The organism is Bradyrhizobium sp. TM102, assembly GCF_009176685.1.
Taxonomy (GTDB): Bacteria; Pseudomonadota; Alphaproteobacteria; order Rhizobiales; family Xanthobacteraceae; genus Bradyrhizobium; species Bradyrhizobium ottawaense.
Map to the genome: position 1 here is coordinate 2673183 of NZ_AP021855.1, position 110796 is coordinate 2783978.

Genomic DNA, 110796 nt, shown 5'->3' on the forward strand with positions numbered 1-110796 from the left:
ACCTTCACCCGCTTCAACCCGGTGATCGGCGGCACCTACAAGATCACGCCGGGGCTGACTGCCTATGCCGGCTATTCCGAGGCCAACCGCGTGCCGACGCCGCTCGAACTCGGCTGCTCCGATCCAGCCCGCCCCTGTCTCATCGCGGCGTTTCTGGTTTCCGATCCGCCGCTCAAGCAGGTCGTGTCCAAGACCGTGGAGGCAGGCCTGCGCGGCACCAAGGAGCTGAACATCGGCACCCTCGGCTGGAAGATCGGCGGCTTCCGCGCCACCAATTATGACGACATCGTCGCGGTGCCCGTGGTCGGACGGACCGGCTTCGGCTATTTCTCCAATGTCGGCCGGACCCGCCGGCAGGGCCTCGAGGCCGAGGTCAACATCAAGTCGCCGACGCTCCAGTTCCAGGCAAGCTACGCCTTCGTCGACGCGCGCTTCCTCGATCCGCTGGAACTCGGCTCCGAAAGCCCGTTCGCCGACCCGGCCAGCGAGACCATCCAGGTCAGGCCCGGCAACCAGCTCCCCGCCATCCCGCGCCACCGCATCAAGGTCGGCATCGACTATGCCGTGACCGACGTCTGGAAGGTCGGCGGCAACGCGCTGTTCGTCTCCAGCCAGTACCTGGTCGGCGACGAGTCGAACCAGTTCGCGAAACTGCCGTCCTATACCGTGTTCAATCTCCATACGTCCTACCAGGTGGCGAAGAACATCCAGCTCTATGGCAAGGTCGACAACATCTTCGACAAGCGCTACGCGACCTACGGCCAGTTCTTCGACACGGGAGCCTTGCCCAACTTCACCAACGGCGGCAACGACTTCACCGATCCGCGCTCGCTGAGCCCGGCGAGGCCACGCGCGTTCTACGCGGGCATGCGGGTGACGTTCTAGGCGCGAAGGCGCAGCCGGCCGCGCCGGGGCAGAGAGTTCCCCGCCGCCTCGGGCGGACGGCTTGCGTAGAATGTCCTGCCTCCGGCATCATGCGCCCGGAGGCTCGCTTTGCCGTGTCGTTGAAAAATCCGGGTGCCGTCGCTGCTATCGTTTCAGCGCTCCGACATGTTTACGGCGATGAGGTCGCCCGCCTCATGCTCGTCGAGGGCATGAGCCTGGCCGACCTGATCGATGCGATGTTTTCTGCGCCATTGACGCATCGCGAGGCCGTTCGAGATATCACCGACGGATTGGACGATTTTGTCATTTCACCAGACCTCGGTCTCATGTGGCACCTCAGGTACATCTACGCAGACGAGCCCGGCTCCCTGCACGTCGTGGACATGGAAATCGCCACGCCGAATGGCACGCTGGCAAGCAGAGACGTCTGGCTTCGTCTGGTCTCCTAAAGGCAAGCCGTTTTCGCTGCCAATCCTTCGGCTTGGGAAGCGCCGACAGCTTGCAGGCCGCGCTCTGCGACTGACAAACCGGGAGTTGGCGCGAACCGGATCTTAGTCCCGGCTCAGCCGTTCTCTCAGGAATTCGATGAAGCGTTGCGTCTTGGCGGGGAGCAGCCGGGTTTCGGTGACCGCGTAGATGGTCATCGGCAAGCCCTGCCATTGCGGCATGATACGGCGTAGTCGGCCGGCTGCGACTTCATCGGCGACGATCTCTTGCGGCATGAACGTGATGCCCATGTCGAGCGTCGCCAGGCGGCGGAGCATGCCGATGCTGTTGAGGTGGAAACGGCCGCTGACGCCGGCTTCGACCGTTTGCGTTCCGTTTTGCAGCGTCCAGCTGCCCACCCTGGTCTGGCAGAGACATTGATGGTGCGCGAGGTCCGCCGGTTCGTTCGGCTCGCCGTTCTCTTCGAGATAGCGCGGCGAGGCGTAGAGATGGCCGTGCAGGCGAGCGAGCGGCCGCGCGATCATATGGGAGGCCTCGGATTCTCCGACGCGGATCGCCAGGTCGTAGGGCTCGGAGACCAGATCGACGCGCCGCGGCGTCAGGTCGAACTCGAAATCGATGCCGGGATATTGCCGTGCGAATTCGGTGATCAACGGCGCCAGATAGGTGTTGGCGAAATCCACCGGCAGTGAGACGCGCAGCAGTCCGCTCGGCCGCGCCAGCATCTCGCCGAGTTGCTCGTGCGCCAGGCGCGCTTCGTCGACGATGCGCTTGCAGCGCTCGAAATAAAGCTGGCCGGCTTCGGTCAATTCGATCCTGCGCGTCGTCCGGTTCAGCAGGCGAAGCCCGATTTCCTTCTCCAGGAGGCCGATCCGTCGCGACAGGGTGGAGTTGGGCATGTCGAGGATCGCCGCGGCGCCCCGGAAGCTCCTGGCCTTCACGACCTCGACGAAGAGCGCCATGTCGTTCAACAGCTCCATCGAATTATCCCATATGTGGATCAATCTGTTCCATTATATGGCATTTATTCCATTGGCTGGAAGCTCCATCTCCCTTCTCTGCATCATCGAGAAGGAACTCGCCGTGAATTCACTCTTCAGTCCCGTCCGCGTCGGCGGACTTGAACTTCCGAACCGCCTGGTCATGGCGCCCATGACGCGCTCGCGCGCCGATGCCAACGGCGTTCCCGGCGGCCTCGCCGCCGAATATTACGCGCAGCGCGCCGGCGTCGGCCTGATCGTCACCGAGGGCACCCAGCCGTCCGATGACGGGCAGGGCTACATGACCACGCCGGGCATCTACACGCCCGCGCATGTCGCCGGTTGGCGCAAGGTCACCGACGCCGTGCACGCCAAGGGGGGCCATATCTTCATCCAGCTCATGCATGCCGGACGCATGTCGCATCCCGACAACACGCCGCATCACCGGCCGGGCGTGGCCCCGTCCGCGATCGCGCCCGATACGCCGATGTTCACGCCGAAGGGCATGCAGGATATCCCGCAGCCCCGGTCGCTCGCGATCGACGAAGTGCGCCGGACCGTCGGCGACTTCCGCGATGCCGCGCGTCACGCCATCGCGGCGGGCGCGGACGGCGTCGAGATCCATGGCGCGAACGGCTATCTGGTCCAGCAGTTCATTGCGCCGAGCGCGAACACCCGGACCGACGCCTATGGCGGCTCGATCGAAAATCGCGCGCGTTTCGCCGTCGAGGTTGCGGCGGCCATCGCCGCGGAGATCGGCGCGGACAAGACGGCGATCCGCCTGTCTCCAGGCATCACGATGTGGGGCATCGACGAAGGCGCCGAAGGACCGGACCTCTATCGCCATCTGGTCGCTGAGCTCGACAAGCTTTCGCTCGCCTACCTTCACATCATGCATCAGGGCGACGATCACCTGCTCGCCGACCTCCGCAGACTGTGGCGCGGCAAGCTGATCGTGAACAGGCCGGGCCGTCCGCGCGATCGTATCGGTTCCGACGTCGCCGCGGGGCTGGCCGATCTGGAAGCATACGGCCAGATGATCCTGGCGAATCCCGATTTTCTGACCCGCCTGAAATCCGGTGCGCCGCTGAACGAGGCCGACCGCAGGACGTTCTTCGGCGGTGATGCAAGCGGGTACACCGACTATCCCGCATGGGACGCGGCTGCCGCCGTCTGAGGACGGGCGGTCATCACATTCATCGGCTCTGTGCTGCGACCGCGGCGCAGAGCGCTCATTTTCATCAATGCTTGCGGAAGGCACCTGAAGTGAAACGCGTGGAATTGGACAAGAGCCTGAACGTGACTCTACCGTCGCTCGAAAGCCTCCGGCTCGATGGACTGAATGTCGCGGTGATCGGCGGCACCGGCGGGATCGGTCGGGCATTCAGCCATCAACTCGCAGCCAGGGGCGCGAATGTCCTGGTCGTCGGTCAGACCTTCCGCGACCAGGATATGCCGCGCATCACGTTCATGAAGGCAGATCTGAGCTCGATGCGGGATGCGCGCCGCATCGGAAGCGCGCTGCCCGCCGGCAAGATGGACATCGTTGTCTTCACGACCGGCATCATGCAGGCCCCAAACGCGAGGTGACGGGCGAAGGCATCGAGCGCGACCTTGCCGTGAGCTATCTGAGCCGCCGCGTCATCCTCAACGAGATTGCTCCGCGACTTGGCAAGGAACCGCGCCGGGGCCGACCTGAGGCCCCGCATGTTCGTCATGGGATTTCCGGGGACGGAGCAGAGGGCGAATGTCGACGACCTGAACTCGGAACGAAGCTACAAACGGTTCGCCGCACATTCGAACACCGTGGCCGGAAACGAAGTGCTCGTCATCGAGGCGGCCGGCCGCTTTCCCGACGTCGACGTGTTCGGCCTCAACCCCGGTTTCGTCAAGACCAACATCCGCGCCAATCTGCTCGGGTCGCGCGCGCTGTTCGCCGTCGTGGAATGGCTGACCAGCTTCATGATGGTCGAGCCGGATGCTTATGCCGAGCGGTTGGTTCCGCTCCTGGTGTCGCGCGATCTCAACGGCCGCAGCGGTGCGATGTTCAATAACAAGGCGGACGCGATCCTGGCGAGCCCGTCGTCCACGGAGCCGTCCTATGCGGCCGCACTGATGGGGGCCTCCGACAGACTCATCAGTCGCGCGATGGAAGGTCGAGCGGGGAAGGGTGCATGACCGGGCTTTCTCTCGAGGCCTGCGCGGACAGACCGCCCGATTGTCCTTTACCGTTCAGAAACCATGGCAAATGATCCGAAAATTTTAACGAAACCGCTCGGCTGTCTGCGCGTCGATTCGCTGGAGGGCCCGTCTGATGACAGAGCACCAGTTGAGAGAGCAGGAATGCCAGATCGCGCGTTATCGGCGCTTGGAACGGGAGGTGACGGATCCACTTGCCGCGTGCCTGCTTCACGGCATCGTCGAGGAGCTTGAAGCCGAGCTGCGCAAGGAAAGGCCGGATTGGCACGGGCCGCGTGATTAACGGTTTCTTAGCGCTATCATGCGGATTGTTGTGCGGGAATGCCAGGGAGACTGCTCCCATGTTGAAGGACGGGACATATGCGGCGTGGTACAAGACGCCGCTCGACCAGGGGACCGGGATCGTCCATGTCGCAGACGGACAGATCTGGGGCCGCGACAGCCTGATGACGTATCATGGCTCGTGCCAGGTCGATGGAGATCGCTTCACCGCCACCGTATCAACGAAGCGTCATACCGACGGACGTGCAACGGTCTTCGGCGTGGAAGACGAGCTCACCCTGGATATCGAGGGAAACTGTCCCGGCAAGATCGCGACTTACACCGCGACGGCACAACAAGTGCCGGGAATGATCCTCAAGGGCACGCTCATTCTGACCGAACAGCAGCCGCAGGCAAGTGAGCGAACCGAGCAGTTCCCGGCATTCAATCCCGACAAGCTGCCAAAGCTGCCGAAGCGCTCGCGCTGAAAATTTCGTATCGCGATGCGTGACGTCAGGGGCCAGCTGACCGGCTGCTCCAGCGAGGCGAGGGACATCATTTGTCCTCCGGCCAGCCCCGGGCGAGTATCGCGGCTTGTTGCAGGGTGATGCTTCGGACCAGGGGATCCGCATGACGGTGCACGAGTTGCCAATCCGTGCCATCCTTGCGGTAGACCTCGGTCACGCGCAACGACCAGTCTTGGGCCGGCAAACCGCCCACTTCGGCCCGCTGGTGTTCGATCATTGCGAGAACGACGAGCGCGTCCGATGCATGGGTTTGCAAGACCTCGAGCTCGGTTTCGCCTTCCCTGAAGTATCGCGATAGGTCGGCCAGGCGCTTGGGGCTGGCGTCGAATCCGCGACTGGCAGGCCCGCCGAACGGCTGCATCAACGTGAAATCCGGCGCGACGCGGACGAGCTGGAGCCAGCGATCCATGTCGCCACGCATGAACGCGGCATTTTTCGCGCGGGCACGTTCGATGAGGCTGGCTATGGCGTCGTTCCCGGCGGCCGCGTCGGCCGAAAGCTGAACGGACAGCGGAATTGCAGCCGTGGCGGCCATCATCGAGCGCCGCGACATCTTCTCCTGCGGGTCTGGCCAATTGTTCACACCGGGCGGTCTCTTGGTCATCTCGCCTCTCCTGATCGAACGACGAATGCCCCCATCCATGAGACCTTGAACTTGATGAATCCAGCGATATGATTTCAGCATCATGCTGAACCAAATTGATCTATCCAGGATCGACCTGAATCTCCTCGTGCTCTTCCGTGTGGTTCTGGAAGAACGTCATGTCGCGCGTGCTGCAGGCCGGCTGAGCCTGACGCCGTCGGCTGTCAGCCATGCGCTTGGCCGGCTCCGTCTCTTGCTGAACGACCCGCTGTTTCTGCGGACGCCGAAGGGCGTCGTTCCAACGGCCCGGGCCTTGGAGCTCGAGGAGCCCGTGACCGAGATCATCGCGCGCATCGAACAGCTGATCGGCTCGGCTGCACCGTTCGACCCCGCGAAGAGCCGCCGCCGGTTCACGATTGGCGCCCCCGATGCCGTCCTGGCCTCGACATCCGTTCAGCTCCTGCGATCGATCGCGACTGCGGCCCCCCATATCGACCTCGCCCTGATCCACCTGATGCCTGCGCCGCGCGGCGGCGCGATCGGGGAGCCCTGGCACCAAAGCCTCGATATGCTCGAAAGACGCGAGCTCGACGTCGCAATGCTGCCGCTGCCGACGGTATCGCCGCGATTCGAGGCGCGCAGGCTCTACGACGAGGATTTCGTGCTGGCCATGCGCAAGGGACATCCCCTCGCGAAAGCGCCCACCCGTGCTGCATTCTCGCAGTCACAGCATCTGCTGGTGTCTCTCAGTGGTGAAGCGCGCGGTTTCGTCGATCAGATGTTGGCAAAGCGCGGCCTCGAGCGCCGCATCGCCTTGACCGTCCCGAATTTCATGATGGCGCTCGTCCAGCTTTCAGGATCTGATCTGATCGCGGCATTGCCGCGCCGATTGGTGGAGCACCACGCCGGCCGTTTCGGCTTGGTGTTCGTCGAGCTGCCTTTTGCGCGTAAACCGGATGCGATCCGGGCGATCGCAACCAAGGCGGCGATGAGAGACGCCGGCATCGCGTGGCTCATGCAGGTCGTGGTCAGCGCAATCGGAGCAGGTCGGCCCTAAAGCCGCCCCTCTGTAGCCGAAAAATATTCATCCGACGCCGAAAAGTGACGGCATTGTGCCTGCCGCACCGTCTACGTTTGCTGGATCTGGGTCCTCCCGGACGCGCTTCTCAAATGGCCTCGAACTGTTCATTGTGCCGGGCCGAAAACCAAGAGAAGCGGAGCAGCATCAATGTCGGACAAGGTCTCGCGTCGCCGGTTTGCGAAGCTCGCGGGGTTGTCCGCAGCCGGGGTGACAAATCCGCTTGATCTCGCCGAGGCCAGGCCGGCATCGCCGCCGCGCGGCGGCAGCGGTTTTCCGGCGGGCTTTGTCTGGGGCACGGCGACCTCGTCCTATCAGGTCGAGGGTGCGGTCAACGAGGACGGGCGAGGGGCCTCGATCTGGGACAAGTTCGTGCGCATCCCCGGCAAGATCGAGGACGGCACCAATGGTGACCGCGCCAATGAGCATTATCACCGCTACAAGGAGGATATCGCGCTCATCAAGGCGCTCGGCTGCAAGGCCTATCGCTTCTCGGTGGCCTGGCCGCGGCTGTTTCCGGACGGCGACGGCAAGCCCAACCCGAAGGGGCTCGACTTCTACAATCGTCTCGTCGACGAGCTCTTGAAGAACGGCATCGAGCCGTGGCTGACGCTGTATCACTGGGATCTGCCGCAATCGCTGCAGGATCGCTTCGGCGGCTGGCGTTCGACGGAAACCTGCAAGATCTTCGGCGACTACGCCGCCTATGTCGCCGAGCATCTGACTGACCGTGTCAAAAACGTGTTCACGCTGAACGAGAGCGGCCGCTTCGTGTATTTCGGCTACGGCATCGGCATCGACGCGCCGGGCGTGACGCTGCCGCAGGCCGAGGTCAACCAGATCAGGCACAACAGCGCGCTCGCGCACGGGCTCGCGGTGCAGGCGGTGCGCGCCCATGGCCGCCGCGGCACCCGAGTGGGGCCGGCCGAGAACATCGATGCCTGCGCGCCCGCGATCGACACGCCGGAGAACGTCCGTGCCGCGGAGATCGCACTGCGCGAGATGAATGCCGGCTATCTCAACGTCATCATGACGGGCCGCTACACCGACGCCTTCCTGAAATTCGCCGGCCCCAACGCGCCGAAATATACCGATGCGGAGCTGAAGATCATCTCCTCGCCGGTCGATTTCCTCGGCCTCAACATCTACGCGCCGCAGAACTATGTGGTGGCCTCCGACCAGGGCGCGGGCTTCATGCCGCTGCCGATCCCGAAATCGTTCCCGCGCATGAACTCGGACTGGCTGCGCGTCGGGCCGGAGACGCTCTATTGGGTGCCGAAGCTGGCGGCAAAGATCTGGAAGACGGATGCGATCTACATCAGCGAGAACGGTGCCTCCGGCGATGACGTCGTCACGCCGGACGGCAAGATCTACGACACCGACCGCATCATGTACCTGCGCAACTATCTCGCCCAGCTCCAGCGCGCCACCGCCGAAGGCGTGCCGGTGCGCGGCTATTTCCTCTGGAGCCTGATGGACAATTTCGAGTGGGTATATGGGCTGAACAAGCGTTTCGGGCTGTACCACGTCAATTTCGACACCCAGGTCCGCACGCCGAAACTCAGCGCCAGCTTCTATCGCAACGTGATCGCGAAGAACGCGGCGGGTGCGTAGCTCTTCTCCCTCTCCCTGTTCTTACGGGGTCGCGACGAGCTTCGCTCGCGCTGAGAGGGCAGGGGTGAGGGGCTCTATCCGCGAGTCCATCTGCCAGCGTCCTTGTTGAAGCTCCCCCTCACCCGAATTTTCCGCTGCGCGTAAAATCCGACCTCTCCCCGCACGCGGGGAGAGGCGAAGGAATGCCGCGCATTGACTCCCATCTCCCCCTGATTGAAAACGCCTCTCAACAATCCACAACAAGAGGACAACGCCAATGACCGATGCACTCATCATCGATGCCTGCCGGACCCCGCGCGGCGTCGGCAAGGCCGGCAAGGGCGCGCTTTCGGGCATTCATCCGCAGCAGCTCGGTGCCACCGTGCTGCGCGCGCTTGCGGACCGCACCGGCATCGACACCGCCGATGTCGATGACATCGTCTGGGGCTGCAGCGCGCAGGTCGCGACCCAAAGCGGCGATCTCGGGCGGATGTCGGCGCTCGATGCCGGCTATGACGTGCGCGCCAGCGCCGTGACGCTGGACCGGTTCTGCGGAAGCGGCATCACCAGCGTCAGCATGGCGGCATCCTCGATCATGGCGGGCGCGGAAGACCTCGTCATCGCCGGCGGCTGCGAGATGATGTCGATGGAAGGACGCCGCGGCGGCGGCCCGATGATGATGGACTCTGGCAATCTGCGCCTGCGCGCGCGGCATCCGCAATCGCATCAGGGCGTCTGCGCGGATGCGATCGCGACGCTCGAAGGCATCACGCGAAGGGACGTCGACGCGCTCGGGCTCGAGAGCCAGAAGCGCGCCGCGCACGCAATCGCGAACGGCCACTTCAAGAAGAGCCTCGTGCCGGTTCACCGCGAGGACGGCAGCCTTGCGCTCGACCACGAGGAATATCCGCGGCCGCAGACGACGATGGAGGGCCTCGGCAGCCTGAAGCCGGCCTTTCCGGCGATTGCCGACTACGCGCTGGACGACAAGGGCACGACCTATCGCGGCCTGATCCTGCAGAAATATCCTGATCTCGAGATCGACTTCATGCACCACGCCGGCAACTCCTCCGGTGTCGTCGACGGCGCCGCCGCGATCCTCTTGGCCTCGCCCGCCTACGCCAGGGCGCACGGCCTCAAAGCCCGCGCCCGTGTCGTCGCGATGGCCAACATGGGGGACTCCCCGACCCTGATGCTGAACGCGCCGGTGCCGGCGACGCGCAAGGTGCTGGCGAAGGCGGGGCTGACCGTCGACGACATCGACCTGTTCGAGATCAACGAGGCGTTCGCGGTGGTGGCGGAAAAATACATCCGCGACCTCAAGCTCGATCGCGCCAAGGTCAACGTCAACGGCGGCTCGATCGCGCTCGGCCATCCCATCGGTGCCACCGGCTCGATCCTGATCGGCACCGTGCTCGACGAGCTCGAACGGCGCGACCTCAAGCGTGGTCTCGTCACCATGTGCGCCGCCGGCGGCATGGCGCCGGCCATCATCATCGAGCGCATCTAGCGGGAGCGAAGCTCGCCGCGCCCCTGCGGCAATAGGTGAGGGAGCAGGTGAGACGCCACAACGCGACGATCTAGCCTTATTTTCTAGGGCGAAACGCACTCCTCCGCGCACAAAGAGGCACCTCGTCGCTTGTCGAAAGCGGCGAATCAGCTTTAGCAAGGTTGCGTGCGGGCCTTTGAAACAAGGTAAAATCCGCTGCCTGAGGCTTCTCCCGCTCCGGAAGTCGCTAAAAAGCAGGGTTTTTTGCCGCTGAGGGCCAAAAAAGCCCGTAAAACCGCGACAAAACTGTGCAGAAGGCTATAGGCCTTCGCCGGTTGGTCTAATATGCAACCGGCAACGAATCAGAGGAGACACGATGCCAACCCAAATGTCCAAATCGCAGTTGATCGAAAAGATTGCGACCGCCACCGAGCTTTCCAAGCGCGACGTCAAGAACGTCATGGAGACGCTGACCGACGTCGGTCACAAGGAGCTCAAGAAGAACGGCCTGTTCCTGGTGCCGGGCTTCGCCAAGTTCGTGGTCATCAAGAAGCCCGCGACCAAGGCGCGCAAGGGCACCAACCCGTTCACGGGTGAAGAGATGATGTTCAAGGCCAAGCCGGCCCGCAAGATCGTCCGCGCCCGCCCGGTCAAGGCGGCCAAGGACGCCGTGGGCTAACAACGCAAAGGCCCCCTCGGTCGGAGGGGGCCTTTTGATTGGGGCAGCCGCGAGGGCCTGAGACGGAGGGCTCAACCCTTGCGGCGCTTCACCCGGACCGGAATGGGTTGAAGCCGCGGTCTTGAACCTAGTCCTGGCGCCGCCAGCCCATCGCGAACCCGGTCGATCGCGCGATCGAGCAACTGGCGCAGCCGCTGCGTTGTCCGCGAACTCTTCGCTTTCTCCAGCAGTTTCTTCATCGCATTCACTCCGCCGCTTCGACCTTCGCATCGACCGGCTCGAGGGCCGCGGCGATGGCTTCGTCGACGCGCTCCAGCCAGATGAATTCTAGGTTGTCCCGCGCGCTCTTCGGGATGTCGTCATAGTCCCGCTTGTTGCGCGCCGGCAGCATCACCCGCTTCAGGCCCGCCGCCGCGGCCGCCACCACCTTCTCCTTGATGCCGCCGACCGGCAGCACCAGGCCGCGCAGCGAGATCTCGCCGGTCATCGCGGTGTCGCTGCGCACCGTGCGGTTGGTGAGCAGGGACGTCAGCGCCGTGAACATCGCAACGCCCGCGCTCGGTCCGTCCTTCGGGGTTGCGCCCGCCGGAACGTGAACGTGGATGTCGCTCTTCTCGAACACCGACTGATCGATGCCGAGCTGCGTGGCCTTGCTCTTCACCAGCGTCAGCGCAGCCTGCACGCTCTCGCGCATGACCTCGCCGAGCTGGCCGGTCAGGATCATGCCGCCGCGGCCGGGCACACGGGACGCCTCGATGAACAGGATGTCGCCGCCGACAGGCGTCCAGGCAAGGCCGGTTGCCACGCCCGGAACGCTGGTGCGCTGCGCGATCTCGCCTTCGAAGCGCGGCTGGCCGAGCACGGTGGCGATGTCCTTCGGCGTCACCACCACCTTCGCAGTCGTGCCTTCGGCGACCTGCACCGCGGCATGGCGGAACAGCTTGCCGATCTCGCGCTCGAGGTTACGCACGCCGGCCTCGCGGGTGTAGCCCTTGACCACCAGCTTCAGCGCCTCCGGCTCGATCTCGGCCTGCTCGGCGGTCAAACCGTTGGCCTCGAGCTGCCGCCGCACCAGATAGCGCTTCGCGATCTCCAGCTTCTCCTCTTCGGTGTAGCCGGCAAGGCTGATCAGCTCCATGCGGTCCAGGAGCGGACCCGGGATCTGGTCCAGCATGTTGGCGGTCGCGATGAACACCACGCGCGACAGGTCGAAGGGCACGCCGAGGTAATTGTCCCGGAACGTCCCGTTCTGCTCGGGGTCGAGCACCTCCAGCATGGCCGCTGACGGATCGCCCTGCACGCCACGGCCCATCTTGTCGATCTCGTCCAGCATCATGACGCAGTTGCGGCTGCCAGCCTTCTTGATGCCCTGGATGATGTTGCCGGGCAGCGCGCCGATATAGGTGCGGCGGTGGCCGCGGATCTCGGCTTCGTCATGCACGCCGCCAAGGCTGACGCGCACGAAGGGGCGATCCATCGCACGCGCGATGGACTGGCCGAGCGAGGTCTTGCCGACGCCGGGCGGGCCGACGAAGCACAGGATCGGCGCCTTGCCCTGCGGGGCGAGCTTGCGCACCGCCAGATATTCGATGATCCGGCCCTTGATCTTCTCCAGGCCGAAATGATCGGCGTCGAGGATGGCTCGCGCCTCCTTGATGTCGATCGGCTTCTCCGCGGGCAGCGCCCAGGGCAGCTCGATCAGCCAGTCGAGATAGGTACGGACCATGCCGGCTTCGCCGGCGGCCTCCGGCATGCGCTCGTAGCGGCGCAGCTCCTTCCTGGCGTGCGCGTCCGCCTCCGGCGGCATGTTGGCCTTGGTGATGGCAGACGTCAGCTCGGCGACCTCGGCCGCCTTGCCGTCGCCTTCGCCAAGCTGGCGCTGGATGGTCGCCATCTGCTCGCGCAGGATCGCCTCGCGCTGCCGCTCGTCGAAGCTGGCGCGTGTCTTCTGGCCGATCTCATTGCTGATGCGCAGCACCTCCAGCCGCTCGGCCAGATGCTTGGACACCTTCTCGACGCGCAAGGCGAGGTCGATGGTCTCCAGCACCTCCTGCTTGTCCTGCGGCTTGATGTCCATGAACGAGGTCGCCAGATCCGCCAGCGCGCCGGGCGCGGTGGTGCCCTGGAACATCGCGGCGAGCTCAGGCGGCGCCTGCGGCAGCAGCTCGATCGCCTCGATCGCCTGGCGCTGCAGATTCAGCGCGCGCGCCTCGATCTCCGGCGAAGTCGTGGTGGGCTCCGGAATCTGCTGGATGCGCGCAGCCGGGAACGGCGTCGCCGGCAGGAAGTCGAGGATGCGCGCGCGCTGCACGCCCTGGCAGACGATGTGATGGGTGCCGTCGGGCGCGGTGATGTAGCGCACGATGTTGGCGATGGTCGCGACCCGGTAGAGGTCGTCCGGCGTGGGATCATCGACTTCGGGATTGCGCTGCAGGACGATGCCGATCGGCCGCTGCTCGCGCAGCGCCTGCTGCGCCGCCGCGATCGATTTCGGCCGCGCGATCGCGATCGGCCCGATCGCGCCGGGAAACAGCACCATGTCGCGTACGGCGACGATGATCAGCGCGTCTTCGGGGATCTTCACGTCGTTATTGGTCTGTTCGTTGTTCATCTGTTCGGTGGCCATGATCGACCTCAGGATTTGGCGAGGCGCAGCGCGACGCAGCCGTCCATCACGAAGCGGCTGATGGCGTAGCGGCCGAGGGGCAATGCAATGCGGCGCTCAAAACGCCCCTGCGGCAGTTCGAGCCGGTGGATACGTGCGTTGCGAAGCTCCGGCGGAAGCGTGCGCTGGCCGGAGACGACGAGCACGCCGTCATGAATGACCGTCTCGACATTGTCCGGATTGACGCCGGGAAGCGCGACCAGGATCAGCAGCTCATGCTCGGTTTCGAGCACGTCGATCGGCGGCTCCCAGCAGGCTTCCTGGCGGCCGAACTGCTGGCGCAGCCGCTCGGCGCGCGTCAGCTGGTCCAGGGCTTCGGACAGCATCCAGTCGAGGGGATTTTTGGGTTGCATGATGCGGGCTCAGGGGTGGGAAAGCCTGCATATGGGGCTGGTTCCCGGGAAATCCAGTGCGGTGGCGCTGACGTGCCATGCGCCATCGTGCGATCGCAAAAGCAAGCGCCGCGGCTACGGCCCAAAAATCAAACGCCGCGGCTCTGGCCCAAAAAGCAAACGCCGCGGCTCTGGCCGCGGCGTTTCGTCATCGGCTGGCGCGCGGGTCAGGCCGCGGCGCGGTAATCTTCTTCCGCCTCGAGGTTGATCACCGAGGTGGCCAGCTCGGTCAGCGTATGATCGGTCGCCTCTTCCTCGTCCAGCGTCGCCTGAAGCAGCCTTGCTGCGTCCTGCATGCCGAGCTCCTCGGCCCAGGTGCGCAAGGTGCCATAGCGGGAGATCTCGTAGTGCTCGACCGCCTGCGCGGCGGCGAGCAGTCCCGCATCGAGCGCCGGCGCTCCCTTGAACTCCTTCATGATCTCGGCGCCCTCATCGGTAATGCCGTTGATCGCCTCGCAGGGCTTGCCGCGTGCAGGCTTGCCCAGCATCTTGAAGATCTGGTCCAGACGCTTGACCTGGCCCTGGGTCTCGCGCAGGTGCTTGTTGAAGGCGGCCGCGAGCTCTTTCGAGTTTGCAGCCTTGGCCATTTTGGGCAGGGTCTTGATGATCTTGTTCTCGGCGAAATAGATGTCCTTCAGCGTCTCCAGAAACAGGTCGCTGAGCATCTTCGGCGCCTGACGCGGTCGGCGCGCTGTGGTCTTCTTGGGTGCGCGTTTCTTCGCTCGTTTAGCCATATGTCCTCCTCTTGAGGTGACACGGGAAGGCATCTCCTTCCCCAATCCTCAGCCCATCAAAGCCGTTTGGAGAACGAAAGTTCCAAACTGCAACCGGCGCGCGCGGCGACCGTTCAGGTCGGGCGCTTGTAGGGATCTTCCTGGCGCTGTCGGGCCTCGGTGTTGCGATCGAGCTGCGCCCGCTCGCTGCGCCTGAGGTGGCCGGCCTTCATCACGCCATAGACGAGGACCCCGCCGAGCACGAAGGCCCCGATGAACCAGAGCCAGAGCAGGTTGGCCGAGAGCTGGCCGAGAAGCATTCCGATTCCACTGTCGCTCATTGTCGCCTCCAGTGATTTCCAAAGCGGCTTTGCTGGGCTAAGTCAGCCCGGAAGCCATCGTTCCAGCGTCCAAGGACCCCACCGGCACATGCTCGACTTCGCCCTGTCCGCCTTCGTGACGCTGCTGCTGGTTGTCGATCCGGTCGGCCTTGCGCCGGCCTTCCTCGCTGCGACCGCCGGCATGCCCGACAAGGTCAAACGAACCATCGCATTGCGCGCACCGCTGATCGCGGCCTCGATCCTGGTGGTGATCGCGCTGGTCGGAAACTGGCTGCTGCGCCAGCTCGGGATCGGCATCCCCGCCTTCCAGATCGCCGGCGGGCTGCTGCTGTTCGGCGTGTCCTACCAGATGATCTTCGGCGATCGTCCGCATCGCGAGGCCCGCGAGGCCGACAAGGCGACGTCCGAGCACGCCTCCGATGTCGCGGTGTTTCCCCTGGCCATCCCCATGATGGCCGGCCCCGGCGCGATTGCGACCACGTTGCTGCTTTCGGGCGATGCCGGCTATGGGGCGAGGCTCGCGGTGATCATCGCGGTCGTGCTCTCGGTCTGCCTGCTCTGCATGCTGTGCTTCGTCTCGGCTCACCTGATCGCGAAAACCCTCGGCCGCACTGGAAATGCCGTGCTCTCGCGCGTCCTCGGCATGCTGCTCGCCGCCTATTCCGTGCAGTTCGTGATCAACGGGATTGCGGCGGTCAGGACCAGCCTGCCATAGGGCTGCGACAATCCGTGAATTCGTTGATTTTGCCGTCCATTTGGTGATTTGGCAGGAGGGGCGACAAGGTGGCATCGGATCCGGGCCGCTTTCGCTTGCACTGCCATATTGCTTTGACGTACTTCGGGTCTAACAAGCCCATCGTCAGGAAATCGGGATGTCGACGACAGCGGAAGAGCTCGCCAAGAGACAGGCCATCATCGACGCCTGCCGGCGCATGAACGCGCTCGGCATCAACCAGGGCACCTCGGGCAACATCTCTGTCCGGCATGTGGACGGGCTCCTGGTCACGCCGACCAGCGTGCCCTATGAGGCCATGACGCCGGACCAGATCGTCTTCATGGCCATGGACGGCACACATGCGCCCGATCAGAAGCCGTCGAGCGAATGGCGCTTTCATCGCGACATCCTGAAGTCACGGGGTGACGTCAACGCCGTCGTGCACGCCCATCCGACCTATTGCACCATCCTGGCGATCATGGGCATGGAGATTCCGCCGGTGCACTACATGATCGCGGCGGCCGGCGGCGACAGCATCCGCTGCGCGCCCTATGCGACGTTCGGAACCGTGGAGCTGTCCGAACATGCGGTGCGGGCGCTGGAGGGGCGGCTTGCCTGCCTGCTGGACCATCATGGCATGATCGCGATCGGCAAGACGCTGGACAAGGCGATGTGGCTCGCCGTCGAGGTCGAAACGCTGGCGCGGCAATATCACGGCTGCCTCCAGATCGGGAAACCGCCGCTGCTCCCCAGCGAGGAGATCGAACGGGTCCGCCAGCGCATGGCCGGCTACGGCCTGTCGGAAGGTTAGGGCGGGCGGTGTTCGCGCGGATCAGACATCTCACCGATCGCAAGGGATCTAACCGCGTCATGGTTCGGCTGCGCGCTCTGTTGCGCAGCAACGAGTTCTATCTGATCCCGCTGGCGCTGGTGATCGGCACGCTGGCCGGGGCGGTGGTGACGCTGATGGCGCATATCGCGCAGATCGCGCACGTGGTGATCTATGGAATTCCCGTCGATGTCCACTTGTCGGCCCACGCGAGCGTCAGCCCGTGGGCGGCACTGATCGCGCCGGCGCTGGGTGGGCTTTCGCTTGGCATCATGGAGTGGTCGCGGCGTCGGATGAAGATTTCGAACGCGGTCGACCCGATCGAGGCGAACGCGCTGCGCGGCGGCAATCTGTCGATGCGGGACAGCGTCATCGTGTCGAGCCAGACGCTGATCTCCAACGGCTGCGGCGCCTCGGTCGGCCTCGAGGCCGGCTATACCCAGATTGGCTCGGGGATCGCCTCGCTGTTCGGCAAGTTCTTCAATCTGCGCCGCAACGATCTGCGCCTGATGGTCGGCTGCGGCGCTGCGGCTGCGATCGCGGCGGCATTCGGCGCGCCGATCACCGGTGCCTTCTACGCCTGTGAGTTGATCGTCGGCGTCTATTCGGTCGGCAGCGCGGCCCCGATCCTGGCAGCCTCGCTCGCCGGCGCGCTCACCGCGCAATGGCTCGGCGGCGCGCCATACTCGCTGGAGATACCCAAGGTCAGCGCCGTCGGCGTCGAGCAATATCTGGCCCTGATCGGGCTTGCGCTCATCACCAGCGGCGTCGGCATCGCCGTGATGCGCTCCTCGCCGATGTTCGAGCGCCTGTTCGCCTGGCTGCCGATCTGGCTCCGGCCGGTGATCGGCGGCCTCATCGTCGGCGGCTTCGCCATCGTGACGCCGCAGGTGCTGGCGGCCGGCCATGGCGCCATGGTGCTCGATCTCTTTCACGACATGACGATCGGCCTGATCGCGCTGATCATCGCCCTAAAGGTGACAGCCTGCCTGGTCTCGCTCGCCTCGGGCTTCCGCGGCGGTCTGTTCTTCGCCTCGCTGTTCGTCGGCAGCCTGATCGGAAAGTTCTTTGCCGCGGTGCTGCTCTTGATCAGCCCGAACTTCGCCATCGATCCATTGGTTGCGATGCTGACGGGCATGGCGACGCTCGGTGTCGCCATCGTCGGCGGCCCCCTGACCATGTCGTTCCTGGTGCTCGAGATGACCCGCAATGTCGACGTCACCGCCGTGGTGCTCGCCGGCTGCATCGTCACCTCGATCTGCGTTCGCTTCATGTTCGGCCACTCCTTCTCGACCTGGCGCCTGCATCTGCGCGGCGAGACCATCCGCAGCGCCAATGACGTCGGCTGGCTGCGCAATCTCACCGTCGAGCGGCTGATGCGCTCCGACGTCGGCAAGGTGCCCTCGACCACGACGATCGCCGCCGTCCGCCGCGAGTTCGCGCTGGGATCGCGGCCCGGAATCGTCATCGTCAACAATTCCGACGAATATGTAGGCTTGGTCCTGCTGCCGGACCTGTTCTCCAGCGACCTCGACACCATCGCCGACGACATTCAGGTGATCGAGCTCGCCCGCCTGATCGACATTGTGCTGATCCCGGAAATGAACGTGAAGTCGGCGATGGCGGTGTTCGACGAGGCCGAAGCCGAGATGCTGGCGGTGGTGGATTCCACCGACAGCCGCAAGGTGGTCGGCTTCCTCACCGAAAACTTCGCCCGCCGCCGCTATGTCGAGGAGATCGACAAGGCGACGCGCGGGGTGCTCGGGGCGCTGTCGTAAGCGCTCGCTCCCGGTTATCGGCCTGGTTGGGGCGGAGCCGCGACCAGGAGCGTCACGATCCGCCGCACCATCGGCAGCACCAGCAGCAGCGTCGGAAAGGCGACCAGCCAGGACAACGCCCAGGCGCCCGGCCAGGTCGCGAGGAACGCCGGCGTCGCACCTAAGCTCCGGAGCGTCGAAATGACCGACACCACGGCGGTCATGAGGATGGACAGCACGAACGGCATCACGATCGGCGCATAGCGCGCCGGCAGTTTGCGAACCACAATCATCTGATTTCTCTTGGAAAAGGACGCGTCGGTCACGTTGAACCCTGCAAATGGCATCGATCCCGACGGCGTCGGTTGATGCGTTGGTTCACGTGAAACGCTTACGGCGACCGGAAAACGGCGCGGCTGTTCATTATCCGCTCAGGTTCGATGGTTCAAGCTGCGAGTTGGTCGTTCGGTTTACAATCGTTCAAAGCGTGGCAGATTGCCGCGAACATGAAACCATCTCAACGGTTTGCGCATTGAATCCGGTTTGCAGATCCCTACGTTTGGCAAGAGCATCGGCAAGATTATAGGAAGGTCAAAATGACTGTGAGACCCATGATTTCCGCAGCCGGCCGCAACATGGTGCTGGCCGCGTTCGCAAGCCTGGCATTGGTCGCAACCTCCGCATCGCCCTCGGCTGCGGCGTCCCCCGGGGCGGTGTCAGCGAAGCCCGTCACGGCAGGGCAGGGCTCCTCCGACGTCACCGATTTCAGCGCAGCCCGGCGTCGCCACTATTATCGGCGCGGGTCGAACGCCGCAGGCCTCGCCTTCATGGGCGCCGCGGCGGGTATCATCGGCGGGGTGATCGCCGAGCAGCGGCGCCGCGACTACTACGAGAACCGCTATTATTATGGGTCGCGTCCCTACTATGGCGGTCAGGGCTATTATGGCGGTCAGGGTTATTACGGCGGCGGCAGTCCGTTCTATTACGATCCGGGCTACTGAGCAGCTGTTTTCAGCGCGGCCCGGAATGGGTTGCGCGAAAAGGGCGGTGCTTTGCGCCGCCCTTTTTTTGATGCGTCGGTATCCTTGTAGCCCGGTGGAGCGAAAGCGTAATCCGGGGCCGCTCGCCCGGCGTCTCGCACCGTCCCGGATTGCGCGGAGCCTGTCATCGGGCGGCGCTTCGCGCCGACCCGTTGGCGCCATCCGCACTACGGGACCGCGCCTGTGTCGCCCTCTGTCAATCCTCGTCGCCGAAAATATTCCACTTTACCGAAATTCGGTTTCGGCGTATGTGTTGCCCATCCCGGTTCACCAAGAGGGGCGATCATGTGTCGTCACGCATCGCGAGCCGGGCTTGCGGTGGACGCGGCAGCGTCGGCACGAGAGGCGCGGGCAGGGCGGGTAGTCCCTGTGAGTCCGAGGCTTCGTGCAGACGAGCGGCGCTGCTAGGCTTCGTCTCGTCTGTAAGTTTCCGGCTTCGTCGACGGGGCCCGGGAAAACTGCGGCGAAATGGCGGGCCGCGCGTACGGCAAAACCGTGTGGTCCTGGCCGTCGTTGCTACGGTCAAGTCCTGCGAAGGTGCGAGCGAGCCCAACCGGGCGGACGGCATCATCCAATTCGCGGGGTGAGGGAGGCCAGAAGGAATGGTCGGCTCCCGGGAGATCACGGCATAAGCCGTCCAGCCACTGCGCAGGGAAGGCCGAGTGATCGGCACCACCTGTATGCTGCTGTGCGGTTCTTTCTGCGTGTGCTTTTCGCGCAGCGGACCGCGGGTGCGAGCTGGCACCCGGCCTTCCCTGCGCCCTCTTGGATTAGAGGGTGGAGAGTTGAAGCAAAGCTCGGGCGAAATGCGCCGCGAGGCCGAAGAGGCGTGTCTGCGAGCTGAGCTACGTGCCACAAGCTCGATCTCGTAGGGTGGGCAAAGCGCAGCGTGCCCACGCCTTGTTGCTTATGGACGGAGATCGTGGGCACGGCGCTATGCGCCTTTGCCCACCCTACGGCAGCGCCGCTGGGATGTGCACTGGAGTCGCAATGACATGTGGACACAGCCTGCGCCACACTCCGCTCTCGTGCCCCGGACGCAGCGCAGCGTCCCCGGCGATGCGAAGCATCGTCCGGAAGCGGTGCGCTGCAGAGCCGGGGCACATCCATCCGCATCGCGCCCTATCGCCTTCTGGGTCCCGGCTCTGCGAAGCAGCGCTTCGCGCTGCATCGCGTCCGGGACACGAGAGGGAAGCGATGGAGCTTGCCCCGTCTTTGCGCGCCGGCAGTCCCTTGCGAAGTCGCCCGGCCCAGCCCGGCTAAATATTCGGCAATCGCGCCCTCCGGTGCCGATGGACTTGCCCGCGGCAATCCAGTTCAATGGGCCAATCGAGCTTTCAGGCGACAACGATGTCGAGATATCTGCTGGTCCTGCTGCTGTTGGCGTCACCGGCGGCCGCGCAAGTCAAGTTGGCGCCGAAGACCGCGGCCGGACATCCCGATCCCTGTGTCCCGATCGGGCGTACCGCCGACGGCAAGCTGGTCTACTCCATGACATGCGAGATCCTGCCGGCACCGCCCCCGCCGCCGCGGGCGGAACTGAAGGAAGCCCCTCCGCCGGCCGCCGAGCCGGAACCGGAGACGCGGCGGAGCGGCATTTTCGGCTGGTCCTACGACCGCAGGTGACGCGTCCGCGCCCCTTGCGCGAAACTGTCGGGAGTGCTCTTTGCTTGAAAATTATCCGTGGGGCCACCGGCCCCGATCCAGAGAGATGAGATGAGCAAACTCGTTATCCGTGCCGGCGACTTCACCTTCGATGCCCGCTTCGAGGAGCAGCTGGCACCCAAGACCGTCGCCGCCTTCCGCAAGGCATTGCCGTTCGAAAGCCACATCATCCATGTGCGCTGGAGCGGCGAGGGCGTGTGGATGCCGCTCGGCGATCTCGATTTCGGCGTCGGCTACGAGAACCACACCAGCTATCCCGCGCCGGGCCAGATCATACTCTATCCCGGCGGCATCAGCGAGACCGAGATCCTGCTGGCCTATGGCGGCGTTCACTTCGCCAGCAAGATGGGCCAGCTCGCCGGCAACCACTTCATCACGCTGACCTCGGGCCTGGAGAATCTGGCGACGTTGGGCAAGAGCGTGCTGTGGAAGGGCGCGCTGCCGATCCGCTTCGAGGAAGTCTGAGTGGCTGACACACGCTACCCGCGCGATCTCCGCGGTTACGGCCGCAACCCGCCGCACCCCGAGTGGCCCGGCAACGCGCGGGTCGCGGTGCAGTTCGTCGTCAATTTCGAAGAAGGCGGCGAAAACAACATCCTGCACGGCGATCGCGCCTCGGAAGCGTTCCTGTCCGACGTGCTCGGCGCGCAGCCCTGGCCGGGCCAGCGCCACGCCAATATCGAATCGATGTTCGAATATGGCTCGCGGGCCGGCTTCTGGCGGCTGTGGCGGATGTTCACCGCGCGCAACTGGCCGACCACCGTGTTCGGCGTCGCCACCGCGCTGAAGCGCAACCCCGAGATCGTCGCCGCCATGAAGGAGGCGGGCTGGGATATCGCCAGCCACAGCCTGAAATGGATCGAGCACAAGGACATGACCGAGGCACAGGAGCGCGCCGAGATCGCGGAAGCGATCCGCGTCCACACTGAGGCCACCGGATCGCGGCCGCTCGGCTGGTACACCGGGCGCTCCTCGATCAACACCAACCGTCTGCTGATGGAGGAGGGCGGCTTCCTCTATCTCTGCGACTCCTATGCCGACGATCTGCCCTATTGGGTCAAGAGCGCGGGCGGCAAGCAGCTCGTCATTCCCTATACGCTAGACGCCAACGACATGCGCTTCATCAACCCGCAAGGCTTTGCCGAGGGCGAGCAGTTCTTCACCTATCTGAAGGACGCCTTCGACGTGCTCTATGCGGAAGGCGAAACTGCGCCGAAGATGATGTCGGTTGGCCTTCATTGCCGCCTCGCAGGCCGGCCCGGACGCGCTGCGGGGCTGATGCGCTTCCTCGATTATATCGGCAAGCACGAACGCGTCTGGGTGCCGACGCGATTGCAGATCGCCCAGCACTGGCACGACAAGCATGCGCATCTCGCGGCCACTGCGTTCGAGATCGGTTGAGGACGATGTCGCAGATATCGCTGTCCGACCTCAATGCCGCAAGCAAGGCCGACTTCGTCGCGGCGCTCGCCAATGTCGTCGAATATTCGCCGTGGATCGCCGAGCAGCTCGCCGACAAGCGACCGTTTGCCGGCATCAATCAGTTGCACACGGCGCTGATGGCGGCGATCCAGAGCGCCGAGCCCGACGTGCAATTGGCGTTGATCCGGGCGCATCCGGATCTCGCCAGCAAGACCCAGCGCGCGGCGGGGCTGACAGTGGAATCGACCGACGAGCAGAACAGCGCCGGCCTCGATAGGTTGTCGGATGCCGAATACGCGGCGTTCGAGCGCGTCAACAGCGCCTATCGGGACAAGTTCGGCTTCCCCTATATCGTCTGCGTGCGCCGCCACACCCGGGATTCCGTGCTGCGCGACTTCGAGACGCGGTTACGCAATATCGCCAAGACCGAGACGCGGCGCGCGATCGAGGAGATCGGCCGGATCTCCGCGCTGCGGCTGGATCAGCTCGTCATGGCCGACGACAGGCTGAAGGTGCACGGCCGGCTCTCGACCCATGTGCTGGACAACCACGCCGGCAAGCCCGCGTGCGGCATCCCGGTCGAGCTCGTGGAGCTCGCAAGCCTCGGCGAGAGCCGTGTGATCGCGCGCGCGGTGACCAATGCGGACGGTCGCACCGATCAGCCGTTGATCGGCGGTCGCCCGCTGCCGATCGGCCGCTATGAGCTCAAATTCAGCGTTGCCAGATACTACGCCGAGCGCAACGTACCGCTGTCGGATCCGCCGTTCCTCGACGAGATCCCGCTGCGCTTCGCCGTCAGCGAGCCAGAGGGGCACTATCACGTGCCGCTGTTGGTCACGCCCTGGAGCTATTCGACCTATCGCGGCAGCTGAATGCAAGGCGCGCTCTTCACCTCGCCCCGCTTGCGGGGAGAGGTCGAATTCGATCGTAGATCGAATTCGGGTGAGGGGGACTCTCGACGCGTTCAACTGTCACCGTCCTTGCGGAGACTCCCCCTCACCCCAACCCTCTCCCCGCAAGCGGGGCGAGGGAGAACAGCGTCGCCGTGGTCGAGCTATCGCGTCCCAGTGGAGTCGCCGAACTTCGCGTGCAGCGCCGGAAACAGCCGGTCCGGCTTGAAGGGCGGCGCGGTGAAGCGGATGCCGGTGGCGTTCGCGATCGCGTTGCCGAGTGCGGCGGCGACCGGATTGTATGGGCTCTCGCTCATCGACTTCGCCCCTAGCGGCCCGATCGTGTCGGACGTCTCGGCGAACAAGACCTCGGTGCGGGGCACGTCCGCGAAGGAGGGCAGGTGGTAGTCGCGGAATTTCGGGTTGGTGACGCGCCCCTCGGCGTCGATCACCATCTCCTCGTAGAGCGCGGCGCCGAGCGCCTGCGCCACGCCGCCTTCGACCTGACCGCGGCACTGCATGGGATTGGCGACCACTCCAGCGTCCGCGGCGTGCACGCTCCTGAGAATCCTGAGCTCGCCGGTGGCCTTGTTCACGGCGATACGAAAACCCTGGACGTTGAAGCCGACCGAACGCGGTGTTCCCTCGGAATTGCCGCTGCCTGCGAACGGCTGCCCGCGCTCGCGCGCGAGCTTCACCAGCTCCGCAAAAGGCATGCGCCGGACGCCGCTGACGATGGCGTTGTCCTCGAGCACGCAGCTCCCGACGTCACACAGCCACGCGCCGGCGGCGGCCGCCTTCAATTCGGTCGCGAGCTGCAGAGAAGCCGCATGGGTCGCCTTGCCGGCGACGAACATGCCGGCGCTGCCATAGGCGCCGGTGTCGTGGCCTCCATGGGCGGTGTCGGACTGGCGCAGTCGGATTCTGTCGACAGTGGTCGCGAGCGTGGTCGCGGCGATCTGCCGGTGCACGGTGCTGGTGCCGTTGCCGAATTCGGCGGTGCCGACGGTGAGATCGAAACCGCCGTCATCGTTGAGCGTAATCGTCGCGTCGGCGAGGTGGCCCGCCGGCGGCGCGGTGTCGATCATGGTCAGCGCGACGCCGTCGCCGATCAGCCAGTCCGGCGACAGGTCCGGCTGCGGGCCGTCGGCCTGCATCGCGCGCTCGACGATGTCGAGGCACTGGTCGAGCCCGTAGGAGCCGTAGAGCACGTCGTGAAATTCGGACGGCGGCGGCGACAGCATGGGATCGCCATCCCTCACGATGTTGCGCCGGCGCATCTCGTAGGGGTCGATGCCGAGCTGCCGGCCCAGCTCGTCGATCGCGGCCTCGATCGCGATCAGCGTCTGCGGCAGGCCATAGCCGCGAAACGCGCCCGCCGGCACCGTGTTGGTGTAGACGGCATGACCGTCGACCCGCTTGTTCGGGCAATTGTAGACCGCGATGGACTCCGACAGCGAATGGAACATCACCGGGCCGGCGTGATTGCCGTAAGCGCCGGTGTTGGAGAGCACGTCGAGCTTGAGCGCGGTGAGCTTGCCGCCGGCATCCGCTCCGGCCTTGATGTGGACCCGCATCGGGTGCCGCGTCGAGGTCGCGATGAACTGCTCCTCGCGGGTGAGCTCCAGCTTCACCGGACGTCCCGTCTTGAGCGCAGCGAGCGCCAGAATGTCCTCGACGAACATCTCCTGCTTGCCGCCAAAGCCGCCGCCAACGCGCTCGCAGAACACGCGGACCTTGTCGGGAGGAAGCTTGAAGATGTCGGACAGCGCGCGCCGGGTCAGGAACGGCACCTGGGTCGAGGTGCGGACATTGAGCACGCCCGAGGCATCGAGCCAGGCGAGGCCGCCATGGGTCTCCAGTGCCGCGTGCTGCACGCGATGACTGTGGAAGGTGCCCTCGAAGGTGACGGCAGCTATCGCGAGCGCCGCCGCGACGTTGCCGAACTCGCCATGCGTCTCCGCAGCGAGGTTGCGCTGAGCGTCGGCGATGCGGTTCGCGGTGGTGCGGTCGGGATGAATGACGGGCGCACCGGGCGCCATCGCCTGCTCCGGATCGATCAGCGCAGGCAAAATCTCATAATCGAACTTCAGCCGGCGGCAGGCCTCCTCGGCGGCGGTTTCGCTTTCGGCAACGATGGCGGCAACCCTCTGGCCGATGAAGCGGACGACGTCGTCGAGAACGCGGGTGTCCTCGGGGTCCATCCAGTCCATCTCGTGCCGCGCGGTCGAGATCAGCATCGAAGGTGCGTCTTCATGCGTCAGCACCGCGTGCACGCCGGGAACCTTCAGCGCCTCCGACTTGTCGATTGCGACGATCCTGGCGTGGGCATGAGGCGAACGCACCAGCTTGACGTGAAGCAGGCCCTCGATGGCGGTGTCGAAGGTGTAGCGCGCGTCGCCGCGCACGATGTCGGGGCCTGCCGGCGCCGGCAGGCTGCGGCCAAACGCGGCTCCGGGCTCGACGCTCGCCTCGACATTGGTCTTGCCGAGCAATGCATCCTCGATCGAGCGATAGCCGGTGCAGCGGCAGATATTGCCCTTCAGCGCCGCGCCGAGATCGGTCCGCTGGGCCTGATTCAGCGAGGCGCAGGTCAGGATCATGCCGGCGGTGCAGAAGCCGCATTGAAAGCCCTGCGCGTCAAGGAAAGCCTGCTGCATCGGATGCGTGCCGTGGTCTCCGCCCAGACCTTCGATCGTGGTCACACTGCGTCCCTCGACGCGGAACGCCGGGATCAGGCAGCTGTGCACCGGCTCGCCGTCGAGCAGCACGGTGCAGGCGCCGCAGTCACCGGCGTCGCAGCCCTTCTTCACGCCGAAATGGCCGAGCTCACGCAGGAACGTGCGCAGGCACTGGCCGGCGCGCGGCTCCTGCGCAAACGGTTTGCCGTTGACCTCGAAGCTCATGACGGCATTGCCCCCAGCAGCTCGCGGCGAACCTCTTCGGCGAGCCGCAATGTCATGTGCTTGCGCCAGAGCGGCCGGCCGTGGATGTCGGTGTGGTACAGATCGTCCGTGATCTGCTGGGCGATCGCGTCGCCCAGCGCGCTCGCGTCCGGGGCCCGGCGAAAGGACAGCTGGATCGGCCGCGCCGTCGACGCGGTGACCGTGAGCGTCAGCGTGCCGTCGGCATCGAGGCTGCCGATCAGGAGCGCCGCCGAGCGGCCGACCGGCGCCAGCGAGATCTGGCGATATGCCGTGCGGCGTTTCAGCGCGGCGATCGGAATATCGATCTGGCGAAGCAGGTCGCCCGGTGTCAGGCGATTTCGCTGGTTGCCGGTGACGAAGTCGACGACAGGAATCCTCTGCTCGCCGCCGCCAGCCTTCCAGATGGTGCAGACGCCGCCCAGCGCTGCAGTAAGGGAGATCATCGGTCCCGCCGGCAGCGACATGCAGAGATTGCCGCCGACGGTCGCGGTCTTCCAGATCTTGAACGACGCAAGGAAGGCGCGGCAGCACTGGTTGATCAGCGGCGCGGCGAGCCAATCGGACGGGCAGGCAAGTCCGTCGAGCTGCGCGACCGTGCACGTGGCGGCGATGGAGAGATGGCTGTCCGTGATCGTCAGCGCCGGCCATTTCAGGTCGGTCAGATCGATCAGCCGCTTCAGATGCACCTGCGGCTCCGAGAACAACCACGTGCCGCCCGCGAGCCAGGCGTCGCCTGCCGTCCAGGCCGGCAATTGCGCTCGCGTTTGCGGATGGGCGACCGTCGTGATGGTGTTCAAATCCATGGCTGCGCCAAAGCTTCCGCCGGTGAATCGTGCCGATGAGTCTTGCAAGACCGGAGCCAAGTGGCAACAAACAAGTCGCAATAAAACAAGTCCTGGCGCGAAGGTGGCTGGGCCAGCGTTTACCTGGCTGGCCTGTCAGCGGATGTAAAGGAGAAGCGGGATCATGAGCGACGCAAAGCCGATCTGGATCAGGGATCCCCTGGCCATCCTCGCCGACGGTGCCGAGCGCGGGATCGTGGTAAAGGACGGCCGCATCGTCGAGCTCGTGCCGGCTGGCGCCGCGCCAGCGACCGCTGATGTCGTGGTGTTCGATGCGAGCGAACATGTCGTGCTGCCGGGCCTGATCAACACCCATCATCATTTTTACCAGACGCTGACCCGGGCGCTGCCGGCGGCGATGGATCGGGAGCTGTTCCCCTGGCTCCAGGCGCTTTACCCGGTGTGGGCGAGGCTGACGCCCGAGGCGCTCGAGCTCGGCGTCACCGTGGCGATGTCCGAGCTGCTGCTGTCGGGCTGCACCACCACGACCGATCATCACTACGTCTTCCCCGCGGGCCTCGAAGATGCCGTCGATATCGAGGTCGCCGTGGCGAAGCGTCTGGGCGTGCGGGTGCTGCTGACGCGCGGCTCGATGAACCTGTCGCAGCGCGACGGCGGCCTGCCGCCTGACAGCGTGGTGCAGGACGAGGACACGATTCTCGCAGACAGCGCGCGCGTGGTTGCCAAGCACCACCAGCGCGGCCTGGACGCGATGGTGCAGATCGCGCTGGCGCCGTGCTCGCCGTTCTCGGTGACGACGTCGCTGATGCGCGCCACCTCCGATCTCGCTGATAAGCTCGACGTGCGCCTGCACACCCATCTCGCCGAAACCGAGGACGAAAACAGATTCTGCCAGCAGATGTATGGCTGCCGTCCGCTCGATTATCTCGAGCAATGCGGCTGGCTCAATGCGCGGACCTGGCTCGCCCACGGCATATTTTTCAACGCCGATGAGATGAAGCGGCTCGGCAAGGCGAAGACGACCATCAGCCATTGCGCGTGCAGCAACCAGCTGCTGGCGTCCGGCTGCTGTCCTGTCTGCGAGATGGAGGAGGCCGGCGTCGGGATCGGGATCGGTGTCGACGGCTCAGCCTCGAACGACGGCTCCAACCTGATGCAGGAGGTCCGCGCCGCCTTCCTGCTGCAACGGGCGCGTTACGGGGTGTCCAAGGTCAGCCACAAGGATGCTTTGCGCTGGGCGACCAAGGGGTCGGCAGCCTGCGTCGGCCGGCCGGAACTCGGCGAGATCGCCGTCGGCAAGGCTGCGGACCTCGGGCTGTTCAGGCTCGACGAATTGCGCTTCTCCGGTCATGGCGACCCCTTGGCCGCATTGGTGCTGTGCGGAGCGCATCGGGCCGACCGGGTGATGGTGGCGGGAAAATGGGCCGTGATCGACGGTGCGATCCCGGGCCTCGACGTGGCAGACCTCATCAGCCGCCACAGTTCGGCGGCGCAGGCCATGCGGGCCGGATAATGCCAAGGCAGGATAGAAAGAGGGGGCGACCACAAGTGCCGGGTGCTTCTGGCCACCCCCTCCGAACCTCCTCCGGGAGGAGCAGGTGATCTAGCCTAAGCAAGAAGCGTGCTACTTGCCCGGCAGCTTGTCGTCGATGCCCTTGACGTAGAAATTCATGCCGAGGATCTGGCCGTCGTCGAGGTGATCGCCGCCCTTGCACTCGACCGGCTTGCCGTCCTGCCCAACGATCGGGCATTTGAACGGATGCAGCTTGCCTGCAGTGATCGCGGCTTGGGCATCCTCAGCCAATTTTTTCACGTCGTCAGGCATGTTGGTATAGGGCGCCATCGCGAACATGTGACTGTCGAGGCCGCCCCAGCTGTCCTGGGACTTCCAGGTGCCGGCAAGCTCGGCCTTGACCCGCTCGATGTAGTAGGGGCCCCAGGTGTCGAGGATCGAGGTCAGCTGGGTCTTGGGCCCGAACTTGATCATCTCGGAATCCTGGCCGAAGGCGAGCTTGCCGCGTTCGCTGGCGATCTGCATCGCGGCGGGCGAATCCGTGTGCTGCATGATGACGTCGGCGCCCTGGTCGATCAGCGCCTTGGCGGCGTCGGCCTCCTTGCCCGGGTCGAACCAGGTGTTGGCCCAGATGATCTTGACCTTGATGTCAGGTTTGATGGTCTGCGCCGCCAGCATCGTCGCGTTGATGCCGGAGACGACCTCCGGAATCGGGAACGAGCCGATATAGCCGAGCACGCCCGACTTCGTCATCCTGGCCGCGATCAGGCCCTGGATGTAGCGGCCCTGCCACCATCTGGCCGAATAGGTCGACATGTTCGGGTTGCGCTTGTAGCCGGTGGCGTGCTCGAAATGCACGTTCGGATATTTTTTCGCGACCTTCAGCGTTGGATCCATGTAGCCGAACGACGTCGTGAAGATCAGCTTGTTGCCGGCGCGGACGAGCTGCTCGATGGAGCGCTCGGCGTCGGGGCCTTCAGGCACGTTCTCCAGATAGGTGGTCTCGATCTGGTCGCCCAGCTCCTTGACCAGCGCCTGCCGGGCGAGATCGTGCTGATAGGTCCAGCCCAAATCTCCGATCGGACCCAGATAGATGAAGCCGACCTTGAGCTTGTCGGCGGCGGAGGTTGCACTGACGCTTCCGGCCAGCAAAAGCCCGGCAGCCAGCGCAAGAAGGGATTTCCTCATCATCGATCTCCAAACATCAGGGGAAAGCCACGATGCGCAACGCGCGCGCCCCATCGCGCGCGCCGCGGAAATGAAATTCAGCGGTCAGGTACGAACACGGTGCCGAGCGCGGCCGGGGCGGTCGAGCCGCCGCTGCGCGCGCGGGAGAGCAGGACCAGCACGATGACGGTCGCAAGATAAGGCAGCGCCGACATGAATTGCGAGGGAATGCCGATGCCCCAGCCTTGCGCGTGCAATTGCAGGATCGTCACTGCCCCGAAGAGATAGGCGCCGACCACGAGCCGGCCCGGCCGCCAGGACGAGAACACCACCAGCGCCAGCGCGATCCAGCCGCGGCCCGCGGTCATGCCGGGTATGAAGAACGGCGTATAGGCGAGCGGCAGATAAGAGCCGGCAAGGCCTGCGCAGGCACCGCCAAACATCACGGCGAAGGTGCGGATGCGCAGCACGGGATAGCCGAGGGCGTGCGCAGAGGCGTGGTTGTCGCCGCAGGCGCGCAGGATCAATCCCGCCCGCGTGCGGTACAGGAACCACCAGACGCCGACGACGAGTGCAATCGAGAAGTAGACGAAGCCGTCCTCGCCGAACAGCACGCGCCCGACCAGCGGGATGTCAGTGAGGCCCGGAATGGCGAGATGGACTGCCGGCGTGATGCGCTCGCCGACGAAGCCGGCGCCGATCAGCCCGGACAGCCCGACGCCGAGGATGGTGAGCGCAAGACCCGTCGCGACCTGGTTGACGGCGAACCCGAGGGCCATCAATGCGAAGATCAGCGACATCATCGTTCCCGCGATGATGCCGAACAGCGCGCCAATGAAGATCGATCCGGTGAGCCATGCGCCGGCAAAGCCGCAGGCCGCGCCAACGATCATCATGCCCTCGACGCCGAGATTGAGCACGCCGGAGCGCTCGGTCACGAGCTCTCCGGTCGCGGCGATCAGCAGCGGCGTTGACGCGGCGAGCACCGAGAGGATGATGGCTTCAATGAGTTCCACGGGCCACCTGACGGTTCGGGAAGCTCAACTTGAAGCGGTAGAGGATCAGGGAATCGCAGGCGAGCACGTAGAACAGCAGAATGCCCTGAAAGACCTTGGTGACATCCAATGGAATCTTCATCGCGATCTGCGCCTGCTCGCCGCCGATAAAGGTCAGTGCAAGGAACAGGCCTGCAATTAATATTCCAAGCGGATTCAGCCGGCCGAGGAAGGCGACGATGATCGCAGTAAAACCGTAGCCCGGGGAGATGCCAGGCTGGAGATGTCCGATTGGACCTGCGACCTCGATGATGCCGGCGAGACCTGCGAGCGCGCCTGATACCGCGAAGGTCAGGATGATCAGCTGATTGGCGTTGAAGCCGCCGAACCGCGCGGCACGGGGGGCTGCGCCCACGACGCGGATCTCGAAACCCTTGATGGTTCGCCCGAGCAGGATTGCGGCCGCCGCGACGACAAGAAGCGCAATGATCGAGCCGAGATGCAGCCGCCCGCCCTCGATCAGCAACGGGACAGTCGCCACCGGATCGAACTCGGCCGTGGTCGGGAAGTTGAAGCCGTTGGGGTCGCGCCAGGGCCCGCGCACGAGATAGTCGAGAAAGAGGTCGGCGACATAGACCAGCATCAGGCTGGTCAGGATCTCGCTGGCGCCGAACTTCACCTTGCAGATCGCCGGGATCAGCGCATAGAGCGCGCCCGCGGCGGCTGCGAGCACGAGCATCGCCGGCAGCACCCAGGCGCCAGCATCGGTGCCCTGCGTCTTCACCGCGATCCAGCTTCCGGCAACTGCGCCGATCAGGAATTGGCCCTCTGCGCCGATGTTCCAGGCATTGGCGAGATAGCAGAGCGACAGCCCGATCGCGATCATCACCAGCGGCGTCGCCTTCACCGCGATCTCCTGGAGCGAATAGCCGTCGGTCAAGGGCGCAATGAAATAGGCGTGCAAGGCGAGCAGCGGATTCTTGCCGAGGATCGCGAACAGGATGACCATGGTGACGACCGTCAGTCCGATCGCGATCAGCGGCGAGACCAGCGCGATCGTGCCCGAGCGTTCGGCGCGCTTCTCAAGCACCAATTGCATGCGCGGCCTCCCTTGGCTCGAGGCTGCTGCCGCCCATGAGAAGGCCGAGCTTTTCGCGCGTCGCCTCGCGGGTCGCGAGCGGTGCTGACAGCTTGCCGTGGAACATCACGGCGATGCGGTCGGCGATCTCAGCGAGCTCGTCGAGATCCTGGCTGGTCACGAGAACGGCGGCGCCCGCGGTTGCCAGATCCAGCAGCGCCTGGCGAATGACGGCGGCGGCGCCGGCATCGACGCCCCAGGTCGGCTGGCTCACCACCAGCACCGCGGGGTTGCGCAGGATTTCGCGTCCCACGATGAACTTCTGCAAATTGCCGCCGGAGAGGGATGCGGCTTCCGGATCGCGCTTGGCCTTGCGGACGTCGAACGTCTCGGTCGCACGGTCGACGGTCTTCAGCGTGGCCGCCGTATTGATGAAGCCGCGATGGACCATGCCGCTGGCGGCGTGTCCGGTGAGCAGCGCGTTCTCCGAGAGCTTCATGCGCGGTGCGGTGCCATGACCGAGCCGCTCCTCGGGAACGAACGCAGCACCCAGCTTGCGCCGCTGCGTGATGGAGAGATGGCCGGCGGCAATGCCTTCGATCACCACCGTGCCCGGGTCCTTCGACAGGCGCTCGCCGGACAGCGCGGCGAACAGTTCGTCCTGGCCGTTGCCGGCGACGCCCGCGATGCCGAGGATCTCGCCGCCCTTCAGCTCGAACGAGATGTGCTCGAGCCGTACGCCGTGCGCTTCGCCTGGTGCGAGCGAAAGATCGTTGACGACGAGCCGCGGAACGGTGGTCTTCCGGCCGGATGCCGCCTTCAGTTGCTTGATCTCGCCGCCGACCATCATGCGGGCGAGCGAGGCCGCGGTCTCGCGCCGGGGATCGCAGGTCTCGACCTTCCTGCCGCCGCGCAGGATCGTGGCGGTGTCGCAGAGCCGCTTCACCTCCTCGAGCTTGTGGCTGATGTAGAGGATGGCGCGGCCTTCGGCCTTGAGCCGCTCCAGCACGACGAACAGTTGATCGGCTTCCTGCGGCGTCAGGACGGCGGTGGGCTCGTCCAGGATCAGGAATTTCGGATCCTGCATCAGCGCGCGGACGATCTCGATGCGCTGGCGCTCGCCGACCGACAATTGCCAGACCTCGCGTTTGGGATCGAGCGGAAGGCCGTAAGTCTTCGACATCTGCTCCAGTCGCGCCGACATGTCCCTGAAGGGCTCCCGTCCGTCGAGGCCGAGCGCGACGTTCTCGGCGACGGTGAGATTGTCGAACAGCGAGAAGTGCTGGAACACCATGCCGATGCCGCGGCTGCGGGCTTCGGAGGGACCGGACAGCACGACCTGTTGGCCCTGCCAGCGAATCTCGCCGGCGCTGGGCTGGATCAGCCCGTAGATCGCCTTGACCAGCGTCGACTTGCCGGCACCGTTCTCGCCGAGCAGCGCGTGGATTTCGCCGGGCCAAATATCGATGTCGATGGAATCGTTGGCGAGGAAATCGCCATAGCGTTTGGTGAGTCCGATCGTCCGCAGCAGCGGGGGCTCGCCGGAATTCAGGTCGTCAGGTGTCGAATCCAACATTCGCTGATGCGCTTGCATGGTGAAATGCCGCGATAGTGGGCCAGTTTGAGCCCCGGCGTAAGGTGTGAAAATGCGTCATCCCTTGCTCAACGCTGTGGCAGGCACCTTGTGTCGGTGCGCCTGCGCCGGCCGAGACGAAGCCCCCCTGCTCAAACGCCCACGCTCGGCCATGCCGGCTTGGCTGTCGCCGGCGCCTGTTGCAGATTTGTGACGGTCCAAGCCAAATCGGAACCCGCTATGCAGACCTGACGTCGCAGTGAGCAAAGTTGCGCCATCGCGCTTATGCAATGCGGATCGACGCAACATTGGCTCCCGACCATCGCGCCTGCAATATCCGCTCGGCATGAAAGAAGAGCGAAATCAAACGGGAATGTCCGGCAACAGCCGGCGTCGCCGGCCGCATGCCTGCTGCAGAAAGCCTGCTAAATCCTACGAAGAGACGCCGCCCCTTGCCGAAACAAGCGGCATGCCTTGAAAAAAGTTGAGGCTTCTCCCTCCGGGAGATCGGCGCAAGTCTCGCACCCAAGGGCGTTCATTGACGTGTCCACACTTGGGGGTATTCAGGATGTCGTTTCGTTTCAGGGCAATTGCAGCAGCGGCGCTGTCACTTGCTACGCTCGCCACCGGTGGCTTGGCTTTCGCGGCGGATCTGCCGGTCAAGGCTGCCAAGAAGGCGGCGGATCTCCCGTTCTTCCTGGTGATCGATAACCGCGTCACCTTCTCCTACATCTTCAACGCCTCGCAGCCCGGTGCATGGTCGTTCCGGCCGGATGGATCGATCGACAGCAAGACCACCAAGCAGGTCTACTCGTTCACGCATTTCGATCTCTGGGCATACGGCACGAACTTCTTCACCATCTCGATGTTCAAGTCCGATCACAATGATCCGTCCGGGCCCTGCACCAACGCGGGCACGATCTTCGGCGCGCCGGCAATTTGCGCCGGTGCAACGGAGATCTACGGACTGTTCCGCTCGACGTTCGGTTGGAATGAGCTCTTCGACACCAAGGCCTTCACCGCGGGGCCGCTTCACAACATCTCGTTCGAGGTTGGCATGGATGCCAACACGGAGAACCGGTATTTCGGCGCCGCCAAGCGCGACGTCGTCGGCGGTCTGCAGTTTGCGTTCGATCTGCCCTACAAGGGTTACATCAACGTCGCGCCGCTGGTGTACTGGGAGTTCGCCAATCACAACTCGTTCAGCCAGTGCGGACTGTTCGGTGCGGGCGTTCCCGGCGTGAGCTGTCTTGCAGACGGCAACACCTCGTTCAAGCCGACCTGGGCGGTCGAGGTCAATTACTATATGGATCTCGGCTTCCTGCCGCCGAACATGCAATATTTCTCGATCAGCGGCCGCGCCGGCTGGTACGGCAAGAAGGGCACCGACACCCAACCGCTTGCCTACAGCCCGGCGAACGGCGTCTACAACACGGCGGTCGAGTTGAATTCGGAGCCCATCCGCCTGACCTTCGATGCCTCGAAGGCCGCCTGGGGTGACAAGTATTCGCACTTCGTGGACGTCTGGGTGGCTTACCGCTACTGGCAGAACAAGTTCGGTCTCGATCACAACCTTGCCGTCGGCTGTACCACGGCGGTCGGTGGCCGGACGGTGAGCACGGGATCGTGCACCGAATCCTCGCTCTACTCCGGCATCACCGTGAAGTTCTGATCGGCACCCTACTGATCGGAGTTTGTGTCTACTTCGTCCACACGCCATCGTGCAGCGCTGCGGCTTCGTCCTCGAGCAGCGGACCAACGACTTCGGTCAGCCGCTGGCCGCTGGCAAAGACCTCGCGGCACGGCAGGTCGAGGGTCGGGTTCTCCGGATGGTTGCCGGTGACGCCGCGCAGGCGATGCTCGCTGAGGCCGTAGACGACGCGGCCGATGCCGGCCCAGTAGATCGCGCCGGCGCACATCGCGCAGGGCTCTGCCGAGGAATAGAGCGTCGCTGTCGCCAGCACCTCGCGGCCGAGTGTGCGGCAGGCCTGGGTGGCCGCGAGACGTTCGGCATGCGCGGTGCCGTCATGATCCGGCATGTAGCCGTTCTCGGTCTCGATCAGCACCTTGCCGTCCGCATCGACGACGATGCAGCCGAACGGGTGGTTGCCATGGGTGAGGGAGCGGCGGGCGACCGCGAAGGACAAACGCAGAAAATGCTCGTCACGCTCGGATGCGTTGGCCATCGATCCTCCGCCGTCAGTGCCCCGCCATGCGCCGGCCGATCGTCGCATGACCAGCTTCGCTGGCCCGTCCTTCATACACGAATTCGCCGTGGAACATCTCCACCAGCCGGCTGGGTTCATTGACGGTACCTTCCGGATAACCGATTGAAAATATTGATTATGCGGGCCGTTCGGGTCCTGATAAAGGTGAAACTATTGGTGCGCCTGTGCATGACCGGCGTGACGCAGCCTGCCGCGTACGCGCATTCATGCTAACCACGCGCAGGTTGGGACGGGCGCCGGTGCGTGACTGGCCGCCGAACGTGTACCGATGGTCGCCAGACAGCCGCTGCCGCGGTCCAGAGAAGAGAAAGCTCGTCGAGATGAGTGCCGTCAACGCCGTTCAAAATGCATCGCTCGGCGAAGAGATCGTGCGAGGGATCAACGATCTGGCTGCGATCTCGGAAGCAGGCGACAACCTCACCCGCATCTATCTCACCAAGGAGTTGCGCAAGGCGGCGGACCTCCTGCTGAGCTGGATGCGCGATGCCGGCATGAGCGCGCGTCTTGACGCGATCGGCAATGTCTGCGGCCGCTACGAAGGCGAGCGGCCGGGTGCGCCCTGCCTGATGCTCGGCTCGCACTACGACACCGTACGCGATGCCGGCAAATGGGACGGGCCGTTGGGCGTGATCACGGCCATTGCCTGCGTTGCCGATCTCAATCGCCGTGGCAAGCGCCTGCCGTTCGCGATCGAGATCGTCGGCTTTGCCGACGAGGAGGGCGTGCGCTTCGCTTCGACCTTGCTCGGCAGCCGTGCGGTGGCCGGCACCTTTGACGAGAGTGTCTTGAATGTGCGCGACCGCGACGGTGTGTCGATGCGCGATGCGCTCGTGCAGTTCGGCCTCAATCCCGATCATATCGGAGCGGCCGCGCGGGCGCGGCGCGAGCTGCTTGCCTATCTCGAATTGCACATCGAGCAGGGGCCGGTGCTGGAAGCGCAGGACCTGCCTGTCGGTGTCGTCACCGCGATCGCCGGTGCGACGCGCCTTGCCGCGCGGCTGACCGGCATGGCAGGGCACGCCGGTACCGTGCCGATGGCGCTTCGGCGCGACGCGCTCGCCGGCGCGGCCGAATGCATCGGGGCGATCGAGCAATTTTGCCGCACCGACGAGAGTGGGCTGGTCGGCACCGTCGGCTACATCCAGGCGAGGCCCGGCGCGACCAATGTCATTCCGGGCGAGGTGTCCTTCACCATCGACATGCGCGCGCCGACCGATATGCACCGCAAGCGCGCGGTGGCTGACGTCGTCCGCCAGATCGAGGCGATCGCCAAGCGCCGGCACTTGGCCCTCCAGCTCGACGTCACCCACGAGAACCGCACCGCGCCTTGCGCGCCGTGGCTCAAGGAGCAGATCGCGCAGGCGATCGGAGCGGAGGGGTTCTCCGTGTTCGAGCTGCCGAGCGGAGCAGGGCATGACGGCATGGCCATGATCGACATCGCCGATGTCGGCATGGTCTTCGTCCGCTGCCGCGGCGGCATCAGCCACCACCCGGACGAGCATGTGGAGCTCGCCGATGCCGACGCCGGTGCGCGGGTGCTGCTGCGGGTGATCGAGAATTTCAGGCCCCGGGAAGGGTAGGCTGAAGGAGCCCCGCTGGAAGCCGGTGCGTCATCTGGACGAAATACGAATCAGCCATGCTTTGGGTGGTGGCCGCACCGTCGGAGTTACCCTAGCCACATATGAATAGCGATATCTCGTTGCCCTCAGATCGCGGAAACCGATTTTACCAAGGCGTGGCCGCAACCTTTTTCGCCAACGCCCTCCAGGCGGTCAATTTTCTCGGTGATCGATTCCTGAGAAGGTCGCACCATTCGTTGTCGGCCATCGAGGACCTTTACCGGCACTCGATGGACAGCGCCTTTTCGGTGACCGAGGCCTTCCTCGTCACCGGCGCGCCGCACGCATCCGCCTATTATCCCCGTGACTTCGCCTGGTTCTATCCTGATGTCCTCGACCCCGAGACCATCATGGATGCGCAGGACGCGGTGCGGCGGGCCCGGCTGCTCGACAAGAGCATCCGTCTGTTGCTCGAGGCGGTTCGCGCCGATGTCGTCACGACCACCATCGTCCCGGCGGGACGCGGTCGGTACCTCGGCGTGAACTATTTTTCGCGCCCCTCGGATACGCTGCTCGGCATTCTGGCCGGCCTGCAGCAGATGATCTCGGCCGATCAGAGGGCGCCGTCCTATCTGGCGATGGCACAATGCGCGCATGCCGGCCGGCTGCTGCTGGCCGAATATGGCGGTGACCTGAAGCGTGCGGTCCTGCAGCTCGCAAGCGAGCTCGAGCCGTTCGACGATGACGGCACCAGGTATTTGCTGTGCGATGCCCGTGGCCCTCGCTCCGCTGCAACGGATACCCGTGCGGAACGCAGGCGCTTTGTCACCAATGCCTGCGTCTACACAACCTTCCTGTGGAGCGTGCAGCTCGGCATCGTGGACGAGAACGAGCTGAAGCGGCTGCTCGGACGCGGCCTTGCGCAGTACAAGAAGGCCCTGCTCCGTCTGTTCGGCAAAGACGGCTACATCAGGCATTCGCTGGATGGTCCGAAGGGATTGCCGGTGTCCTCGGTCGCGCTGGATTTCGTCAGCGTGCATCGCGGCTTCTGGGATATGAACGATGCGAGCGAGCGGGCGCTGTTCGCGGCGACGGCGGATCTGATCATCGCGGAGCCGCGCTTTCGCATACCCTCTACGTTCCACTTCCTGGTGTCCGCGGATAATCCGCGGAACAAGATGATCCACAAGATTGCGGCTCCCGCCTATCAAGGGCGCTCGTCCTGGCCGACGTTCAACGTCGAGTTCGCGGACCGGATGCTCGACTACGACGAGGTCTCCGGCGGCGATCACTACCGGGCCTGCGCGCAAGGGATATTGAAGGACATTCGCACCGCGACCGAAGTGCACGGCGGATATCAGGAGCTGATCTCGGAACAGGGGCTGAAGTATCGCACCTGGGCCTACAAGGGCGCCGTGGCCCATTCCTGGTTTCCGCGCTTCCTGTCGGTCTGGAGGAGGGCGTATGGAACGCCGCTCCTGCAATGGAATGACTGATCCGCGGGGGCGCTATCCCGCCGTCACGTCCACCAGCTCGCCGCCCTCCAGCACCTTGGCCGCCTTGGCGCGGTCGAGATCGCCTTCCCAGGCCGCGACCACGACCGTCGCGACGCAGTTGCCGACGAGGTTGCCGAGCGCGCGGGCCATGCCGATGAACCAGTCGACCGACAATACCAGCACGAGCCCGATTGCGGGAATGCTCGGCACCGCATTGAGCGTCGCCGCCAGGATCACGATGGCCGAACCCGGCACGCCATGCGCGCCCTTCGAGGTGATCAGGGAGACGCCGAGAACCAGCAGGAGATCGCCGAAGGACAGCGGCGTGTTGGTCGCCTGCGCGATGAAGACGACGGCGAGCGTCAGATAGATCGAGAAGGCGTCGAGGTTGAAGGAATAGCCGGTCGGAATCACGAGACCGACCACGGAATCCTTCACGCCCATCCGCTCCAGCTTCTTCATGATCTGCGGCAGCACGGCATCGGAGGAGGCGGTCGCGAGCACGATGGTCAGCTCTTCGCGCAGGTAGGCGAGGAATTTGAGGATGTTGAGTCCGGCGAGCGCCATCACGCCGCCGAGCACGCCCAGCACGAAGATGCCGACCGAGATGTAGAACAGCATCACCAGCGACACGAGCTGCTTGAGCGAGCCGACCCCGTATTTGCCGACGGTGTAGGCGACCGCGCCGAGCACGCCGAGCGGGGCAACGCGGACAATCAGGCCCATGACGCGGAACAGCACGGTGGAGGCGGCATCGATCATGCTGGTGACGAGCTTGCCCTTCTCGCCGCCGACGAGCGCGAGGCCGACGCCGAACAGAACCGCGAAGAACAGCACCTGGAGCACGTCGTTGCGCGACAGCGCGTCGAAGGAGGTGGTCGGGATCACGTTCATCAGGAAGGCGCCGATGCCGCCGCCTGACAGCTTGTGGGCGTTGTCGGCGTAGGTGTTGAGCGCTTTGGCATCCAGCGTGGAGGGATCGATGTTCATGCCGTGGCCGGGCCCGAAGAGGTAAGCAAGCAACAGGCCGACGACGAGCGCGACGGTCGTCATGATCTCGAAATAGACCAGCGCCTTGACGCCGACCCGGCCGACCTTCTTGAGGTCGCCGGCGCCGGCAATCCCGTGCACGACGACGCAGAACACGATCGGCGCCACGATCATCGAGATCAGCTTCAGGAAAGCGTCGCTGAGGATCTTGAGCCCGATCGCGAAGTCCGGGACGGCCATGCCCAGGATGACGCCAAGCACCAGCGCGGCCAGGACCTGGACGAACAGCGAGGTGTAGAGCGGCTTCGGCTCGGCGGCGGGCGCCGCGGTGATGGTCGACATGGTGGATTTCCCCGGTTTGACGCGACTTGGACGTCAAAAAGGAGCAACAACCGTGCCAGATTGTCGCGGTGTGTTCCGGAAAGCGGCCTGGAGGTCGCCCTGTTATCCCGGGCGGCGCGACGCAACGCTTCAGGAGCGCTGTGTCGGGGGGCGCGGAACCCATCACTCCACGCCTTCGCTATCTCGCCGAACAGTCGCGTGGGGAGGAAGCGCGGGACCCGTCAGTCGTTATGCCTACGCCGAAACGAAAGGCAACCTCATGCCGCAAGATCCAGCAGCCGGCATGATCCGCGCACGAGCGCCTTGCGTCCCGTGGGCGTCATCACAGGTATGCCGTCATTGACGACAACGAGACCGAACTTGACGAGACTTTCGATAAGATAGGCCTTCGAGAGGCGACCGCCCGACACCGGGTTGCGAAGTGTGCGCAGGGCTTCCCACTGGTCCGGCGAGAGATCGAAGTCGACGTCGTTGCTCATGTTGCCTCAAGCGATAGTACCATTCGCGCGCCTCTGTTAGCGGGGCTGCATGAAGACCATGCGACGACAATGAGTCGGGAATTCGGTGCGCTGTTTAGAACGTCTCTTCACGAATTGCCGCACTTCATTGCGCCACAAGGGTAAAGATCGCTCGTTGGCGAATATTGTCCCGAGCTTCGATCACATATTGATGAATTCGGTTTGATGCTGCACTGCAAGTTGTCGCGGTGCACGGGAAGCGCTGCTGTCCCATTCTGCGTCGCAATAGGCACAGAAATCGTGAAGCGAAAGGTTGAGGATTCTGTTACGGTGATCCCCGGGGAATGACTTCACGCTGCAGGAGTGGAGTGCATGAACAGGCTGGTCAAAATTCGCAGTCAGGAATCCCTGTGCCGGGAGCGCGCCGCGCTCGATTTCGATCGCCGGGTTTTCTGGCTCGCGCAAGCCGAGGAATGGGAGCAGCGCGCGCTCGACGAAATTGCCTATCACTTCCGGGAGTGCAATATCGGCCAGGCGGAGCTTGCACGGAACTGACGCTGGCCGCGAGCAAGACCTACTGATAAGTCGCCACGATATCTGACACCGCGCGCTCAAGCTGCTGCGCGGTGGCGCATTGGCGCACGACCGTACAGAAGGTCGCGTAGCGCGGCATCTCGGAATCGCCAAAGCCCCAGGCGAGCCGTCCTTCGGGATTGAGCCAGACCAGCCGCTTCGAGCGTTCGGAGATGCGGCGCAGGATGTCGGCACGCGGGTCGAGGTTGTTGCTGCGGGCATCGCCGAGCACGATCACCGTGGTCTGCGGCGTCAGCGTGCTCATGAAGTCCTTCTCGAAATCGACCAGCGAAGAGCCGTAATCGGACGAGCCGAAGCCGACCTTGGACATGATCTCGGCCATCGCCTCTTCCGGCGATTTCTTTTCCAGGATCTCGCTGACCTCGATCATGTGCGAGGAGAAGGCAAAGGAGTGGACGTCGTCGACCACCTCGTGCAGCGAGTGGATCAGCAGCAGGAAGAAATCGGAGACTTGCGCGACCGATCCCGAGACGTCGCAGAGCGCCACGATCTTCGGCCGGTCGCGATGCTTGCGCTTCCATGCGGTGAGGAAGGGCACGCCGCCCCAGGCCGCGTTGCGGCGGAGTGTGCGGCGGACGTCGAGATGACCGCGGCGCTGGCGCTTGCGCGGCTTCGAATAGCGCTCGCGCAGGCGGCGCGCGATCTGGCGGATGAGGGCGCGCATCTCCGCGACCTGGCGCCGCTCGATGCGGGCGAGCGGCGCATTGCGAAGGATCTCGTTGCGGAGATTTTCGGCCTCCTCGCGGGCGTAGAGCGCGAGCCCCTGCGAGACGGTTTCGCGCACCGCTTCGCGCAAGGCGTCGAGCGCGGCGCGCAGGCGCTCGGCCAGTGCCGGGTTGGTCGCGGTCAGCGCGTCGAGATCGTCGCGCAGGCGCTGGAGGCCCATGGCATCGAGGATGCGGCTGGAAAAGATCCCGCGCTGGGTGGAATAGCGGATATCCGACAGGGAGGCCGTGCCGGAAGCGCTGGCAATCGCCGCTGCGATCGTGTTGCGGTCCTGCGACAGCAGCATCTGCGCGAGCGGGCCCAAGCCCTCGGGAGGCTGTCCCTCGCCCGCTTCGCTGGCCGAGCCGGAGGAGGGCGACTGATCCGGATCCTGCGAGGCGTTCTCCTCGCTGCCCGCTTCGGTCTGATCCTGTCGCGGCTCCGGCTGGCTGAAGAACAGATCAAAGCAGTCGCCGAGCGCGAGCTTCTCGTCCTGCGATTTGGCGAGCGTCAGAAGCAGCGCGTCGCGCAGGATGGTTCGATCGGAGAGGCCGACCTGCGCGACCGCGCGCATCGCATCGATGCTCTCGGCAGGCGAGACATGAACGCCGACGCCGCGTGCTGCCCGAAAGAAACGATGGAGGTTCTCGCGCATCGGCGTCAACCGAAGACGTTGGACCGTGCCGCCTTGGCAATGAAGGTCGTCACCTGCGGCGCTGCTGCCTCGATGTCGGCTTCGTATTTCAGCAGCACGTTGAGCGTGTCCTTGACGAGCTCGGTATCGAGCTCCGTGGCCTGGAGCAGCACCAGCACGCGCGCCCAGTCGATGGTCTCGCTGACCGAGGGCAGCTTCTTCAGATCCAGCGAGCGGATCTCGTGAATGAAGCCGACCATCTGCCGGCGCAGTGCCTGCGAGATGCCGGGCACCCGGCTTTCGACGATGCGCTCCTCGAGCCGCTGCTCGGGGAAGCCGATATGCAGATGCAGGCAGCGCCGCTTCAGGGCGTCGCCGAGGTCACGCTCGCTGTTGGAGGTGAGGATCACCGTCGGCGGCGTGATCGCCGAGACGGTGCCGAGCTCGGGGATCGTGACCTGGAAATCGGACAGGATCTCCAGCAGCAGCGATTCGAATTCGGCGTCCGACTTGTCGATCTCGTCGATCAGGAGCACGCAGCCGCCCGGCTGCTCCAGCGCCTGGAGCAAGGGGCGCGGCTCGACGAATTCCTTGGAGAAGAACACGTCGCCGAAATCGTGCAACTGGTCGAGCGCGGCGTGCAGCGTCTGCGCGCCGCCGAGGACTTCGCCGAGCTTGTCCTTGAGGATCTGCGTATAGAGGAGCTGCTTGGCGTATTTCCACTCGTAGAGCGCCTTGGCCTCGTCGAGACCCTCGTAGCATTGCAGGCGGATCATCTTCATGCCGCGCCAGGCCGCGATCGCCTTGGCAAGCTCGGTCTTGCCGACGCCCGCGGGGCCCTCGACGAGGATCGGCTTCTCGATCTGCTGCGACAAATAGACGGCGGTCGCGATCTGCCGGCTCGCGATGTAGCCCTGCGCGGCGAGGCCGCTCTCCACTGCCTCGATCGAGGTCGAGGCCTTCTGATCAGCCACGAAAGGGCGCTCCCAAAGGTCTTGCTTGGGGCTTGTTCTGCCTGCGTTCCCGGCAAAGAACAAGCCTCGTTTGGGAGGCATCAGACCCGCACGGACGGCGCTTTTTCCGCTCGACGCAAATACGTGTCGGCGCGGATATTTGCGCGGCTCGCCGTTCGCGCGATCAGTGCCGCAGCAGCTCCGGCTTGCGGATCGTCTGTCTGACCTCGGCGCCGCAATCGGCGCATTCATAGACAAAGTCGATCTTGGCAAGGCTCCAATGCGGCTCGACCTCGCGCACATACATCGGCAGGAACCCCATGCATGCCGGGCAATTCACAGGCGCGATCTCGATGTCCTGATGATGCTGTACATAAGCTGGCATCTCGGCTCTCCTTCGCAGGCGACAACCAAACCCCGCGCAGAAGCTACTGCCGGTCGCTCCAGGCACGTCATCAACTCTATCGAACGGAGATGGAACGGCGGACGTTTGTCGCGCGCTGTGACATTCTTGTTACGTGTCTGTACTGTAACGGGCGGACTGAATGCCTATTTCTGCGGCCGATCCGGTTTTCGGAGCCTCAACCAACGATAAGGGAGTAACGCCCATGACGCATGCCATTCGTTTTCACAAGACCGGCGGTCCGGAAGTCCTGGTCTGGGAGGAGGTCAGCGTCGGCAAGCCCGGACCGGGCGAAGCGCGCATCCGCCACACCGCCGTCGGCCTCAATTTCGTCGACATCTACAACCGCTCCGGCCTGTATCCGGCGCAACTGCCGAGCGGGCTCGGCAGCGAGGCCGCCGGTGTCGTCGAGGAGGTCGGGCCCGGTGTCACCGATCTAAAGCCGGGCGACCGTGTCGCTTATGGCGCCTCGCCGCTCGGCGCCTATTCCGAGGCGCGGCTGATCCCCGCGGACCGCCTGCTGAAGCTGCCTGAGGGGGTCGACGACAGGACCGCGGCGGCGATGATGCTGAAGGGTCTCACCACGCAATATCTGATCCGGCAGACCTATCGGGTGAAGGCGGGCGATACAATCCTGCTGCATGCCGCGGCCGGTGGCGTCGGTCTGATCCTGAGCCAGTGGGCCAAGCACCTCGGCGCGACCGTGATCGGCACCGTCAGCAACGACGAGAAGGCCAAGCTCGCGAAGGCGCATGGCTGCGACCACGTCATCATCTACACCCGCGAGGATTTCGTGAAGCGGGTCGACGAGATCACGGGCGGCAAGAAGGTCCCGGTGGTTTATGACTCCGTCGGCAAGGACACATTCCTGAAATCGCTGGATTGTCTCGCGCCGCTCGGCGTCGCCGCGCTGTTCGGTCAGTCCTCCGGCGCGGTCGAGCCGCTCAATCTCGGCCTGCTGGCCCAGAAGGGCTCGCTCTACGTCACGCGGCCGACATTGTTCACCTACGCCGCCAAGCGCGAAAATCTGGTCGCGATGGCGAACGAGCTGTTCGACGTCGTCAAGTCCGGTGCGGTCAAGATCGAGGTGCACCAGACCTATCCGTTGAAGGACGCCGCCAAGGCGCATGCCGATCTCGCCGCACGCAAGACCACGGGATCGACCGTCCTTCTGGTGTGATGTCCGGGCCTGCGTCACGTCCGTTCATGCTTGCGCACATCGCGGGCGTGATCGAGGTGAATTGCTTGGAGGTCGACGTCTTCGGGCGGGATCCGGGGCAGGGCGGCCTCTGTCAGGATCGCCTCGGTGACGTCCTCGACCGAACTCCCGGCGATCTCGTGTATGAACGAGACATTCCGGTATTCGCCCGAGGCGATGCGGGAGATGACCTCACGCCTTGTGATTTCGGGGTCGACGACCGCCTCGCGGCCCCGCCGTCCATAGTCGATCATCACGACGAAATATTGCATCAAAACGACTCTGCCGCGCCCCCCATTGCGGGCGCGCGGCAGATTATTTCCGAAAAACAGAATCAAGTCAAGGCCGATTTCGAAAAAGCGAAATCGGCGGCCGTGCCGATGCCCTACTTGCCCTTCTTGCGGGGGCGCGCCGACTTGGCGCGCAGCCGCTCGAGTTGGCCCTTGGGCATGGACAGGCAGATCTCACCCACCCAATCGAGCTTCACGCCGACGATCGGCTTGGCGTTGAAGCTGGTGAGATTGACGACGGACGGGCTTTTCCCCCGCTCGATCGTTTTCAAATAACGCTCGCCGGTCTTGAGCCGGACCACGGCCTCCTCGCCGTAGAAGCTCGACAGCGGATGGCGCTGATCCTTGTAGACCACGATCACGTCGCCGCTCTCGTATTTGGGCAGCATCGAATCACCCACGATCTCGAAGGCGACAGTCTCTTCCATGATCGGGAAGGGCAGCGCGATGTCGCCGAGACCCTCCGGGGGGACCTGCTCGTAATCGGGCTCGATCACGGCGCCGGCACCGACGCGGCCCATGATCGGCGCGAGATTGAGCTCGAGATATTCCATGATCGGAATGATTTCCGAGGCCTTCACCAGGCGTTCGCCGCCGAGGATCTCCGAGACCGCGCCGGGCCGCACGCCCATGGCCGCCGCGAGGCCGCCCTTGCTCTTGCCTGTCTTTTCCAGGCCCCGCTCGATCATTGCAACGTCCAACATGGTGATTCCCTCGATTACCCATCGTCTCGCTCTTGTAATCCGAAATTCGGAATTATTGCAATTATGAATATCAGAATTATCGCTTGACTTGTGCTTCGGAATACCGGAATGTCTGTTTCGCCCCGGTCGTGCGATCGGAGGAGACGCATCACAGGACAGCAGCATGGAACCGGGTCATTGGCCGTCGGAGCACTCCGACGCGCTTCGCGACTATTTTCTCAAAGGCATGTCTTATGCGGAAATCGGAAGGCAGATTAACGCAAGGTTTGGAACGGCTTACACGCGCAATGCGGTGATCGGCCGCGCCAAGCGGCTCGGGCTCGTCATGCCGGAATGGATCGTGAGCCCATCGGTCGCGCCATATTTGCCGGGTGAGGCCCCGGTTTCGCCGCGCCGCGCGGTGCTACCGAATCTGAACGTGCCGCCGAAGTCCGCAATGAAGCCTGCGGTGCGGGTGAAGCTGCGCTGCGTCGGCGTTCAGCCGCGCCTGATCCAACTGGTGGACCTCGATCCGGCCGACTGCCGCTATCCCTATGGCGGCGACAAGGACGGGGAGGAGATCGCCTTCTGCGGCCATCCGCGCCAGCCGGGCTCCAGCTATTGCGCCCCGCATGCGGGCCTGACGCGTCGCTCCGGGGCTGCGTCCGCCCGTGTCCCCGGTCCCGTCGTGCTGAAGCTGGTCTTCGCGGCCTGAACTCTCACCCGTTTCATCGTCGATTTCGCAAGGAGTATCCAAGTGGCTCGTGTCCGACGCAACAAGTCCTACAAATTGGCGCAGATCCACGACCGGCGGTCCCGCGACGTGCCATTCAATGCCGAAGTGGCGGAGGTCGAGGTCGACAATCCGCTGGCGCTCGATGCTGGTGAGAAGATCGTGGCCATCCGGTCGATCCGTGGCGATCCGCTGGGACGGCTGCATGCACACCACCAGATCGATGAGGCGCAATTTCTCGGCGGGCGCGCCTTCCAGAACGATTGGGAGAGAGCGGAGCGGGGCCCTCAGGCGATGGACCCGACCCGCGAATATGTCGATGGCGCGCGCACGCGCGAGCCGGTCACCGAGAGCCAGCGCCAGGCGGTGCTGCGGCTGAACCAGGTCGAGCGCGAACTCGGGACCGACGGCGCTGCGCTGGTGCACGACGTGCTGGTGCTGGGCCTGACCATGGATCAGATCGGGCAGCGTCGTGCTGTCCGTACGCAGCGCTGGAACGACTATTTTGCGCGACGCTTTCGCGAGTGCCTCGACCGGCTGGCGCTGATCTACGGTTTTGCGACGGAAACGGGGACACGGCAGGCAGGGCGGCGCAGATGACAACGGCACGCCTGCGGTTTGGGCCGCGGGCGCGCCAGTTTGCCGCTCACGGATGCGGGACGATCTGGTAGGGCGTCGAATAGGGTTCGACGCGGAGCGAGGCGTTGGCCAAAAGCCCGATCCTGGCGGTCGGCGCCTGCTGCAATTCACCGTTCGGGCCGCGATGCACGTTATATTGCCAGACCGTGAGATCGCCCTTCTGCGCCAGCGCGTGCGCAACCGCGCTCGCATCATTGCCGCCGAGCGCCTGAAGCTCCTCCGCCGACAACCCGACGACGATCTCGTCCTTGATGGTGACGATCTTGAACAGGTTCATCTTGGTCTCCTGCGCCCATGCGCCTTGTATCGAGAGGGTGAAAAGCGCGACCGCGGCGCCCTTGATGAGATCGCAGCGAGAAAGCATGCCGTCGTCCTTTGGTGCTGAGGCGCGCCCGAATCGAAGAGTTTTCAGCCATGGCGCCCGTTGTCTGCGTGGCCGTGTCGCAACGGCTTGGTCGTTCGTTCATGGACAACGGTTCACCGGCGGAAACATATCCGGCTTGCGAGATCGATCGTTATTCTGCCGTTAATACAACCGCCGAGGTCGCACTCAACAATTACGTGTAGGCACTGAGAAGGGCTCATTCGCAGCCGAATGTCCGTTCATATCGGAAACAAGCAGAAACGTTGTGCCGATCGACGGCGATTGGAGCTGCGTGCGTGATTGATGACGCTTCTTGACGCAGGTGGGTGACGGCGGTCGATATACCTGTTATCCGGAATTGCCGTGGTGCGATGCAGACGAAGCATCGCTTTAGGCACTGTTGGGCTTGCCGGACGGGTTGTTCCTTGACATAATTGCAACCAGATGGTTGAGCCTGTCGTTTGGACATGTCATTCGGCGTGCCAACCCGCCGGGGCCACCCGGCCGAGAGTTCGTCGCCATGGGTCCTGTATGGCGTCTTGTTATGGCGTTCGGTTCTTGAGCGGGTCACGAAGCCGATGCTTGTCATAGGTGCGAGATGAAAAACCTCAATTTCGCGGCTGAACTGCACCTCAAGCTCGGCGCGCCGGCGAGCGGCACGGTCGAAAGCCTGCGCCTGCTCCGCGCGTTCCTGAAGCTCGCGCCTCGACAGCGTTTCGAGGTCATCAAGCTGGTCGAAGACCTCGCCACCGAAGAAATTCTGCCCGAGCACCCCTTGTCCTGAGCCCGGCCGAGCGCCGGCCTTACGCCGTCTCTCTCGTTTTCCCGTTCGTTTTCCCGCCGGAGCCGGATCGCCGGCGACGTTTCCACGCGGGCTGGCCGCTGGAAGGCGATCCGGCAAGTGTGGTATTCAATTGGGAAAACGGGAGGAGTGCGACCATGATCGAACCGAAGCTCGAAGTTCCGGCCGAACTGCGCGACCTGGCCGAGAAGACAATTGATCAGGCGGAGAAGGCATTCGGCATGTTTTTCGACGCCGCCACCAAATCGATGTCGTCCGTTCCAGGACCGGGGACGGAGGTGTCGAAGCAGGCGCTGGTTTTCACTGAGCAGAACATGAAGTCGGCCTTCGAGCATGCGCGCAAGCTGGTTCATGCCACCGACCTTCAGGAAGCGATGCGAATCCAGTCCGATTTCCTGCGCAGCCAGTTCACCAGCGCCGGAGATCACATGCGCCAGATGACCGGCAGTCTCATGCAACAGGGCAAAGGGAAGTCCTGATTCTCTGCGCGCGCAGCATGCCCACAATAGAACTTGCGCGGCGTGGCGATCCGAACCTCGATGCCGGCTCAGATCTATGACGGGCCACCGAATGACCACATTCGCCGTCTGTCGTCCTTCTGCTGATCCCTGCCGGTCCTCCGGCAGGGATTTGCATGTGTGGCGAGCGTCGTGCTCGGCGTGCCACTAGCGCAGCGAAGCGATGTAGGCCGCGATGTCGCCGGCTTCGGTTCGGCTCAGGGGAAAATTCGGCATCTTCGGGTGGGGATCAAGCAGGAAGAAGGCGAGCCTCTCCGGACTGAAGTCCGGCCTGCGCGCGACGGAGGCAAAGGAGGGGACGTCAGCGCTCGCCTGGGTTTGGCCGTTCGCGACGACATGGCAGCTTGCGCACCAGCGTTTGGCGAGGTCCGCACCGTGATCGGCATTGGCCGCGAGAGCCGACGATGTGCCGAAGCTCGAGGTTACGGCAAGCAGCAGGCAAATTCGTCTCAAATGCTGGTGCATAGGGTAACTTTCATGCATCGATTAGCGGCCGCCATGCTTATCCGCAGCACGATCCCGGAAATTGCGAGAGATCAATCCGGGCGATGATCGACCGCAGCAGCTTGCGGGCCGAACGATAGAGATGCCGTAGGAAAGCCGGCATCCTCGCCGCGGGCAGGCCAAGACTTCTCGTGAGACTTCTCGTATCGAGATTTCTCGTATCCAGACTTTCAATGTAGTGCGACACGTGACTCTCCGAGGCTATATCGCCCTTTTATCCCGGCGCCTCGGAGCCGCCTTGATCTGCCGCAAAGCGTTCCGGGCTAATAGTCGCCCGGATTCATGATCATCGGGGTTTTCGTATCAGCCGGCGCAAGCGCGCTGCTGGCGCTGTCGCGCAGGAAACGGTCGAGCGTTTCCTGGATCTTCTCCTTGACCGAGTTGGGACCGCGATCGCTCATTTCCGTGTGCTGCGCGCCAGTGTGGACGATATCGATACCGCGCGCCTTGGCTTCTTCCGGCGTCGGCAGCACGCCGGGATCGGTCAGGAAATGCGGATCCTTTGACCGGAACGACAGGATCTTCATGCCGTCGCTGACCACGAAGGGCACCCGCAGATTGTCGAGCGTGATCACCTTCGACACCAGCTCCGGGTGCTGATGGGCAACATACATGGAGACATCGCCGCCGTTGGAGTGACCGACGAGGGTGATGTGGTCGTAATCGACGTTTTCGTGCTGCTTCTTCAGCTTGTCCAGCGCGAACAGAATGTTGGCTTCGCAGCGGATATAAACCTCGCGCCGGCCGACATATTGCTGACCGACATGGGTCATCAGCGGCGGATCGCTCGGCAGGTCCTGCTGGATGCTGGCAACCAGATAGCCGCGCGCGGCAAGCACGTTGGCAAGGAAGGAGTATTCGGTGGCCTTGACGGTGTTGCCGTTGCTGATGATGGCGAGCGGGAGTTTCCAGAGGCCGAGATTCGCCTTGGTCTCGTAATCGCGCCGCACCGCCACGTCGACCGAGATCGGCCGCTGCCGCGAGGCGTCGAACAGCGCCAAAGTCTCATGGCGGATCGCGAACCGACTAACGACGAAATATTCCCCGACGCCGAGGACGCAGAGAAACGCCAGGATTGCAAACACCCTCTTCATGGTTTCATCTCAAATCACATTTGACTGAACATGGTCATTGGGAACTCCCGGATCGAGCGATCGTGAGCAGCTTACGGGATTAAATTTAGGCAAGTCTGTGAGCAAGCCCGCAAAAAGGACCGCGGGGTGGCTACGAACAGCCGGACTTGCCGCGTTCGGGGCAGAGCCGGAACGCGCTCGACAGGGTGAACAGGAAGCGGGGGCTGCGGCGCTCGTTGTCCGGTGCCCGGTAGCTCAAGGGCACCGCTACGCCGAGATCGGCCTGGATATCCTCTGGCAGGAAGAAGCGCACACCGGCCCCGGCCGATGCGAGCGACAGGCCGTCACTCAGGCGGTAACCGTCGTTCCAGACGGCGCCGCCGTCGCCAAAGGCGTAGAGCTGATAGCCGGTCCAGTAGCGGAAATTGAGCTTCTGGTCGAAGCGCAGTTCGAGCGAGCCGGCAAGGCCGTTGTCGCCGCTGATCTCGGCTGCGCCATAGCCCCGGCCGAAGGCCACGCCGCCGAGATAGAATTGCTGCGAGGTGAACAGTGGCCGCGATGCGGTCTGGCTCGCCGCGGAGAGCCTGAGCGACCAGGTATCGTTGAGCGTCTGGTAGCGCGTGAACCAGAGGTTCAGCACCGAGAAGTTCGAAGATGCGCCGTCGCGCGACAACAGGTCGTCGTCGAAATGCGAGGCGCCGAAGATGTCGAGGCCCTGGCGGTAGGTCAGCGTCGCAAGATTGGTGCCACCGAAGCGATCCTGTAGCCGGTAGTCGGCGGTCAGGCTCGCGGTCCTGATATGATCGTTGTACCAGGGACCGTAACGGTCGTGCTCGGACACATTGCTGAAGGTCGTCGCCGCAGTCAGCGTGAGCGTGGAGGATTGCGATTGCAGCGGGACGACGCTGGCGCGCAGCTCGAACGCCTCGGTCGTCGTGATATCGCTGTCGAGGCGGCGGGCATCGCCCGGCCGGACCGCGCTGTACAGGGCGGAAGCGCCGAGGCGCACGCCGTCGACGCCGACGGGCGTGTCGTAGGACAGCCGCGCAAAGCCGAGCTGGCGAGGATCGTTGGCAATCGTCGACAGGTTGACTGCCAGCGTGTCGCCGGGCGTGAGGTAGGAGTTGAACGCGCCGGTGGCGTAGCTCTGCCACGGGCCAACGGAAGATGATCCGAGATTGTCCAGACCGAACGAGGAGAAGGCGTGCCAGGTCTTCAAAACGACTGTGAGACGGAAGCGGCCGGTCGCGCCACCGATCTCCTCCAGCGCGGTATCGGTGATCCGGACGCCCGGCCTGCCGTTGATGAGGAAGAGCTGGCGTTCGAGCGTTGCGAGGCGCGACGGCTGCTCGGCCAGAACCGGCTCGAGCATCGGCCTTACGCCGAACTGCTCGGCGCCGTCGCCTTTCAGCTCGGCCTGTACGATGGCGCCTTCGATCACCTGGATCCGTACCCGGCCGTCGGCAATGTCCTGCGGCGGCACGATGGCCCGGCTCAGATGGAACCCCTCGGCGCGGTAGAGATCGCTGATCGCGCCGGCGATCGCGGCGAGATCCGCCTGCGAGACCTGCTTGCCGAGATAGGGCTGATAGATCGCGGCTATCCGATCTTGGGATACGGTGTGTGCGCCGCTGACGTTGACGCCGCGCAGCACGAATTGCGGTTTGGTATCGCCGCCGGTGTTGGGCTGTCCGACACCCGGAAGCCGGACCGGAGGCCGGCTCAGCGATTCCCGCTCGGTTTGGTTATCGAAATATTTCTCGGGCTGGCGCGGATCGAAACCCGGCTGGTTCGCCTGTTGTGCGAACGCCTGGGAAATTCCCGCAAAGATCGGTACCACCATTACCAACGCGGTAATGAGATGCCGCTGCTCAACGTACGTCGCGAATCTCTCTCCGTAGTTTGACGGAGACTTTGCGATGGGGCGGTAAGGGTTCGTTATCCGCATGATTTTTCATAGTTTTTTATGGTCAATGATTGGTTAATGCTGCCACTGCACGGGCCGCTTCCCGCTAATCCTCTCTTGAGTGATTTCCGGATACCCCTCAGCTCCGGCTGTAACGCGGACTGAGGATCGTGATGCTTGGCAGAATTGGAATGCGGTGTGCCCTCGTGGCGGCGCTGACCCTTGGAACGGCTTCCGCTGCGTTTACCGCGGAGGATGGCGTCTGGTCGGTCAGCAAGGCCACCGGCGAGGTGTGGGTCGCGACCGACGGCGCGCAACAGGTCTCGCTGAACCAGGAAGCGACGCTCAAGCCCGGCAATACCATCCGCACCGGACGCAACGGCCGGGTGCTGCTCGTCCGCGGCGAGGAGACCATTCTGATCTCTCCCAACTCCGTGATCGGCTTGCCCTCGGAGAAGAAGGAGGGGCTCTCGACCACCATCATCCAGCGGGCGGGATCGATCCTGCTCGAGGTCGAGAAGCGCAACGTCAAGCATTTCGAGGTCGAGACGCCCTATCTCGCCGCCGTGGTCAAGGGAACGCAGTTCAGCGTCACGGTGGGAGCTGGCAGCACCAAGGTCGGCGTGCTCCGCGGCCAGGTCGAAGTCTCCGACTTCAAGACGGGACAGATTGCCCAGGTCATGCCGGGACAAGCGGCCACCGTGTTTGAGCACGGCAAGCCTGGACTCAGCTTGAGCGGCGCGGGGACGTTCAATCCGATCGAGCATGGCAAGCCGCGCGCCTCGACGATCGAGCGTGTCCCCGTACCGAAATCGGGCCTGTCGGCGCCGCGCAATGCCGCGAGCGGCCATGCGATCCATGCGCTCGGTCCCATCGACAAGGGGGCCAAGGCGGCTGGCGTGCCGAAGCCGTCGCATCAGGCGGCTGGAGGTCATGTTTCCAAGGCCGGCGTCGTGCGCATCTCGAGCTCGCTCGGCGAAGTCAGGCTGAATGTCCACAAGGTCACGAATGGGCTCGCCCACGGCGCGGTTGCTCCCGGACAGGTGCGCAACGCGAACGCCAACGCCGGTCCTGACACGGTGTGGAGCGACGGCAAATCCAATACGCCGGCATCCAACAGCTCCGTCCAGACTGCGGCAACGACGAGCGGTGCGGCAGCTGCTGGCAGCAGCGCCTCGGCTGCGAGTGCGGCGATCGCGGCAGCGGCAGCCGGTGCATCCAGCGACAGCCCCGGCGCCAACAACGGAAACTCCGGCGGCAACGGCAATTCCGGCAACAACGGCAACGGAAATAGCGGGAACAACGGCAACGGCAACCATGGTGCCACCGGCAACGGCAGGGGCAACAACGGCAACGGCAGTGGGAACGGCGGCGGCAACGGCCATGGCAATGCCTACGGCCACAACAGGCGCTGAGGCGGTTTCCCAGGGGATGAGGGGGCGCATCCGTTGAAGCGGGTGCGCGGGAGGATCGGGTGAAACGTTATCGGCCGCATATTCTCGTCGTGATCGCGCTTGCGATCGTGCTGTCCACGGGATGGCATGGTGCGCTTCGCAACGCGCTCACTGATCTGCGGTTCAGCTGGCAATCGCGAGCGGCCAGCGGCAATGTCGTCGTGGTGGCCATCGACGCACCGTCCATCGATCAGATCGGGGTGTGGCCGTGGCCGCGCCGGCTCCACGCGGAGCTGTTGCGCAGGCTCGAGGCGGCGGGCGCGGGGGACATCGCGTTCGACGTCGATTTCAGCACGCCGTCCGATCCGGCGTCCGACGAGGCCTTCGTCAAGGCGCTCCGCGATGTCGGCGGCTCGACGATCCTGCCGTCCTTCAAGCAGCCGACGCCGAATGGCGGCACGGCGCACATCAATCGCCCCCTGAAGGGTTTCAGCAACCAGTCGTGGCCGGCCGTCGTCAACGTCGCGGTCGAACCCGACGGGCTCGTTCGTCGTTATCCGTTCGGCGAGAAGCTCGGCGATGCCTTGATGCCGTCGATGGCCGTCGTGCTGGCCGGGCAGGATGCCAACCGGCGGCCGCCCTTCCTGATCGACTTCAGCCTTCGTGCAACCTCCATTCCGAGCGTCTCCTATGTCGACGCGCTGCGCGGCGATGCCGCGGCTCTCGACAAGGTGAGAGGCAAGAAGATCATCGTCGGCGCCACCGCGCTCGAGCTCGGTGACCGGTTCAGCGTTCCCAACGGCAGGATCGTCTCGGGGCCGGTCCTCCAGGCGCTGGCCGCAGAATCGATCCTCCAGGGCCGGATGCTGCACTGGACATCAGATATCGGCATGATCCTGGGTCTGGGCGTGATCTGCCTGCTGATGATGTATGCGTGGCGTCGCCTCGCGCCAGGAATTCGCGTCGCGGTCCTGATCGCCTCCGGGGTGGCTATCGAGCTGGTCGCGGCCCTCGTGCAGGCAAGATGGCCCCTCGTCATCGACACATCGCTATTTCACATCGCGATCGTTGCCTATCTGGCCGCGATTGCGCTGGACGAAATCGATTTCCGCAGTCTCCTGGGACGCATCGCCGAGAGCCGCTTTCACCGCATCGCGATGTCGCTTGGCGATGGTCTCGTCTGCACCGACGAGGATCACCGGATCACGGTCTGGAATCCCGGCGCGAGCACGATCTTCGGCTACGCGCCGGCGGAGATGATCGGCCGTCCGTTCGAAACGCTATGCGCCGTGCCGGTGGACGGCGATGCAAGGCCGTCCATGCACGACGCCGCGCGCCAGGCGCTGCTGGTTCCGGGCGGGGCGGTCGTTGTCGAGTTCGAGGGCCGGCGCAAGAATGGCGAAACCTTCGCCGTCGAGGCGAGCTTCTCGGGCTGGCAGGGAACGGACGGCTTTCAGTACGGCGCGATCCTGCGCGACATCTCGGTCCGCAAGCGGGAAGCCGAACGCGTCAAATATCTTGCCGAACACGACGCGCTGACCGGTCTTGCCAATCGCAACACGCTGCATGCCGGACTGGCCGGCATGATTGCGAATGCAGAGCGACGGCCTCGCGAAGTCGCGTTGCTCGTCATCGGGCTCGACGGCTTCCAGGGCATCAACGATACGTTGGGGCATTCGGCGGGAGATCTGGTGCTGCAGGCGGTCGCCATTCGCCTGGAGGGTCAGGCCGGAGATCGGGCGATCGTCGCCCGGCTCGGCGGAGATGAATTCGCCATTGTGCGCGAAGCCGCAGATGGCGGTGAGCCGATCGCGAAGTTCGCCGAGCGGATCGCGCGTGCATTCGAAACGCCGCTTGCGACGGGCACGCGCCAGCATCGTGTCAGGATCAGCATCGGCGTCGCGGTCTACGGCGAAGGCGGACAGAGCGCCGACGAACTCCTCAGCAATGCTCATCTGGCGTTGAGCAAGGCAAAGATGACGCGGCGCGGCAGCCATGTGATCTTCGAGGCTGCGATCAGGCAGGAGCTGGAGAACCGGCTGACGCTGGAGAGCGAGTTGGCGCTTGCGGCGGATCGCGGCGAGTTCGAACTGTTCTACCAGCCCCAGGTTCGTCTGATCGACGGCAGCCTTATCGGGGCCGAAGCGCTCATCCGTTGGCGGCATCCGGTGCGCGGCTACGTCTCGCCCGGAGAATTCATGCCGGTGGTCAACACCTCGGCACTGTCAGAGCGTATCGCGAACTGGGTGATGGAGACCGCCTGTCGTCAGGCGCGTGACTGGGAAATATCCGGCAACGGCGTGCGTGTTGCGATCAACCTGTCGCCCTCGCAGCTTCACTCCGGCGATCTCGCGCATTCGGTTGCGGCGTTGCTCGAAGCGACGGGGCTTACCCCGTCACTGCTCGAAATCGAGGTGACCGAAGACATCCTGATCCAGGACGAACGCCGCGTGCTCGACATGTTCAAGCGAATTCAGGAGCTCGGGGTGCGCGTCCTCTTCGACGATTTCGGCACCGGTTATGCGAGCCTCAGCTATCTGAAGAAGTTTCCGCTCGACGGGCTCAAGATCGACCGCTCGTTCGTGCTCGATCTGCTCGCCGATTCCGACGATGCCGCGATCGTCGGTTCGACCATCGGCCTCAGCAAGCAGCTCGGCCTCACGGTCGTGGCGGAAGGCATCGAGAACCGCGCGACTGCCGACTTCCTGGTCAGCATGGGATGCGCGGAAGGACAGGGTTATTTCTTCGGCCGTCCGATGCCTGCCGAGGCGTTCGAAAAGCAATTCCTGGCAACCGAGCTCGACGCGGCCAGCGCTGCCTGAGGAGGCGGCTTCTATCGCCGCCGCGCGACCGCGACCCCGAAGAGGAAAGCGACGAACAGGCTCGCAAGCGGCGCCTCGCGCGTGATCGCTGCGACCGTCGCGAGTGCCCCGCCGGGCTTGCGCGATTCCTCGACTGCGGAGGTCAGACGATCGACCGCTGCGTGCAGGCCTCCCGCGACTTCGCCTACCGTGCGGGAGACGTCCGCCGCAGTATCGATGGCACGTTCGGCCATGCCGGGTTGCGAGGTGGATTCCGGTATCTCCGTGCTCAACTGCGCGACCTCCAGACCTGACGATGGGCCGGCACCTTTGGCTATCCGCGCGAGCGCTCGTTCTGAACAGCGGGTCTTGATGACCTTTGGCTATCCGCGACAGGCGCCGTGGTTTACGGCGGGTGCCGGCCTTGGATGGGCAATTCAGCGCGCGGGATTTTGTTCCGAACGATAGGACGTCCACGGCGGACCTTCCCCGGGAAACGACGGGTGCGAATCTCTGTTAGGCTGGCGGTGGCTCGTTGATGTCAGGAGACAGCCGTGACCGATCGGACCGTGACGGATCGAGGCCGGCGCATCGCCTTGCTCGGCGCTCCCATCGACATGGGGGCTTCGCAGCGCGGCACCTTGATGGGCCCCGCGGCGCTGCGCACCGCAGGCCTTGCGACACTGCTCGAAAGCCTGGATTTCGAGGTCGTCGACTACGGCGATCTTTCCGTGGCCGAAGTCGGGGACCTCACCGACAGGCCGCCGGAAAGGGCCAATCACTACCGCGAGATCCAGCGCTGGACGCGCGTTCTGAGCCAACGAGGCCATGAGATCGCGAGAACCGGCGCGCTGCCGATCTTTCTCGGCGGCGATCACACACTGTCCATGGGTTCGGTCAATGCCATGGCGCGTCATTGGCAGGAGCGTGGACGCGAGCTGTTCGTGCTCTGGCTCGATGCCCATGCCGACTACAACACGCCGCAGACGACGATCACGGCGAACATGCACGGCATGTCGGCCGCGTTCCTGTGTGGTGAGCCCGGCCTCGAGGGCCTGCTCGGCGACGATCCGCGCGCTTCGATCACCCCTGACAGGCTCGATTTGTTCGGTGCGCGCTCGATCGACAAGCTCGAGAACGAATTGATGCGCGCGCGCCGGATCAGGGTCGTCGACATGCGTCAGATCGACGAGTTCGGCGTCGCCGTCTTGATCCGGCGCGTCATCGAGCGGGTCAAGGCGAGCAACGGCGTGCTGCATGTCAGCTTCGACGTCGATTTCCTCGACCCGTGCGTGGCGCCGGGCGTCGGCACCACGGTGCCGGGTGGAGCGACCTATCGCGAGGCACACCTGATCATGGAGCTGTTGCACGATTCCGGCGTGGTGGGATCGGTCGACATCGTCGAACTCAATCCGTTCCTGGACGAGCGCGGCCGGACCGCGCGCACGGCGGTCGAACTGATCGGCAGCCTGTTCGGCCAGCAGATCACCGACCGACCGACGCCGAGCAACGCGATCGCTCCGGGCGAGTGATGCCGTCGCCTTCAAAATTAGGCAGGAACATTCCCTCGGTTGCCAAGTTTTCCCGATGCCCTTCCCCAAGGGCGACCCCGTATGGCCTCAGCTCGAACGCCCCCGATATCCCCGCGAGCTGGGGCCTTTTTTCTGCTCCGGCAGATTGGATATCGATGGTGCACGCAGGTCTCTCTCGTTCGCGGCGCTTCAGTATGTTCGTCAGAGAGATCGGCTGGTGACCCGGCCGGAACTTTGCCGACATAACACCGTTCCCGATGTGCGGGCGCGAACGTAGGCGGACACCATGAAATGGATGCTTGTGGTCCTCGTGGGTGGCGTCGCCCCCGTCAATACCGATCTCGTATTCGACAAGTTCAGTGACTGCCTGTCCGCCGAAGCGCAAATGCGACAGCACTACTCCGATGCGTTCGATGCCTGGGACCGTGTGGCCGCCGCAAGAATCGACCGGCGTAGCGACTACAGGAAGGCCCGCGATCTCGAGGCGAAAAAACTGCTGAGCAACGTGGGCACCTGTGTGCCACACGGCGGGGGAGATTCTGTTGCGCCGGCGGAGCAGCCCAAGCCGCCCGCCGCACCTTCGCAGCAACCCGCTGCGCCGCCGCAGCCGACACCGCGACCTTAGCGAACGCCGCGCGGGCCCTTCGGCCAAATTGGGTCCTGCGACGTCGGGAAAAAGTGGCAACATCTTTGGAACCTTGTCATCGGTCCCTGGGTTCTCGCAAGCCGCATCCTGCGGTGAGGAGATACCCATGAAGAAGCTGATGCTGACGTGCGCGGCTGCTGAGCTGATCTCGACCGGCGCGCTGGCGCAGTCGACCGTCGTCACCACCACCGGCACCGGCCATGCCGCCGCCGTGCAGATCGAGCCGGAATACCGCACAAAGATTCGTACCTACGTGACCGAACACAAGGTGCGCCCGGTGCAGACCCGAGAGAAAATCGTGGTCGGCCAGCCGGTGCCGCGCGAGGTCGAGCTCGAGGCCGTGCCCGCCGATTGGGGCCCCTCGCTCACCAGGTACCGTTACGTCTACTCGGGCGAACGCGTGATGCTGGTCGATCCGTCGACGCGCACGGTCGTCCAAGAGATCGACTAAGTCCCGGGAGGCGGGTCGCTGAGCAGGCGGCCCGCCTCCCGCCAGCCCGGCCCCGCCCAATACCTCACCCTTATTCTTGTTTCTTATTCTTGTTTGCGAGCGGTCATGCCGATCATTCGATATTTCGTCTTCGTCGGCGGGCTCCTGCTGACCTTGCTGTTCGCTGCCGACCGGTACTTGCCGGCTCCCGGCGAGCCTGCAGCGATGGCAGATCCTGACAGAACCATCATCCGGATCACGTCGGCAAGAAGATTACCGGAGAAGATCGTATTCGATACGCGTCTGAGCGCCGATGTGTTCGATACGCGTCTGAGCGCCGATGTGCCGAAGATCGCCCAGGCAGATCCAACTCCTGAAGAACCTCGGCAGCAAATGCGTGAAGCCATGGCCGCCATGCCTGCAGCACCGTTCGACCAGATTAAGAAAGAACCGCCCGCGCGAATCTCCGCAGAGGCCCGTCCGCATCCGAAGCGCTCGGCCAAATCATCGAAAAGGGCATCCGAGCGACGGCTTGCCTTCGAGCGGCACGACCCGTTGTCCGGCGGATGGTGGTGAGCGGAAAACTTCGCAAGTGATGTAAAGGAAAAGGCCGCGCCCATAATGGCGGTGGTGCCGATGCCAGTGGCGCCGAACGACCGGATAAGATCCGCCGTAATAGGCGTAGGCGGGGCGCGCGATGCGGCGATAGCGATAGCCGCAGGAAACAGGCGCTGTGAGCCGCCGCCCGAGTGCCCAACCGGGAACAAGTGGAACATTCACGCGTTGGCGGGCGGCATCCATCTGGATGCTGGTTCACTGGAGGAGACGATCGATGAAGACTATTTTTGCCGCAGCTCTGATCACCAGCACTCTGATCAGCGGCGCTGCGTTGGCGCAATCCACCCCGCCTGCTGATCGAGCGGCTCCGGCGGCCGCCGCACAGCCGGCCGATAAGATGATGCTGAAGGACAATTGGCGCGCTTCGAAGCTCATGGGCCTGAACGTCTATAACGAAGCCAACGAGAAGCTCGGCGACATCAACGAACTGCTCGTCGACAAGAGCGGCAAGATCAGCGCAGTGGTGATCGGCGTCGGCGGCTTCCTGGGAATGGGCGAGCACGATATCGCCGTTTCGATGGACAAGCTGAAGTTCGTCGAAGAGCCGGTCCGGACCAGCTCCACCGGCACTTCGACCACCTCCCGCGAGACGACGACCGGCGCGGCTTCGACCAACGCCACGAGCCGCAACACCAACGATTGGGTCCCCGATCACGCCGTCATGAGCGGGAACAAGGAGCAGTTGAAGGCGCTCCCGCAGTTCAAATATTCGGACTACAACTGACAGGACGAACGTTATCGAGATCGAGGGCCTCCATTTGGAGGCCCTTTTCATTTGGCCCACACCGGAGCCGCTTGCAGCGGTGCTTCACACTCAGCCACGTGTATTGAAGCTATTCACTCGGTTCGGCAATGCGGTGCCGGGCCGGGTCGATTTCCCGACCGCAGGATCGTGGCCTCTGCAGGCTGGAACCGCCCGTCCCGAAGGAGGCGGGGAACCGGGAGGGGCGCCATTGAATTAACCCTGCATGAGGACAACAGCGGATCTTTCGATGACAAACACTCGTTTCGCGAGCTCCATCTCTGCCGCCCTCCGCCATCCCGGTGTGATCGCGCTGATCGTGGCTGGCGTGACGATTGCGGCAATGCTGATTGTCGATCACGGCCCCTGGAGCCGCGCCAAGACCCAGCCGGCCCATATTGCGATGTATGCGACCACGGGAGAAGCGGCACGGGCCGCCGGTGCCGCGGTGCTCCCGACCAACCCGAAATCACCGATCGAGCCGTCACGGCCGGGACCCAAGACGTCGCCGACCGTCAACCCCGTGACGCCGTAGCTTCGCTGCTCACGATGAGTGGAGCCGCCTCGCAGATCTCGGCGGCGTTGTCGCCGCTCTAACCTCAGCCGATCACCGACGAGCCGAGCAAGGCGAGCACGGCCAGCGCCATCAGCGCGGTGCCGAGCCAGCCCAGCGCGATCAGCCATGACCGGGCCCTGAAGCGGCCCATGATCGCGCGGCTCGAAACGATCAGCATCATCATCGCCATGATGGGCACAGCGACGATGCCGTTCAGCACTGCGCTCCACACCAGCATGTGGATGGAGTCGATGCCCGTGAAGCCGAGGCCGAAGCCGATGATGGTTGCCGCGGCGATGATGGTGTAGAAGCCGGCGGCTTCGTCGGGCTTGGCCTCCAGCGTGGCACGCCAGCCGAAGATCTCCGCGACGCCGTAGGCGGCCGAGCCCGCCAGCACCGGGATCGCGAGCAGGCCCGTGCCGATGATGCCGATCGCGAACAGCGCGAAGGTGAAATCGCCGGCCAGCGGCCGCAGCGCTTCGGCCGCCTCCGTTGCCGAATTGATCTTGGTGACGCCGTTGGCATGCAGGACCGACGCGGTGGTGAGGATGATGAAGAAGGCGATGCCGTTGGACAGCAGCATGCCCGACAAGGTGTCGATCTTGATGCGGTCGAGCTCGTGGGTGCCTCCGCGCTTGAGCTCGCGCAACGGCTTGTCGCGCTCGCCCTGATTCATCTCCTCGACCTCCTGCGAGGCCTGCCAGAAGAACAGATAGGGGCTGATGGTGGTGCCGAGCACGGCCACGACCATCATCAGATAATCGGCGCTGACATCGGCCTTGGGCCACACCGCGGCGAGCAGCGCCGTGCTCCACGGGATCTTGACGGTGAAGGCGGTCGCGACATAGGCGAACAGCGCCAAGGTGAGGAATTTCAGCACCGGCGAATAGCGGCGATAGGGCAGGAACACCTGGAGCAGGGTCGAGCCCGCCGCGAAGATCAGCGCGTGCTCGTGGTTGAGGCCGCCGATGACGAGCGAGAGCGCCTCGGCCATCGCGGCGATGTCGGCGGCGATGTTGAACGTGTTGGCGGCAACGAGCATGGCGACCAGGCTCAGCACCGCCCAGCGCGGCGCGAGCTTCATGACGTTGGCGGCAAGTCCCTTGCCGGTGACCCGGCCGATCTGCGCGCTGACGAGCTGGATCGCGATCATGAACGGTGTGGTCAGAAATACCGTCCATAGCAGCCCGTAGCCGAATTGCGCGCCGGCTTGCGAATAGGTGGCGATGCCCGAGGGATCGTCGTCGGCAGCTCCGGTGATGAGGCCCGGCCCCAGCCTTTGCAGCAACGTCGGCGCGGATTTCGTCGGCGTGAGAGCGCGGTCGCTCATGAACGGGGTCCTCGTCGGGGCAGATGCTTTCACAGCAAATGCTAATCAGGGAACGAAAGTTCCTCGCCGCGCAGGCGTCCTATCTATTTCTGATAATGCTAAATCGACTTGACTGTCGGGCAAAACAGGTATAGATTGCCATCATCGCAAAAATTCCCGCAGCCCAAATTCTCGCAAGCTCAAGTCAGTCCGCGAGGCTGCTTGCCGCCGGCGGCGGGCCTTTGAACGTTGGGGATGAAGGACGTCCGTCGCGCTACTTGACGCTAACGAACATGCCCCAGGCAGCGGCCAGTGCGGCGCCGGAAAAGACGATCAGCGGATTATCGCAGAATGCGCTGCCATAGCTGCACATGGTGACGCCGAACGAGCCGATCTCGTGATGGCTCGCGGAGTAGAACAATCCCGACAGTACCAGCAATGCAGCGGCGACGTAGTACATGGCAATCTCTCCGACGCTTTCCCGATTGCATTCGCGCAAGCACATGTCCCAGCATGGCGCGAAGAGATTTCATTTCGCCAAATCCGCTTTGCTGCATTTGAGTTAAAGTTTGATCTGTCGGGCAAAGCATCCGCAGGATGATAGAATCGGGACGTGATAGCGCTGCGCTGACGGCGCATTCCCATCAAAAAAGGCCCCGCGTCGCGGGGCCTTTGTCGTGGCGGGTGTGGGATGGCCTATCGCCGCGTGCCCACGCCGTAGAGCTCGCGCTCGCGGCCGATGTCCTCGGGAGACAATGGCGGGCTTGCGGCATCGAAGTCGCTCCAGCCGGCTTTCTGCCAGGCCGCGCTGCGATCCTGCAGGTTCACTGACTTCTCGTGGAGAAGCGCATCGAGGCGCGCGCGGTCCTGGTCGGGCACCCTCGCGGACACCAGCGTGCCGCCGCGGCGAATGCCCTCGGCATAACGCGAGGCATCTTCCTTGGAGACGCCGGCCTGCGTCAGGGCGCCGACGATGCCGCCGGTGGCCGCGCCGGCAGCGGCGCCGACGGCGGTCGAGGCGAGCCAGCCCGCCGCGACGACCGGTCCGAGGCCGGGGATCGCCAGCAGGCCGAGGCCTGCGAGCAGGCCCGCCGCGCCGCCGAGGCCGGCGCCGATGCCGGCTCCGGTCCCGGCGCCTTCAGCGCGATCGTCGACGCCGTCGCGATCGCGGTCGACCTTACCGGACCGCGAGCCGTACCAATTGTCCGAATTGTTGGCGACGATGCTGATATCGGAATGCGCCACGCCGGCGCCTTCGAGCCGGGTCACTGCGCGTTCGGCATCGGAGTAATTGTCGTAAAGACGTGAGATGGTGACGGTCATTGTGAGGTCTCCTGGCGATTGCTTGTTACTTGGTGGGGTTCACGTTGCCCTGGAAGTCCAGGCTGACGTCGGTTTTGGTGCCGGCCTTGTCGGCCTTGCCGCGCCAGACGCCCTCGTTGTCCTTTTGCAGGCCGGAGACGTTGGAATATCCCGCTTCTTCGATCTTCGATTTTGCCTGTCCCTCGGTGAAGCTGTTGCGGCCGGCGACCGGCTTGTTCGAGTTGTTCTGGTCCGAGCTGTTGACGGCGTTGTTGCCCGGCCCGCTCTGGGCAGGCTGTGGCTGCGCGCCAGCGGGTACCGCTCCGAGCAGCAACATGGTCGTGGCAAGTAGAGTGAGACGTCGCATTTTTTTGTCCTCCAGCAGGTGAATGTGCCGGCGACAACAAGTGAGATTCGAATTGGTTGCTTACGTTTGAAGCTGCCGAGTGCCGCAGCCTGTCTCGCGCCAAAACGCGCGGGTGCATCGAACCAGTTTAGGAACGTCTGCCGGTTTGTCCCGTTTATGCGCGCCTTGCGGATGCCGTTGGCAGATTTATTCCAGCCGACGCATCAATTGATACGGCACGAAGGCGCGAGGGGCGGATGATGGCCGGAGCGCGCGCGTTGAGTTGGCGCGCTGGCGGCCCCGGCATTTTCGCTCCCCACGTCCAGCCCCGGAGGTGCCTGGGGTCGCTCCCGTGCTGCTCGGCTGGTTTTCGATTTCGGAACTTCAACTGCGCCGGTCCATTGTCGCCGGTATCATTGAACAGGCGAGACAGCTCCCATCATGCAATCCCGCTACCCGCTGTTGAAGAAATGGACGGCGCAAGACCACGAGCGATTGAAGGCATTGGCCGCAGCAGGCCGGCGGCCGGACGAGATTGCGAGCGAGCTCGATCGAAGCGAAGCGGCGGTGAGGGTGCGTGCCTGGCAGCACGGCATCGCCTTGCGGCTTGTCATTCAGAGGCGCAAGCCGTTGAAAACGGCTGGTTCGAAGGCCCGCATGTGAGCGAGGCGATCTACCCGGATGCGTCGAAGCTCAGGATCCACTCACGACGCCGCCCTGCGCAAGATAGGAGATGACCGTACCGTCCGCCGACGGCTGGAAGTTGTCGAGGGTTGCTTCCGAGACGGTCGAGCATCGCGTTGTCGCAGGCTCGTCGCGCGTGCCGAACAACGGCACGCGGAAGTCATTGGGAAAGCGGCCGCGTCACTTCGACGATGGTGCGTCGGCTTGCGTCCTGGCGGGCTCCCAAGGCGCGGGAAGGATGACGCGGATCGGACGCGCTTCAGTGGTGCCTTGACCAGCGGGCCGGGCTTGCTCCCTGGCAGGCTCGGCCGAAGCCACGGGCAGCAGTGCGACCAGCATGGCCAGCGAGGTCGTCACAAGTCTCACATCCAGCATCGAAGCCTCCGTTTCCGCGTCAACGCAGCCTGCGGGACTTGGTTCAGACGAATGCGGGAACAAGTGGTAATTTTGTAGGTTTGAAGAAGACAGATCCGGATGACCGGACTGCTGGAGGAGGACACGATGAACATCAAGACCATCATTGCCGCTGCCCTGTTGACGTCATTTGCGGCTCCCGCGTTCGCGCAGTCGTTCTACGTGGTGCAGGACGTCAAGACCAAGAAGTGCACGATCACCGAAGCGAAGCCGACGAGCACGGAAACCACCGTCGTCAGCGGCGACACCGTGTACAAGACCAGGACTGAAGCCGAGGCCGGCATGAAGACCGTCAAGGTCTGCACGTCGAACTGAGGAGAAGGACAGATGCCTGTACTTCTGCTTTGGGCCGTCCCTGCCGTGATCGTGATCGGTGGCGGCGTTTATCTGATTGGCCACATGCACTGAACCTTGATGCCGAGGGTGCCTGGCGCGCCCACGGCCCCTCTTGCGAGTGAAGTTGCGCAAGCGTCAAGCAAAGCCCGCGTGGAGCGATCCGCGCGGGCTGATTGTATATGAACCGCTCTCCGAGAGCCCCCGACGAAACACGGCTGAAACATTGCTGAAACCAGATCGTCCTGAACTCCGCGCCCGCTCGTGCCGACCAACGGAGCGAAGAGGAGAGACAATCATGATCCAGATCGGTTCGAAGGAAGAAGTCGCGTTCCTGCTGGCGCTGTTCGGCACCCACACCCAGCCGGTGAAGCGGCCGAAGCCGAAATCGCAGCAAAGGTGAGAGGCTGAACCCATGCCAGGTTTGGCCGAATGCCAGAGCCTGCTCAGGCTCCTGATCGCCAGGGGCGATCCCAAGTCCATCCCGCTCGCCAAAGGCGCCATCGATCAGTATTTGAACACGGCGCCGCTCAGCGCCCGCGGCCGCGGCCTGCGCGTGCTCCAGCGCGACGCACTCGACCAGCACGATGTGGCGGTCGGCGTGCAGCGCTCGTTCGCCGAGACGGTGGATGCCTATATCGAGCACAAGCTTGCGGAAGAGTAGGGCGCTGCGCAAGCAGGCATGGTCCGTGTCTTGCCGGATCGATCCTTGCCAGCGTTCCTTGGACGGTGTTCCCGGAACCCGTTGATCCCCAGCGAATTTTCGTCTTATTGGAAACCTTTGCCGTTCTCGGGCCTAATACGGCAAAGGATGCAACAATGCCGCGTTACTACTTCGACCTTCGCGACGACAACGGAATTGCCCTCGACGAGGAGGGGCTGGAATTGGCAAGCCCGCGCGCCGTTCGGGCCGAGGCCGCCAAGTCGCTTGCCGATATGGCACGCGATGCCGTCCTCTCGGCGCCGCCCACGGGCGGCAGGCAGACGATGGCGATCGACGTTCGCGACGCCAGCGGCCCCGTCATGCAGCTGACATTCTGGTTCGAGATCGAGACTCCGGCATCACGATCGCAATCAGGCGATCATTGACGCGTCAACGACCTCGGCAGCGACTCTTCGGGATCCAGCACGGCGATCTTCCGGCCAAGCTGCCATACCTCGACCTTGCCGTGGCGTGTGAACTGCCGCGCGAAGCTGAGGGCGGAGGAATCCGACGGCGCCTCGAACGCTTCGGCGGAGCGGAAGATTCCGTTCTCGCCGATCAGATAAGCGCGATATTGCTGCATCATGTCGGTGCCCTCAGGCCGGGGGAGCGCAGCCAGGCCTCGATCTGCATGGCCGTTTCGTCCTGCCGGGCCCGGCGCAGCAGCATTTCGCGGCGGCGCCCCGGCGAGAGCGCGCGCGCTTCCTCGCGACAGCGCGTGGCTTCGTCGGCGAGTCTTTCGGTGAGAGTCTTGGTCTGTTTGAAACGACGGCGCGTCAGCATGGCGCTTCTCCCTGTTCGAGGAGGCGGGAGCGCGACTTGGCGTTCTCATCACCGATAAATGCCAAGGGCCTCGCGATGATGAGTGACCCTACGCCGCCGTCGGCGCCGAGTCTGTATCATTTGGTACGCTCGCAAATTAAATTTTCGGGAGAAAATTCAGACGCTTGAGCCACTTACTCAATTTGAGTGCGACACGAAACCCAGGTTCACTTTCGGACCAAAGCCGCCCCTCGGGTCGTTGCAAGACACCACCAAGGCTTGTTTCAAGGCTTTGTCTCAAGAAGCGCCTCCGAAGGAGCCGGCTGATGCGTTGCGGCGTGGCGTCCGCGCGCGGCTCAGGCGCGAAGCGCAAGGTGCAGGAATTGGTTGAAGGCGCTCGCCTGGTAATCGGCGAACGCCTCGCCGTTGACGAAGCCTCGCTTGCGGTACAGCGCCAGCGCCGGCTCGAACGCCGGGCCGCTTCCGGTCTCCAGGCTCAGCCGGGTCAGCCCGCGCGCCTCGGCCTCGCGCACGATGTGGTCCAGCAGCAGCGCCGCGACGCCGCGGCGCAGATGATCGGGGTGGGTCCGCATCGACTTCACCTCGGCGCCGCCGTCGCCCAGCTCTTTCAGCGCGCCGATGCCGACGACGTCATCGCCCTCGCGCACCGACCACACGGTGACATCGGGCACCTGCAGCCCCGACAGGTCGAGCGCGAACACGTGGCCCGGCGGCGAGTTCGCATGCATGCCGGCGAGATGAAGCGCGAGCAGGCGGCGGGTCGGTTCAGAGGTGAGATCGTCGGGGTGGATTGAGAACATGGGGGACCGTTTGGGAGCTGTGCGCCGACACTCGAATTGCGCCCGCACAATATGAAGCACAGAAGCGCTGGTTGACAACGTTCCCGTTTTGTTCTAGATTTCAAAATACTTCAACTGTTGGGCGAGCTAGGCAGAGGATCGCATCTCGTCCAAAAATTTCCGCGGGTCGTCGATGAGTAGCTCCCTTCTCGCTTTGGTCTTATTGAATAATCCGGTGACGCCGGACATGTCAGCGGTTGCAAAGGTCCTTCACGCCCGACATCCGGAGTTGGCAACGGAGACGATGGACGACGGGCGTGCTCAGCAGGCTCAAGCAGACTCGCCGCTCATTCGCTGCGGCAACGAGCTCGTCGCCGTCATGTCGATGCCGGCGCCCATCCCGGACGACGAGGGACTTTGGGCGCGCGCCGCCACGACATGGCCGGAGAGCAAGGCGGTGGCCCTCCGGCATCGAGGTCATGTGATCGTATCGATGCTCGGTAAGAGCGAACAGCCGCTGGTCGCCGCGCGCATCACGACCGCTGTCATCGGTGCGTTGATTGCGACGATGCCTGAGTGTTGCGGCGTGGTCTGGGCGGGCCGGGTCGCGCGGCCTGCCGATCTCTGGCGCGAAACGTCTCGCGATTCATTCGCACCATATCCTAATTACCCCTTTAGGCTATGGGTCGACATTCTTCCGTTCCGGACAGGCGCGAAGATCGCCGCGGTCACGATGGGACTGTCCGCCTTCGTCGGTCGTGAGATCGAGTTCGTGACCGGCAAGCTCACGCTTTCGGCGTTGTTCGACAAGGTGGCTGGGCTTGCCGTGTATCTGATCGAGCATGGCAGCGTGGTGAAGGACGGCGACACGATCGGCGCAAGTGCGAGCGAACGGATCCAGGTGCGTCACAGGAATTCCGACGCGTTTGGCGGGCTGCCGGTGTTTTACTGTGTGGATGAGTTCAAGCACTGATGTAGATGAGCGACTTACCATCGGTACTTGCCGCCAGATTCGTTGCCCGAGACCGAAGGTTTGACACGTCGGGCAAAACACATGCAGAATGGCATCATCGGAAGAGTCCGATAGCTCGCGGGAAGCCGCGGGCTTTTTTGTTGAGCAGTCGATCGTGGTCTCCGCCGCGCGTCATTGCGGGCACGCTTTTCAATGGGTTCAAGTCATGAGTGACGATAAAGCAATTTCTGCTGCAAAGCGGCCCAGAGCGCGAAAACGCCGCTTCTACGAAATGGGTCCCGATTTTAACGGAGGGCGACCGGGCTTTTGGGTTGCGGACGAGAGCGTCCTTCCCCCCCACAGAGTATATCGTCTGCCCGCTTCTACACCGCCCGTGCCTTACATGTTTGATAAATCCGATGGCAGTCTGCCCTATGACCTGGAGGTCTGCTTTCGCTGGTGGCTCGTTTCGGACCGGACAAAGGCTGTCTTCGAGCGGGTTGATCCGGAGGCATTTGTGTTTGTGCGGTGCGACGTGCGAGTGCCGCAAGGTCGCTATCATGGACCGGACTATTGGCTCTGCGATGTTGTTCGCGTCCTCGACGCGCTGGACGAAACGGAGTCCTGCTTGCGCATCGGTGTCCGGGACGATGTTCGCTACATAGACCACGGTCAGAAATACTACGGGTTCATTCCCGGCTACAAACTGGTCTTCAGAGAGGCCGCGATCGGTAACGCGCACATCTTCCGCATGGCCTACGACGAGGCGACTGTCATATGCGATCAAGAGTTCAAGGACGCTTGCAAGTCGGCGGGGCTGAGGAGAATTCGGTTTCGCGATCCCTCAAAAAGCCGATATTGATTCGCGCCATCCTGAGAAATGAAGTCTGTTCGCTGGTGGGCGGCAGTGCATACTCGGAACAGGTGAGAAACGCCGGCCGCCTTGGCTTCAACGATGACCAGTTCAGACTTAGCGATTTCTGCTAGCGGACAAGGCTGGCGCCTGCGAGCGGATGGCGGCGGGGCGCGCCAGTACTTCTTCCCGATAAAATAGAACGAAATAAAGCCCACGCTTTGGGGCCGGTAATCAATTCGCGCTCCATGGGCGTCGACTGCGGGCGGTCTGATCGAGCGATCGCCTGCACGCCATAGTACTTCAGGAAAATTGCAACCTTGTTTGACGAACGCGCGGGCGTTCCCGCCGCGGCAGCGCTTGCGCGCCTAATCCACTCACCTTGCCAGCTCCCATACTCAATGAAACCCCTTTGTGAGGGTGCATGTCGATTTTTTTCGATCACCACATCATTCCAGAGCGCTTTAGAGACTACCCCGCGTTTCGCGGTATCGACAAGAAGACGTTCGATATCGACGCGCCCGCAAACCGAATCTATTTGCCAGCAAATCGGGAACTCGCTGCAAAGTTGGAGGTGTCGCCCCATCCGAGCAGACACGTGGGGCCGTATGGCGACCTCATTTGTAAGAGGCTCAAAGAGATCGCAACGATCGGGAGTCCGGCCGAGCGACTTGTGGAGATCAAGACTCTTATCGATGCTATGCGCGTTGGCTTCCTTAACGGCCATCTCTACACCAATGTGCCTATCGGTAAAACACAAGAGGAAGTCTACCAAGGGGTCGAGAAAGTTTTGACGGACCCCAAGGCTTACCGCGATCAATACCCGGATCAATTGAGGACCATCAGAGATGTCGAGCGAAGGGGAGCGGACGCCGGTCAGGACCACCTGATCAAATGGCTGCTCTACCTGGACGATCCGGAGCGGCAGAAACTGATAGATGAGGCAATTGCTCGCAATCCTGACGTCAACATCACCGCTGGCAATCGCGACCTGCGCGGAACGAATTGGTCCAAGTTCGAAGCGTTGGATCCCTCTTCGGACCCTTTTCGCGTACCCGGCTCAACATCGGCCAACCCGAGCGACTTTCCGCCGCTGCCGGGCTACAGCTCACCTCCGCGTGCCGGTCTGAACGAACAGGAAGGGTTTGCGCGAAGTGATCCCCGCTTCACACGTGCGCTGCCACCGTTTCCCACGCTAGATCCCAACGAACGGATCGGTCAATTGCCTCCGACAACGGTCGCTCCATCAGATCCGCTTGTGCTCCAGTCCGATCCGCACTCCGGAGTGACGTATCCGTACTACGAGAATCCGTTGGCTGGAGGCGCATCTCCGGAGCGTGATGTTCTTCCTTTGTTGGCCGGAGGGGCCGCCCTCGGCTTAGCGGCGCCTTCTATCCTCCCCTGGCTGTTCGGTATTGGAGGCATCTTGGCGGTCACGCGAACTGCCAACGCGCAGGAGAGTAGTTCCGGCGGCACGATGGGCGCGGCTACTCCTGGCGGAGGAGTGTTCTCGACAGGAGCGCCGCCGCTCAACATCATCGGCAATGGACTTAACGTCGACAGCGCGGCCAGTGGCCGCGGCTCTTCGGCTTCATCGACATTTGGGCGGCAGGTGGGCGGAGCTTCCTCGATCGATCCAGAGACTCGCGCTAGCACTTTTGCAGATCGCTTTGGCAGCTGGGCCGGCACGCCAGACGGCACTGCACGTGCCGAGCCGGCAAACGTGGATAGATTACCAGACGCTCCTGCAGGCGGATCGGTCGCGCCCGAAAACGTTCGGCGCCTCGCCCGCGTCAATGAGTCCAACGCGGGCAGCGTGTTCACGTCCGGCAGTGCGCCGGTCCCGCATCTGCTGCCTTCCACGGAATTCAACGAGCGGTTCGGCAACTGGACCGTGCCGACCACTGGCAGCGCGCAACCGCAACCCAGCAAGCCAATCGGTCTATTTGCCGACGAGCCGAGCTACGTCATTCCACCCCCGATCTTCGGAGTGGACGGTCCAGGCAATCCGCATAGTGACGCTGAGGAGTGGTTTTCGCGGTGGATACGGCCGTTGCTTTGACCAGAGTAAAGGTTGCGGAGCGGCGAGTATGCCGTCGGATCGTTCGTTTGACACGTCGGGCAAAACACCGGCAGAATAGCATCATCGGAAGAGTTCGGATCGAGCCCGCGGGATGCCGCAGGCTTTCTTTTGGCTGAGCAGTAGGCCGTATATTCATTAAAGAGTGTCTGTTCATGAGGGCCAACCGGAAATCTTCTAGTCGGCCAGAGCATTACTGCTTCTGACCGATTCCGTTGAGGTGAACCTCATCGCACAGGCGCCGCTCTGACCGGATGCCGAAGCAGTAACCAATCAGCAGCATCCGGATCATCAGCTCCGGATCGATCGAAGGCCGACCGATGTTGCTGTAGAAAGGTGCCAGGTCCCGCTTGATCTCTTGAAAAGTCGACAAACCTGTCGATCGACCTGAGCAGGTGATCGGCGGGAATATGCTTCTCAAGTGAGAACTCGTAGAACAAAGCGGCCCGGCGCATATAATGCCTGGCCGGAATCCCTGCGCTTATCACCGGAGTAATTGGCCTTTTGGCCCGAAGGCGAGGTTCGGGCGGCGTCCTCCGTTGTCGGCTCGTTGGGTAGACCGGAAGCAACCGGCCGACCTTCCAAGCAGCGCCAGTGACCCGTAGCAGACTTTTGGCATATTGAGCGGATGCAGCCACATTGCTATGCTTCGTTCACATCGTGCCTTAGGTCTGATGGGCAGGCTTGATCAGGCTTACGGACTGCAGCCTGCAATTTGGAAATTGGAATTCTTGAAGCCATAGGCCCCGCCTCCGGACGCATTTCAAAATCGGCCGGGGAATGTTCATGGACGTCATTTCCCTCCGTTCTTCCCCTTGACTCGGAGGCGGGCTTTTTCTGTCAGCTTGATCGAAAAAGTGATTCCGCCATGTCCATTCCAAAAAACATAACCCAATGCACTTCAGTCAATCGCCACAACAGAAGCACGGCGTGCCACTACTTAGTTGTTTTAATGCTTTCAGTTTGCATCCTTCAGCTCGCAAGCAGTACGGCGCAGACCCAGTGCGCAGCTCGCGATGTTTTGGAGAGACAGCTGAAATTCAAGACACGCGCGTCCGAAGCGCCTCAACGGCTTATTGAATCCGAGCGTGACATTGCGATATGGAAGACAATTGCAATAGGCACGTTCGCCGACTCACTTAAGCTGCGCGATGCACTGGACAGCATGCGATGCAGTGTGGGCAGCCAAGCGGGCGAGATCCTTGCCCGACCGTCCTTTATTACTGCTTCTCAGAAGACAGACATGGAGCTTGCACTCGTCTCCCCGACGCAACTTGGGTTCACGAGCGATAGTGTGACGTTAGCTGACCTTTACTCACGGGCTCGAAAACTCGGCCTTGAACTCGCACCGGCAGAGGTCGGACCACAATTGCGCATCCAATATTTCGACCAGCCCGTGGGCGAGTTCCTCATCATCGGAATGGAGCCGATCATGACCTGGAGCGGGGACCCGATTATTCTGAATGTAGCAAATGGCGGCGCCGGATTGATCCTCATCGGCCAAGACGGTAGAGCCGAAGCCGAGATACCTGCCACGTCTCGGATCGTTTTTGCGCGCTCGCATAAACTTGCGGCCAATACCAATCTCGTCGATCAAGCTGCTGCAGTTCCGCGCGAGTAAGGAGGGTGAACTGGCCCATCGGCGACCTTCAAATGATGTCCGCTGTTTGTGCTCCTCTGGAGAGACGAGCGGACATCAGGGGCCGCCGAACCAGGCGCCCAATTCAGGAGTACGGGCGCTACGCCGCCGCAGGCGGCCCGAACCACCGCAGCAATGTCTCCTCGAGCGCGTGTTGGTTCTCGTTTCCGACCCAGGCCACGTGGCCGTCGGGCCGCACCAGCACTGCGTCTGGCGCAGCGACCTGCCCGATGACCGGAAGCTCCCACACGCCATCGGTGCCGGCGTCGACGACATTGATGCAATCCACCCAGGGCGTTGCGGCAATGCCGCCTCGCTTGCCAAAATTGAGCAGCACGCCCCGCGCTCCGTGCAGCAGCGTGAACAGTTTCAGCTTCCGTCCTTCGACCGTCAGATCGAGATCCGGCATGCGCCGCCCCAGCAGCGCGTGGCCTTCGCCGAGATCGTAAGCGATGTCGAGCCCGCTCATCATGGCGCCAAAACGTCTGCGCGGCTCGTCCATGCCGAGCAGTTCGGAGACGGTGTCGCGTGCGGCCTTGAGGCCGTCGTCGCCGCGGCGGAGCAGAGCGATCTGCGCCATGGTGTTTCTGAGCACGCGCGCGCCGACGGGATGGCGCTCGGCGTGGTAGCTGTCGAGCAGGCTGTCCGGCGAGATGCGATGGACCACCTGCGCCAGCTTCCAGCCGAGATTGACGGCGTCCTGCACGCCGATGTTGAGGCCTTGCCCGCCGACGGAGTGATGGATATGCGCGGCATCGCCGGCCAGCAGCACGCGTCCTTTGCGATAGGTCGTGGCCTGCCGGGCCGCATCGGTGAAACGGGAGATCCAGGCGGGATTTTGCAGTCCGAAATCGGTGCCATAGACTGCGACGAGGGCATCGCTGAGATCGCGCAAGGAGGGCTCGCCGGTGCGCGTGAGCATTGCTTCCGTCACGACGACCAGCACGCGGCCGCTCTCGGTCTTGCTGAGGCCGTGAAAGCCGAGCGCATCATGACGCAGGCCCCACGCCGGCGCCTCGCGCATCTCGACCTCGGCCATGAGATTGCTCAGCGTCGGTGAGGTGCCGGCAAAATCGATGCCGGCGGCCTTGCGCACCAGGCTGCGACCGCCGTCGCATCCGACGAGATAGTCTGCGCGCAAGGTCTCGCCACCGGAGAGCGTCACGTCGATGCCGGTTTCGTCCTGTGCGAAGCCCGTGAGCTCGACATTGCGATAGATCGGCACTTTGAGCTCTTCGACCCAGTCCGCCAGGATGCGCTCGATGTGGCTCTGCCGCAGCGCCAGACCGTAAGCGTGCCTTGTGGGGAGGTCGCTGATGTCGAGCCGCGTCCAGGCAAAGCCCGCGAGCTGGACGATCTGTCCCTCGCGCAGGAAGCGATCCGCAACGCCGCGCTGATCGAGGATCTCGATGCTGCGGGCATGCAACCCGCCGGCGCGCGTGCCGACGAGATCCTGGCTCGCGCGCCGCTCGAGGATGGCGACATCGACCTTTGCGAGCGCGAGCTCGGCAGCCAGCATCAGCCCGGTCGGGCCGCCGCCGGCGATCACCACGGCATGGTCGGGCGGCATCTGGTTCCGCGCGTCGGCTCCCTGTGGCTGACGGCGTGAACGGGACGTCGGAAGCAATGCAGGCATGTCGTGACCCCTCGGCTGGTTGCTTTGGATGTTTCCTGGGTCGGGGGTTCTACGGCAGAGGCGGGGACTTGAAGCAAGCCCGTTGCGCACCACATATTGAGTTGGGAGGAGGGGCTTCCTCTTCCGCGTTCGCCGCGTTGACACGTCGGGCAAAACACCGGCATGATGGCATCATCGAAAGAGTTTGGTTCAGCCCGCGCAGAGCGATCTGCGGCGGGTTTTGTTTTGCGGGATTGGACGGTCAGCAGACGCCGGTGGTCCGCTGCATGATGTCGGCGAGCTCCTCGAACGAAAACGGCTTCCTGATCATCGGAAGGCCGCCGCGCCGGGGCTCGCGACCCGACAATTGCAGCATCTTCAGCTCCGGGCGGACGCGCTTGGCCAGCTCGGCCAGTTCATGACCATCCATGCCGGGCATGTTGATATCGGTGATGAGGATGGAGATGTCCTGGTTCTGCTCGAGCCGGCCGAGTGCATCCGGGCCGCTTTGGGCGCTGATCACCTCGCAGCCGAGATCTTCCAGCATGCCCACGATCACGTCGAGGACGGCGGGATCGTCGTCAACAACCAGGACAGTGTGGCTCATCGCAGGAACATTCCTTCTGACGAAGCATTCAACGCGCCTCTCGCCGGATAAGTTCCAGCAAAGGCCCGGCTGGCGTAAACGGATGTCGAGACTTCGGGCAAAACATCGGCAGAACGGCATCATCGAAACGCCCGCCGGGCGCCGGTCCGCCTAATCGTCCTTCGACAAATCGCCGGGTTTGGCGGGAATGTCGATGGTGCCGCCATCGCCGTGCACGAGATCGCGATTGCTCTGCTTTGTCTGGCCGGCGTCTACGATGATCGCCTCCTGCGGCTCGCGCTCCTTGTCGATGCGCGGCTTGGCTCCGGGCAATTCTCGCGATGTCTCTGGTGACGTCATCTCGAATGTCATCTCACCGATCCTCCTGATCGGCTAACTTTCGCCGGGCCGGTAAGTTCGTTTGACGCGTCGGGCAAAACACCGGTATGTTGGCATCATCGAAAGAAGTTTGGTTCAGCCCGCGCGGAGAATATCCGCAGCGGGCTGTTTCATTTCAACGGGGCTTTGACACGTCGGGCAAAACACCGGCATAGTGACATCATCGAGACGAGTTTGGTTCACCCGCGCGGAGCACATCCGCCGCGGGTTTTTTCGTCTCGGTTTTCGAGATCGGACGGCGGCGGCGCATTACGGCCACGCACTCGTCAAACCTGGAGCGCCGATCGGCGCGCCGTCGTCCGTACCATTGCCGGCCGTGCACGCGCGAACGTGCCGGCCCGCGGCGCTGGGGCCAATTGCCCGCGCCGCTGCGGTCTCCGGAAGACACGGAGATAGGGTTCGCGCCCGAAACGATCGCGCCTCGCCTGGCGCGATCTGCCGCGCATTTTCTTCGCTGGGAGGATCGATGACTGCCTATCTGATATCGCTCGCGCTCGCGGGCCTGGTCGCAATCGTGCTGTGGGAGATGCTGTCGTGAGCGAGGATACGGAATGCGAGCTTGCAAGCGAGCCGTCCCCCAAGCCCGCGGCCAGGAAGACGTCGAGGGCGCGGAGCCTGACCGAGATCCGCTCGCTGGCGCGCAGCCACACCAGGACGGCCCTCAGGGTTCTCGTCGGCATCATGCGCAGCGATGACGCGACACCGGCCGCGCGCCTTTCGGCGGCCAACGCCATCCTGGATCGCGGCTGGGGCAAGGCCGCACAGCCGATCGAGAACGGCGAAGACGGTGCGCCGGAATTGGTCCACCGGGTCGAGCGCGTCATCGTGCGTCCGGAAGACGCCGTCGAGGGCGATGCCGGTCCGAAGGCCTGAGATGCCGGATATCTCGATCTGGTGTTCGCTCGACCTTCGTTTGGTGCTGGGGTGGAGAATGCGGCCGAGAGAACGCCATCCTTGCTTATCCTTGGTCTTTCGTAAGTGCCCCTTTGCCCGACCTAAACACTCCAATACCGACGGTCCTAGTTCTTGCTCTGCTTGCTGGTCCGGCGCTGCCCGGCATAGGCGCGCTGCACCTGGTCGCTGCAATAGGACAGGTGTCGGCCATCGCCGGTGAAGTGTCCGTTGTTGATGATCCAGAGGATGACGGTCTTGTCGTCGATCTTCTTGAACATCAGGTTCTCGCGTTCCGGAGTCGTGTCCACATTCTGTACGCTGACGGCGTCCCTGTCTGACGCCGGCTGCAATGTGCAGTCCGCGCCGATCCGGACCGTGTCGGGAAGCTGAACCCGGGTGCGGAAGATCTCGCACTTGTTCGAGGCCGTGACGATCGACTTCCTGGCGAACGCAACGATCGTGTCGCTGAATTTCGCGCAACGTTCCTCGAAGTCGGCCCCCACTGCAGCGTAGACGCCATCTTGCGGATGAGCGCTCTTGAGAGTGAGCTCCAGTTCGGCCTTCCGCTTGGCTTCCTCGGCCTTCTGCTTGGCCTCTTCCTTGGCTCTCAGCGCGGCCTCAGCGAGCGAGCGCTGAGTCTTCAGAGGGCAGTAGGCCGCACGCCAGGGAGGATCCTTGAGCTTCCCATTCAGGCTCTTTTGGACGGAGATCGCCGACGTATCGAGCCGTTTGATGAACATGATCTCGTTGAATTTTCTGCTCTCCCAGTTGGGGTCGCGAGGGTTAAGGTTCTGCGCCAGATTGTAATCGTCGCAGACCATGTCAACCTTCAGCGCGCCTGGGCCAACATCGGTGATTTTCTTGACGTCGCAGACCCATTCGTAACCGCTGACCGACTTTTCGCCGAGATCGATCGTAAGGCCGCCGCTGTCATCGCAGTTCGACTGGAAATCCTTGCCGGGTTCGGCGTAGACGCCGGCCTTGGGACGCCATTTGTCGAATGTCGGAGCAGGCGGTTCCTGCGCGAAGCCAGGAAGTGCGAGAGCGACCAGCGCAGCCGCGGAGAGAGGCTGGCCGATTGCGCGACGAATAACCCTGTTCACGTAAGCCCCCTCATTCCCGGCGAATGCGGCATGTCTTTCACGAAGCCACCGCGCGCGAAATAGTTAGTGGATCAGCGAGAGTTGAGCAAGCCGTCGCCCGCCAGCGAAACGGTGAGGACAGCTGCTTGTCAATTCGCGTGAAGCTCTCGCGCTCTCAAAAGGATTTTCAACATGTGGGACGACATGATGCGACGTATTCTTCAACCTGTCGAGGGCATCTCGCCTCACGTTACGAGTCCATACGGCGCGGCGACAGGCAGGCCCCGCGGATCAAGTAACCCGCACGGGGCATCGATTTCAATTATGTCGGTGGTCAAGAGGCGCGGCTGAACACGAACCACCCGGAATTGCGGTCTCCCGTGAATGGCGTCGTTGAGCGCGCCGGTGATGATCAGTGGGGGACGATTTCGATCAGAGACAATAGCGGCTTGCGGCACCAGATCCTGCATACCAACTCTCGGCACGTGAAGGTCGGCGATGTGGTTGCAGCGGGTCAGGTGATCGGGATGATGGGCAATACCGGTCTTTTCGATAAGAAGGCAATCCAGGGCAGCACCACGTCCATTATCAAATCAAGGATCCCGCAGGTAATGTTCTCGATCCCGGTGCGTTTGCCGATGCGCTGGGACCGTTCGATCCAATTCCCGCGCCGGCTTACATTCCCGGGTATCAGCGGTATCTGCAAAACGCGGATATGGTGCCGGGGACCCGTCCCGAAGATCTGCGGGTTTTGAGGAGGATGCCTGCCGGAAAATCGGGTCGATCTGCCTTCAACTCGAATGGTCCCGTACCGGTGCCCGCTACTCCGCCCGGCGCTTCGTTTCCGTCTTCGGCACAAAACGACTTCGAAGGACGATACGGAACCTGGCCTTCGCTTTCCAGAGGCGGCGTTCCTGTTGGTGTCAATCAAACTCAGCAAGGGCAACCTGAAACTCCAAACACCGAGGACTGGTCCGCGATGTGGCGCAGGCGCACCGGCCTGCCCTAGGGCGAGCGAGCGCATCCATTGTCTATCCTGAAAATTCCGACGGCCAAGATCTTCGAGCCGCTGCTGAAACCTACGCGCTACAAGGGCGTCTATGGTGGACGCGGCTCGGGAAAGTCGCATTTCTTCGGCGAGCTCCTGGTCGAGACCTGTCAGGCCGAGCGCGGCACGCTCGCGGTCTGCATTCGCGAGGCGCAGCGTTCGCTGGCGCAATCTTCCAAGCGTCTGATCGAAGGCAAGATCTCGAGCCTGCGCCTTGGCCACGGCTTCAAGCTGTTCAGTGACAAGATCGAGACGCCCGGCGACGGGCTCATTATCTTCCGCGGGCTTCAGGATCACACGGCCGACTCGATCAAATCTCTGGAGGGATTTCGCATCGCCTGGATCGACGAGGCGCAATCCTTGAGCGCGCGCAGCCTCGCGCTGCTGCGGCCGACGATCCGCGCCAAGGACTCCGAACTCTGGGCGAGCTGGAATCCGCGCCGCAAGAGCGATGCAATCGACGACTTTCTGCGCGGGCGCAAGCCCGACGGAGCCATGGTCGTCAAGGCGAACTGGCGCGACAATCCCTGGTTTCCGGACGTGCTCGGGGAGGAGCGGTTGCTGGATCAAAAGCTCTACCCCGAGCGCTACGATCACATCTGGGAGGGCGAGTATGCCCGCGCCTTCGAGGGCGCCTATTTCGCCTCGCTGCTGTCGGAGGCGCGTGCCGGGGGGCGGATCGGAAAAGTCTCCGCCGATCCTCTGCTTCCGCTCCGTGCCTTCATCGACATCGGCGGAGCCGGTGCTGCGGCGGATGCTTTCACGATGTGGATCGTGCAGTGGGTGGGCAGCGAGATCAGAGCTGACTTCCAGCACCTGCGGCGCTGGCGAATAAGCGTGGAACAAGCGCAGAGCTACACCTTCAAGGCGGTGATCACAGTCATTGCGACCGGGCTGATGGGTGCGGTCTGGCTCGGTGTCAAGGTCGTGCTGGGCAAGTGAGCCTCGACCGCTACGGAGTCGCAGGTCGCGCACTCCCGATTACCCCGCCAATAGGTATTCCATGTACAGAATTCGTATCGTCGATGCGGACGATGATGAGACTGCCGAGATTCTCGGCGATTTGCACCGGCTGACATTCTTCGCTGGGGCGGCCCTGCCGCAGTTCGAATCGGGGTCGTGGTGGCTCGCCTATCACGATGATGACGCGGTTGCCTTCGCCGGCGTCGTGCCGTCGACGCACGCGCGAAGAAGTGGATATTTTTGTCGGGTCGGCGTCTTGCAGCGGCATTGGGGGCGGGGACTTCAACTCAGGCTGATGCGAGCGATCGAGGCGCGAGGGCGGCGTCTGGGATGGGACAGCATCGTCTCCGATACGACGGACAATCCCGTATCTGCCAATAATTTCATCCATGCGGGTTATCGGCTGTACGAGCCCGAATCGCCCTGGGCCTGGTCGCATACGCTTTATTGGCGAAAGTGGCTGCGCTGAGCAATTGGAGTGGTTTCCCGTGATGCGGAACGTGACCTTCTCGGACTAGAATTGCTGCGCAGGATGCGCGCAGCCTCCATACGCTCAAATATCTAACGGCCCGGCAGCTTGACGCTGCCGGGCCGTTTTTGCGTTTCAAGCGAAGCGAGCGAGGCCCTTGCGAAGTTGGCGGCGCCGGGCTTTAAGTTTGCTCTTGCAGGAAATTCGGCGGCCATAAGCCGATGTAAGGGAGCGCTATCGATGCCGACCAAGCCTCAATTGCCGGAACGTTCGTCGCGAGCGATGGAAGGGCCGAGTGCGCTCGACGGTCTGCTGGTCATCGATTTCACGCGTGTCGTCGCCGGCCCGGCCTGCACGCAGACGCTTGCCGATTTTGGCGCGCAGGTCATCAAGATCGAAAATCCCGACGGCGGCGACGACACGCGCGCTTATGAGCATGCGGAAATTGGCGGCGAAAGCGCCGCCTATCTCAGCCTGAACCGCAACAAGCGCGGCATTGCGCTCGACCTTGCCGTGCCAGAGGCCCGCGAGATCGCGCTGGATCTGATCCGCAAGGCGGATGTGGTCGTGGAGAATTTTTCGAGCGGGGTCATGAAGAAGTTCGGGCTCGACTATGACGCGGTCGCCCCGCTCAATCCCCGGCTGGTCTATTGCTCGATCTCCGCCTACGGACGCTCCGGACCGTTCGCCTCCCGCCCCGGCTTCGATCCCATCACGCAGGCGGAGAGCGGCTTCATGTCGCTCAACGGATTTGCCGACGGTCCGGCGGTTCGTACCGGCCCTCCCATCGTGGACATGGCGACGGGGATGTCTGCCTGTAACGCCATCCTGCTCGCGCTGTTGGCCCGGGACCGGCTTGGCCGCGGGCAGCACGTCGAAGTCGCCTTGTTCGACGTTGCGATGGGGATGACCGGCTTCTACGGCATGGCGTATCTCATCAATGGCGAAAACCCCGGCCGGTTCGGCAATTCGCCGAGTGGGTCTCCCACCGTCGGCGTCTATGAGGCCTCCGATGGGCCGCTCTACATGGCCTGCGCCAACGATCGGCTGTATCGCCGGCTCGTGGTCGAGGTGCTGAACCGGCCTGATCTCATCACCGATCCGCAGTTTGCCTCGCGCAAGGCCCGTTCCGAGAACAAGGAGCTTTTGCGGGCAGCCATTGCGGAGGTCTTTGCCAGCGATACGCTCGAGAACTGGATGGCGAAAATGAAGCTGGCCAATATTCCGGTCGGCTATCTCCGGACGGTCGAGGAGGGGTTCAATGCGCCAGAGGCTCGCGAGCGCCATCGCTTGAGCCGCATTCCGCACCGTACAGCGGAATGGGTGCCCAACATCGAGCCGCCGATTACCATGAGCCTGACCGCCGCGATCGATCCCGTTGCGGCCCCGCTGTTAGGCGAGCATACCGAGGACGTCTTGCGCAGCATGCTCGGCTATGACGAACGTCGGATCGCGGAGTTTACCCGGAAGGGCGTATTTGGCCCGGGCAAGCCCTCTACTCCGGTTTAAGCCGGAGCCGTCAGTCCCTGGCAACAGGCGTCACGCGGTATGTGAATCGATGCTTCGTGATGCCTGCTGCATTGGCTTGATTTGGTAAGGGGCCGGCCGCATAAATACGCCAAAGTGAGGGAAGCGAATGGCGCCTGGTCGAAAGCCGAGCATGGGTCAGCCCACCGGGCCGGAAGCCGGCGAACGCGCCTATGCGGCGATGATCGCGAAGGCCCGGGCCCTCGTGCCGCGACTACGAGAGCGGGCGGTGCGGACGGAGGAGCTGCGGCATCTCCCGTCGGAAACCGAGATGGACCTCCATGAAGCCGGCCTGTTCCGGATGCTTCAACCGGCACGGATCGGCGGCGCCGAGCTCGACTATGTCGCTCTTGTCGACTGCGCTGAGCTGCTCGGACAGGCGGATGCGTCGGTGGCCTGGAATCTCGCCAATCTGGCGAGCCATCACTGGATGCTCGGCATGTTCGAGCAGAAGGCGCAGGATCTGGTCTGGGGCCGTGATCCGGACGCGCTCATCGCATCCTCATTCATTTTTCCCGCCGGACGCGCCACGCGGGTCGAGGGCGGTTATCAGCTGCGCGGCAGCTGGCCATTCTCCTCCGGGGTTGCCTCCTGCGAATGGAACATGCTTGCAAGCGTGGTCTACTCCGACGACGAGGCCGACGGCATCGAGTATCGCATCTTCCTGCTGCCAAAAGGCGATTACAACGTGCTGGACACATGGAACGTCGCGGGATTGCGCGGGACCGGGTCCTGCGACGTGGAGGTCAGGGATGTCTTCGTGGCTGACCATATGACGGTCGCCGTCGGCGACCTCTCAGGCGGCCCGACGCCGGGAAGCACGGTCAATCCAAATCCGCTGTATGCGCTGCCCGTGTTCTCGCTGTTCCCATACGTCCTCTCCGGTGTCGCGCTGGGGAATGCGCAAGCGTGCCTCGACGATTATACGGAGGTCGCACGTCATCGTATTTCAACCTACAACCGGGCCAAATTGAGCGATTTTCAAAGCACCCAGATCAAGATCGCGGAGGCCTCGGCGAAGATCGATGCCGCGCGCCTGATCATGCGCTCGGCGTGTCTCGATGCCATGGAGGACGCGCGGCTTGGTCACATCCCCGGCATGGCGACCAAGACCCGTTATCGGCGCGACGGATCTTTTTCGGTGAACCTGTGCACGGACGCGGTCTCGATGCTGTTTGCCGCGAGCGGCGCGCGCGGTCTGTTCACCACAGGCGTGTTGCAGCGGCAATTTCGCGATGCGCACGCGATCAACTCGCATCTCGCATTCAACTTCGATGCGGCCGGGACCAACTATGGACGGGTGGCGCTGGGCCTGCCGTCCGAAAATCTCACGCTGTGAGGCCGGCCGATGAATGATCTGGCGCAGCAGCCCGGCGCTCCCGATCCCGCCAACGAGTTCGCGAGCGACAGCTCGTCGATCGATCCTCGCGACTTTCGCAACGCGCTCGGAACCTATGCAACGGGCGTGACGATCATCACGGCCGCAGCGCCTGACGGCAAGCCCTACGGGCTGACTTGTAATTCGTTCGCCTCCGTCTCGCTGAACCCTCCGCTGGTGCTGTGGAGCCTGGTCGTCTATTCCTCCAGTCTGACCATCTTCCAGAACGCCAGCCATTTCACCGTCAACGTGCTTGGTGCTTCGCAGCAGGCGCTTGCGACAAAATTCGCCAAGTCGTCGGACGACAAGTTCACAGGTGTGGACTGGGCGCCGGGCCTCGGCGGAGCGCCGGTGCTTGCGGAGAGCGTCGCCAACTTTCAATGCCGCTCCGTGAATCGCTATTATGGCGGCGACCACGTGATCTTTCTCGGCGCGGTCGAGGCCTATACCTACGGTGCGAAGGAGCCGCTGCTCTTCGCGCGGGGGACGTTCGGCCGATTCCTCGCAGATGACGAGCGCAAGACGTCGCCTTGACGTGCTTCAGATCTCGCTCGACGGCTTAGCGCTCTGCCGCTGAAAGTTTGTAAATCTCCAGTGCGTCCGCTTCCGCGCCGCGCGCGGCCTTCGCGAGCCTGAAAAGTTGTCCCGCAAGAGAGGCCATCGGCACCGGTGTCGATGTCGCCTGCGCGACGTCGGCGACCGTATCGAGATCCTTGAGCATCGTGGCAATGTGACCGAGCGGTGGCGAGTGAATGCCTTGCACCATTCTGGGCACGAAAAGCTGGAGCGGGATCGAGTCCGCAAAGCCGCCGGCGAGCGCTTCGGGCAGGCGATTGGCGTCAATACCGGCGTTGACGGCCAGGCGCGTGGCTTCCGCGAGGACGGCCATCGCGCATCCCACGATCACCTGATTGCAGAGTTTCGTGGTCTGGCCGGCTCCGGTCGGGCCCATGTGGGTGAACCTGCGCGCCATGGCCAGCACGTAAGGGCGTACCCTCTCGATCTCGTCTGCTTCTCCGCCGGCCATGATCGCAAGGGTACCTTCCTCGGCGCCTTTCGTTCCGCCGGAAACCGGTGCATCGATCCAGCCGGCGCCATTGGCGGCTTTCAGTCGCTTTGCCAGATCGCGGGCGGCGTCGGGATGTATCGACGAGAAGTCGACGACAAGCTTGCCAGCGCCGGGCGCTGCCGCGAGCCCGTCAGGCCCGAAGATCACCTCCTCGACGGCCGCGGCATCCGTCACGCACATGAAGGCGATATCGGCGTTCGTCAGGAGATCACGAGGCGTGGCTGCGCGCCCGGCTCCGGCCTCGGCGAGCGGAGCCACCTTGCCCTCCGAACGGTTCCAGACAGTGACCTGATAGCCGGCCTTGAGCAGGCGTCGGGTCATCGGCGTTCCCATCAGGCCAAGGCCGAGATAGCCGAGCCTCTCGACGCCTTGCGGGTTTGCCTTGCTCGCATCAGCCATAGGTTGCCTCCTTCTGCCGCAGCGCGACGTGGCTTTACCATACATTGCGCGTCGGACGGCAAAACCGCCGGGCTCGCATGGCTTGCCTGATTGTTTGAACCATGAAAGATTTGAGCCCGGTCGGGGTTGGGTGGCGCCGGTCGGCGCCGGAGCAGCGGAGTGGGCACGATGCGAACCGTTTCGAAATGGATCCTGGCTTTGGGGGCGGCGGCCGCCGTGAGCGCGGGGGCAAGCCCGTCATGGGCGCAGCAGGCGATCCGCGTCGGTTGGACGATCCCGGCCGAGGAATCAAAGTACTGGATGATGCGCCGCCCGGCTGAATTTCCCAATCTCGGCAAGACCTACAATATCGAATGGACCCAATTCCAGGGCACCGCACCGATGACGCAGGCCTTGGCAGCCGGCGCACTGGACTGCGCGACGCAGGCGCCGCTGTCGCTCGCCAATGGTGTGGTCGGCGGCAATCTCAAAGCCTACATCGTGGCGCAGCACGTGTTCGAGAAGCCCGGCGGCTTCTCGGTCTATTGGGCTGTCATGGATGACTCGCCCATCAAGACGATCGCTGATCTCAAGGGCAAGACGGTCGGCATTTCCGTGATCGGCGGCGGCACGCAAGGCCCGTTCAACCTGCTCCTGAAGCAGAATGGCGTCGATCCAACCAAGGATATCAAGCTGGTCGAGGTCGGCTTTGCCGTCTCCGAGGATGCGCTGCGTCAAGGCCGCGTCGATGCGGTCAACATGAACCAGCCGTTCGCCGCGCGGGCAGAGGCAAAGGGCGGCACAAGGAAGCTCTTCTCGCTGTCCCAGGCCATGCCGAACATCGTGCATATCCTGGAGGCTTGCCGTGCCGATTTCGTCGACAAGAACCCGGAACTGGTCAAGGCCTATGTCCGCGATATCACCTCGGGCATGAAGAAGGCGCTGGCGAACCGCGAGGAGACTCTCAAGGTCGTCAATGAGGTGCTGAAGGCGCCCATCCCGGTGCTCGAGACATACCTGCTCAAGGACAACGATTTCGGCCGTGATCCAGGTGCGGCGCCGAACTTCCCGGCGATCCAGAAGATGCTGGACATCTACGCCGAGACCGGAATGCTGCCGAAACTGGATGTGGCGCAGTTCAAGCATCCGACGATCGTCGCGCCGCTGCAATAGGCGAGCGAACGATCCTAACGAGGAGCGTGCGGCGTCCTGGATGATCCGGGACGAAGCACGAAGAAGATGCACGTATGAAGAAGTTGCGATCACGCGTCACCACAGACGGCCTCGACCGGGCTCCGCACCGCGCATTCATGCGCGCGATGGGGCTCGACGACGCTGCGATTGCCAAGCCGATGGTGGGCGTCGTCAGCATGAAGGGCGAGCAGACGCCCTGCAACATGACACACGATTTTCAGGTGGCGGCGGCCAAGACGGGTATCGAAGAGGCTGGCGGCACGCCGCGCGAATTCTCGACGGTGTCGGTCTCTGACGGCATCAGCATGAACCATGAGGGAATGAAGTTCTCGTTGTTTTCGCGTGAACTGATCGCCGACTCGATCGAGGCCGTCGTCCACGGTCTGGCCTACGACGCGCTGATCGGATACGGCGGATGTGACAAGACGCTTCCCGGCGTGATGATGGGCATGGTTCGCTGCAACGTGCCCTCAATCTTCATCTATGGCGGCAGCGCGCTGCCGGGCCACGTGGATGGGCGCACGCTGACGGTGCTCGATTCCTATGAGGCTGTCGGCAGCTTCATGACTGGTGAGATCGACGGCGCCACGCTGGAGCGGATCGAGCGTGCCTGCTTGCCGACGATCGGCGCCTGCGCCGGCCAGTTCACCGCCAACACCATGGGAATGGTCTCGGAGGCGATGGGCCTGACCATTCCCAACGTCTCGATGGTGCCCGGTGTCTATGCCGAGCGTGCGCAGATATCGCGGCGCGCCGGACGCCTGATCATGGAGATGCTGGAACGCGGCGGACCGTTGCCGCGCGACATCGTGACGCGCAAGTCCCTGGAGAACGGTGCGGCGATCGTTGCCGCGACGGGTGGCTCGACCAACGCCGCGCTGCATCTGCCCGCAATCGCCAACGAGGCCGGCATTGCATTCACGATCGATGATGTGGGCGAGGTCTTCGCCAGGACGCCGTTGATCGGAAATCTGCGGCCCGGGGGCAAATACACGGCAAAGGATGTCTACGACATCGGCGGTGCGGCGGTCGTGATCCGTGAGCTGATCCAGAGCGGGCATATCGATGGCAGCTGCTTGTCCATCACCGGCCGCACACTTGCCGAAGAGTATGACGCCGCCAACGCACCCGATGGAGAAGTTGTGTATGCGGCCCGCGCGCCGATCATGCCTGACGGCGGCGTAGCGGTGCTGAAGGGAAATCTCTGTCCCGACGGTGCGGTGATCAAGGTCGCAGGTTTGAAGAGTCAATTCTTCGAAGGCGTGGCGCGCGTTTTCGAGGATGAGGAAGCCTGCGTCGCGTCGGTTCGTGACCGCAGCTACAAGGCAGGCGAGGTCCTGGTCATCCGCAATGAGGGACCGGTCGGCGGTCCGGGCATGCGCGAGATGCTTGGCGTCACTGCGCTGATCTACGGGCAGGGCATGGGCGAAAAGGTCGCGCTGATCACCGATGGCCGGTTCTCTGGCGCGACCCGCGGCATGTGCATCGGCTACGTAGCCCCCGAAGCATTTGTTGGTGGTCCGCTTGCACTCGTTCGCGACGGTGACAGGATCCGGATCGATGCCGCAAACCGGCGGATGGATGTGCTGCTCGATGAGCAGGAACTCACAGCGCGGCGACGAGATTGGAAGCAACGTCCGCCGCGTCACCGGGCAGGCGCGCTTGCAAAGTATGCGCGGCTGGTTGGGCAGGCGCCGGGTGGAGCCGTGACGCATGAAGGCCCGGCAGAATGGCCGTGGTTCGAATGACGCACGGGTCCGAAAACGACCGCCTGTCTGGCAGGTTTCTTGCTAAGCTCGTGCCGCTGACCGAGAACGTTCAGCGGGTTCGTCGAGAAATGTTCGCGCGAGTGAGGCGAGAGACGGGATGACGGTAGTGCCTGCGAGATCGAGCGAATGGGTGAGACCGGTGAGATCACAAGAGCCGGCTTCTGCGATCATCGAGATCGACCGCGTCTCGCAGGTCTTTCAGACCTCGGCGCGCAAGGATCATGTGGCGCTTTCCGACATCTCGCTGACGATCGAGGAGGGCGCCTTCGTCTCCATCCTCGGGCCGTCCGGCTGCGGCAAGTCGACACTGCTTTATATCGTCGGTGGTTTTGTCAGCCCGACTAGCGGCTCGGCGAAGATCAAGGGACATGCGATCACGGGGCCCGGTCCGGATCGCGGACCGGTGTTCCAGGAATTTGCGCTGTTCCCCTGGAAGACCGTGCTGGGCAATGTGATGTACGGCCCGCGTCAGCAAGGTGTGCGCGCCGCAGAGGCGGAAGCGCAGAGCCGGGCCTTGATCGAGATGGTTGGCCTCAAGGGCTATGAGAGTTTCTACCCCAAAGAATTGTCGGGCGGCATGAAGCAGCGCGTGGCGCTGGCGCGGACGCTCGCCTACCATCCCGAAGTTCTGCTGATGGACGAGCCGTTCGGCGCGCTCGACGCGCACACAAGGACGCGCCTGCAGAACGACCTTCTCAACATCTGGGAGCGCGACCGCAAGACGGTGCTGTTCGTCACCCATTCGGTAGACGAAGCCGTTTTTCTCTCGGATAAAGTCGTGATGATGTCGAAATCGCCCGGCCGCATCCGCGAGGTCATCGACATCGATCTGCCGCGACCGCGACGCCGCAACGAGCTGTTGCTCGACCCGCGCTATCAGAAATACATCGTCGATATCGAGCGCATGTTCGATGAAAGCGACGAAGCCGGGCCTGCCTCATGATGTCGTCGGCCACCTTGATCAGACGGGCCGCTCCTGTGCTGGCCTGCATCGGGTTGCTGGCCGTGTGGCAGGTAGCGTCGCTTGCGCTGAAGAACGACAGCTTCCCGACGGCAACCGAGGCGATCCGGGCAATTCCGGATATTCTCGGCGACAAGGAATCCCTCATCAACATCCTGGCCTCGCTTCGCCGCATGGCGATCGGGTTCGGTGTGGCGGTGCTGGTTTCGATTCCGCTGGGCCTGTTGATGGGACGCAGCCGGGGCGTCGCGGCCTTTTTCAATCCGCTCCTGATGGTGATTTATCCGGTGCCGAAGGCCGCCTTGATGCCGATCATCATGCTTTGGCTGGGCGTCGGCGACGTCACCAAGACATTGGTGATCTTTCTGGGCGTCAGCCTCCCCGTGATCTATCACAGCTTCGAGGGTGCCAAGGCTGTCGAAGAGAAGATGCTGTGGTCGGGTGCCGCGATGGGGCTTTCGCCGGCGCAACGCCTGGTGCGGATCGTGTTGCCCGCGGCGCTGCCGGAGATCCTGACCGGCTGCCGCACGGGACTGGTGCTGGCGTTGATCACGATGATCACCAGCGAGATGATCGCCCGCCAGTCCGGCGCCGGCAACATCCTGTTCAATGCGCTCGACATGGGTCAGTACGACACCGTCTTTGCGATGATCATCATCGTGGGCGCGATGGGAATCTGCCTCGACGCGATTTTTGAAAGGGTTCGTGCCAGGCTCGTGCGTTGGTCCGAGCCTCAGTTCGACATGCCGCTGAGCTTTTCGTGATGTCGCGCATTCTCTCCGCAAACGTCCTTCTTGGGATTGCCCCGATCGTGCTGGTCATTGCGTTGTGGCAAGGCCTGGTGTCGTTCGGCTTCGCGCCCGCGGTCTTGCTGCCGCCGCCGGGCTTCGTCTTCGGCCGGCTGCTCCAGCAGCTCGTGACGTGGACGTTTCAGCAGGAGATCGCGGCAACTCTGATCCGGCTGTTTGCAGGGTTCGCGATTGCGGTCGTGCTGGGTGTCAGTATCGGCATTGCCGCCGCCGCCAATCCGGCGATCAACGCCGTGGTTCGGCCGATCGTGCGCGTATTGGCCCCGCTGCCCAAGGTCGCGCTCTATCCGGCACTCCTGCTTTTGCTCGGATTCGGCCACGGGTCGAAGATCACATTGGTGGCCGCGGACGCGCTCTTTCCCATTCTGCTCTCGACCTATTACGGTGCATCGACCGTCGAGCAGAAGCTGATCTGGTCGGCGATGGCGGCGGGAACGCCGCGCTACGAAATCCTCTTCAAGGTGGTGCTGCCGGCGGCGATGCCGTCGATCCTGACCGGATGCCGGATCGGGCTTGTCATTTCCTGCATCGTGGTGTTTCTGGCCGAGATGATCACGTCGACGGAGGGATTGGGGCATGCGCTCGTGACAGCGGCGCGAACTTTCCAGGCCGTCGATATGTTCGTACCGCTGATCACGATCTCGCTGCTGGGCCTGATCCTGAATGGCCTGCTCGGGGCGCTACGCTCGTACCTGCTGCGGGGCTTTCCCGAGGCGTGAACTGACCAAGAAGAACAGAAGACCGGGAGTGAACCATGCTGGCTGATCGCATCGAGGCAAAATGGATCGACGCATTCTGCGAGATCTTTGAACGTTGCGCCGTCAAGGCCGGCGATACCGCGGCGATCCTGTCGGAAACCCAGTCGCGTGCGTTGAATGTGCATCTGGCGGAGCTCGCGCTGCTGCGCATGGGTGCCCGGCCGTTTCACGTGGTCATGCCGACACCGCGCAATCGGAATATCGTTCCGGTTCGCTCGACAGGGGCGAGCGAGGCGATCCAGAAGCTTGGTCCGGTCATTACCGCGCTTCAGCAGGCCGGCTTCGTGGTGGATTGCACCATCGAGGGCCTGATGCATGCGGTGGAGACGCCGGAGATCCTCAAGGCCGGCGCGCGGATCCTGGTGATCTCCAACGAGCATCCCGAGGCGCTGGAGCGGATGGTGCCGGATCCCGCGCTCGAGAAGCGCGTTCGTGCGGCGGCCAAGATGTTGCGGGGGACCAAGCGGATGCGGGTGACGTCGAAGGCCGGCACTACGCTGGATGTCGACATGGTCGGCGCGTCCACGGTCGGTGTGTGGGGCTGGACCGACAAGCCCGGCACGCTGGCGCATTGGCCCGGTGGAATCGTCGTCAGCTTCCCCAAGAGCGGGACGATCAACGGCACGCTGGTGATGGCGCCGGGCGACATCAATCTCACTTTCAAACGCTACCTCACATCACCCGTGAAGATGACCTTGAAAGATGACTATGTCGTCGAGCTGGAAGGCGAGGGCACGGATGCCGCGATGATGCGCGCCTATCTTGCTGCCTGGGGCGATCGCGAGGCTTATGCCGTCTCGCATGTCGGTTTCGGCATGAACCCCGGTGCGCGCTATGAAGCGCTGTCGATGTACGACCAGCGCGACACCAATGGCACCGAGATTCGGGCCGTCTCCGGCAATTTCCTGTTCTCGACCGGTGCCAACGAATTCGCCGGCCGCTACACAGCGGGGCATTTCGACCTGCCGATGATGGGAACGACCATCGAGCTCGATGGCGTCGCGGTCGTTCGCGAAGGCGTGTTGCAGGACGTCTTCGGCTAGTTGCGGTCGAGCACGGGTGGGCGAGCCAGGTCGAAGTGGCGGAGCAGATCCACCATGGCCTGAAGCCGTCTTACGCGATAGGCGTCAACGTCCATGCCCGAATAGTCGAGGAAGCCGGCACCCGTGCGCAAGCCGATCCTGCCTTCATGCATGTTGCGTGAGATGACGTCCGGCGCGCGGTAGCGGTCGCTGCCGAGCGCGCCTTCGAGATAGCGACTGGCGTAGTACAAGATATCGCCGCCACCCCAGTCGATGAACTCGAGCAGTCCGAGCACGGCGTAGCGGAACCCAAAACCGTAGCGGATCGCCTTGTCGATCTCCTCGGCACTGGCGACGCCTTCCTCGACCATGCGTGCGGCCTCGTTCATCGCCAGCGCCTGGATGCGCGGAACGATGAAGCCGGGCGTCGCCGCGCAGACGACCGGGACCTTGCCGATGCCTTCGAGCAGTCCCTTGACCTCGTCGACGATGGCGGGGTCGGTGGCTCTGCCGGGCGAAACCTCGACCAGCGGGATCAGGTAGGCCGGATTGAGCCAATGCACGTTGAGGAAGCGCCGAGGATTCACGATCGCGCCGGAGAGATCATCGACGAGGATGGTCGACGTCGTCGATGCCATGATCGTGTCGGGTCGGACCTGCCGTGAGGCTGACCCCAGCACCTCGCGCTTGAGCTCGACGACCTCTGGAACCCCTTCGAAAACCATTCCGGCCTCGGATAGCGCTGCCCCGCTCTGGCTGGCGGGCACCACCGAGACGCGCACGATGAGCGGATCGACATCGGCCTCCGCCAGCAGCCCCAGCTTGGACAGGTTGGTAAAGGTCTTCGTGACCTCGCCGAGCGCGTCGGCCTCAAGCTTGGCGAAGTCTTCTGCGCTACGGGCCTTGACGTCGATCATTGTGACCTGATGGCCAGCGTAGGCAAACGCGACCGCGATGCCGCGTCCCATGCGGCCCGCCCCCAGACAGACGATATTGGCGCGATTGGTCATCGGTCAGAATCCATTGCGAAGCAGCGTCTGCAATTCAGCCTTGCTGAGATTGTCGAGCCCAAGCGTCTCAAGCGTTCGGCCACCTTGCGCAAAATCCTCGCCGCAGACCGCGCCGCCGATTGACAGGAACGCTTTGGCCAGCGGCGTGGCCACGCCAGCCAGGCCGGCGATGGAAACCAGCAACGACAGCCCAAGCCGCAGGTCCTCACGCATGTAGCGATGCTCCGTCAGCACGATCCGCTCGCGCCAGTCCCCTGAATCCGTCAGCCGGTCATGCGAACCGCGGCCATACATCCAGATCTCGCCCTCTTTCGCATAGTGATGAGCGAGCGGGAAATGCGGTGCACCGTAACCAAGCGCCTCGCGCACCGCGATGCGTTCCGCGTCGAGCGCGTCGGTCACCCGCCGAATCGCGGCTTGTGTGCCTTCCTTATGAATGTCCCAGCGCTCGAAATGTTCGATTGGACCGGCATTCATCGCGATCAGCGGCGGATGGATGATGGGTCCTGCATTCATCAGCGCCCCGGACAGCGCGTCTCCGCACGGCTCGATCGTATCGGGGAAGGCGCGTCCGATCACCTTGATCGCATGCGGTGCCCGGTCGAGCGGGAACACGCCGACTGGAAGCCGCTTGGCGCGGATGGTGATCGCGACCTCGAATGGTCCGTGCTTGCGGGTGAGCCACGGCAGTGTACCGGTTTCGGCAAAGCTTGCCCTGGCCTGGTTCCCAGCATCCCGCGCAGCCTCTGCGAAAATCATCGAGCCGAATGTCGCCGGCGGCAAGAATACGACCTGACCGTCCCGCAGATGCGGGGCGAGCAGGCGAGCGATATCAGTCTGTGCGAAGGCAGGAGCGGGGCACAGGATCAGCTCCGTGCCGTTGACGGCCCCGGCGATATCCGTCGTGACCAGCGCGAGCGTCACGTCGTGGCGGCCGTTGTGATCCTTGACCAGGATGCGCGAGCCGGCGGCGCGATGTGCCGCGACCTGACCGGCATCGCGGCGCCAGAGCCGCACCTCATGCCCCGACAGCGCAAAATCGCCGGCGGCCGCGAAGGAGCCGTTTCCCCCACCGAGAACTGCAATCTTCAAGATGCTTCTCCTTGCGCGCGGGACTGCGCATCAAGCTGCTTCAGCAGGAAATGCTGGACCTTCCCCAGTGCGGTGCGCGGCAGGTCGGCGACGAAGACGATATCGCGTGGCACCTTGTAGCGGGCGAGTTGCGCCTGGAGATGGGCTCTCAGCTCGTTCGCTTCGGGCCGGCAGCCGGATCGGGGGATGACATAAGCGATCGGCACCTCGTCCCAGCGCGGGTCCGGCCGGCCGATCACGGCGCATTCGCTGACATCGGGATGTTCGAGCAGGACGCGCTCGACCTCGGCCGGGTAGACGTTCTCTCCCCCCGAAATGATCATGTTCTTCTTGCGGTCGCGCACCCAGAAATAGCCGTCGGCGTCGCACAGGCCGATGTCGCCGGTGCGATACCAGCCGTCGTGCAATGCGTCGCGCGTTGCCGCCTCGTTGCCCCAATATTCGAAGAACACATTGGGTCCGCGCACCGCGATCTCGCCCGGCGTGCCCGCTGGCACCTCATTGCCGGAATGATCGACCACCTTCGCTTCGCAGCACAGGCCGGCAAGTCCGGTCGATCCCGCACGCGAGAGGTCGCCGCCAAGCCGCGTGTAGACGGCGATCGGGCAGGTTTCCGTCGAGCCGTAGACCTGAAGCACCGGCACATCGCGGGCGACGAAACGCTCGATCAGATGCGGAGGCACGATGGTCGAGCCGGTGGCGACGGCTTTGAGTGACGAAAGATCGGTGGCGGTCCAGGCGGGATGCTCGCTCACCGCCTGGATGATCGCAGGCACCATGACCGTGAGTGTCGGCCGCTCCTGTTCGATGGCCGCAAGCGCGGTCTCCGGCGCGAAGCGCGCATGGACCGTGACGGTCGCGCCAAGTTGCAGCGCCGGCGTGGTCTGGATGTTGAGGCCGCCGACGTGGAAGAACGGCAGCACGGTGAGCACGTGATCGTCGGACGTCATGTTGTGCATGTGCTGGCTCATGACGCCGTTCCAGAACAGCGCCTCCTGGCGCAGCACCGCGCCTTTCGGCCGCCCGGTTGTCCCCGATGTGTAGACGATCAGCAGCGGGCAGGAGAGATCCGTGTGCGGATTTCGGCCGGCGCCGTCGCTGCGCGCGAGCAGGCTTTCGAATGTCGTGCCGCGAGGTGGCGTGAAGTCGAGGCCGACAACGGACGTCCCCGGCGCAAGCTCGTGGAGAACTCCCTCGAAGGCCCGCTCGAGCACCAGCACCTTGGCGCTCGCATCGGCGAGAATGAAGAGTTGCTCGGCGACCGCCAGCCGCCAGTTCAGCGGCACGAGCATCGCACCCAGCCGCGCGCAGGCGTAGAGCAGAACAAGATAGTCGGGTCGGTTCAGGCTCAGGATGGCGACGCGGTCGCCGCGGCCGACGCCGAGCTCCTGTTTCAATGCCGTCGCGGTGCGTTCGATGCGCGCGGCGAACGCCGCATAGCTCAGCCGTTCCCCTTCGAAGGCAATGGCTGTCTTGTCTGGCGCGAACGCCGCGTTGCGATCGATCAGACTGCAGAGGTCCACCGTCAGTCGTCCGTCTCGCCGGTCTCATACAGCGCCTCGCGTCCGATCCGGTCGAGGCAGAGCTCGGCGGTCCAGGGCAGCATCAGCGAGCCGCAGCGGCTGTCGCGGTAGATCCGTTCCAGCGGCAGCGAGCGAAGCATGGCCTGACCGCCGCAGGTGCGGATCGCGAGCGCGGCAAGCTCATTGGCGCCTTCCATCACCGAATATTGCGCGGCATAGGCCCGCAACACCTGCTCCTTGCTCGGATTGGCGCAGGCTTCGGTGACGGCCTGGAACCAGATCGCCTTGACCTGCTCGAGCTTGATCTGCATCTGCGCGACCGCGATCTGCTTGGTCGGATACATCCGGCGCTTGACCGGCGGCATGCCCGGCACTTCGCCGCGCAGATAACGCACGGTGAAATCATAGGCCGCTTGCGCCAGGCCCATATAGGTCGGCGACAACGTGAGGAACATGTGAGGCCAGCGCATCGCGGCCTGGAAATAGACGCCGCGCGGCATCAGTGCAGAGTCGGCCGGCACGAACACGTCCTTGAACAGGAGCGTCCGCGAAACCGTTCCGCGCATGCCGAGCGGGTCCCAGTCACCGACGACAGAGACGCCTTCCGATTTGGCGGAGATCGCGAGGTAAAGCGTGTTGCGGCGCGAGGCCTTCTCGCCTTCCTCGACCTCAGTGCAGAGCACGCCGTAATAGTCGGCATGGCCGGAGAGCGATGCAAAGATCTTCTTGCCGTTGACGATCCAGCCGCCCTCGACCGGCCTTGCTTCCGTGCCGAAGGCGACGCCGCCTGCGGCGGCCGCTCCACCCTCGGAGAAGGGTTGCGAATAGATCGCACCATCCTCGACGATGCGCTTGTAGTGGACTGCGCGACGCCGCTCGTGCTCGGCCCGGGTCCCGGCGTCCATGTCGAGATCGTCGGCGAGGGGCCCCGACCAGATGGTCGAGCACACGTGCATGTTCCAGGTCAGCGCGGTCGCGCCGCAATAGCGGCCGATCTCGGCGGCCGCCAAAGCATAGGTCTGGTAGTTCGCGCCGAGCCCACCGTGCTTCTTGGGAACGGCAATGCCGAGCAGACCGACGCGGTGCAGGTCGCGATAATTCTCGATCGGAAAGGTCGCCTCGCGATCGTAGGTGGCGGCGCGAGCGGCGAACACGCTCTGACCGATCTCTCTTGCCCGCGTAACGATGCCAGCCTGCTCGTCGCTGAGGCGGAATGCAACGGGATCGAAGATCGGCGCATCCAGCGCCACCTTGTCAGTCGTGCCGATCGTCTTGCTGACTTGCATGGTCATTGCGCGGTCACCTTACGCTTTGGTCGCGAGAGAGTTCAGGAACCGGCCGAGGGCCTCGTCAAAGGCCTCGGGGCGCTCGAGGTTGGCGAGATGGCCGACGCCGGCGAGCTCGACATATTCAGCACCAGGGATGTAGTTCGCAGTCTTTGCCATCATCGGCGCGGGCGCATTGTTGTCCTTGGAACCCGACAGCAGCAGCGTCGGGACGGAAATATTCGCAAGCGTGCTGCGCTGGTCGAAGCCGATGAGAGCCAGCATCATGGCACGATAGCTTGCCTCGGGCACGCTCCCCATGCATTCGCGTGCAAGCACGATCCCGTTCGGATCGGGATCGTCCCCGACAAGCTCCTTCACCAGCGAGGGCGCCAGCGACTTCATCGTCTCTCCGCGATCGAGCGGCCCGAGCCGCGCCGCGATGAACGATTTCTGCCAGTCGCCGTCGGCCTTGCCGAAGGCCGGGCTGGTCTGCGCCAGTACGACCGCGCGCGCCAGCTTTGGCGATTGCACCAGCCATTTCTGCACGATCATGCCGCCAATCGAGTGACCGACCAGAATGGGTCTGGTTGCATCGAGTTGCTCAATGAACTGCTGGAGCGCCTCCGCCAGGGTAGCAATGCTGACGCTGGCGAGCGGTGCCGATCTGCCGTAACCCGGCATATCCCATGCGATCGCGCGGAAGCGGCCGCCGAACGTGGCAAGTTGCCGCCGCCAGGCCCGCGCTGCGCCGCCGATGCCATGAAGGAAGATCAGAGGTATCGCATCCGGATCGCCCGCGGCTTCGTAGGCGAAGCGTCCGTCCTTTGTTATCATTGGCGCAGGCTGCGACACGCGACATCCTTTTGCTTGGCCCTTGATGCTAACAGGCCTGTGGGGGATGGGAAGCGATAATTTTATACTTAAAGCAATTTTCGGGCCGCCCTCTCGTGCCCCGACGTTCGCGGCCGCGAGGCGCCGCTTTCGTTGCAAAAATTTGAAGGTTAAAATATATCGGAGGAACGATCATCGGATCCGAGGGAGCCAGCGCATGTCCGGATTGCCGCACTCGCCGCACGCACTGGTGACCGGTGGTGGCCGCGGCATCGGCCGTGCGATCGCGGCGGCCCTCGTCGTCGCCGGCGCCACTGTGACGATAGTCGGTCGGAACTCCGCGGTCCTCGAAGAGGCGGTCAATGCAGGCGCCGCGCATTTTGCGGCCGTCGCCGATGTTTCGGACGAAGCGTCGTTGAAGGCCGCCATTAGCGAGGCCAGCGCGCGAAAGCCGATCGATATCCTGATCGCCAATGCGGGCAGCGCCGAATCCGCACCATTCGTGAAATCGGACAGTGCCCTGTTTGCGCGCATGATGGACATCAATTTCATGGGCGTCGTCCATGCCATCCACGGCGTGCTGCCGGGCATGAAGGATCGTCCGTATGGCCGCATCGTCGTGATTGCGTCGACCGCGGGGCTCAAGGGCTATGCCTATGTCAGCGCATACACTGCGGCCAAGCACGCCGCGGTCGGTCTCGTTCGTTCGCTTGCGCTCGAGCTGGCCGGTAGCAATGTGACCGTGAATGCGGTTTGCCCGGGCTTCACCGACACCGACCTCGTAGCCGGCAGCATCGAGAACATCATGACCAAGACGGGACGAAGCCGCGAGCAGGCGATCGCCGAACTCGCCAAGCACAATCCGCAAGGGCGCCTGATCGCGCCTCAAGAGGTGGCGGATTCCGTGCTGTGGCTGTGCGGGCAGGGAGCCAGTGCGATTACCGGGCAGGCAATCGCGGTGGCTGGCGGCGAAATCTAGCGGCGCGGAACGAACACACCAAGGAGATCGCATGAGCAGACCAGCAAATCCCGTCACCATTCCGCTCGCGGACTATTCGCCGCAGCACTTCCTGCTGGCGGTGGTCGACGGCGTCGCGACGGTCACGCTCAACCGGCCCGAACGAAAGAATCCGCTGACGTTCGAAAGCTACCGGGAACTGACCGATTTCTTCCGCGCTTGCGCCTTCGACGACGAGGTCAAATCCATCGTCGTCACCGGCGCGGGCGGCAATTTCTCGTCCGGTGGTGACGTGTTCGAGATCATCGGCCCGCTGGTGAAGATGGACACCAAGGGGCTGACGGCCTTCACGCGGATGACCGGCGACCTCGTCAAGGCGATGCGGGCCTGCCCGCAGCCGATCATAGCCGCGGTCGAGGGAATCTGTGCCGGGGCCGGTGCGATCGTCGCCATGGCATCGGACATGCGCCTCGCGGCAGGCGGGACCAAGGTTGCTTTCCTGTTCAACAAGGTGGGCCTTGCCGGTTGCGACATGGGCGCCTGCGCGATCCTGCCGCGGATCATCGGGCAGTCCCGCGCCTCCGAGCTGCTCTACACCGGCCGTTTCATGACCGCGGACGAGGGCGAGCGCTGGGGCTTCTTCAGCCGCATCGTGACGCCGGAGCAGGTGCTGCCCCAGGCGCAGGTCCTGGCCAAGCAGATCGCGGAAGGGCCGACCTTCGCCAACACCATGACCAAGCGAATGCTGGCGATGGAATGGGCAATGTCGGTGGAGGAGGCGATCGAGGCGGAAGCCGTTGCCCAGGCCCTGTGCATGACCACAGCCGATTTCGAGCGCGCCTTCGAGGCCTTCGCCAACAAGGTCAAGCCGGTATTCAGGGGCGACTAAACGGCGTCTTTGTCCGAGCCGGCCAGCAACGGGGACTTGCGCGAAATTATTTTAGGCTTAAAATAGTTTCATGGCCGGGTGAATTGGCGAGGCTCCCATGAAAGTCGCGATCATCGGTGGCGGACCTGCGGGTCTCTACGCTGCGATCCTGCTCAAGAAGCAGCGCCCGGGCGCCGACATCACGGTGTATGAGCGCAATCGGGCCGACGACACCTTCGGCTTCGGCGTGGTCTTCTCCGATGCCACGCTGGACAATTTCGAAAAACACGATCTGCCGAGCTACCGCCGCATCACCCAGGAGTTCGCATACTGGGACGACATCGCCGTGCATTTCCGCGGCACGGTCCACCGGGTCGGCGGTAACGGCTTTTGCGGCTGCTCCCGAAGCAAGCTGCTCCTGATCCTTCAGGAACGGGCCCGCGAGCTTGGCGTCGTCCTGCACTTCGAGGTGGACATCGACGACGAAACCCGGTTCGCCGACGCCGATCTCGTCCTGATCGCCGACGGCATCAACAGCCGCTTCCGCGAGAAATACATCGATCATTTCCAGCCGGAGGTTGACCTCCGCTCCAACAAGTTCGCCTGGATGGGCTCGACCAAGCCGCTCGATGCCTTCACCTTCATCTTCCAGGAGACCGAGTGGGGGCCGTTCATCGCCCACGCCTATCAGTATGAGGCCGGACACTCGACCTGGATCTTCGAGACCGATCCCGAGACGTTCGAGCGGGCTGGCCTCACGGGGCTGGACGAGACGCAGTCCGCCGCGCGGATGGCCGAGATTTTTGGCTGGTTCCTCGATGGACACAAGCTGCTCATCAACCGTTCGATGTGGCGCAATTTCCCGATGATCCGCAGCAAGCGCTGGGTCAAGGACAACATGGTGCTGCTCGGCGATGCCAAGGCGAGCGCGCATTTTTCGATCGGCTCCGGCACCAAGCTCGCGATGGAAGACGCGATTGCGCTGGCCGAGGCGATGGAGAAAGCTCCCAGCATCAAGGCGGCGCTTGATGTCTACGAGCAGGGCCGCCGCGAGGAGGTCGAGAAGACGCAGCATGCCGCCGACGTCTCGCTGGTCTGGTTCGAGCATGTCGACCGCTTCTGGGATTTTGATCCCGTGCAGTTTGCCTTCGGCGTGATGACGCGCTCGAAGGCGATCACCTATGACAATCTCAAGCTCCGCGCGCCCGATTTCGTGGCCGAGGTCGAGAAGTCATTTGCCAGACAGGTTCGCGACAGCGGCTTTGACGTCGACACGAAAGAGCCGGCGGTGCCGTTGTTCCAGCCGTTCCGCCTGCGCGAGATGGAGATCGCCAATCGCGCGGTGATGTCGCCGATGTGCATGTATTCGGCCAAGGAGGGCGTGCCGACCGACTTCCACCTCGTGCACTACGGATCGCGTGCGATCGGTGGCGCCGGCCTGATCTTCACGGAGATGACCTGCGTCAGCCGCGACGCCCGGATCACGCCGGGCTGCACCGGCCTGTGGAACGACGAGCAGGAGGCGGCGTGGCGGCGCATCGTGGACTTCGTCCACGGCAATTCGGCCGCAAAGATCTGCCTCCAGTTGGGCCACGCCGGCCGCAAGGGCGCGACCAAGCTGATGTGGGACGGCATGGATCGCCCGCTGGACGAAGGCGGCTGGGACGTGTTCTCCGCATCGCCGCTCCCCTATTTTCCCGACAGTCAGGTGCCGCGCGAGCTCGATCGCGCCGGCATGAACGCGGTGAGGAACGCTTTCGTTGCGTCGGCTGAGCGCGGCGAGCGCTGCGGCTTCGACATGCTGGAGCTGCATTGTGCCCACGGCTATCTGCTCGCCAGCTTCATCTCGCCGCTGACGAACACCAGGACGGACGAATACGGCGGCTCGCTCGACAACCGTCTGCGCTTCCCGCGCGAGATCTTCGAGGCGCTCCGCGCGGTCTGGCCGTCGCACAAGCCGATGTCGGTACGCATCTCCGCGACTGACTGGGCCGATGGAGGCATCACCGGCGACGACGCGGTGGCGGTTGCGCGCGCTTTCGCCGAAGCCGGCGTCGATCTGGTCGATGTCTCGACCGGGCAGACGGTCCGCGATGCGCAGCCGATCTACGGCCGCATGTTCCAGACGCCGTTCTCGGATCAGGTCCGCAACGAGGCGCGCGTCGCCACGATGTGCGTCGGCAACATCACGACGGCGGACCAGGCCAATACCATCCTGGCCGCTGGAAGGGCGGATCTCGTCGCGCTTGGGCGGCCGCATCTGGTCGATCCGTTCTTCACCATGAGGGCGGCGGCCTGGTACGGGGCAAAGGACGCGTTCTGCCCGCCGCAATATCTGCCCGGAATGGATCAGATTTTCCGCAACAGCGTCCGCGACCGGCAGGATCTGGAGGAGCTGCGCATTAAGGCTAAGCCCAAGACCCGGGCCGAGCTCAAGGCGGAGACGACAAAGCCGCTTGCGGCGGAGTAACCGCCCGTGCGACGTTAACCTCGTTGCCTGGCATGTTTCGAGTGGAGTAAGGGCGATGAAGGCGATTATCGTCGGTGGCGGTATCGGTGGCCTCACCACGGCGCTGATGCTGCGTTCGCGTGGCATCGGATGCGAGATTTTCGAGCAAGCCGACACCATTCGTGAGCTCGGCGTCGGCATCAATACGCTGCCGCATGCCATGCGCGAGCTCGCCGGACTCGGCCTGCTTCAGAAACTCGACGATGTCGCTGTTCGCACCGACCAGCTCTATTATCTCAACCGCCATGGCCAGGAGGTCTGGCGCGAAGCCCGCGGCATCGACGCCGGTCACGACGTGCCGCAATTCTCGATCCATCGCGGCCGCCTTCAGGGCGTCATCCATCGCGCCGTCGAGGAGCGGCTCGGGCACGAGGCGATCCACACCGGCTGCAGGCTCGGCGCTTTCACGCAGGACGAGGGCGGCGTCACCGCTTACTTTTTCGATCGTGCCGGCGCGCATGTCCACACGGCGCGCGGCGATATCCTGATCGGCGCCGACGGCATTCATTCCCGCGTCCGAGAGACGTTGTTCCCGAACGAGGGACCGCCGTGCTGGAACGGCCTGATGCTGTGGCGCGGTGCGCGCGACTGGCCGCTGTTCCTCACCGGCAAATCGATGATCGTGGCCGGCGGCCTCAATGCCAAGGTGGTGATCTATCCGATCGCGGAGGGATCGAGCCCGGCGAGCCGCCTGACCAACTGGGCCGTGCTGGTGAAGGTGGGCGAGGGCAATGCGCCACCACCGCGGAAGGAAGACTGGTCGCGGCCGGGCCGCCGCGAGGAACTGATGCCGCACGTCGCCCGCTTCTCGGTGCCCTATGTCGACGTGAAGAGCCTGATCTCGGCGACGCCCGAATTCTACGAATATCCGACCTGCGACCGCGATCCCTTGCCCTATTGGTCGTCGGGACGCGTCACGCTACTCGGCGACGCCGCGCACCCCATGTATCCGGTCGGCTCGAATGGCGCCTCGCAGGCGATCCTCGATGCGCGTTGCCTTGCCGACGCGCTGGTGCGCGCCGAGCATCCGCGCCAGGCGCTACTCGAATACGAGAAGAAGCGCCTGCCGATGACGGCGGATATCGTGCGCTCCAATCGCCGGGGCGGCCCCGAGGGCGTCATCGACGCCGTCGAGCAGCTCGCGCCCGACGGCTTCGACAATGTCGACAACGTCCTGAGCTATTCCCAGCGCGAGGCCATCGTGCGCGGCTATGCGACCAAGGCGGGCTTCGCCGCAGTGCCGGGGCTCGCGGCGGTGCGCGCCTAAGACTCGCGGCTAGAGCATGATCCGGAAAAGTGCGAGGCGGTTTTCCGAAAGGATCATGCTCAAACAATAATCTAAAGCGCGATGACGGTTCATCGTGATCTCATCGCGCCTTAGCCGCCGGGAGGCGGCGGCAGGAAGTGGATGTTGAACTCGGCCGCCATCGCCACCACGTCTTCCGGCTTCTGTTCCTTCATGTTGTGGAGGCCCCAGAACAGGTCGAACAGCCTTTTGGTCGGCGACACCCAGAACAGCACTTTTGCGGTCTGCTCCGACTTGTTGAAGATGCCGTGCGGCACGCCCATGCCGAGGCGGATCAGGTCGCCGGCGGTGGCCTGCGACTCCGAATTGCCGAGCATGAAATCGAGCTTGCCCTCCAGCATGTAGAGATATTCATCCTGGTCGGGGTGAATGTGCGGCGGCACGAACGTGCCCGGCGGCAAGGTCGCATGCCAGGAGAAGCTGTGCTCGGTCTTGCTCTTCGGCACGTAGGTTTGACCGAGGATGTTCCAGGAAATACCCTGGATCCCCTCATTGGCGCGCGTGATGCCGGTGATTTCGCTGCTCATTGAAGTCCTCCCGTAACCCGTCGCGGCTTCAGTTCGCCGCCTTACAGTCCTTGGCGTAGCGGTCGCCGTAATTCTCGAAGACCTTCTGCACGATCTCCGTCTGGAACTTGCCGTCCGGACGCTTGGCAACCTTGGTCAGATAGAAATCCTGGATCGGATAGCCGTTGGTGTTGAACTTGAAGGTGCCGCGCAGCGAGGTGAAGTCGGCTTTCTTCAGCGCGGCCTGGACCGCGTCCTTGTTCGACAGATCGCCCTTCACGGCCTTGACCGCGCTGTCGATCAGCATCGCGGCGTCATACGCCTGGAAGGCGTAGGTGCCAGGCACGACGTTATAGGCGGCCTCGTAGGACGCGACGAACTTCTTGTTCGGGGGATTGTCCAGATTGGGCGCCCAGTTGGCGCCGCCAAACATGCCGACAGCGGCGTCCTGCTGTGCCGGCAAGGTCGATTCATCCACCGTAAACGCCGAGAGCACCGGAATGCTGTCAGCAAGGCCCGCCTGCCGGTATTGCTTGACGAGATTGACGCCGAGGCCGCCCGGCATGAACGTGAAGAGGGCATCGGGCTTCTGCGAGGAGATCTTGGAAAGCTCCGGCTGGAAGTCCAGCGTGTTCAGCGGCATGTAGGATTCCTCGACGATCTCGCCCTTGTAGTCGAGCTTGAACCCCGCCACGGAATCCTTGCCGGCCTGATAGTTCGGGACCATCAGGTACATGCGCTTGTAGCCGCGATCCTGCGCGACCTTGCCGAGGATCTCGTGCACCTGATCGTTCTGGTACGAGGTCACATAGAAGAACGGGTTGCAGTCCTTGCCGGCAAAGGTCGACGGGCCCGCGTTGGGGCTGATCAGGAAGGTCTTCGACTCCGTCACGGGCCGGTGGATCGCCTGCAGGATGTTGGAGAAGATCGGGCCGATCACGAAGTCGACCTTGTCGCGTTCGAGCAGACCCTTGACCTTGGTCACCGCCGCGTCCGGCTTCAGTTCGTCATCGACCACCACGACCTCGACGTCACGGCCGCCCATCTTGCTGCCGAGGTCCTTTACGGCGAGCGCAAAGCCGTCGCGAACTTGCTGGCCAAGCGCTGCGGCTGGTCCCGACAGAGTCACGATCACCCCGAGCTTGATCTTCTCCTGGGCGAGGGCAGGGGTCATTGCGGTGCCGACCAGCAGGGCAGTTGCGGCCAAGGTCAATTGCGTCTTCATGATCTGTCCCCCGTGACATCAGGGCTTGCGCTGCAAGCCACGTACTTTAATCCAAGCTTATGCCGATGATGGTGGCCGCGGCAAGGAGCGCTCAAAGTGTCGCCATCCCGCGGCAGCGGCGCATGCAAGCGGCGCGCCAATTATTTGAAGCCTAAAGAAAGTAGCGTGCGGTCGATTGTTGCAGCTTTGGACTTGCGGCCGGCGTCGATTTATTTGAAGCTCAAAATGTTGGGGAATCCGTGCCGGCGCCAATGCCCGCCGAGAGTGAACGCACCGAGATGCTCGATTCCGAGACCAAGGCCGTCGAAACGCCGGAAGACCATGCCGACGAGCTTCGGCTGTGGCTGCGCCTTCTGACCTGCACCACCCTGATCGAGGGCGAGGTTCGCGGCCGGCTGCGGCAGCGGTTCGACGTCACGCTGCCCCGCTTCGATCTGATGGCTCAGCTCGACAAGGCGCCTGACGGCATGACGCTATCCGATGTCTCCAAGCGGATGATGGTATCCAACGGCAATGTCACCGGCCTCGTCGAGCGCCTCGTGGAATCCGGCCATCTCGATCGTCGGACCTCGGAGACGGACCGCCGTGTTCAGGTGATCCGCCTCACGAAACTCGGTCGCGCCGAGTTCCGCAAGATGGCTGCGGAGCACGAGATCTGGATCGCCGATCTCTTCGCCGACCTCTCGCCGAAGGATGTGCGCGAGTTAATGCGGCTGCTCGCCAAGACCAAGGCGTCGGCGCAGAAATCGGCCGCGCGCCGCCGGCCGTAAGAACCGCCGCCCAACCCCTTTTGCCGCAGGAAAAAGCACGGGGCGCCCAAAATCCGCTATTGCGCCGAATTGTTTTAAGCCTAAAATGTTTCCCAGATCGTGCTGCCGGGTGCAATCCATGCTGAAAGGAGCGTGCGATGGCCAACGCCGCCAAGATTCAAGTGTCGGGCTCGCATGACGGCAACGCTGCGACGGCCCATGTCGATACGTTTGCGCGGCAGCATCTGCCGCCACGCGAGCTCTGGCCCGAGTTCATCTTCACACGGCCGGAGCTGCGCTATCCGCCACGATTGAACTGCGTCAGTTATTTCCTCGATCGCTGGGTCGAGCAGGGACATGGCGAGGCGCCCTGCGTCATCAGTCCCGCCGTCAGTCACACCTATCGCGAGCTGCAAGCGCTGGTGAACCGCATCGCCAACGTGCTGGTCGGCAAGCTTGGTCTCGTCCCCGGCGGACGCGTGCTGCTACGCTCCGCCAACAATCCGATGATGGTTGCGACCTATCTCGCGGTCATCAAGGCCGGCGGCATTGTCGTGGCCACGATGCCGCTCTTGCGCGCCAAGGAGCTGTCATATCCGATCCAGAAGGCGGAGATCACGCTGGCGCTGTGCGACGGAAAGCTCGCCGAGGAAATGGAGAAGGCGAAAGCTGCGGCGCCGAATCTCAAGCGAGTCGTTTATTGGGGCAATGGCGCCACGGACTCGCTCGAAGCGCTCAGCGCGGACGCGAGTCCGGAGTTCAAGGCCGTCGATACCGCCTCCGACGACGTCTGTCTGATCGCCTTTACGTCCGGCACGACAGGCGATCCCAAGGGCACCATGCATTTCCACCGCGACATGCTCGCGGTCTGCGACGGCTACGCGCGCAACATCCTGCGAGCCGAACAGAAGGATCGCTTCGTCGGCTCGGCGCCGCTCGCGTTCACCTTCGGCTTCGGCGGTGTGCTGTTTCCGATGCATATCGGCGCCTCTTTCGTGGTGCTGGAGAAGACGACGCCGGACGATATCCTGACGGCGATCGAGCAATACAAGACCACGGTCTGCTTCACGGCGCCGACCGCTTACCGGGCGATGATCGGCAAGCTGGCTGGCCGCGACATCTCCTCGCTTCGCAAATGTGTTTCCGCGGGCGAGACGCTGCCCAAGCCGACCTTCGACGCCTGGCTCAAGGCGACGGGGATCAAGCTGATGGACGGCATCGGCTCGACTGAATTGCTGCACATCTTCATCAGCGCGACCGAGGACGAAATCCGTCCCGGCGCAACGGGCAAGCCCGTGCCGGGCTATGAGGCCAAGATCGTCGACGATGACGGCCATGATTTGCCGCCGGGCACGATGGGGAACCTCGCGGTGCGCGGGCCGACCGGATGCCGCTATCTCGCCGACGAGCGGCAGCGCAAATACGTCAGGAACGGCTGGAACATCACCGGCGACACCTACCTGATGGATAATGACGGCTATTTCTGGTACCAGTCGCGCTCCGACGACATGATTGTGTCGGCCGGCTACAATATCGCGGGCACGGATGTCGAGGCGGCGCTGCTCACGCATCCGGCGGTCGCCGAGTGCGGCGTGGTCGGCGCCTCCGACGAGGCGCGCGGCATGATCGTGAAGGCCTATGTCGTCGCGACGCCCGGCGTGACGCCGGACGCTCAGCTCGTGACCGAGTTGCAGGAACATGTCAAACGCGAGATCGCGCCGTACAAATATCCGCGTGCCATCGAATTCGTAACGCAACTACCCAAGACCGAGACCGGAAAATTGAAGCGCTTTGCCTTGCGGCAACTGGCGCAGGCCGCGGCAACGTCCTCAGGCGTCGCGGCGGAATGAGAGAGGGATGAAGAATTGTCTGTGACGACGCCGAAAGGCCCGCAACTCGCGGTGCTGCCGACAGCAGCCGAGGATGACGCCCGTTCGCGGGTGCAGGTGCTCCAGCCGTCGGGGTGGCCGATGCCGAAGGGCTATGCCAATGGCATGGCCGCTGAGGGCCTCATCGTCGTCACCGGCGGGGTGATCGGCTGGGATGCCGAAGAGCGTCTTGCCGACGGCTTTGTCGCGCAGGTGGGGCAGACCTTGAGCAACATCGCCGCGATCCTGGCTGAGGCAGGCGCGAGGCCCGAGCACCTCGTGCGGCTGACTTGGTACGTCGTCGACATGGACGAGTACCTGTCCAACCTGAAGGAGCTCGGTAAGATCTACCGTGCCATCTTCGGCGCAAATTACCCGGCGATGGCGCTGGTGCAGGTGGTGCGCCTCGTGGAGAAGGCGGCGCGCGTCGAGATCGAGGCCACCGCCGTCATTCCGCGCTGAATCGCGTCTGGTTCAGCTCGCCTTGTCAGCTTGCCTTGTCAGCTTGCCTTGGCGAGCTCGTCGTCCTCGGGCGAGTTCAGATAGACGCCCGACATGGTGTCGACCCAACACAGATGGTCGTGCACCTTCTTCACGCCGTCGACGTTCTCCGCTGCGACGATCGCGGCCTGCCGCGTGCGCTCTTCGGTGATGACGCCGCTGAGGTGGACGATGCCGTCGCGGACGATGACGTTCAGCCCGAACGGGCACCAGTCGTTCTTCTCCATGATGTCGATGATGCGGTTGCGAATGTGGTCGTCATCCGCCGTCGGATCACGCACTTCACGAGCGAGCCCCGCCACCGCCTGCAGCAGATTAGCGCGGGATACGATCCCGACGACCTTGTCGCCGCGCACCACCGGAAGCCGCTTCACGTTGTTCCGCTCCATCAGGTCGACGATCTCTGCGAGCGCCGTGTCCTCCGTGATGGTTACGGGCGAGTCGGTCATCACCTCCGCAACCTTGCGGCCGTGCTCGTGGACGAAGTCGCTGGCAGACTTGCCCGGCCCCAGGATGAACCGCAGCCAGCGTCCGCGCTTGCGCCCGGTGCCGATTTCGCTGCGGCGGATGAAATCCCCTTCCGAGACGACGCCGACCAGCTTGCCGGTATCGTCGACCACGGTGAGACCGCTGACGTGCCGCTTCAGCATGATATTTGCCGCCTCGACGATGCTTGTGTCGGGGGTAACCGAGATGACCGACCGGGTCATGATCTGGTGGGCGCGCATGGACAACTCCGCTTGTCGAATTTCGATGCGCGAAAACTAGCTCGGGTGTCAGGGTGCGGTTTGACTCAGGTCAATCGGACGAAGCCCGTCCGTCCTGATTAAGCAATCGTGATCCGCGCCCCGGATTTGATGCAGCTCAACGCCTCTGCGAAGCCTCGCCATATCCTGCCGCCGACGTCAAACAGCAGCCCTCGGGAACATTGAGCCATGAGCGTCGTGCAGATCTTTCCACGGGCCGAAGAGCCGGCGGTCCAGGCTCTCCCCATCAGTCCAGCCGCTGGTCCCGAAGCCGCGACGGTGAGCCCCCAGATGGGTGCCGGGATGCCGGCTGCCGCCGAGCCTCCGCCTGTATCGGAGCCATATCCTCTCGATCGCGCGTTTCACGCGATGCTTGCGCGGTTTACGGGCGGGATTTCGCCACTGGCCTTGTCGCTGGCGTGGCTCGACTGGAGTTCGCATCTCGCTGCGGCGCCGCAGCGCCAGATGGAGATTTCCCGCAACGTCCTGCGTGACGCCGGCCGGTTGGCGGAAGCCGCCGCGCACGCGGCGTCACCGGGCCAAAAGCCGTGGTCCGTGATCCAACCGCAGGGGCGGGATCGCCGCTTTAGTGGACCGCAATGGGAGACCGCGCCGTTCAATCTGCTGGCGCAGGCATTCCTGCTCGGAGAGCGCTGGTGGCACGATGCCACGACCGGCGTGCGCGGCGTGTCGCACGCAAATGAAGCCATCGTCGAATTCTCGATGCGCCAGATGCTCGACATGCTGGCGCCGTCGAATTTCGCGGCGACCAATCCGAAGGTGCTGGAAAAGGCGTTCCAGAGTGGCGGGGAAAACTTCGTCTTCGGCTGGCAAAACTGGTGCAGCGACCTGATGCGCCTGCTCTCCGCCTCAAAATTGGCGGGCAGTGAGCAGTTTGTGGTCGGCAAATCGGTGGCGGCTTCGCCCGGCAAGGTCGTCTACCGTAACGAGCTGATCGAGCTGATCCAGTACCAACCGACCACGGCGCAGGTGCGACCAGAGCCGATCCTGATCGTGCCGGCCTGGATCATGAAGTACTACATCCTCGATCTCTCGCCGCAGAACTCGCTGGTCAAATATCTGACCGGTCAGGGCTTCACGGTGTTCGCGATCTCCTGGCGCAACCCGGATGCGACAGATCGGGATCTCGCCTTCGACGACTATCGCAAGCTGGGGGTCATGGCGGCGCTGGACATGATCGGCCGGATCATGCCGGGTCGGAGGACCCATGCGCTCGGCTATTGTCTGGGAGGGACATTGCTGTCGATCGCTGCCGCTGCGATGGAGCGCGACGGTGATAACCGCTTTGGCACCGTTACTCTCCTTGCGGCCCAGACCGACTTCACCGAGGCCGGGGAGCTGACGCTCTTCATCAACGAGAGCCAGGTCGCCTTTCTCGAAGACATGATGTGGCAGCGCGGCTATCTCGATACGACCCAGATGGCCGGCGCCTTCCAGCTGCTGCGCTCCAACGAACTGATCTGGTCGCGTCTGTCACACGACTATCTGATGGGCGAGGGCGCGCCGCTGAACGACCTGATGGCGTGGAACGCGGACGCAACGCGGCTGCCCTATCGCATGCATTCGGAATATCTGCGAAAGCTGTTCCTCGACAACGATCTGGCCGGGGGGCGCTATCGCGTCGGCGGCAGGAACGTTTCGCTGTCCGATATTCACGCCCCGATGTTCGTGGTCGGCACGCTGGCCGATCACGTCGCGCCGTGGCGATCCGTCTACAAGATCCACTATCAGGTCGATGCCGACGTGACGTTCCTGTTGACCAGTGGTGGCCACAATGCCGGCGTCGTCGCGCCTCCCGACGAGCCCGGCCACAGCTATCAAGTGCTGAGCAAGGCCGAGGACGCGCCCTATGTCGGTGCGGACGAGTGGCTGAAGCTGGCTCCGCGCATTGAAGGGTCGTGGTGGCCGGAATGGACCAAATGGCTGGCGGCGCGCTCCGGCGCGCCCTGCGATCCGCCGCCGATCGGGCTTGGAGACGCTCCCGGCCTGCCCGATGCGCCGGGGGACTACGTCCACACTTAAACCTCCGGCTCGGAACTCGGTGCGAGATCCGAGGAGCGGAAGGGCTTCGTCTTGTCCAGTTTGCGGTAAGCCGTTGACGCCGTCCGCAACAGCTTCTTTTCACGCTTGCGGTTGCGGAATCGATTGCTGGCTTCGAGGCCGGCGCCGTTCAACGACGCGGCCAGCGCATGTCCCCGCGCATCATCGTTCAACCGTCCGAGCGACCGTTGCGCCTTGCGCAATTTCTTGAGGATCGATTTCTGTTTGGTCAGCGATTCCTCGGCGAACAGGTCCTGGAGCGACTCGATCGAATAGGTCAGCCGCTTGTTGAGAATCCGCAGCTTGTGTCGTTTCTCGACGTCGAGCTTGCGGAGTTTTCGCGCCTTCTTGAGCAGCGTCGTCTCCCACTCGGCCAGCCGCTCCGTTGCGTGTTCGGCGAGCGTGCAGCGGCGCAATCGCATGGCTTCCTTGCTGCGCCGGGTCGACCAGGGGCCGCTCTCGATCCAGATCGAGGTCTGCTCGACAAGTCGGCGATACCGCGCGGATTGCAGCGCGCGAGCCAGCAGGCGGTGGCTCTCGGTGCGCTTTTCGTCCCAATGCTGAAGCTCGGCGACCACCGCAAGCTCTTTGGCACTCTCCGCGACGATCCGCTCGATCGCCACGTCGAGATCCCGCACCATGCCGAGCTGGCCGTTCAGCCATTTCAGTTCGGCCCAGAC

General features: G+C 63.7%; 114 protein-coding genes and 3 pseudogenes (2 of these 117 running past the window's edge). 67 read left to right on the forward strand and 50 right to left on the reverse strand.

Going from position 1 to position 110796, the window contains the following annotated elements:
- Both GDN70_RS12550 and GDN70_RS12555 read left to right on the forward strand, forming a co-directional pair.
- Positions 1 to 885: the final stretch of a TonB-dependent receptor gene (locus GDN70_RS12550; RefSeq protein WP_173015792.1), read on the forward strand. Its footprint begins 1587 nt before the window's first position; 885 of the gene's 2472 nt are visible here — the last part of the coding sequence; the start codon falls outside the window, past its left edge; its stop codon occupies positions 883 to 885.
- An 89-nt stretch (positions 886 to 974) separates the two neighbouring features.
- On the forward strand, positions 975 to 1334 hold the full coding sequence (locus GDN70_RS12555; protein ID WP_038949203.1) for a hypothetical protein: 360 nt from the start codon (positions 975 to 977) through the stop codon (positions 1332 to 1334).
- 102 nt (positions 1335 to 1436) lie between these two features.
- Here the strand turns inward: GDN70_RS12555 and GDN70_RS12560 are convergent, their stop codons facing one another.
- Positions 1437 to 2312: a LysR family transcriptional regulator gene (locus GDN70_RS12560; protein ID WP_038973577.1), complete on the reverse strand. Its 876-nt coding sequence runs from the start codon at positions 2310 to 2312 to the stop codon at positions 1437 to 1439.
- 163 nt (positions 2313 to 2475) lie between these two features.
- Here GDN70_RS12560 and GDN70_RS12565 point away from each other — a divergent pair, with 163 nt between their 5' ends.
- From GDN70_RS12565 to GDN70_RS12575, 5 genes are all read left to right on the forward strand, one after another.
- Positions 2476 to 3489, forward strand: coding sequence for an alkene reductase (locus tag GDN70_RS12565; RefSeq protein WP_371731595.1), 1014 nt, complete (start codon positions 2476 to 2478; stop codon positions 3487 to 3489).
- Between the two features lie 89 nt (positions 3490 to 3578).
- A complete protein-coding gene (locus tag GDN70_RS35370) occupies positions 3579 to 3902 on the forward strand; it encodes an SDR family NAD(P)-dependent oxidoreductase (protein ID WP_197742273.1) in 324 nt (107 codons plus the stop codon).
- 117 nt (positions 3903 to 4019) lie between these two features.
- Positions 4020 to 4490, forward strand: a complete 471-nt coding sequence (locus GDN70_RS35375; RefSeq protein WP_197742274.1) for a hypothetical protein — start codon at positions 4020 to 4022, stop codon at positions 4488 to 4490.
- Between the two features lie 136 nt (positions 4491 to 4626).
- On the forward strand, positions 4627 to 4794 hold the full coding sequence (locus tag GDN70_RS34905) for a hypothetical protein (protein ID WP_162832255.1): 168 nt from the start codon (positions 4627 to 4629) through the stop codon (positions 4792 to 4794).
- A 58-nt stretch (positions 4795 to 4852) separates the two neighbouring features.
- Positions 4853 to 5260 carry a hypothetical protein gene (locus GDN70_RS12575; RefSeq protein WP_038973576.1) on the forward strand — a complete coding sequence of 136 codons (408 nt, stop codon included), beginning with the start codon at positions 4853 to 4855 and terminating at the stop codon, positions 5258 to 5260.
- A 67-nt stretch (positions 5261 to 5327) separates the two neighbouring features.
- On the opposite strand, the gene GDN70_RS12580 is transcribed toward GDN70_RS12575, so the two are convergent.
- Entirely contained in the window at positions 5328 to 5903 is a 576-nt protein-coding gene (locus tag GDN70_RS12580) for a nuclear transport factor 2 family protein (RefSeq protein ID WP_152102586.1), read from the reverse strand.
- Between the two features lie 82 nt (positions 5904 to 5985).
- Here GDN70_RS12580 and GDN70_RS35790 point away from each other — a divergent pair.
- The 5 genes and pseudogenes from GDN70_RS35790 to GDN70_RS12600 form a co-directional block, all read left to right on the forward strand.
- Positions 5986 to 6135: pseudogene (locus GDN70_RS35790) on the forward strand (LysR family transcriptional regulator); the annotation flags it as partial.
- 78 nt (positions 6136 to 6213) lie between these two features.
- Complete coding sequence (locus GDN70_RS12585; RefSeq protein WP_333913138.1) at positions 6214 to 6939, forward strand: LysR substrate-binding domain-containing protein; 726 nt, start codon at positions 6214 to 6216, stop codon at positions 6937 to 6939.
- A 171-nt stretch (positions 6940 to 7110) separates the two neighbouring features.
- Positions 7111 to 8574 (forward strand): GH1 family beta-glucosidase, encoded by a 1464-nt coding sequence (locus GDN70_RS12590; protein ID WP_173015793.1) that lies wholly within the window; start codon positions 7111 to 7113, stop codon positions 8572 to 8574.
- A gap of 256 nt (positions 8575 to 8830) precedes the next feature.
- On the forward strand, positions 8831 to 10063 hold the full coding sequence (locus GDN70_RS12595) for an acetyl-CoA C-acetyltransferase (RefSeq protein ID WP_152102589.1): 1233 nt from the start codon (positions 8831 to 8833) through the stop codon (positions 10061 to 10063).
- A gap of 355 nt (positions 10064 to 10418) precedes the next feature.
- Positions 10419 to 10721 carry an HU family DNA-binding protein gene (locus tag GDN70_RS12600; RefSeq protein WP_018320691.1) on the forward strand — a complete coding sequence of 101 codons (303 nt, stop codon included), beginning with the start codon at positions 10419 to 10421 and terminating at the stop codon, positions 10719 to 10721.
- A 71-nt stretch (positions 10722 to 10792) separates the two neighbouring features.
- On the opposite strand, the gene GDN70_RS34910 is transcribed toward GDN70_RS12600, so the two are convergent.
- The 5 genes from GDN70_RS34910 to GDN70_RS12620 form a co-directional block, all read right to left on the reverse strand.
- Positions 10793 to 10960, reverse strand: a complete 168-nt coding sequence (locus tag GDN70_RS34910) for a hypothetical protein (RefSeq protein ID WP_162832254.1) — start codon at positions 10958 to 10960, stop codon at positions 10793 to 10795.
- A 5-nt stretch (positions 10961 to 10965) separates the two neighbouring features.
- Positions 10966 to 13347 carry an endopeptidase La gene (lon, locus tag GDN70_RS12605; RefSeq protein WP_152102590.1) on the reverse strand — a complete coding sequence of 794 codons (2382 nt, stop codon included), beginning with the start codon at positions 13345 to 13347 and terminating at the stop codon, positions 10966 to 10968.
- A gap of 8 nt (positions 13348 to 13355) precedes the next feature.
- Positions 13356 to 13739: an Hsp20/alpha crystallin family protein gene (locus GDN70_RS12610; protein WP_028142669.1), complete on the reverse strand. Its 384-nt coding sequence runs from the start codon at positions 13737 to 13739 to the stop codon at positions 13356 to 13358.
- A gap of 206 nt (positions 13740 to 13945) precedes the next feature.
- Positions 13946 to 14512, reverse strand: a complete 567-nt coding sequence (locus GDN70_RS12615) for a ferritin-like domain-containing protein (protein ID WP_028142668.1) — start codon at positions 14510 to 14512, stop codon at positions 13946 to 13948.
- A gap of 113 nt (positions 14513 to 14625) precedes the next feature.
- The gene (locus tag GDN70_RS12620; RefSeq protein WP_018320686.1) at positions 14626 to 14832 is read right to left on the reverse strand and encodes a hypothetical protein; all 207 of its coding nucleotides are present in this window, start codon (positions 14830 to 14832) and stop codon (positions 14626 to 14628) included.
- Positions 14833 to 14920: 88 nt separating this feature from the next.
- Between GDN70_RS12620 and GDN70_RS12625 the strand changes: the two genes are divergently transcribed.
- From GDN70_RS12625 to GDN70_RS12635, 3 genes are all read left to right on the forward strand, one after another.
- Positions 14921 to 15547, forward strand: a complete 627-nt coding sequence (locus tag GDN70_RS12625; protein ID WP_028142667.1) for a MarC family protein — start codon at positions 14921 to 14923, stop codon at positions 15545 to 15547.
- Between the two features lie 157 nt (positions 15548 to 15704).
- On the forward strand, positions 15705 to 16358 hold the full coding sequence (locus tag GDN70_RS12630) for an L-fuculose-phosphate aldolase (RefSeq protein WP_028142666.1): 654 nt from the start codon (positions 15705 to 15707) through the stop codon (positions 16356 to 16358).
- An 8-nt stretch (positions 16359 to 16366) separates the two neighbouring features.
- Positions 16367 to 18154, forward strand: coding sequence for a chloride channel protein (locus tag GDN70_RS12635; RefSeq protein WP_028142665.1), 1788 nt, complete (start codon positions 16367 to 16369; stop codon positions 18152 to 18154).
- Between the two features lie 14 nt (positions 18155 to 18168).
- Here GDN70_RS12635 and GDN70_RS12640 read toward each other — a convergent pair whose 3' ends face one another.
- A complete protein-coding gene (locus tag GDN70_RS12640; protein WP_038949196.1) occupies positions 18169 to 18426 on the reverse strand; it encodes a DUF2798 domain-containing protein in 258 nt (85 codons plus the stop codon).
- Positions 18427 to 18729: 303 nt separating this feature from the next.
- Here GDN70_RS12640 and GDN70_RS12645 point away from each other — a divergent pair, with 303 nt between their 5' ends.
- The 5 genes from GDN70_RS12645 (at position 18730) to uraD (ending at position 23132) form a co-directional block, all read left to right on the forward strand.
- Positions 18730 to 19134 (forward strand): hypothetical protein, encoded by a 405-nt coding sequence (locus tag GDN70_RS12645; RefSeq protein ID WP_028142664.1) that lies wholly within the window; start codon positions 18730 to 18732, stop codon positions 19132 to 19134.
- Between the two features lie 1389 nt (positions 19135 to 20523).
- The gene (locus tag GDN70_RS12660) at positions 20524 to 20799 is read left to right on the forward strand and encodes a hypothetical protein (RefSeq protein ID WP_028142663.1); all 276 of its coding nucleotides are present in this window, start codon (positions 20524 to 20526) and stop codon (positions 20797 to 20799) included.
- Between the two features lie 90 nt (positions 20800 to 20889).
- Positions 20890 to 21303 (forward strand): DUF3830 family protein, encoded by a 414-nt coding sequence (locus GDN70_RS12665; RefSeq protein ID WP_014493672.1) that lies wholly within the window; start codon positions 20890 to 20892, stop codon positions 21301 to 21303.
- Entirely contained in the window at positions 21304 to 22239 is a 936-nt protein-coding gene (gene puuE / locus GDN70_RS12670) for an allantoinase PuuE (protein WP_028142662.1), read from the forward strand.
- Positions 22240 to 22244: 5 nt separating this feature from the next.
- A complete protein-coding gene (gene uraD / locus GDN70_RS12675; RefSeq protein WP_152102591.1) occupies positions 22245 to 23132 on the forward strand; it encodes a 2-oxo-4-hydroxy-4-carboxy-5-ureidoimidazoline decarboxylase in 888 nt (295 codons plus the stop codon).
- A gap of 182 nt (positions 23133 to 23314) precedes the next feature.
- On the opposite strand, the gene GDN70_RS12680 is transcribed toward uraD, so the two are convergent.
- Together GDN70_RS12680 and GDN70_RS12685 are read right to left on the reverse strand one after the other, a co-directional pair.
- Positions 23315 to 26056 (reverse strand): molybdopterin-dependent oxidoreductase, encoded by a 2742-nt coding sequence (locus GDN70_RS12680; protein WP_152102592.1) that lies wholly within the window; start codon positions 26054 to 26056, stop codon positions 23315 to 23317.
- Positions 26053 to 26880: an FAD binding domain-containing protein gene (locus GDN70_RS12685; RefSeq protein ID WP_038949191.1), complete on the reverse strand. Its 828-nt coding sequence runs from the start codon at positions 26878 to 26880 to the stop codon at positions 26053 to 26055. The genes GDN70_RS12680 and GDN70_RS12685 overlap by 4 nt, the downstream gene beginning before the upstream one ends.
- A 163-nt stretch (positions 26881 to 27043) precedes the next feature.
- On the opposite strand from GDN70_RS12685, the gene GDN70_RS12690 reads away from it, so the two are divergent.
- The gene (locus GDN70_RS12690; protein ID WP_028142658.1) at positions 27044 to 28393 is read left to right on the forward strand and encodes an 8-oxoguanine deaminase; all 1350 of its coding nucleotides are present in this window, start codon (positions 27044 to 27046) and stop codon (positions 28391 to 28393) included.
- Positions 28394 to 28504: 111 nt separating this feature from the next.
- Here GDN70_RS12690 and GDN70_RS12695 read toward each other — a convergent pair whose 3' ends face one another.
- From GDN70_RS12695 to GDN70_RS12710, 4 genes are all read right to left on the reverse strand, one after another.
- Positions 28505 to 29581 (reverse strand): BMP family ABC transporter substrate-binding protein, encoded by a 1077-nt coding sequence (locus GDN70_RS12695; protein ID WP_173015794.1) that lies wholly within the window; start codon positions 29579 to 29581, stop codon positions 28505 to 28507.
- A gap of 77 nt (positions 29582 to 29658) precedes the next feature.
- A complete protein-coding gene (locus tag GDN70_RS12700) occupies positions 29659 to 30576 on the reverse strand; it encodes an ABC transporter permease (RefSeq protein ID WP_028142656.1) in 918 nt (305 codons plus the stop codon).
- The gene (locus GDN70_RS12705; protein WP_028142655.1) at positions 30563 to 31654 is read right to left on the reverse strand and encodes an ABC transporter permease; all 1092 of its coding nucleotides are present in this window, start codon (positions 31652 to 31654) and stop codon (positions 30563 to 30565) included. Before GDN70_RS12705 ends, GDN70_RS12700 begins: the two co-directional genes overlap by 14 nt.
- Positions 31638 to 33209, reverse strand: a complete 1572-nt coding sequence (locus tag GDN70_RS12710; RefSeq protein ID WP_152102594.1) for an ABC transporter ATP-binding protein — start codon at positions 33207 to 33209, stop codon at positions 31638 to 31640. The genes GDN70_RS12705 and GDN70_RS12710 overlap by 17 nt, the downstream gene beginning before the upstream one ends.
- Before the next feature lie 565 nt (positions 33210 to 33774).
- On the opposite strand from GDN70_RS12710, the gene GDN70_RS12715 reads away from it, so the two are divergent.
- Positions 33775 to 34878, forward strand: a complete 1104-nt coding sequence (locus tag GDN70_RS12715; RefSeq protein ID WP_152102595.1) for a hypothetical protein — start codon at positions 33775 to 33777, stop codon at positions 34876 to 34878.
- A 28-nt stretch (positions 34879 to 34906) separates the two neighbouring features.
- Here GDN70_RS12715 and GDN70_RS12720 read toward each other — a convergent pair whose 3' ends face one another.
- Entirely contained in the window at positions 34907 to 35392 is a 486-nt protein-coding gene (locus GDN70_RS12720) for a nucleoside deaminase (RefSeq protein ID WP_028142652.1), read from the reverse strand.
- Positions 35393 to 35754: 362 nt separating this feature from the next.
- On the opposite strand from GDN70_RS12720, the gene GDN70_RS12725 reads away from it, so the two are divergent.
- Entirely contained in the window at positions 35755 to 37014 is a 1260-nt protein-coding gene (locus tag GDN70_RS12725; RefSeq protein ID WP_152102596.1) for an allantoate amidohydrolase, read from the forward strand.
- 101 nt (positions 37015 to 37115) lie between these two features.
- Positions 37116 to 38489: a hypothetical protein gene (locus tag GDN70_RS12730; RefSeq protein ID WP_152102597.1), complete on the forward strand. Its 1374-nt coding sequence runs from the start codon at positions 37116 to 37118 to the stop codon at positions 38487 to 38489.
- 12 nt (positions 38490 to 38501) lie between these two features.
- Here GDN70_RS12730 and GDN70_RS12735 read toward each other — a convergent pair whose 3' ends face one another.
- Positions 38502 to 39821, reverse strand: a complete 1320-nt coding sequence (locus tag GDN70_RS12735) for a dicarboxylate/amino acid:cation symporter (RefSeq protein ID WP_038949183.1) — start codon at positions 39819 to 39821, stop codon at positions 38502 to 38504.
- 257 nt (positions 39822 to 40078) lie between these two features.
- Positions 40079 to 40300, reverse strand: coding sequence for a hypothetical protein (locus GDN70_RS12740; protein ID WP_028142648.1), 222 nt, complete (start codon positions 40298 to 40300; stop codon positions 40079 to 40081).
- A 351-nt stretch (positions 40301 to 40651) separates the two neighbouring features.
- Here GDN70_RS12740 and GDN70_RS12745 point away from each other — a divergent pair, with 351 nt between their 5' ends.
- A complete protein-coding gene (locus GDN70_RS12745) occupies positions 40652 to 40834 on the forward strand; it encodes a hypothetical protein (protein ID WP_028142647.1) in 183 nt (60 codons plus the stop codon).
- A 19-nt stretch (positions 40835 to 40853) separates the two neighbouring features.
- Here the strand turns inward: GDN70_RS12745 and GDN70_RS12750 are convergent, their stop codons facing one another.
- From GDN70_RS12750 to GDN70_RS12760, 3 genes are all read right to left on the reverse strand, one after another.
- A complete protein-coding gene (locus tag GDN70_RS12750) occupies positions 40854 to 42233 on the reverse strand; it encodes a VWA domain-containing protein (protein WP_038949181.1) in 1380 nt (459 codons plus the stop codon).
- 5 nt (positions 42234 to 42238) lie between these two features.
- A complete protein-coding gene (locus GDN70_RS12755) occupies positions 42239 to 43186 on the reverse strand; it encodes a MoxR family ATPase (RefSeq protein ID WP_028142645.1) in 948 nt (315 codons plus the stop codon).
- A 163-nt stretch (positions 43187 to 43349) separates the two neighbouring features.
- Entirely contained in the window at positions 43350 to 43550 is a 201-nt protein-coding gene (locus tag GDN70_RS12760; protein WP_028142644.1) for a hypothetical protein, read from the reverse strand.
- Positions 43551 to 43773: 223 nt separating this feature from the next.
- Between GDN70_RS12760 and GDN70_RS12765 the strand changes: the two genes are divergently transcribed.
- Complete coding sequence (locus tag GDN70_RS12765; protein ID WP_028142643.1) at positions 43774 to 44748, forward strand: quinone oxidoreductase; 975 nt, start codon at positions 43774 to 43776, stop codon at positions 44746 to 44748.
- Positions 44749 to 44762: 14 nt separating this feature from the next.
- Here the strand turns inward: GDN70_RS12765 and GDN70_RS12770 are convergent, their stop codons facing one another.
- Complete coding sequence (locus tag GDN70_RS12770) at positions 44763 to 45038, reverse strand: hypothetical protein (RefSeq protein ID WP_028142642.1); 276 nt, start codon at positions 45036 to 45038, stop codon at positions 44763 to 44765.
- A 113-nt stretch (positions 45039 to 45151) separates the two neighbouring features.
- Entirely contained in the window at positions 45152 to 45760 is a 609-nt protein-coding gene (locus GDN70_RS12775) for a S24 family peptidase (protein ID WP_018644790.1), read from the reverse strand.
- Positions 45761 to 45923: 163 nt separating this feature from the next.
- Here GDN70_RS12775 and GDN70_RS12780 point away from each other — a divergent pair, with 163 nt between their 5' ends.
- Positions 45924 to 46454: a GcrA family cell cycle regulator gene (locus GDN70_RS12780; protein WP_028142641.1), complete on the forward strand. Its 531-nt coding sequence runs from the start codon at positions 45924 to 45926 to the stop codon at positions 46452 to 46454.
- Between the two features lie 42 nt (positions 46455 to 46496).
- Positions 46497 to 47072, forward strand: a complete 576-nt coding sequence (locus GDN70_RS12785; protein ID WP_028142640.1) for a hypothetical protein — start codon at positions 46497 to 46499, stop codon at positions 47070 to 47072.
- 46 nt (positions 47073 to 47118) lie between these two features.
- On the opposite strand, the gene GDN70_RS12790 is transcribed toward GDN70_RS12785, so the two are convergent.
- Complete coding sequence (locus tag GDN70_RS12790; protein WP_028142639.1) at positions 47119 to 47475, reverse strand: hypothetical protein; 357 nt, start codon at positions 47473 to 47475, stop codon at positions 47119 to 47121.
- Positions 47476 to 48073: 598 nt separating this feature from the next.
- Between GDN70_RS12790 and GDN70_RS34915 the strand changes: the two genes are divergently transcribed.
- Positions 48074 to 48259, forward strand: coding sequence for a hypothetical protein (locus GDN70_RS34915; protein ID WP_028142638.1), 186 nt, complete (start codon positions 48074 to 48076; stop codon positions 48257 to 48259).
- 155 nt (positions 48260 to 48414) lie between these two features.
- Entirely contained in the window at positions 48415 to 48756 is a 342-nt protein-coding gene (locus tag GDN70_RS12800; protein WP_028142637.1) for a phasin, read from the forward strand.
- 186 nt (positions 48757 to 48942) lie between these two features.
- Here the strand turns inward: GDN70_RS12800 and GDN70_RS12805 are convergent, their stop codons facing one another.
- From GDN70_RS12805 to GDN70_RS12815, 3 genes are all read right to left on the reverse strand, one after another.
- Positions 48943 to 49260, reverse strand: coding sequence for a cytochrome c (locus GDN70_RS12805; protein ID WP_152102598.1), 318 nt, complete (start codon positions 49258 to 49260; stop codon positions 48943 to 48945).
- A 302-nt stretch (positions 49261 to 49562) separates the two neighbouring features.
- Positions 49563 to 50393, reverse strand: a complete 831-nt coding sequence (locus tag GDN70_RS12810) for an alpha/beta fold hydrolase (protein ID WP_028142635.1) — start codon at positions 50391 to 50393, stop codon at positions 49563 to 49565.
- 130 nt (positions 50394 to 50523) lie between these two features.
- Positions 50524 to 52320 (reverse strand): ShlB/FhaC/HecB family hemolysin secretion/activation protein, encoded by a 1797-nt coding sequence (locus GDN70_RS12815; protein ID WP_152102599.1) that lies wholly within the window; start codon positions 52318 to 52320, stop codon positions 50524 to 50526.
- 131 nt (positions 52321 to 52451) lie between these two features.
- Here GDN70_RS12815 and GDN70_RS12820 point away from each other — a divergent pair, with 131 nt between their 5' ends.
- Both GDN70_RS12820 and GDN70_RS12825 read left to right on the forward strand, forming a co-directional pair.
- The gene (locus tag GDN70_RS12820) at positions 52452 to 53693 is read left to right on the forward strand and encodes a FecR family protein (RefSeq protein ID WP_173015795.1); all 1242 of its coding nucleotides are present in this window, start codon (positions 52452 to 52454) and stop codon (positions 53691 to 53693) included.
- Positions 53694 to 53752: 59 nt separating this feature from the next.
- Positions 53753 to 56494, forward strand: a complete 2742-nt coding sequence (locus GDN70_RS12825) for an EAL domain-containing protein (RefSeq protein WP_152102601.1) — start codon at positions 53753 to 53755, stop codon at positions 56492 to 56494.
- An 11-nt stretch (positions 56495 to 56505) separates the two neighbouring features.
- On the opposite strand, the gene GDN70_RS12830 is transcribed toward GDN70_RS12825, so the two are convergent.
- The gene (locus tag GDN70_RS12830) at positions 56506 to 56766 is read right to left on the reverse strand and encodes a hypothetical protein (protein ID WP_028142631.1); all 261 of its coding nucleotides are present in this window, start codon (positions 56764 to 56766) and stop codon (positions 56506 to 56508) included.
- Positions 56767 to 57027: 261 nt separating this feature from the next.
- On the opposite strand from GDN70_RS12830, the gene rocF reads away from it, so the two are divergent.
- From rocF to GDN70_RS12865, 6 genes are all read left to right on the forward strand, one after another.
- Positions 57028 to 58005 carry an arginase gene (gene rocF / locus GDN70_RS12835; protein WP_028142630.1) on the forward strand — a complete coding sequence of 326 codons (978 nt, stop codon included), beginning with the start codon at positions 57028 to 57030 and terminating at the stop codon, positions 58003 to 58005.
- Positions 58006 to 58291: 286 nt separating this feature from the next.
- Positions 58292 to 58630, forward strand: a complete 339-nt coding sequence (locus GDN70_RS12840; RefSeq protein ID WP_028142629.1) for a hypothetical protein — start codon at positions 58292 to 58294, stop codon at positions 58628 to 58630.
- Between the two features lie 127 nt (positions 58631 to 58757).
- Complete coding sequence (locus tag GDN70_RS12845; protein WP_152102602.1) at positions 58758 to 59102, forward strand: DUF1236 domain-containing protein; 345 nt, start codon at positions 58758 to 58760, stop codon at positions 59100 to 59102.
- Positions 59103 to 59207: 105 nt separating this feature from the next.
- Positions 59208 to 59657, forward strand: coding sequence for a hypothetical protein (locus GDN70_RS12850; protein WP_097668450.1), 450 nt, complete (start codon positions 59208 to 59210; stop codon positions 59655 to 59657).
- Positions 59658 to 59913: 256 nt separating this feature from the next.
- Entirely contained in the window at positions 59914 to 60423 is a 510-nt protein-coding gene (locus tag GDN70_RS12860; RefSeq protein WP_097668452.1) for a PRC-barrel domain-containing protein, read from the forward strand.
- A gap of 268 nt (positions 60424 to 60691) precedes the next feature.
- Positions 60692 to 60976 (forward strand): hypothetical protein, encoded by a 285-nt coding sequence (locus GDN70_RS12865; protein WP_028142626.1) that lies wholly within the window; start codon positions 60692 to 60694, stop codon positions 60974 to 60976.
- Between the two features lie 64 nt (positions 60977 to 61040).
- Here the strand turns inward: GDN70_RS12865 and GDN70_RS12870 are convergent, their stop codons facing one another.
- From GDN70_RS12870 to GDN70_RS12885, 4 genes are all read right to left on the reverse strand, one after another.
- Complete coding sequence (locus GDN70_RS12870; protein ID WP_028142625.1) at positions 61041 to 62327, reverse strand: NRAMP family divalent metal transporter; 1287 nt, start codon at positions 62325 to 62327, stop codon at positions 61041 to 61043.
- Positions 62328 to 62580: 253 nt separating this feature from the next.
- The gene (locus tag GDN70_RS12875; RefSeq protein WP_028142624.1) at positions 62581 to 62766 is read right to left on the reverse strand and encodes a hypothetical protein; all 186 of its coding nucleotides are present in this window, start codon (positions 62764 to 62766) and stop codon (positions 62581 to 62583) included.
- 236 nt (positions 62767 to 63002) lie between these two features.
- Entirely contained in the window at positions 63003 to 63629 is a 627-nt protein-coding gene (locus tag GDN70_RS12880; protein WP_028142623.1) for a hypothetical protein, read from the reverse strand.
- Between the two features lie 25 nt (positions 63630 to 63654).
- Entirely contained in the window at positions 63655 to 63975 is a 321-nt protein-coding gene (locus GDN70_RS12885) for a hypothetical protein (RefSeq protein ID WP_028142622.1), read from the reverse strand.
- 420 nt (positions 63976 to 64395) lie between these two features.
- Between GDN70_RS12885 and GDN70_RS12890 the strand changes: the two genes are divergently transcribed.
- Positions 64396 to 64617: a hypothetical protein gene (locus GDN70_RS12890; RefSeq protein WP_028142621.1), complete on the forward strand. Its 222-nt coding sequence runs from the start codon at positions 64396 to 64398 to the stop codon at positions 64615 to 64617.
- A gap of 201 nt (positions 64618 to 64818) precedes the next feature.
- Here the strand turns inward: GDN70_RS12890 and GDN70_RS12895 are convergent, their stop codons facing one another.
- The gene (locus tag GDN70_RS12895) at positions 64819 to 65013 is read right to left on the reverse strand and encodes a hypothetical protein (RefSeq protein ID WP_131233116.1); all 195 of its coding nucleotides are present in this window, start codon (positions 65011 to 65013) and stop codon (positions 64819 to 64821) included.
- Between the two features lie 126 nt (positions 65014 to 65139).
- On the opposite strand from GDN70_RS12895, the gene GDN70_RS12900 reads away from it, so the two are divergent.
- The 3 genes from GDN70_RS12900 (at position 65140) to GDN70_RS12910 (ending at position 66474) form a co-directional block, all read left to right on the forward strand.
- Positions 65140 to 65367: a hypothetical protein gene (locus GDN70_RS12900; RefSeq protein ID WP_028142620.1), complete on the forward strand. Its 228-nt coding sequence runs from the start codon at positions 65140 to 65142 to the stop codon at positions 65365 to 65367.
- A gap of 433 nt (positions 65368 to 65800) precedes the next feature.
- Entirely contained in the window at positions 65801 to 66049 is a 249-nt protein-coding gene (locus GDN70_RS12905; protein ID WP_028142619.1) for a hypothetical protein, read from the forward strand.
- A 155-nt stretch (positions 66050 to 66204) separates the two neighbouring features.
- Entirely contained in the window at positions 66205 to 66474 is a 270-nt protein-coding gene (locus GDN70_RS12910) for a hypothetical protein (protein ID WP_028142618.1), read from the forward strand.
- Here the strand turns inward: GDN70_RS12910 and GDN70_RS12915 are convergent.
- From GDN70_RS12915 to GDN70_RS12925, 3 genes are all read right to left on the reverse strand, one after another.
- Complete coding sequence (locus GDN70_RS12915) at positions 66468 to 66674, reverse strand: hypothetical protein (RefSeq protein WP_028142617.1); 207 nt, start codon at positions 66672 to 66674, stop codon at positions 66468 to 66470. The two genes, GDN70_RS12910 and GDN70_RS12915, sit on opposite strands and share 7 nt — an antisense overlap.
- Positions 66671 to 66871 carry a hypothetical protein gene (locus GDN70_RS12920; RefSeq protein ID WP_028142616.1) on the reverse strand — a complete coding sequence of 67 codons (201 nt, stop codon included), beginning with the start codon at positions 66869 to 66871 and terminating at the stop codon, positions 66671 to 66673. The genes GDN70_RS12915 and GDN70_RS12920 overlap by 4 nt, the downstream gene beginning before the upstream one ends.
- Before the next feature lie 335 nt (positions 66872 to 67206).
- Positions 67207 to 67671: a GNAT family N-acetyltransferase gene (locus GDN70_RS12925; RefSeq protein WP_152102603.1), complete on the reverse strand. Its 465-nt coding sequence runs from the start codon at positions 67669 to 67671 to the stop codon at positions 67207 to 67209.
- Between the two features lie 172 nt (positions 67672 to 67843).
- Between GDN70_RS12925 and GDN70_RS12930 the strand changes: the two genes are divergently transcribed.
- From GDN70_RS12930 to GDN70_RS12940, 3 genes are all read left to right on the forward strand, one after another.
- Positions 67844 to 68623 (forward strand): DUF4261 domain-containing protein, encoded by a 780-nt coding sequence (locus GDN70_RS12930; protein ID WP_028142614.1) that lies wholly within the window; start codon positions 67844 to 67846, stop codon positions 68621 to 68623.
- A gap of 88 nt (positions 68624 to 68711) precedes the next feature.
- Positions 68712 to 69464 (forward strand): imm11 family protein, encoded by a 753-nt coding sequence (locus GDN70_RS12935; RefSeq protein ID WP_081494332.1) that lies wholly within the window; start codon positions 68712 to 68714, stop codon positions 69462 to 69464.
- 415 nt (positions 69465 to 69879) lie between these two features.
- Complete coding sequence (locus tag GDN70_RS12940) at positions 69880 to 71517, forward strand: AHH domain-containing protein (protein WP_152102604.1); 1638 nt, start codon at positions 69880 to 69882, stop codon at positions 71515 to 71517.
- Positions 71518 to 71749: 232 nt separating this feature from the next.
- Here GDN70_RS12940 and GDN70_RS12945 read toward each other — a convergent pair.
- Positions 71750 to 71990: pseudogene (locus GDN70_RS12945) on the reverse strand (transposase); the annotation flags it as partial.
- A 413-nt stretch (positions 71991 to 72403) separates the two neighbouring features.
- Between GDN70_RS12945 and GDN70_RS12950 the strand changes: the two are divergent.
- Positions 72404 to 73156 carry a hypothetical protein gene (locus GDN70_RS12950; RefSeq protein ID WP_028142611.1) on the forward strand — a complete coding sequence of 251 codons (753 nt, stop codon included), beginning with the start codon at positions 72404 to 72406 and terminating at the stop codon, positions 73154 to 73156.
- A 118-nt stretch (positions 73157 to 73274) separates the two neighbouring features.
- Here GDN70_RS12950 and GDN70_RS12955 read toward each other — a convergent pair whose 3' ends face one another.
- From GDN70_RS12955 to GDN70_RS12965, 3 genes are all read right to left on the reverse strand, one after another.
- On the reverse strand, positions 73275 to 74810 hold the full coding sequence (locus tag GDN70_RS12955) for an FAD-dependent monooxygenase (protein WP_038947878.1): 1536 nt from the start codon (positions 74808 to 74810) through the stop codon (positions 73275 to 73277).
- Positions 74811 to 75051: 241 nt separating this feature from the next.
- The gene (locus GDN70_RS12960) at positions 75052 to 75396 is read right to left on the reverse strand and encodes a response regulator (protein ID WP_028142609.1); all 345 of its coding nucleotides are present in this window, start codon (positions 75394 to 75396) and stop codon (positions 75052 to 75054) included.
- A gap of 150 nt (positions 75397 to 75546) precedes the next feature.
- A complete protein-coding gene (locus tag GDN70_RS12965; protein ID WP_038947879.1) occupies positions 75547 to 75747 on the reverse strand; it encodes a hypothetical protein in 201 nt (66 codons plus the stop codon).
- A 561-nt stretch (positions 75748 to 76308) separates the two neighbouring features.
- Here GDN70_RS12965 and GDN70_RS12970 point away from each other — a divergent pair.
- Positions 76309 to 76647: a hypothetical protein gene (locus tag GDN70_RS12970; protein WP_038947880.1), complete on the forward strand. Its 339-nt coding sequence runs from the start codon at positions 76309 to 76311 to the stop codon at positions 76645 to 76647.
- A 146-nt stretch (positions 76648 to 76793) separates the two neighbouring features.
- Here the strand turns inward: GDN70_RS12970 and GDN70_RS12975 are convergent, their stop codons facing one another.
- Positions 76794 to 77771 carry a hypothetical protein gene (locus GDN70_RS12975; RefSeq protein ID WP_152102605.1) on the reverse strand — a complete coding sequence of 326 codons (978 nt, stop codon included), beginning with the start codon at positions 77769 to 77771 and terminating at the stop codon, positions 76794 to 76796.
- Between the two features lie 359 nt (positions 77772 to 78130).
- On the opposite strand from GDN70_RS12975, the gene GDN70_RS12980 reads away from it, so the two are divergent.
- From GDN70_RS12980 to GDN70_RS13005, 6 genes and pseudogenes are all read left to right on the forward strand, one after another.
- Positions 78131 to 78505, forward strand: coding sequence for a M23 family metallopeptidase (locus GDN70_RS12980; RefSeq protein WP_271594980.1), 375 nt, complete (start codon positions 78131 to 78133; stop codon positions 78503 to 78505).
- Positions 78506 to 78777: 272 nt separating this feature from the next.
- Positions 78778 to 79350, forward strand: a pseudogene (locus GDN70_RS35795) (phage terminase large subunit); the annotation flags it as partial.
- A 451-nt stretch (positions 79351 to 79801) separates the two neighbouring features.
- Positions 79802 to 80230: a GNAT family N-acetyltransferase gene (locus GDN70_RS12990; RefSeq protein WP_038971974.1), complete on the forward strand. Its 429-nt coding sequence runs from the start codon at positions 79802 to 79804 to the stop codon at positions 80228 to 80230.
- A gap of 240 nt (positions 80231 to 80470) precedes the next feature.
- Positions 80471 to 81739, forward strand: a complete 1269-nt coding sequence (locus GDN70_RS12995; RefSeq protein ID WP_028142603.1) for a CaiB/BaiF CoA-transferase family protein — start codon at positions 80471 to 80473, stop codon at positions 81737 to 81739.
- Between the two features lie 151 nt (positions 81740 to 81890).
- The gene (locus tag GDN70_RS13000) at positions 81891 to 83096 is read left to right on the forward strand and encodes an acyl-CoA dehydrogenase family protein (protein WP_028142602.1); all 1206 of its coding nucleotides are present in this window, start codon (positions 81891 to 81893) and stop codon (positions 83094 to 83096) included.
- 9 nt (positions 83097 to 83105) lie between these two features.
- A complete protein-coding gene (locus GDN70_RS13005; protein WP_152102608.1) occupies positions 83106 to 83669 on the forward strand; it encodes a flavin reductase family protein in 564 nt (187 codons plus the stop codon).
- 25 nt (positions 83670 to 83694) lie between these two features.
- Here the strand turns inward: GDN70_RS13005 and GDN70_RS13010 are convergent, their stop codons facing one another.
- Positions 83695 to 84603 (reverse strand): NAD(P)-dependent oxidoreductase, encoded by a 909-nt coding sequence (locus tag GDN70_RS13010; RefSeq protein ID WP_173015796.1) that lies wholly within the window; start codon positions 84601 to 84603, stop codon positions 83695 to 83697.
- A 168-nt stretch (positions 84604 to 84771) separates the two neighbouring features.
- Here GDN70_RS13010 and GDN70_RS13015 point away from each other — a divergent pair, with 168 nt between their 5' ends.
- The 6 genes from GDN70_RS13015 to GDN70_RS13040 all read left to right on the forward strand — a co-directional run bounded on the left by GDN70_RS13015 (position 84772) and on the right by GDN70_RS13040 (position 91116).
- Positions 84772 to 85755 carry an ABC transporter substrate-binding protein gene (locus GDN70_RS13015; protein ID WP_152102610.1) on the forward strand — a complete coding sequence of 328 codons (984 nt, stop codon included), beginning with the start codon at positions 84772 to 84774 and terminating at the stop codon, positions 85753 to 85755.
- A gap of 74 nt (positions 85756 to 85829) precedes the next feature.
- On the forward strand, positions 85830 to 87524 hold the full coding sequence (gene ilvD / locus GDN70_RS13020) for a dihydroxy-acid dehydratase (RefSeq protein ID WP_152102611.1): 1695 nt from the start codon (positions 85830 to 85832) through the stop codon (positions 87522 to 87524).
- 118 nt (positions 87525 to 87642) lie between these two features.
- Positions 87643 to 88488 carry an ABC transporter ATP-binding protein gene (locus GDN70_RS13025; protein WP_152102612.1) on the forward strand — a complete coding sequence of 282 codons (846 nt, stop codon included), beginning with the start codon at positions 87643 to 87645 and terminating at the stop codon, positions 88486 to 88488.
- Positions 88485 to 89270 (forward strand): ABC transporter permease, encoded by a 786-nt coding sequence (locus GDN70_RS13030; RefSeq protein WP_028142596.1) that lies wholly within the window; start codon positions 88485 to 88487, stop codon positions 89268 to 89270. The genes GDN70_RS13025 and GDN70_RS13030 overlap by 4 nt, the downstream gene beginning before the upstream one ends.
- Entirely contained in the window at positions 89270 to 90034 is a 765-nt protein-coding gene (locus GDN70_RS13035) for an ABC transporter permease (protein ID WP_371731560.1), read from the forward strand. Before GDN70_RS13030 ends, GDN70_RS13035 begins: the two co-directional genes overlap by 1 nt.
- A gap of 35 nt (positions 90035 to 90069) precedes the next feature.
- Positions 90070 to 91116, forward strand: coding sequence for a peptidase M29 (locus GDN70_RS13040; protein ID WP_152102614.1), 1047 nt, complete (start codon positions 90070 to 90072; stop codon positions 91114 to 91116).
- Here the strand turns inward: GDN70_RS13040 and GDN70_RS13045 are convergent.
- The 5 genes from GDN70_RS13045 to GDN70_RS13065 are packed head-to-tail and all read right to left on the reverse strand — an operon-like array spanning position 91113 to position 96822.
- Positions 91113 to 92105, reverse strand: a complete 993-nt coding sequence (locus tag GDN70_RS13045) for a 3-hydroxybutyryl-CoA dehydrogenase (protein ID WP_152102615.1) — start codon at positions 92103 to 92105, stop codon at positions 91113 to 91115. The genes GDN70_RS13040 and GDN70_RS13045 overlap by 4 nt on opposite strands.
- Positions 92106 to 92108: 3 nt before the next feature.
- Positions 92109 to 93197 carry an NAD/NADP-dependent octopine/nopaline dehydrogenase family protein gene (locus GDN70_RS13050; protein WP_152102616.1) on the reverse strand — a complete coding sequence of 363 codons (1089 nt, stop codon included), beginning with the start codon at positions 93195 to 93197 and terminating at the stop codon, positions 92109 to 92111.
- Positions 93194 to 94720, reverse strand: coding sequence for a class I adenylate-forming enzyme family protein (locus tag GDN70_RS13055; protein WP_028142591.1), 1527 nt, complete (start codon positions 94718 to 94720; stop codon positions 93194 to 93196). The genes GDN70_RS13050 and GDN70_RS13055 overlap by 4 nt, the downstream gene beginning before the upstream one ends.
- Positions 94721 to 94722: 2 nt before the next feature.
- Positions 94723 to 96012 (reverse strand): acyl-CoA dehydrogenase family protein, encoded by a 1290-nt coding sequence (locus tag GDN70_RS13060; protein WP_028142590.1) that lies wholly within the window; start codon positions 96010 to 96012, stop codon positions 94723 to 94725.
- A gap of 12 nt (positions 96013 to 96024) precedes the next feature.
- Positions 96025 to 96822, reverse strand: a complete 798-nt coding sequence (locus GDN70_RS13065; RefSeq protein ID WP_049806472.1) for an alpha/beta fold hydrolase — start codon at positions 96820 to 96822, stop codon at positions 96025 to 96027.
- Between the two features lie 214 nt (positions 96823 to 97036).
- On the opposite strand from GDN70_RS13065, the gene GDN70_RS13070 reads away from it, so the two are divergent.
- From GDN70_RS13070 to GDN70_RS13085, 4 genes are all read left to right on the forward strand, one after another.
- Positions 97037 to 97798: an SDR family NAD(P)-dependent oxidoreductase gene (locus GDN70_RS13070; RefSeq protein WP_152102617.1), complete on the forward strand. Its 762-nt coding sequence runs from the start codon at positions 97037 to 97039 to the stop codon at positions 97796 to 97798.
- A 31-nt stretch (positions 97799 to 97829) separates the two neighbouring features.
- On the forward strand, positions 97830 to 98666 hold the full coding sequence (locus tag GDN70_RS13075; protein WP_038947173.1) for an enoyl-CoA hydratase family protein: 837 nt from the start codon (positions 97830 to 97832) through the stop codon (positions 98664 to 98666).
- Positions 98667 to 98763: 97 nt separating this feature from the next.
- A complete protein-coding gene (locus GDN70_RS13080; protein WP_152102618.1) occupies positions 98764 to 101115 on the forward strand; it encodes a bifunctional salicylyl-CoA 5-hydroxylase/oxidoreductase in 2352 nt (783 codons plus the stop codon).
- 55 nt (positions 101116 to 101170) lie between these two features.
- Positions 101171 to 102421, forward strand: a complete 1251-nt coding sequence (locus GDN70_RS13085; protein WP_028142585.1) for a flavin-dependent oxidoreductase — start codon at positions 101171 to 101173, stop codon at positions 102419 to 102421.
- Positions 102422 to 102531: 110 nt separating this feature from the next.
- Here the strand turns inward: GDN70_RS13085 and GDN70_RS13090 are convergent, their stop codons facing one another.
- Both GDN70_RS13090 and GDN70_RS13095 read right to left on the reverse strand, forming a co-directional pair.
- Positions 102532 to 102987: a cupin domain-containing protein gene (locus GDN70_RS13090; protein WP_028142584.1), complete on the reverse strand. Its 456-nt coding sequence runs from the start codon at positions 102985 to 102987 to the stop codon at positions 102532 to 102534.
- A gap of 28 nt (positions 102988 to 103015) precedes the next feature.
- Positions 103016 to 104191 carry an ABC transporter substrate-binding protein gene (locus tag GDN70_RS13095; RefSeq protein WP_028142583.1) on the reverse strand — a complete coding sequence of 392 codons (1176 nt, stop codon included), beginning with the start codon at positions 104189 to 104191 and terminating at the stop codon, positions 103016 to 103018.
- A gap of 251 nt (positions 104192 to 104442) precedes the next feature.
- Here GDN70_RS13095 and GDN70_RS13100 point away from each other — a divergent pair, with 251 nt between their 5' ends.
- The 3 genes from GDN70_RS13100 (at position 104443) to GDN70_RS13110 (ending at position 107270) form a co-directional block, all read left to right on the forward strand.
- Entirely contained in the window at positions 104443 to 104961 is a 519-nt protein-coding gene (locus tag GDN70_RS13100) for a MarR family winged helix-turn-helix transcriptional regulator (protein WP_028142582.1), read from the forward strand.
- Positions 104962 to 105098: 137 nt separating this feature from the next.
- The gene (locus GDN70_RS13105) at positions 105099 to 106790 is read left to right on the forward strand and encodes a benzoate-CoA ligase family protein (protein WP_152102619.1); all 1692 of its coding nucleotides are present in this window, start codon (positions 105099 to 105101) and stop codon (positions 106788 to 106790) included.
- Between the two features lie 21 nt (positions 106791 to 106811).
- On the forward strand, positions 106812 to 107270 hold the full coding sequence (locus GDN70_RS13110) for a RidA family protein (protein WP_028142580.1): 459 nt from the start codon (positions 106812 to 106814) through the stop codon (positions 107268 to 107270).
- 38 nt (positions 107271 to 107308) lie between these two features.
- Here GDN70_RS13110 and GDN70_RS13115 read toward each other — a convergent pair whose 3' ends face one another.
- The gene (locus GDN70_RS13115) at positions 107309 to 108037 is read right to left on the reverse strand and encodes a CBS domain-containing protein (protein WP_038947176.1); all 729 of its coding nucleotides are present in this window, start codon (positions 108035 to 108037) and stop codon (positions 107309 to 107311) included.
- A gap of 207 nt (positions 108038 to 108244) precedes the next feature.
- Between GDN70_RS13115 and GDN70_RS13120 the strand changes: the two genes are divergently transcribed.
- Complete coding sequence (locus tag GDN70_RS13120) at positions 108245 to 110098, forward strand: alpha/beta hydrolase (RefSeq protein WP_152102620.1); 1854 nt, start codon at positions 108245 to 108247, stop codon at positions 110096 to 110098.
- Here the strand turns inward: GDN70_RS13120 and GDN70_RS13125 are convergent.
- Positions 110095 to 110796, reverse strand: partial view of a CHAD domain-containing protein gene (locus GDN70_RS13125; RefSeq protein ID WP_152102621.1) — the 3' portion only. 270 nt of this gene lie beyond the right edge of the window; 702 of the gene's 972 nt are visible here — the last part of the coding sequence; its start codon lies beyond the right edge, outside the window — the gene reads right to left on this strand; it ends in the stop codon at positions 110095 to 110097. The genes GDN70_RS13120 and GDN70_RS13125 overlap by 4 nt on opposite strands.

Bases quoted from the DNA above. Each gene is read 5' to 3' on its own strand.
- GDN70_RS13035 (WP_371731560.1), top strand. From the start codon at position 89,270: ATGTCGCGCATTCTCTCCGCAAACGTCCTTCTTGGGATTGCCCCGATC.
- GDN70_RS12660 (WP_028142663.1), top strand. From the start codon at position 20,524: ATGTCGAGATATCTGCTGGTCCTGCTGCTGTTGGCGTCACCGGCGGCC.
- GDN70_RS12890 (WP_028142621.1), top strand. From the start codon at position 64,396: ATGCAATCCCGCTACCCGCTGTTGAAGAAATGGACGGCGCAAGACCAC.
- GDN70_RS13040 (WP_152102614.1), top strand. From the start codon at position 90,070: ATGCTGGCTGATCGCATCGAGGCAAAATGGATCGACGCATTCTGCGAG.
- GDN70_RS12880 (WP_028142623.1), bottom strand. From the start codon at position 63,629: ATGACCGTCACCATCTCACGTCTTTACGACAATTACTCCGATGCCGAA.
- GDN70_RS12695 (WP_173015794.1), bottom strand. From the start codon at position 29,581: ATGAGGAAATCCCTTCTTGCGCTGGCTGCCGGGCTTTTGCTGGCCGGA.
- GDN70_RS12780 (WP_028142641.1), top strand. From the start codon at position 45,924: ATGGAACCGGGTCATTGGCCGTCGGAGCACTCCGACGCGCTTCGCGAC.
- GDN70_RS13075 (WP_038947173.1), top strand. From the start codon at position 97,830: ATGAGCAGACCAGCAAATCCCGTCACCATTCCGCTCGCGGACTATTCG.
- GDN70_RS13115 (WP_038947176.1), bottom strand. From the start codon at position 108,037: ATGCGCGCCCACCAGATCATGACCCGGTCGGTCATCTCGGTTACCCCC.
- GDN70_RS12720 (WP_028142652.1), bottom strand. From the start codon at position 35,392: ATGGCCAACGCATCCGAGCGTGACGAGCATTTTCTGCGTTTGTCCTTC.
- GDN70_RS12940 (WP_152102604.1), top strand. From the start codon at position 69,880: ATGTCGATTTTTTTCGATCACCACATCATTCCAGAGCGCTTTAGAGAC.
- GDN70_RS12910 (WP_028142618.1), top strand. From the start codon at position 66,205: ATGCCGCGTTACTACTTCGACCTTCGCGACGACAACGGAATTGCCCTC.
- GDN70_RS13045 (WP_152102615.1), bottom strand. From the start codon at position 92,105: ATGACCAATCGCGCCAATATCGTCTGTCTGGGGGCGGGCCGCATGGGA.
- GDN70_RS13015 (WP_152102610.1), top strand. From the start codon at position 84,772: ATGCGAACCGTTTCGAAATGGATCCTGGCTTTGGGGGCGGCGGCCGCC.
- GDN70_RS12765 (WP_028142643.1), top strand. From the start codon at position 43,774: ATGACGCATGCCATTCGTTTTCACAAGACCGGCGGTCCGGAAGTCCTG.
- GDN70_RS12845 (WP_152102602.1), top strand. From the start codon at position 58,758: ATGAAGAAGCTGATGCTGACGTGCGCGGCTGCTGAGCTGATCTCGACC.
- GDN70_RS12715 (WP_152102595.1), top strand. From the start codon at position 33,775: ATGTCGTTTCGTTTCAGGGCAATTGCAGCAGCGGCGCTGTCACTTGCT.
- GDN70_RS12990 (WP_038971974.1), top strand. From the start codon at position 79,802: ATGTACAGAATTCGTATCGTCGATGCGGACGATGATGAGACTGCCGAG.
- GDN70_RS12865 (WP_028142626.1), top strand. From the start codon at position 60,692: ATGACAAACACTCGTTTCGCGAGCTCCATCTCTGCCGCCCTCCGCCAT.
- GDN70_RS12690 (WP_028142658.1), top strand. From the start codon at position 27,044: ATGAGCGACGCAAAGCCGATCTGGATCAGGGATCCCCTGGCCATCCTC.
- GDN70_RS12955 (WP_038947878.1), bottom strand. From the start codon at position 74,810: ATGCCTGCATTGCTTCCGACGTCCCGTTCACGCCGTCAGCCACAGGGA.
- GDN70_RS12725 (WP_152102596.1), top strand. From the start codon at position 35,755: ATGAGTGCCGTCAACGCCGTTCAAAATGCATCGCTCGGCGAAGAGATC.
- GDN70_RS12615 (WP_028142668.1), bottom strand. From the start codon at position 14,512: ATGGCTAAACGAGCGAAGAAACGCGCACCCAAGAAGACCACAGCGCGC.
- GDN70_RS12750 (WP_038949181.1), bottom strand. From the start codon at position 42,233: ATGCGCGAGAACCTCCATCGTTTCTTTCGGGCAGCACGCGGCGTCGGC.
- GDN70_RS12560 (WP_038973577.1), bottom strand. From the start codon at position 2,312: ATGGAGCTGTTGAACGACATGGCGCTCTTCGTCGAGGTCGTGAAGGCC.
- GDN70_RS12900 (WP_028142620.1), top strand. From the start codon at position 65,140: ATGAACATCAAGACCATCATTGCCGCTGCCCTGTTGACGTCATTTGCG.
- GDN70_RS12790 (WP_028142639.1), bottom strand. From the start codon at position 47,475: ATGCTTTCTCGCTGCGATCTCATCAAGGGCGCCGCGGTCGCGCTTTTC.
- GDN70_RS13070 (WP_152102617.1), top strand. From the start codon at position 97,037: ATGTCCGGATTGCCGCACTCGCCGCACGCACTGGTGACCGGTGGTGGC.
- GDN70_RS13025 (WP_152102612.1), top strand. From the start codon at position 87,643: ATGACGGTAGTGCCTGCGAGATCGAGCGAATGGGTGAGACCGGTGAGA.
- GDN70_RS13030 (WP_028142596.1), top strand. From the start codon at position 88,485: ATGATGTCGTCGGCCACCTTGATCAGACGGGCCGCTCCTGTGCTGGCC.
- GDN70_RS13120 (WP_152102620.1), top strand. From the start codon at position 108,245: ATGAGCGTCGTGCAGATCTTTCCACGGGCCGAAGAGCCGGCGGTCCAG.
- GDN70_RS12800 (WP_028142637.1), top strand. From the start codon at position 48,415: ATGATCGAACCGAAGCTCGAAGTTCCGGCCGAACTGCGCGACCTGGCC.
- GDN70_RS12935 (WP_081494332.1), top strand. From the start codon at position 68,712: ATGGCATCATCGGAAGAGTCCGATAGCTCGCGGGAAGCCGCGGGCTTT.
- GDN70_RS13085 (WP_028142585.1), top strand. From the start codon at position 101,171: ATGAAGGCGATTATCGTCGGTGGCGGTATCGGTGGCCTCACCACGGCG.
- GDN70_RS12680 (WP_152102592.1), bottom strand. From the start codon at position 26,056: ATGAGCTTCGAGGTCAACGGCAAACCGTTTGCGCAGGAGCCGCGCGCC.
- GDN70_RS12885 (WP_028142622.1), bottom strand. From the start codon at position 63,975: ATGCGACGTCTCACTCTACTTGCCACGACCATGTTGCTGCTCGGAGCG.
- GDN70_RS13010 (WP_173015796.1), bottom strand. From the start codon at position 84,603: ATGGCTGATGCGAGCAAGGCAAACCCGCAAGGCGTCGAGAGGCTCGGC.
- GDN70_RS12905 (WP_028142619.1), top strand. From the start codon at position 65,801: ATGCCAGGTTTGGCCGAATGCCAGAGCCTGCTCAGGCTCCTGATCGCC.
- GDN70_RS34905 (WP_162832255.1), top strand. From the start codon at position 4,627: ATGACAGAGCACCAGTTGAGAGAGCAGGAATGCCAGATCGCGCGTTAT.
- GDN70_RS13080 (WP_152102618.1), top strand. From the start codon at position 98,764: ATGAAAGTCGCGATCATCGGTGGCGGACCTGCGGGTCTCTACGCTGCG.
- GDN70_RS13090 (WP_028142584.1), bottom strand. From the start codon at position 102,987: ATGAGCAGCGAAATCACCGGCATCACGCGCGCCAATGAGGGGATCCAG.
- lon (WP_152102590.1), bottom strand. From the start codon at position 13,347: ATGGCCACCGAACAGATGAACAACGAACAGACCAATAACGACGTGAAG.
- GDN70_RS12850 (WP_097668450.1), top strand. From the start codon at position 59,208: ATGCCGATCATTCGATATTTCGTCTTCGTCGGCGGGCTCCTGCTGACC.
- GDN70_RS12920 (WP_028142616.1), bottom strand. From the start codon at position 66,871: ATGCTGACGCGCCGTCGTTTCAAACAGACCAAGACTCTCACCGAAAGA.
- GDN70_RS13000 (WP_028142602.1), top strand. From the start codon at position 81,891: ATGGGTCAGCCCACCGGGCCGGAAGCCGGCGAACGCGCCTATGCGGCG.
- GDN70_RS12950 (WP_028142611.1), top strand. From the start codon at position 72,404: ATGTCCATTCCAAAAAACATAACCCAATGCACTTCAGTCAATCGCCAC.
- GDN70_RS12860 (WP_097668452.1), top strand. From the start codon at position 59,914: ATGAAGACTATTTTTGCCGCAGCTCTGATCACCAGCACTCTGATCAGC.
- GDN70_RS13005 (WP_152102608.1), top strand. From the start codon at position 83,106: ATGAATGATCTGGCGCAGCAGCCCGGCGCTCCCGATCCCGCCAACGAG.
- GDN70_RS12815 (WP_152102599.1), bottom strand. From the start codon at position 52,320: ATGCGGATAACGAACCCTTACCGCCCCATCGCAAAGTCTCCGTCAAAC.
- GDN70_RS12820 (WP_173015795.1), top strand. From the start codon at position 52,452: ATGCTTGGCAGAATTGGAATGCGGTGTGCCCTCGTGGCGGCGCTGACC.
- GDN70_RS13100 (WP_028142582.1), top strand. From the start codon at position 104,443: ATGCCCGCCGAGAGTGAACGCACCGAGATGCTCGATTCCGAGACCAAG.
- GDN70_RS12610 (WP_028142669.1), bottom strand. From the start codon at position 13,739: ATGCAACCCAAAAATCCCCTCGACTGGATGCTGTCCGAAGCCCTGGAC.
- GDN70_RS12805 (WP_152102598.1), bottom strand. From the start codon at position 49,260: ATGCACCAGCATTTGAGACGAATTTGCCTGCTGCTTGCCGTAACCTCG.
- GDN70_RS12685 (WP_038949191.1), bottom strand. From the start codon at position 26,880: ATGGATTTGAACACCATCACGACGGTCGCCCATCCGCAAACGCGAGCG.
- GDN70_RS12875 (WP_028142624.1), bottom strand. From the start codon at position 62,766: ATGTACTACGTCGCCGCTGCATTGCTGGTACTGTCGGGATTGTTCTAC.
- GDN70_RS12730 (WP_152102597.1), top strand. From the start codon at position 37,116: ATGAATAGCGATATCTCGTTGCCCTCAGATCGCGGAAACCGATTTTAC.
- GDN70_RS34910 (WP_162832254.1), bottom strand. From the start codon at position 10,960: ATGAAGAAACTGCTGGAGAAAGCGAAGAGTTCGCGGACAACGCAGCGG.
- GDN70_RS12640 (WP_038949196.1), bottom strand. From the start codon at position 18,426: ATGATTGTGGTTCGCAAACTGCCGGCGCGCTATGCGCCGATCGTGATG.
- GDN70_RS13095 (WP_028142583.1), bottom strand. From the start codon at position 104,191: ATGAAGACGCAATTGACCTTGGCCGCAACTGCCCTGCTGGTCGGCACC.
- GDN70_RS13065 (WP_049806472.1), bottom strand. From the start codon at position 96,822: ATGATAACAAAGGACGGACGCTTCGCCTACGAAGCCGCGGGCGATCCG.
- GDN70_RS12625 (WP_028142667.1), top strand. From the start codon at position 14,921: ATGCTCGACTTCGCCCTGTCCGCCTTCGTGACGCTGCTGCTGGTTGTC.
- GDN70_RS12555 (WP_038949203.1), top strand. From the start codon at position 975: ATGCGCCCGGAGGCTCGCTTTGCCGTGTCGTTGAAAAATCCGGGTGCC.
- GDN70_RS12630 (WP_028142666.1), top strand. From the start codon at position 15,705: ATGTCGACGACAGCGGAAGAGCTCGCCAAGAGACAGGCCATCATCGAC.
- GDN70_RS12645 (WP_028142664.1), top strand. From the start codon at position 18,730: ATGACTGTGAGACCCATGATTTCCGCAGCCGGCCGCAACATGGTGCTG.
- GDN70_RS12565 (WP_371731595.1), top strand. From the start codon at position 2,476: ATGGCGCCCATGACGCGCTCGCGCGCCGATGCCAACGGCGTTCCCGGC.
- GDN70_RS12760 (WP_028142644.1), bottom strand. From the start codon at position 43,550: ATGCCAGCTTATGTACAGCATCATCAGGACATCGAGATCGCGCCTGTG.
- GDN70_RS12745 (WP_028142647.1), top strand. From the start codon at position 40,652: ATGAACAGGCTGGTCAAAATTCGCAGTCAGGAATCCCTGTGCCGGGAG.
- GDN70_RS12915 (WP_028142617.1), bottom strand. From the start codon at position 66,674: ATGATGCAGCAATATCGCGCTTATCTGATCGGCGAGAACGGAATCTTC.
- GDN70_RS35375 (WP_197742274.1), top strand. From the start codon at position 4,020: ATGTTCGTCATGGGATTTCCGGGGACGGAGCAGAGGGCGAATGTCGAC.
- GDN70_RS13105 (WP_152102619.1), top strand. From the start codon at position 105,099: ATGGCCAACGCCGCCAAGATTCAAGTGTCGGGCTCGCATGACGGCAAC.
- GDN70_RS12710 (WP_152102594.1), bottom strand. From the start codon at position 33,209: ATGTTGGATTCGACACCTGACGACCTGAATTCCGGCGAGCCCCCGCTG.
- GDN70_RS13060 (WP_028142590.1), bottom strand. From the start codon at position 96,012: ATGACCATGCAAGTCAGCAAGACGATCGGCACGACTGACAAGGTGGCG.
- GDN70_RS12925 (WP_152102603.1), bottom strand. From the start codon at position 67,671: ATGTTCTCAATCCACCCCGACGATCTCACCTCTGAACCGACCCGCCGC.
- GDN70_RS34915 (WP_028142638.1), top strand. From the start codon at position 48,074: ATGAAAAACCTCAATTTCGCGGCTGAACTGCACCTCAAGCTCGGCGCG.
- GDN70_RS12930 (WP_028142614.1), top strand. From the start codon at position 67,844: ATGAGTAGCTCCCTTCTCGCTTTGGTCTTATTGAATAATCCGGTGACG.
- ilvD (WP_152102611.1), top strand. From the start codon at position 85,830: ATGAAGAAGTTGCGATCACGCGTCACCACAGACGGCCTCGACCGGGCT.
- GDN70_RS12995 (WP_028142603.1), top strand. From the start codon at position 80,471: ATGCCGACCAAGCCTCAATTGCCGGAACGTTCGTCGCGAGCGATGGAA.
- GDN70_RS12620 (WP_018320686.1), bottom strand. From the start codon at position 14,832: ATGAGCGACAGTGGAATCGGAATGCTTCTCGGCCAGCTCTCGGCCAAC.
- GDN70_RS12665 (WP_014493672.1), top strand. From the start codon at position 20,890: ATGAGCAAACTCGTTATCCGTGCCGGCGACTTCACCTTCGATGCCCGC.
- GDN70_RS12960 (WP_028142609.1), bottom strand. From the start codon at position 75,396: ATGAGCCACACTGTCCTGGTTGTTGACGACGATCCCGCCGTCCTCGAC.
- GDN70_RS12590 (WP_173015793.1), top strand. From the start codon at position 7,111: ATGTCGGACAAGGTCTCGCGTCGCCGGTTTGCGAAGCTCGCGGGGTTG.
- GDN70_RS12775 (WP_018644790.1), bottom strand. From the start codon at position 45,760: ATGTTGGACGTTGCAATGATCGAGCGGGGCCTGGAAAAGACAGGCAAG.
- uraD (WP_152102591.1), top strand. From the start codon at position 22,245: ATGTCGCAGATATCGCTGTCCGACCTCAATGCCGCAAGCAAGGCCGAC.
- GDN70_RS12735 (WP_038949183.1), bottom strand. From the start codon at position 39,821: ATGTCGACCATCACCGCGGCGCCCGCCGCCGAGCCGAAGCCGCTCTAC.
- GDN70_RS12580 (WP_152102586.1), bottom strand. From the start codon at position 5,903: ATGACCAAGAGACCGCCCGGTGTGAACAATTGGCCAGACCCGCAGGAG.
- GDN70_RS12575 (WP_038973576.1), top strand. From the start codon at position 4,853: ATGTTGAAGGACGGGACATATGCGGCGTGGTACAAGACGCCGCTCGAC.
- GDN70_RS12740 (WP_028142648.1), bottom strand. From the start codon at position 40,300: ATGAGCAACGACGTCGACTTCGATCTCTCGCCGGACCAGTGGGAAGCC.
- GDN70_RS12870 (WP_028142625.1), bottom strand. From the start codon at position 62,327: ATGAGCGACCGCGCTCTCACGCCGACGAAATCCGCGCCGACGTTGCTG.
- GDN70_RS12965 (WP_038947879.1), bottom strand. From the start codon at position 75,747: ATGACATTCGAGATGACGTCACCAGAGACATCGCGAGAATTGCCCGGA.
- GDN70_RS12600 (WP_018320691.1), top strand. From the start codon at position 10,419: ATGCCAACCCAAATGTCCAAATCGCAGTTGATCGAAAAGATTGCGACC.
- GDN70_RS12810 (WP_028142635.1), bottom strand. From the start codon at position 50,393: ATGAAGAGGGTGTTTGCAATCCTGGCGTTTCTCTGCGTCCTCGGCGTC.
- GDN70_RS12705 (WP_028142655.1), bottom strand. From the start codon at position 31,654: ATGCAATTGGTGCTTGAGAAGCGCGCCGAACGCTCGGGCACGATCGCG.
- GDN70_RS12770 (WP_028142642.1), bottom strand. From the start codon at position 45,038: ATGCAATATTTCGTCGTGATGATCGACTATGGACGGCGGGGCCGCGAG.
- GDN70_RS12840 (WP_028142629.1), top strand. From the start codon at position 58,292: ATGAAATGGATGCTTGTGGTCCTCGTGGGTGGCGTCGCCCCCGTCAAT.
- GDN70_RS12595 (WP_152102589.1), top strand. From the start codon at position 8,831: ATGACCGATGCACTCATCATCGATGCCTGCCGGACCCCGCGCGGCGTC.
- GDN70_RS12895 (WP_131233116.1), bottom strand. From the start codon at position 65,013: ATGCTGGATGTGAGACTTGTGACGACCTCGCTGGCCATGCTGGTCGCA.